The organism is Methylobacterium nodulans ORS 2060, assembly GCF_000022085.1.
GTDB classification, from domain to species: Bacteria; Pseudomonadota; Alphaproteobacteria; order Rhizobiales; family Beijerinckiaceae; genus Methylobacterium; species Methylobacterium nodulans.
The window spans coordinates 284927-396672 of sequence record NC_011887.1 but is presented as its reverse complement, the minus strand read 5'-3'; the positions used below and the strand labels follow the sequence as shown (position 1 = coordinate 396672).

Annotated in this window: 107 protein-coding genes and 13 pseudogenes (2 of these 120 running past the window's edge); 58 read left to right on the top strand and 62 right to left on the bottom strand. The window is 66.3% G+C overall.

Features of this window, described 5'->3' with window-relative positions:
- The 5 genes from MNOD_RS40285 to MNOD_RS40265 form a co-directional block, all read left to right on the top strand.
- Window positions 1-17, top strand: the 3' portion of a protein-coding gene (locus tag MNOD_RS40285; protein WP_425277533.1) for a ubiquitination-like system serine protease family protein. Its footprint begins 199 nt before the window's first position; only the last 17 of its 216 coding nucleotides appear in the window; the start codon falls outside the window, past its left edge; it ends in the stop codon at window positions 15-17.
- A gap of 145 nt (window positions 18-162) precedes the next feature.
- Window positions 163-675, top strand: coding sequence for a hypothetical protein (locus MNOD_RS40280; RefSeq protein WP_012631359.1), 513 nt, complete (start codon window positions 163-165; stop codon window positions 673-675).
- Between the two features lie 27 nt (window positions 676-702).
- Window positions 703-1263, top strand: coding sequence for a hypothetical protein (locus tag MNOD_RS48575; RefSeq protein WP_012631358.1), 561 nt, complete (start codon window positions 703-705; stop codon window positions 1261-1263).
- Window positions 1238-1648, top strand: coding sequence for a hypothetical protein (locus MNOD_RS40270; protein WP_012631357.1), 411 nt, complete (start codon window positions 1238-1240; stop codon window positions 1646-1648). The genes MNOD_RS48575 and MNOD_RS40270 overlap by 26 nt, the downstream gene beginning before the upstream one ends.
- Before the next feature lie 317 nt (window positions 1649-1965).
- Window positions 1966-2271, top strand: coding sequence for a hypothetical protein (locus MNOD_RS40265; RefSeq protein ID WP_012631356.1), 306 nt, complete (start codon window positions 1966-1968; stop codon window positions 2269-2271).
- A gap of 291 nt (window positions 2272-2562) precedes the next feature.
- Here MNOD_RS40265 and MNOD_RS45380 read toward each other — a convergent pair.
- Both MNOD_RS45380 and MNOD_RS45375 read right to left on the bottom strand, forming a co-directional pair.
- Window positions 2563-2839: pseudogene (locus MNOD_RS45380) on the bottom strand (IS701 family transposase); the annotation flags it as partial.
- Between the two features lie 7 nt (window positions 2840-2846).
- Window positions 2847-3041 carry a LysR family transcriptional regulator gene (locus tag MNOD_RS45375; RefSeq protein WP_083786751.1) on the bottom strand — a complete coding sequence of 65 codons (195 nt, stop codon included), beginning with the start codon at window positions 3039-3041 and terminating at the stop codon, window positions 2847-2849.
- A 324-nt stretch (window positions 3042-3365) separates the two neighbouring features.
- Here MNOD_RS45375 and katG point away from each other — a divergent pair, with 324 nt between their 5' ends.
- The 4 genes from katG to MNOD_RS45370 all read left to right on the top strand — a co-directional run bounded on the left by katG (window position 3366) and on the right by MNOD_RS45370 (window position 8180).
- Window positions 3366-5603: a catalase/peroxidase HPI gene (gene katG / locus MNOD_RS40260; RefSeq protein ID WP_012631354.1), complete on the top strand. Its 2238-nt coding sequence runs from the start codon at window positions 3366-3368 to the stop codon at window positions 5601-5603.
- Between the two features lie 803 nt (window positions 5604-6406).
- Window positions 6407-6652 (top strand): hypothetical protein, encoded by a 246-nt coding sequence (locus MNOD_RS50915; RefSeq protein ID WP_425277532.1) that lies wholly within the window; start codon window positions 6407-6409, stop codon window positions 6650-6652.
- Window positions 6653-6889: 237 nt separating this feature from the next.
- Window positions 6890-8011 (top strand): M20 family metallopeptidase, encoded by a 1122-nt coding sequence (locus tag MNOD_RS40255; RefSeq protein ID WP_012631353.1) that lies wholly within the window; start codon window positions 6890-6892, stop codon window positions 8009-8011.
- A 4-nt stretch (window positions 8012-8015) separates the two neighbouring features.
- Window positions 8016-8180: a hypothetical protein gene (locus MNOD_RS45370; protein ID WP_157091848.1), complete on the top strand. Its 165-nt coding sequence runs from the start codon at window positions 8016-8018 to the stop codon at window positions 8178-8180.
- Window positions 8181-8241: 61 nt separating this feature from the next.
- Here MNOD_RS45370 and MNOD_RS47745 read toward each other — a convergent pair.
- Both MNOD_RS47745 and MNOD_RS40245 read right to left on the bottom strand, forming a co-directional pair.
- Window positions 8242-8379 (bottom strand): annotated as a pseudogene (locus tag MNOD_RS47745) (IS6 family transposase); the annotation flags it as partial.
- A gap of 171 nt (window positions 8380-8550) precedes the next feature.
- On the bottom strand, window positions 8551-8958 hold the full coding sequence (locus MNOD_RS40245; protein ID WP_012631350.1) for a DoxX family protein: 408 nt from the start codon (window positions 8956-8958) through the stop codon (window positions 8551-8553).
- A gap of 805 nt (window positions 8959-9763) precedes the next feature.
- On the opposite strand from MNOD_RS40245, the gene MNOD_RS45365 reads away from it, so the two are divergent.
- From MNOD_RS45365 to MNOD_RS40225, 3 genes are all read left to right on the top strand, one after another.
- Window positions 9764-10633: a class I SAM-dependent methyltransferase gene (locus MNOD_RS45365; RefSeq protein WP_157091847.1), complete on the top strand. Its 870-nt coding sequence runs from the start codon at window positions 9764-9766 to the stop codon at window positions 10631-10633.
- A gap of 86 nt (window positions 10634-10719) precedes the next feature.
- Window positions 10720-11790 (top strand): glycosyltransferase family 4 protein, encoded by a 1071-nt coding sequence (locus MNOD_RS40230; RefSeq protein ID WP_012631348.1) that lies wholly within the window; start codon window positions 10720-10722, stop codon window positions 11788-11790.
- Window positions 11787-12698: an EamA family transporter gene (locus MNOD_RS40225; RefSeq protein ID WP_012631347.1), complete on the top strand. Its 912-nt coding sequence runs from the start codon at window positions 11787-11789 to the stop codon at window positions 12696-12698. Before MNOD_RS40230 ends, MNOD_RS40225 begins: the two co-directional genes overlap by 4 nt.
- A 22-nt stretch (window positions 12699-12720) precedes the next feature.
- Here the strand turns inward: MNOD_RS40225 and MNOD_RS47740 are convergent, their stop codons facing one another.
- Together MNOD_RS47740 and MNOD_RS40220 are read right to left on the bottom strand one after the other, a co-directional pair.
- Entirely contained in the window at window positions 12721-12882 is a 162-nt protein-coding gene (locus MNOD_RS47740) for a hypothetical protein (RefSeq protein WP_244424881.1), read from the bottom strand.
- Between the two features lie 151 nt (window positions 12883-13033).
- Window positions 13034-14368 carry an IS1182-like element ISMno38 family transposase gene (locus MNOD_RS40220; protein WP_012631034.1) on the bottom strand — a complete coding sequence of 445 codons (1335 nt, stop codon included), beginning with the start codon at window positions 14366-14368 and terminating at the stop codon, window positions 13034-13036.
- Window positions 14369-14569: 201 nt separating this feature from the next.
- Here MNOD_RS40220 and MNOD_RS40215 point away from each other — a divergent pair, with 201 nt between their 5' ends.
- The 7 genes and pseudogenes from MNOD_RS40215 to MNOD_RS42280 all read left to right on the top strand — a co-directional run bounded on the left by MNOD_RS40215 (window position 14570) and on the right by MNOD_RS42280 (window position 22635).
- Complete coding sequence (locus tag MNOD_RS40215; RefSeq protein WP_244424880.1) at window positions 14570-14902, top strand: transposase; 333 nt, start codon at window positions 14570-14572, stop codon at window positions 14900-14902.
- A 111-nt stretch (window positions 14903-15013) separates the two neighbouring features.
- Window positions 15014-15523, top strand: a pseudogene (locus tag MNOD_RS40210) (chromate resistance protein ChrB domain-containing protein); the annotation flags it as partial.
- A gap of 985 nt (window positions 15524-16508) precedes the next feature.
- Complete coding sequence (locus MNOD_RS47735) at window positions 16509-16664, top strand: hypothetical protein (protein WP_012631345.1); 156 nt, start codon at window positions 16509-16511, stop codon at window positions 16662-16664.
- Window positions 16665-16766: 102 nt separating this feature from the next.
- Window positions 16767-17726 carry a hypothetical protein gene (locus tag MNOD_RS40205; protein ID WP_012631344.1) on the top strand — a complete coding sequence of 320 codons (960 nt, stop codon included), beginning with the start codon at window positions 16767-16769 and terminating at the stop codon, window positions 17724-17726.
- Window positions 17727-17734: 8 nt separating this feature from the next.
- Window positions 17735-19066, top strand: a complete 1332-nt coding sequence (locus MNOD_RS40200; protein ID WP_012631343.1) for an HlyD family secretion protein — start codon at window positions 17735-17737, stop codon at window positions 19064-19066.
- The gene (locus MNOD_RS40195) at window positions 19054-21357 is read left to right on the top strand and encodes a peptidase domain-containing ABC transporter (RefSeq protein ID WP_012631342.1); all 2304 of its coding nucleotides are present in this window, start codon (window positions 19054-19056) and stop codon (window positions 21355-21357) included. The genes MNOD_RS40200 and MNOD_RS40195 overlap by 13 nt, the downstream gene beginning before the upstream one ends.
- A gap of 246 nt (window positions 21358-21603) precedes the next feature.
- Window positions 21604-22635, top strand: a complete 1032-nt coding sequence (locus MNOD_RS42280; protein WP_012631341.1) for a lipid II:glycine glycyltransferase FemX — start codon at window positions 21604-21606, stop codon at window positions 22633-22635.
- Between the two features lie 528 nt (window positions 22636-23163).
- Here MNOD_RS42280 and MNOD_RS50465 read toward each other — a convergent pair.
- Entirely contained in the window at window positions 23164-23358 is a 195-nt protein-coding gene (locus tag MNOD_RS50465; RefSeq protein WP_012631339.1) for a hypothetical protein, read from the bottom strand.
- Window positions 23359-23532: 174 nt separating this feature from the next.
- Here MNOD_RS50465 and MNOD_RS50460 point away from each other — a divergent pair, with 174 nt between their 5' ends.
- Window positions 23533-23661, top strand: a complete 129-nt coding sequence (locus MNOD_RS50460; protein ID WP_341874514.1) for a BA14K family protein — start codon at window positions 23533-23535, stop codon at window positions 23659-23661.
- Window positions 23662-24002: 341 nt separating this feature from the next.
- Here MNOD_RS50460 and MNOD_RS40180 read toward each other — a convergent pair whose 3' ends face one another.
- Both MNOD_RS40180 and MNOD_RS40175 read right to left on the bottom strand, forming a co-directional pair.
- Window positions 24003-24266, bottom strand: a complete 264-nt coding sequence (locus MNOD_RS40180) for a hypothetical protein (protein ID WP_050783638.1) — start codon at window positions 24264-24266, stop codon at window positions 24003-24005.
- Between the two features lie 291 nt (window positions 24267-24557).
- Window positions 24558-24908 (bottom strand): hypothetical protein, encoded by a 351-nt coding sequence (locus tag MNOD_RS40175; RefSeq protein WP_012631337.1) that lies wholly within the window; start codon window positions 24906-24908, stop codon window positions 24558-24560.
- 83 nt (window positions 24909-24991) lie between these two features.
- Here MNOD_RS40175 and MNOD_RS40170 point away from each other — a divergent pair, with 83 nt between their 5' ends.
- From MNOD_RS40170 to MNOD_RS40165, 3 genes and pseudogenes are all read left to right on the top strand, one after another.
- Window positions 24992-25264 carry a hypothetical protein gene (locus tag MNOD_RS40170; RefSeq protein WP_043754086.1) on the top strand — a complete coding sequence of 91 codons (273 nt, stop codon included), beginning with the start codon at window positions 24992-24994 and terminating at the stop codon, window positions 25262-25264.
- Between the two features lie 106 nt (window positions 25265-25370).
- A pseudogene (locus MNOD_RS50455) lies at window positions 25371-26303 on the top strand (GNAT family N-acetyltransferase); the annotation flags it as partial.
- A gap of 230 nt (window positions 26304-26533) precedes the next feature.
- Window positions 26534-26938: pseudogene (locus MNOD_RS40165) on the top strand (ATP-binding cassette domain-containing protein); the annotation flags it as partial.
- A gap of 97 nt (window positions 26939-27035) precedes the next feature.
- On the opposite strand, the gene MNOD_RS40160 reads toward MNOD_RS40165, so the two are convergent.
- The gene (locus MNOD_RS40160; RefSeq protein ID WP_012631334.1) at window positions 27036-27245 is read right to left on the bottom strand and encodes a hypothetical protein; all 210 of its coding nucleotides are present in this window, start codon (window positions 27243-27245) and stop codon (window positions 27036-27038) included.
- Between the two features lie 613 nt (window positions 27246-27858).
- Window positions 27859-28299: a hypothetical protein gene (locus MNOD_RS50450; protein WP_012631332.1), complete on the bottom strand. Its 441-nt coding sequence runs from the start codon at window positions 28297-28299 to the stop codon at window positions 27859-27861.
- 484 nt (window positions 28300-28783) lie between these two features.
- On the opposite strand from MNOD_RS50450, the pseudogene MNOD_RS42485 reads away from it, so the two are divergent.
- The 5 genes and pseudogenes from MNOD_RS42485 to MNOD_RS40135 all read left to right on the top strand — a co-directional run bounded on the left by MNOD_RS42485 (window position 28784) and on the right by MNOD_RS40135 (window position 34372).
- Window positions 28784-29683, top strand: a pseudogene (locus tag MNOD_RS42485) (transposase).
- Between the two features lie 439 nt (window positions 29684-30122).
- On the top strand, window positions 30123-31505 hold the full coding sequence (locus MNOD_RS40145) for a CHRD domain-containing protein (RefSeq protein WP_012631331.1): 1383 nt from the start codon (window positions 30123-30125) through the stop codon (window positions 31503-31505).
- Window positions 31506-31575: 70 nt separating this feature from the next.
- The gene (locus MNOD_RS45345; RefSeq protein WP_012631330.1) at window positions 31576-32001 is read left to right on the top strand and encodes an SRPBCC family protein; all 426 of its coding nucleotides are present in this window, start codon (window positions 31576-31578) and stop codon (window positions 31999-32001) included.
- A 22-nt stretch (window positions 32002-32023) separates the two neighbouring features.
- A pseudogene (locus tag MNOD_RS40140) lies at window positions 32024-32658 on the top strand (UbiX family flavin prenyltransferase).
- Between the two features lie 16 nt (window positions 32659-32674).
- Window positions 32675-34372 (top strand): UbiD family decarboxylase, encoded by a 1698-nt coding sequence (locus MNOD_RS40135; RefSeq protein ID WP_012631329.1) that lies wholly within the window; start codon window positions 32675-32677, stop codon window positions 34370-34372.
- A 62-nt stretch (window positions 34373-34434) separates the two neighbouring features.
- Here MNOD_RS40135 and MNOD_RS40130 read toward each other — a convergent pair whose 3' ends face one another.
- Entirely contained in the window at window positions 34435-34713 is a 279-nt protein-coding gene (locus MNOD_RS40130) for a hypothetical protein (protein ID WP_012631328.1), read from the bottom strand.
- A gap of 260 nt (window positions 34714-34973) precedes the next feature.
- Here MNOD_RS40130 and MNOD_RS40125 point away from each other — a divergent pair, with 260 nt between their 5' ends.
- On the top strand, window positions 34974-35336 hold the full coding sequence (locus tag MNOD_RS40125) for a hypothetical protein (protein WP_244424879.1): 363 nt from the start codon (window positions 34974-34976) through the stop codon (window positions 35334-35336).
- A 47-nt stretch (window positions 35337-35383) separates the two neighbouring features.
- Here the strand turns inward: MNOD_RS40125 and MNOD_RS40120 are convergent, their stop codons facing one another.
- The 3 genes from MNOD_RS40120 to MNOD_RS50235 form a co-directional block, all read right to left on the bottom strand.
- Window positions 35384-35809, bottom strand: a complete 426-nt coding sequence (locus MNOD_RS40120) for a hypothetical protein (RefSeq protein WP_012631326.1) — start codon at window positions 35807-35809, stop codon at window positions 35384-35386.
- Window positions 35810-36256: 447 nt separating this feature from the next.
- Window positions 36257-37023, bottom strand: a protein-coding gene (locus tag MNOD_RS45340; protein WP_085985018.1) for an IS5-like element ISMno18 family transposase whose coding sequence is annotated in 2 segments (ribosomal slippage) — window positions 36257-36678 and window positions 36678-37023 — 768 coding nt in all. Because the reading frame shifts where the segments join, the coding sequence is not laid out codon by codon here.
- Window positions 37024-37338: 315 nt separating this feature from the next.
- A complete protein-coding gene (locus MNOD_RS50235) occupies window positions 37339-37473 on the bottom strand; it encodes a hypothetical protein (protein WP_280113515.1) in 135 nt (44 codons plus the stop codon).
- A 376-nt stretch (window positions 37474-37849) separates the two neighbouring features.
- Between MNOD_RS50235 and MNOD_RS40100 the strand changes: the two genes are divergently transcribed.
- Both MNOD_RS40100 and MNOD_RS40095 read left to right on the top strand, forming a co-directional pair.
- The gene (locus tag MNOD_RS40100; protein ID WP_244424878.1) at window positions 37850-38644 is read left to right on the top strand and encodes a tetratricopeptide repeat protein; all 795 of its coding nucleotides are present in this window, start codon (window positions 37850-37852) and stop codon (window positions 38642-38644) included.
- Between the two features lie 947 nt (window positions 38645-39591).
- A pseudogene (locus tag MNOD_RS40095) lies at window positions 39592-39952 on the top strand (recombinase family protein); the annotation flags it as partial.
- A 278-nt stretch (window positions 39953-40230) separates the two neighbouring features.
- Here the strand turns inward: MNOD_RS40095 and MNOD_RS40090 are convergent.
- From MNOD_RS40090 to MNOD_RS45330, 4 genes are all read right to left on the bottom strand, one after another.
- Window positions 40231-40485, bottom strand: a complete 255-nt coding sequence (locus MNOD_RS40090) for a hypothetical protein (protein WP_012631320.1) — start codon at window positions 40483-40485, stop codon at window positions 40231-40233.
- A 159-nt stretch (window positions 40486-40644) separates the two neighbouring features.
- On the bottom strand, window positions 40645-41034 hold the full coding sequence (locus MNOD_RS50445) for a hypothetical protein (RefSeq protein WP_012631319.1): 390 nt from the start codon (window positions 41032-41034) through the stop codon (window positions 40645-40647).
- Window positions 41035-41395: 361 nt separating this feature from the next.
- Window positions 41396-42730: an IS1182-like element ISMno38 family transposase gene (locus MNOD_RS40080; protein ID WP_012631034.1), complete on the bottom strand. Its 1335-nt coding sequence runs from the start codon at window positions 42728-42730 to the stop codon at window positions 41396-41398.
- 193 nt (window positions 42731-42923) lie between these two features.
- Complete coding sequence (locus tag MNOD_RS45330) at window positions 42924-43118, bottom strand: hypothetical protein (RefSeq protein ID WP_012631318.1); 195 nt, start codon at window positions 43116-43118, stop codon at window positions 42924-42926.
- Between the two features lie 270 nt (window positions 43119-43388).
- Between MNOD_RS45330 and MNOD_RS40070 the strand changes: the two genes are divergently transcribed.
- Window positions 43389-44333, top strand: coding sequence for a DMT family transporter (locus MNOD_RS40070; protein ID WP_012631317.1), 945 nt, complete (start codon window positions 43389-43391; stop codon window positions 44331-44333).
- Between the two features lie 309 nt (window positions 44334-44642).
- On the opposite strand, the gene MNOD_RS40065 is transcribed toward MNOD_RS40070, so the two are convergent.
- The 11 genes from MNOD_RS40065 to MNOD_RS40015 all read right to left on the bottom strand — a co-directional run bounded on the left by MNOD_RS40065 (window position 44643) and on the right by MNOD_RS40015 (window position 56401).
- Window positions 44643-45326, bottom strand: coding sequence for an SDR family NAD(P)-dependent oxidoreductase (locus MNOD_RS40065; RefSeq protein WP_012631316.1), 684 nt, complete (start codon window positions 45324-45326; stop codon window positions 44643-44645).
- On the bottom strand, window positions 45319-46515 hold the full coding sequence (locus MNOD_RS40060; RefSeq protein ID WP_012631315.1) for a sialidase family protein: 1197 nt from the start codon (window positions 46513-46515) through the stop codon (window positions 45319-45321). The genes MNOD_RS40065 and MNOD_RS40060 overlap by 8 nt, the downstream gene beginning before the upstream one ends.
- Window positions 46516-46528: 13 nt before the next feature.
- Window positions 46529-47953: a sodium:solute symporter family protein gene (locus MNOD_RS40055; RefSeq protein ID WP_012631314.1), complete on the bottom strand. Its 1425-nt coding sequence runs from the start codon at window positions 47951-47953 to the stop codon at window positions 46529-46531.
- A 69-nt stretch (window positions 47954-48022) separates the two neighbouring features.
- Window positions 48023-48943, bottom strand: a complete 921-nt coding sequence (locus MNOD_RS40050; RefSeq protein WP_012631313.1) for a dihydrodipicolinate synthase family protein — start codon at window positions 48941-48943, stop codon at window positions 48023-48025.
- 13 nt (window positions 48944-48956) lie between these two features.
- Window positions 48957-50084 (bottom strand): iron-containing alcohol dehydrogenase, encoded by a 1128-nt coding sequence (locus MNOD_RS40045; protein ID WP_012631312.1) that lies wholly within the window; start codon window positions 50082-50084, stop codon window positions 48957-48959.
- On the bottom strand, window positions 50081-51118 hold the full coding sequence (gene pdxA, locus MNOD_RS40040) for a 4-hydroxythreonine-4-phosphate dehydrogenase PdxA (protein ID WP_012631311.1): 1038 nt from the start codon (window positions 51116-51118) through the stop codon (window positions 50081-50083). The genes MNOD_RS40045 and pdxA overlap by 4 nt, the downstream gene beginning before the upstream one ends.
- A complete protein-coding gene (locus tag MNOD_RS40035; RefSeq protein WP_012631310.1) occupies window positions 51115-52221 on the bottom strand; it encodes a four-carbon acid sugar kinase family protein in 1107 nt (368 codons plus the stop codon). Before MNOD_RS40035 ends, pdxA begins: the two co-directional genes overlap by 4 nt.
- A 675-nt stretch (window positions 52222-52896) precedes the next feature.
- On the bottom strand, window positions 52897-53649 hold the full coding sequence (locus MNOD_RS40030; RefSeq protein ID WP_012631308.1) for a FadR/GntR family transcriptional regulator: 753 nt from the start codon (window positions 53647-53649) through the stop codon (window positions 52897-52899).
- Between the two features lie 344 nt (window positions 53650-53993).
- On the bottom strand, window positions 53994-55070 hold the full coding sequence (locus tag MNOD_RS40025) for a LacI family DNA-binding transcriptional regulator (protein ID WP_012631307.1): 1077 nt from the start codon (window positions 55068-55070) through the stop codon (window positions 53994-53996).
- A gap of 37 nt (window positions 55071-55107) precedes the next feature.
- Window positions 55108-55731, bottom strand: a complete 624-nt coding sequence (locus tag MNOD_RS40020) for a transposase (protein ID WP_198157700.1) — start codon at window positions 55729-55731, stop codon at window positions 55108-55110.
- A 394-nt stretch (window positions 55732-56125) separates the two neighbouring features.
- Complete coding sequence (locus tag MNOD_RS40015) at window positions 56126-56401, bottom strand: hypothetical protein (RefSeq protein WP_198157699.1); 276 nt, start codon at window positions 56399-56401, stop codon at window positions 56126-56128.
- Between the two features lie 70 nt (window positions 56402-56471).
- Here MNOD_RS40015 and MNOD_RS40010 point away from each other — a divergent pair, with 70 nt between their 5' ends.
- A complete protein-coding gene (locus tag MNOD_RS40010; RefSeq protein WP_425277538.1) occupies window positions 56472-57017 on the top strand; it encodes a transposase in 546 nt (181 codons plus the stop codon).
- Window positions 56984-57199 carry a hypothetical protein gene (locus MNOD_RS40005; RefSeq protein WP_012631304.1) on the top strand — a complete coding sequence of 72 codons (216 nt, stop codon included), beginning with the start codon at window positions 56984-56986 and terminating at the stop codon, window positions 57197-57199. The genes MNOD_RS40010 and MNOD_RS40005 overlap by 34 nt, the downstream gene beginning before the upstream one ends.
- Before the next feature lie 184 nt (window positions 57200-57383).
- Here the strand turns inward: MNOD_RS40005 and MNOD_RS40000 are convergent, their stop codons facing one another.
- From MNOD_RS40000 to MNOD_RS39980, 6 genes are read right to left on the bottom strand one after another with little or no spacing between them, the layout of a single operon-like run.
- Window positions 57384-58196, bottom strand: coding sequence for a c-type cytochrome (locus MNOD_RS40000; RefSeq protein WP_012631303.1), 813 nt, complete (start codon window positions 58194-58196; stop codon window positions 57384-57386).
- Window positions 58193-59815, bottom strand: coding sequence for a b(o/a)3-type cytochrome-c oxidase subunit 1 (locus MNOD_RS39995; RefSeq protein WP_012631302.1), 1623 nt, complete (start codon window positions 59813-59815; stop codon window positions 58193-58195). Before MNOD_RS39995 ends, MNOD_RS40000 begins: the two co-directional genes overlap by 4 nt.
- Entirely contained in the window at window positions 59805-60368 is a 564-nt protein-coding gene (locus MNOD_RS39990) for a cupredoxin domain-containing protein (RefSeq protein WP_012631301.1), read from the bottom strand. Before MNOD_RS39990 ends, MNOD_RS39995 begins: the two co-directional genes overlap by 11 nt.
- Window positions 60369-60380: 12 nt before the next feature.
- The gene (locus tag MNOD_RS47725; protein WP_012631300.1) at window positions 60381-60557 is read right to left on the bottom strand and encodes a hypothetical protein; all 177 of its coding nucleotides are present in this window, start codon (window positions 60555-60557) and stop codon (window positions 60381-60383) included.
- A 4-nt stretch (window positions 60558-60561) separates the two neighbouring features.
- The gene (locus MNOD_RS39985) at window positions 60562-61821 is read right to left on the bottom strand and encodes a c-type cytochrome (protein WP_012631299.1); all 1260 of its coding nucleotides are present in this window, start codon (window positions 61819-61821) and stop codon (window positions 60562-60564) included.
- 11 nt (window positions 61822-61832) lie between these two features.
- The gene (locus MNOD_RS39980; protein WP_244424896.1) at window positions 61833-62504 is read right to left on the bottom strand and encodes a c-type cytochrome; all 672 of its coding nucleotides are present in this window, start codon (window positions 62502-62504) and stop codon (window positions 61833-61835) included.
- Window positions 62505-62962: 458 nt separating this feature from the next.
- On the opposite strand from MNOD_RS39980, the gene MNOD_RS39975 reads away from it, so the two are divergent.
- The gene (locus MNOD_RS39975) at window positions 62963-63619 is read left to right on the top strand and encodes a Crp/Fnr family transcriptional regulator (RefSeq protein WP_244424877.1); all 657 of its coding nucleotides are present in this window, start codon (window positions 62963-62965) and stop codon (window positions 63617-63619) included.
- 330 nt (window positions 63620-63949) lie between these two features.
- Window positions 63950-64150, top strand: a complete 201-nt coding sequence (locus MNOD_RS39970; protein ID WP_043754072.1) for a hypothetical protein — start codon at window positions 63950-63952, stop codon at window positions 64148-64150.
- 83 nt (window positions 64151-64233) lie between these two features.
- On the opposite strand, the gene MNOD_RS39965 is transcribed toward MNOD_RS39970, so the two are convergent.
- The 3 genes and pseudogenes from MNOD_RS39965 to MNOD_RS47720 all read right to left on the bottom strand — a co-directional run.
- Window positions 64234-64491: a hypothetical protein gene (locus MNOD_RS39965; protein WP_157091842.1), complete on the bottom strand. Its 258-nt coding sequence runs from the start codon at window positions 64489-64491 to the stop codon at window positions 64234-64236.
- 93 nt (window positions 64492-64584) lie between these two features.
- Window positions 64585-65106, bottom strand: coding sequence for a Ros/MucR family transcriptional regulator (locus MNOD_RS39960; RefSeq protein WP_012631294.1), 522 nt, complete (start codon window positions 65104-65106; stop codon window positions 64585-64587).
- Between the two features lie 915 nt (window positions 65107-66021).
- Window positions 66022-66126, bottom strand: a pseudogene (locus tag MNOD_RS47720) (IS6 family transposase); the annotation flags it as partial.
- A gap of 244 nt (window positions 66127-66370) precedes the next feature.
- Between MNOD_RS47720 and MNOD_RS39955 the strand changes: the two are divergent.
- Entirely contained in the window at window positions 66371-66598 is a 228-nt protein-coding gene (locus MNOD_RS39955; RefSeq protein ID WP_012631293.1) for an antitoxin, read from the top strand.
- A 17-nt stretch (window positions 66599-66615) separates the two neighbouring features.
- On the top strand, window positions 66616-67014 hold the full coding sequence (locus tag MNOD_RS39950; RefSeq protein WP_043754059.1) for a type II toxin-antitoxin system VapC family toxin: 399 nt from the start codon (window positions 66616-66618) through the stop codon (window positions 67012-67014).
- 337 nt (window positions 67015-67351) lie between these two features.
- On the opposite strand, the pseudogene MNOD_RS39940 reads toward MNOD_RS39950, so the two are convergent.
- A pseudogene (locus MNOD_RS39940) lies at window positions 67352-67760 on the bottom strand (integrase core domain-containing protein); the annotation flags it as partial.
- 358 nt (window positions 67761-68118) lie between these two features.
- On the opposite strand from MNOD_RS39940, the gene MNOD_RS39935 reads away from it, so the two are divergent.
- From MNOD_RS39935 to MNOD_RS39910, 7 genes and pseudogenes are all read left to right on the top strand, one after another.
- The gene (locus MNOD_RS39935) at window positions 68119-69183 is read left to right on the top strand and encodes an HlyD family secretion protein (RefSeq protein ID WP_012631291.1); all 1065 of its coding nucleotides are present in this window, start codon (window positions 68119-68121) and stop codon (window positions 69181-69183) included.
- Window positions 69180-70916: an ATP-binding cassette domain-containing protein gene (locus MNOD_RS39930; protein ID WP_012631290.1), complete on the top strand. Its 1737-nt coding sequence runs from the start codon at window positions 69180-69182 to the stop codon at window positions 70914-70916. The genes MNOD_RS39935 and MNOD_RS39930 overlap by 4 nt, the downstream gene beginning before the upstream one ends.
- A complete protein-coding gene (locus MNOD_RS39925; protein ID WP_012631289.1) occupies window positions 70913-72052 on the top strand; it encodes an ABC transporter permease in 1140 nt (379 codons plus the stop codon). The genes MNOD_RS39930 and MNOD_RS39925 overlap by 4 nt, the downstream gene beginning before the upstream one ends.
- A gap of 4 nt (window positions 72053-72056) precedes the next feature.
- A complete protein-coding gene (locus MNOD_RS39920) occupies window positions 72057-73163 on the top strand; it encodes an ABC transporter permease (RefSeq protein ID WP_012631288.1) in 1107 nt (368 codons plus the stop codon).
- A gap of 226 nt (window positions 73164-73389) precedes the next feature.
- On the top strand, window positions 73390-74046 hold the full coding sequence (locus MNOD_RS39915; protein WP_012631287.1) for a TetR/AcrR family transcriptional regulator: 657 nt from the start codon (window positions 73390-73392) through the stop codon (window positions 74044-74046).
- A gap of 141 nt (window positions 74047-74187) precedes the next feature.
- Window positions 74188-74358 (top strand): annotated as a pseudogene (locus tag MNOD_RS49790) (IS6 family transposase); the annotation flags it as partial.
- Between the two features lie 242 nt (window positions 74359-74600).
- Window positions 74601-75041, top strand: coding sequence for an AAA-type ATPase lid domain-containing protein (locus tag MNOD_RS39910; protein ID WP_050783633.1), 441 nt, complete (start codon window positions 74601-74603; stop codon window positions 75039-75041).
- A 116-nt stretch (window positions 75042-75157) separates the two neighbouring features.
- Here MNOD_RS39910 and pdxR read toward each other — a convergent pair whose 3' ends face one another.
- Window positions 75158-76573, bottom strand: a complete 1416-nt coding sequence (pdxR, locus tag MNOD_RS39905) for a MocR-like pyridoxine biosynthesis transcription factor PdxR (RefSeq protein ID WP_012631286.1) — start codon at window positions 76571-76573, stop codon at window positions 75158-75160.
- A gap of 88 nt (window positions 76574-76661) precedes the next feature.
- Between pdxR and MNOD_RS39900 the strand changes: the two genes are divergently transcribed.
- Together MNOD_RS39900 and MNOD_RS39895 are read left to right on the top strand one after the other, a co-directional pair.
- The gene (locus MNOD_RS39900; protein WP_012631285.1) at window positions 76662-77285 is read left to right on the top strand and encodes an FMN-binding negative transcriptional regulator; all 624 of its coding nucleotides are present in this window, start codon (window positions 76662-76664) and stop codon (window positions 77283-77285) included.
- Between the two features lie 23 nt (window positions 77286-77308).
- Window positions 77309-77959, top strand: a complete 651-nt coding sequence (locus MNOD_RS39895) for a LysE family translocator (RefSeq protein ID WP_043754251.1) — start codon at window positions 77309-77311, stop codon at window positions 77957-77959.
- A gap of 246 nt (window positions 77960-78205) precedes the next feature.
- Here MNOD_RS39895 and MNOD_RS39890 read toward each other — a convergent pair whose 3' ends face one another.
- The 6 genes from MNOD_RS39890 to MNOD_RS39865 form a co-directional block, all read right to left on the bottom strand.
- Complete coding sequence (locus tag MNOD_RS39890) at window positions 78206-79867, bottom strand: IS1182-like element ISMno10 family transposase (RefSeq protein WP_012631283.1); 1662 nt, start codon at window positions 79865-79867, stop codon at window positions 78206-78208.
- 538 nt (window positions 79868-80405) lie between these two features.
- Window positions 80406-80672, bottom strand: coding sequence for a hypothetical protein (locus MNOD_RS39885; RefSeq protein WP_012631282.1), 267 nt, complete (start codon window positions 80670-80672; stop codon window positions 80406-80408).
- Window positions 80673-80873: 201 nt separating this feature from the next.
- Window positions 80874-82022 carry a patatin-like phospholipase family protein gene (locus MNOD_RS39880; protein WP_012631281.1) on the bottom strand — a complete coding sequence of 383 codons (1149 nt, stop codon included), beginning with the start codon at window positions 82020-82022 and terminating at the stop codon, window positions 80874-80876.
- A 110-nt stretch (window positions 82023-82132) separates the two neighbouring features.
- Complete coding sequence (locus MNOD_RS39875) at window positions 82133-83359, bottom strand: MFS transporter (protein ID WP_012631280.1); 1227 nt, start codon at window positions 83357-83359, stop codon at window positions 82133-82135.
- Between the two features lie 27 nt (window positions 83360-83386).
- On the bottom strand, window positions 83387-83890 hold the full coding sequence (locus tag MNOD_RS39870; protein ID WP_012631279.1) for a cupin domain-containing protein: 504 nt from the start codon (window positions 83888-83890) through the stop codon (window positions 83387-83389).
- 132 nt (window positions 83891-84022) lie between these two features.
- A complete protein-coding gene (locus MNOD_RS39865; RefSeq protein ID WP_012631278.1) occupies window positions 84023-84952 on the bottom strand; it encodes a LysR family transcriptional regulator in 930 nt (309 codons plus the stop codon).
- A 158-nt stretch (window positions 84953-85110) separates the two neighbouring features.
- Here MNOD_RS39865 and MNOD_RS39860 point away from each other — a divergent pair, with 158 nt between their 5' ends.
- Window positions 85111-85944, top strand: coding sequence for a 3-hydroxybutyrate dehydrogenase (locus MNOD_RS39860; RefSeq protein ID WP_012631277.1), 834 nt, complete (start codon window positions 85111-85113; stop codon window positions 85942-85944).
- Between the two features lie 65 nt (window positions 85945-86009).
- A complete protein-coding gene (locus MNOD_RS39855; protein WP_012631276.1) occupies window positions 86010-86501 on the top strand; it encodes a DUF302 domain-containing protein in 492 nt (163 codons plus the stop codon).
- A gap of 113 nt (window positions 86502-86614) precedes the next feature.
- Here the strand turns inward: MNOD_RS39855 and MNOD_RS39850 are convergent, their stop codons facing one another.
- Window positions 86615-86866: a hypothetical protein gene (locus MNOD_RS39850; protein WP_012631275.1), complete on the bottom strand. Its 252-nt coding sequence runs from the start codon at window positions 86864-86866 to the stop codon at window positions 86615-86617.
- Window positions 86867-87092: 226 nt separating this feature from the next.
- Here MNOD_RS39850 and MNOD_RS50440 point away from each other — a divergent pair.
- From MNOD_RS50440 to MNOD_RS39840, 3 genes and pseudogenes are all read left to right on the top strand, one after another.
- A pseudogene (locus MNOD_RS50440) lies at window positions 87093-87251 on the top strand (ATP-binding protein); the annotation flags it as partial.
- 78 nt (window positions 87252-87329) lie between these two features.
- Window positions 87330-87704 carry a response regulator transcription factor gene (locus tag MNOD_RS39845; protein ID WP_012631274.1) on the top strand — a complete coding sequence of 125 codons (375 nt, stop codon included), beginning with the start codon at window positions 87330-87332 and terminating at the stop codon, window positions 87702-87704.
- A gap of 384 nt (window positions 87705-88088) precedes the next feature.
- A complete protein-coding gene (locus MNOD_RS39840) occupies window positions 88089-88580 on the top strand; it encodes a CDP-archaeol synthase (protein ID WP_012631272.1) in 492 nt (163 codons plus the stop codon).
- 12 nt (window positions 88581-88592) lie between these two features.
- Here the strand turns inward: MNOD_RS39840 and MNOD_RS39835 are convergent, their stop codons facing one another.
- The 3 genes from MNOD_RS39835 to MNOD_RS39825 all read right to left on the bottom strand — a co-directional run bounded on the left by MNOD_RS39835 (window position 88593) and on the right by MNOD_RS39825 (window position 92869).
- Window positions 88593-89504 carry a metallophosphoesterase gene (locus MNOD_RS39835; RefSeq protein ID WP_012631271.1) on the bottom strand — a complete coding sequence of 304 codons (912 nt, stop codon included), beginning with the start codon at window positions 89502-89504 and terminating at the stop codon, window positions 88593-88595.
- Between the two features lie 209 nt (window positions 89505-89713).
- The gene (locus MNOD_RS39830; RefSeq protein ID WP_012631270.1) at window positions 89714-90016 is read right to left on the bottom strand and encodes a hypothetical protein; all 303 of its coding nucleotides are present in this window, start codon (window positions 90014-90016) and stop codon (window positions 89714-89716) included.
- A 3-nt stretch (window positions 90017-90019) separates the two neighbouring features.
- Window positions 90020-92869, bottom strand: a complete 2850-nt coding sequence (locus tag MNOD_RS39825; RefSeq protein ID WP_012631269.1) for an AMP-binding protein — start codon at window positions 92867-92869, stop codon at window positions 90020-90022.
- A gap of 475 nt (window positions 92870-93344) precedes the next feature.
- Here MNOD_RS39825 and mgtA point away from each other — a divergent pair, with 475 nt between their 5' ends.
- Window positions 93345-95924, top strand: coding sequence for a magnesium-translocating P-type ATPase (gene mgtA, locus MNOD_RS39820; protein ID WP_012631268.1), 2580 nt, complete (start codon window positions 93345-93347; stop codon window positions 95922-95924).
- A 26-nt stretch (window positions 95925-95950) separates the two neighbouring features.
- The gene (locus MNOD_RS39815; protein WP_012631267.1) at window positions 95951-97531 is read left to right on the top strand and encodes a bifunctional aminoglycoside phosphotransferase/ATP-binding protein; all 1581 of its coding nucleotides are present in this window, start codon (window positions 95951-95953) and stop codon (window positions 97529-97531) included.
- A gap of 71 nt (window positions 97532-97602) precedes the next feature.
- Here MNOD_RS39815 and MNOD_RS39810 read toward each other — a convergent pair whose 3' ends face one another.
- Entirely contained in the window at window positions 97603-98634 is a 1032-nt protein-coding gene (locus MNOD_RS39810) for an ABC transporter ATP-binding protein (RefSeq protein WP_244424876.1), read from the bottom strand.
- Window positions 98635-99169: 535 nt separating this feature from the next.
- Between MNOD_RS39810 and MNOD_RS49785 the strand changes: the two are divergent.
- Window positions 99170-99466, top strand: a pseudogene (locus MNOD_RS49785) (hypothetical protein); the annotation flags it as partial.
- A 70-nt stretch (window positions 99467-99536) separates the two neighbouring features.
- On the opposite strand, the gene MNOD_RS39800 reads toward MNOD_RS49785, so the two are convergent.
- On the bottom strand, window positions 99537-100307 hold the full coding sequence (locus MNOD_RS39800; protein WP_012631265.1) for a TIGR01458 family HAD-type hydrolase: 771 nt from the start codon (window positions 100305-100307) through the stop codon (window positions 99537-99539).
- Between the two features lie 176 nt (window positions 100308-100483).
- Between MNOD_RS39800 and MNOD_RS39795 the strand changes: the two genes are divergently transcribed.
- Entirely contained in the window at window positions 100484-101866 is a 1383-nt protein-coding gene (locus MNOD_RS39795; RefSeq protein WP_012631264.1) for an IS1182-like element ISMno9 family transposase, read from the top strand.
- 324 nt (window positions 101867-102190) lie between these two features.
- Here MNOD_RS39795 and MNOD_RS39790 read toward each other — a convergent pair whose 3' ends face one another.
- The 7 genes from MNOD_RS39790 to MNOD_RS45310 all read right to left on the bottom strand — a co-directional run bounded on the left by MNOD_RS39790 (window position 102191) and on the right by MNOD_RS45310 (window position 108761).
- On the bottom strand, window positions 102191-102775 hold the full coding sequence (locus tag MNOD_RS39790; RefSeq protein ID WP_157091841.1) for an HlyD family secretion protein: 585 nt from the start codon (window positions 102773-102775) through the stop codon (window positions 102191-102193).
- Window positions 102776-102812: 37 nt separating this feature from the next.
- Window positions 102813-103853 (bottom strand): HAD family hydrolase, encoded by a 1041-nt coding sequence (locus MNOD_RS39785; RefSeq protein ID WP_012631262.1) that lies wholly within the window; start codon window positions 103851-103853, stop codon window positions 102813-102815.
- Between the two features lie 62 nt (window positions 103854-103915).
- On the bottom strand, window positions 103916-105376 hold the full coding sequence (locus MNOD_RS39780; RefSeq protein WP_425277537.1) for an arylsulfatase: 1461 nt from the start codon (window positions 105374-105376) through the stop codon (window positions 103916-103918).
- 209 nt (window positions 105377-105585) lie between these two features.
- Window positions 105586-106560 (bottom strand): formylglycine-generating enzyme family protein, encoded by a 975-nt coding sequence (locus tag MNOD_RS39775; protein ID WP_012631260.1) that lies wholly within the window; start codon window positions 106558-106560, stop codon window positions 105586-105588.
- A gap of 250 nt (window positions 106561-106810) precedes the next feature.
- Window positions 106811-107836 (bottom strand): SphA family protein, encoded by a 1026-nt coding sequence (locus MNOD_RS39770; protein ID WP_012631259.1) that lies wholly within the window; start codon window positions 107834-107836, stop codon window positions 106811-106813.
- Between the two features lie 367 nt (window positions 107837-108203).
- Window positions 108204-108371 (bottom strand): hypothetical protein, encoded by a 168-nt coding sequence (locus MNOD_RS47715; protein ID WP_012631258.1) that lies wholly within the window; start codon window positions 108369-108371, stop codon window positions 108204-108206.
- Between the two features lie 63 nt (window positions 108372-108434).
- Window positions 108435-108761: a hypothetical protein gene (locus tag MNOD_RS45310; RefSeq protein ID WP_244424873.1), complete on the bottom strand. Its 327-nt coding sequence runs from the start codon at window positions 108759-108761 to the stop codon at window positions 108435-108437.
- Between the two features lie 519 nt (window positions 108762-109280).
- Here MNOD_RS45310 and MNOD_RS39765 point away from each other — a divergent pair.
- Both MNOD_RS39765 and MNOD_RS39760 read left to right on the top strand, forming a co-directional pair.
- Window positions 109281-110051 (top strand): class I SAM-dependent methyltransferase, encoded by a 771-nt coding sequence (locus MNOD_RS39765; RefSeq protein ID WP_012631257.1) that lies wholly within the window; start codon window positions 109281-109283, stop codon window positions 110049-110051.
- Window positions 110052-110278: 227 nt separating this feature from the next.
- On the top strand, window positions 110279-110545 hold the full coding sequence (locus tag MNOD_RS39760) for a hypothetical protein (protein WP_012631256.1): 267 nt from the start codon (window positions 110279-110281) through the stop codon (window positions 110543-110545).
- Between the two features lie 410 nt (window positions 110546-110955).
- Here MNOD_RS39760 and MNOD_RS50230 read toward each other — a convergent pair whose 3' ends face one another.
- Window positions 110956-111087, bottom strand: coding sequence for a hypothetical protein (locus MNOD_RS50230; RefSeq protein ID WP_280113526.1), 132 nt, complete (start codon window positions 111085-111087; stop codon window positions 110956-110958).
- Between the two features lie 83 nt (window positions 111088-111170).
- Window positions 111171-111746 carry the 3' portion of a 3-methyl-2-oxobutanoate hydroxymethyltransferase gene (gene panB / locus MNOD_RS39750; RefSeq protein ID WP_012631254.1) on the bottom strand. The gene runs 336 nt beyond the window's last position, so 576 of the gene's 912 nt are visible here — the last part of the coding sequence; its start codon lies beyond the right edge, outside the window; the stop codon is at window positions 111171-111173.

The window sequence follows — 111746 nt, the reverse complement described above, 5'->3', positions numbered from 1 at the left end:
CTGCCACTCCTTCGTGAGGGACGGCCAGATCCAATTTCTCGGCGACAGCACCCATCACCTCGCCGGGCAAACCGTTCCGCTGCCTGACTTCGACGCAGCCTGAGACCCTCGCCCTACGGGTTTAGACAGGGCACCACCCCAGCAACATCCAAGGACTATCCCATGATCCGCAAGCTCTCGCTCGCGGCGCTGGCGCTGTGCGCGCTCGCCGCTCCTGCTCTGGCTGCCGAGGTGACGGCGGTCGCCAACACCGCCGTGGTGGTGCCGTGGGGCGACTGGATCGTCGCCATCGCCCAGACCATCACCTCAGTCCTGGTGCCGATCCTGGTGACCGTGATCACCGCTGCCATCGCCCTCATCGCCCCGTGGCTGCAGCTGTTCATCACCCAGAAGCGGATCCAGCAGATGGTCGAGGCCTGCCTGGAGTATGCCCTCAACACCGTCGAGGGCGCGGCCAAGGGCAAGGCGCTCAATGTCGAGATCGGCTCGAAGGTGCTCGCCACCGCGGTCAACCGTGCGCTCAACGCTGCTCCGGCGGCGGTGGTGCGCGCCGCGGGCGGCCCGAAGGGCGTCGCCAGGACGATCTTCAGGGCCCTGCACCTGGATGAGACCGCGAACGCCAACGCCGTCCTGACGCCTGTCCTGAACGGGCTGCCGGCGGCGGCCAGGAAGTAAGCGCACATAGCCAGACAGGAGGCGGCCATGCGGATCCCCCCACGGCACTGCTGGCTGGCTTACCTTGCGCCTTGGCCCAACCAAGCCATGATCCAGTACGACCCCGATCCGGTCATCAACGAGCGCATCCGCAGAGCCGTCCGCTACGGCCAGACCCGCTGGGCCGAGGTCTGGCTCTCCCTCATCATGATGACGCTCGGGGGGGTGCTGCTCCTCCCCGAGCCCACCTTCGTCGGCCCGGAATGGCGCGTGATCGCGTCCTGCGTGACCGAGCGCACGGCCGGGACGATCTCCGTCTCGGTGGGCGGGGCTCGCATCCTCGCCCTCTGGATCAATGGCCGCCGCGGCCGGGAGACGTCGCTGATCCGGACGCTCGGGTGCATGTCAGGCTTTGCGTTCTGGCTCGTGACCGCGGCCGGCGTCGCGGCGGCCTATCCGCCGCTCTCAACCGGCATCGCGGTCTACGGTGTCCTCGCCTTGGCCGAGCTTCATTCGTCGGGGCGGGCCGCCTCCGACATGGCGGCCGAAGACACCTTCGGCCTGCGCAAGAGGAGGCGGGCTGGTGGCCGACCCGGGCGTCTCCTTTGACAGCTGGCCGGCGATCGTCGTCGGCATCACGGCCGCGCTGGCGGGCGCGCTGGTCCCGCTGAACGGCTTCATCAAGACCCTGCTCGACTACCGGCTGGAGGCGAAAAAGGCCGAAGCGCTCCAGGCCGAAACCGCGCGGGACGTCGCATCCGCGTCTGGCCCCACGGTCCTCGACTCGATCGCGATTGCCGACCTGACGGACGCGGTGAAGGAGCTGGCCCTGGCCATCCGCGAGGACACCGCGTCGGACACGGCCCGGCACAATGACCAGCTGATCAGCGTCTTGGAGCGTCTCACCGACCGCCTCGGAGATCTGGAGCAAGGCGGTCGCGGGCCTCACCAGGGCCAGCATCGCGGTTCCCGCCGCGACCAGCACCATCGTTGACTCGGCGCCCCAAGGCACCTCCGATGCCCGCCCGGCACACCGCCGCGGGCGGGCTTTTCTATTGCGTGGAACGTGTCGAGCGGTCGGACTTCGACCCTCCGCGCACGCTGAGCCGACAGCCGCAATGCGCCACAAACGGACCTTCGAGCGGTGCATTGGGAATGGCCGCTGGTGTTCTGCTGCCGAACCTTGGCGGATCGTTGCAGACTGTGCCACGGGTCAGCTTCGACTTGTGTTCACGTTATCATTCGCAAATGCCAGACTCAGGAATTGAGGTCTACATACGTGCAAAGCATCTGTTCTGAGCGGAGGCCGCGATGTTCTTGGCTCGGTTTTCCTACGATGTTCTGCCCGTCAACCGGCAGCAGGCAATCGAGCACATCCGGCGCGAGATCGAGGCAGCGCGCGCAAACGGTCTCAAGGCTCGTCTTCTGGTGCCGCTCACGCGTGTTCAACGCTGCGCGGCTCTGCAATTTGAGGTTGAGCTGACCAACCTCGATCAACTCGATCAGTTCCGCCGAGGCGGTGTGGGTTCGGAAGGTGAGACGAGTGAGTGGATGCGCTCGTTCAGCGACATCCTCCAAAGCCCGCCCTTGGTCGAGATCTTACGCGCGGAGGACTGACGACCAAGTACAGTCATGCGAAGCAGTGCTAGCACTACAGTTGCGTTTTTGGTTGGGAAGAACGGCGGGTTGGTCTGCTGAGTTTGCCTCGGCGTTGGCGGCGCGCTCTGGCGTCTGACGTGCTGCGGTTGAGGTGGGCTTGGCGGGCGGCGGCCTGATGTGCGCGTCGCCAGAGCGACCAGGCCATGACGTGGGCGGGCCGGATGCGCTGTCGCGCCAGCCGCACCGCGACGCGGCGGCTCTCCTGCACCGACCAGCGGATCAGTGGGCGCGCGGTCTTGGCCAGCCCCGACTTTTTGGGGGCGGCGCGTTGGCCCGATGGCGGATCACCATCAGCCTGGCGCAGGCCAGCATCACCAGCGAGATGTGCCGGTGCCAGCCATGCCAGGAGCGGGTCGCGTTGTGGTCGAGCCCGAGTTCGGTCTTGGCCGAAGGCGTCCGCGATGGCCCAGCGCCGGCCCTCAACCGCGACCAGGGTCGCAATCGGTGTGCCGGCCGGGCACCACGTTGTGCAGGAGGCCCGCTCGCCGTCGCTCAGACTGCGGCGGATCAGCAGGCCCCGCGTCCACTCGCTCTCATCGAGGGCGGGATCCACGGCGCCGGCGGGCAGGGTAGTCGCGGACGGCCGCATCGAGCTGTTCGCCGCGCCGTGCCACCTCGGCGCCGAGATGCTTCTCGAGCTCGTGAATCTGCATCGACAGTGCGGGCTGGGAGACCGCGCAAGCGGCCGTGGCGCAGCCGAAATGACGGTGCTCCGCGAGTGCCGCGATAGATCAGCTCATCACCGCAATCAGGCAATTCGATTAGACATGATCGCTCGTGGCGGTCATGGTATGTGGCAATGGCCGGGCGGGGCGCTGCCATCCGCGCCTCGGGAAGCCCCCGCTCCGCGTTTGTCGTCACCGTTGCAATCACGGAGCACATTGTGGCGAATGTCATGCCAACATAAGACGATTGCCGATCGAAGTGCGCCATTGGATTGCTATGACGAAGTTAACAAGAGGGTGATCGGCTTCGCCCTCGAGGCCGAAACGAATCTGCCACAATCAACCGCTGAACATCGGTAGAAAATCAGAAAAAGATCGGAGGCCGACATGGACGCGAAAGTTGACGATACCGGCGAAGGCAAGTGCCCGATCACCGGCAGCCGCCGTGGACGAACGAACCGCGACTGGTGGCCGAACCACTTGGACATCCAGGTTCTCCATCGCAACTCAAGCCTGTCCGACCCGATGGGCGAGGATTTCGACTACGCCAAGGAGTTCAAGACCCTCGACCTGAACGCCGTGATCAAGGACCTGCATGCCTTGATGACGGACTCGCAGGATTGGTGGCCGGCCGACTTCGGCCACTACGGGGGGCTGATGATCCGCATGGCGTGGCACAGCGCGGGCACATACCGCATCACCGATGGCCGCGGCGGCGCCGGCGCCGGCCAGCAGCGCTTCGCGCCGCTCAACTCGTGGCCGGACAACGCCAACCTCGACAAGGCGCGCCGGCTCTTGTGGCCGATCAAGCAGAAATATGGCCGGAAAATCTCCTGGGCCGACCTGATGATTCTCGCCGGCAATGTCGCCCTCGAGTCGATGGGCTTCAAAACGTTCGGTTTCGCCGGCGGCCGCAAGGATGTGTGGGAGCCCGAAGAGCTCTATTGGGGTCCCGAGGGGACATGGCTGGGCGACGAACGCTACAGCGGCGAACGCCAGCTTCAAGAACCGCTCGGCGCGGTACAGATGGGCCTCATCTACGTCAATCCGGAAGGGCCGAACGGCAAGCCGGACCCGGTCGCTGCGGCGCGTGACATCCGCGAAACCTTTTTTCGCATGGCGATGAACGACGAGGAGACCGTCGCGTTGATTGCCGGCGGCCACACCTTCGGCAAAACCCACGGCGCCGGTGATCCGTCCTTCATGGGTCCGGAGCCGGAAGCCGGCGCGCTCGAGGATCAGGGCCTCGGCTGGAAAAGCAGGCATGGCAGGGGCTTCGGGCCTGACACGATCACCGGCGGCCCGGAAGTCATCTGGTCGCAGACGCCGACGAAGTGGAGCAATTACTTCTTCGACAACCTGTTCAAATATGAATGGGAGCTGACGAAGAGCCCGGCGGGTGCGTGGCAGTGGCAGGCGAAAGGCGCCGAGCCTACGATTCCGGACCCCTTCGACGAGTCGAAGAAGCGCATGCCGACCATGCTCATCACCGACCTCGCACTGCGCCTCGACCCAGCCTACGAGAAGATCTCGCGGCGCTTCTACGAGCATCCGGACCAGTTCGCGGACGCCTTTGCCCGCGCCTGGTTCAAGCTCACGCACCGCGATATGGGCCCGATCCAGCGTTATCTTGGTCCGCTCGTGCCCAAGGAGGTCCTGATTTGGCAGGACCCGATCCCGGCCCTGGATCACGAAGTGGTCAACGAGCAGGACATTGCAGTGCTGAAGGCGAAGATCCTCGCCTCCGGCCCGTCGGTGCCGCAGCTCGTCTCGACGGCCTGGGCGTCAGCGTCGACGTTCCGCGGCTCCGACAAGCGCGGCGGCGCCAACGGCGCGCGCATTCGCCTCGCGCCGCAGAAGGACTGGGAGGTCAACCAGCCGGCTGAGCTCGCCAAGGTGCTGCAGAAGCTCGAAGTGATCCAGAAGGAGTTCAACGCCTCGCAGAAGGGCGGCAAGAAGGTGTCGCTCGCCGACCTGATCGTTCTCGGCGGCTGCGCGGCCGTCGAGAAAGCTGCCAAGGACGCCGAGACTCCGGTGACGGTGCCCTTCACACCGGGGCGCATGGATGCCTCGCAGGAGCAGACCGACGTCGACTCCTTCGCCCCGCTCGAACCGCGGGCCGACGGCTTCCGCAACTACATCAGCGGCAGGCGGCAGTTCATGATGCCGGAGGAGGCATTGGTCGATCGGGCACAATTGCTGAGGCTGACAGCGCCTGAGATGACGGTTCTCGTCGGTGGGCTGCGCGTCCTCGGCGCCAACGTCGGGCAGTCCAAGCACGGCGTCTTCACCAACAGGCCTGGGATGCTGACGAACGACTTCTTCCTCAACCTACTCGACATGGGCACGCAGTGGCACCACGCTGGCGGCGACGTCTACGAGGGCCGTGACCGCAAGACCAACGAGCTCAGGTGGACCGGCACCCGCGTCGACCTGATCTTCGGCTCGCACTCGCAGCTCCGCGCGCTGGCGGAAGTCTATGGGTGCGCGGACTCGCAGGAGAAGTTCGTGAAGGACTTCGTCGCCGCATGGACCAAGGTCATGAACCTCGACCGCTTTGACGTGGCGGGCCGCATTGCTGAGAAGGCGGCGGACTTGAAGGTCAGCGTCGACGCCGCGCTGTAGCCACGGCGTTCTCTGACGGCCAACGAGCGACGGCGGAGGCGTTCGCATCCGCCGTCGCGATCAAGCACCGTCCGCTGGACGCACCTTGATTGGAGAGGTCAAGCACGCGATTTCGATCGACGAGAATCGAAAGGACTCTGATCCGCCCCACGTCCAGAGTCAGCAAGGCCGCCCGGCCCCGCCGCGGTGGGGTTTCTCGTTCGCAGCAGGTTGTTTCGTTGCTGGAGACATTGTGCCCTCCTGCATCTGATCCGAGGTCGTTCTGAGCCCGGCAGCCCTCCCGCAGCCGGGCTTTTTTCGTCTCAGCCCTCCTGATCCGGCGACGGCATCCCGCCCGACCATTTGGTGACTCTCCGGCTGCGGGCCGGGCGAGGGATCCGTGAGATGGGCCGAGGCGATTGCGCTCATACTGCTGTGAGCGAAGTCGATCACTCGCCCTCACTTCGGAGAATTCCTCGACCGCTGGCGAGCGTCAGATCGGCCTGTCTCGATGTCCGTGCCGGAGCCAAAGCCAGCAGTCGAGCCAGAGCCGATTATCGCGTGAGAGCACGGCATTCCCATTGCACTCTCGTTCGGCCTAGACAGCCAAGCTTGGACCCCCGATGGTGAGGGACAATCTGGTGCTCTGAGCCACGCCTGTTCGCTCGATTAAACTGAAGATCGTCGTTCCTCGGCATCCGTCCGAGCTGGAGAAGGCCCAAGCGCTCTGGAGCACGCATCGTCTCGTCAATAAGGCGGTCAGTTTCTACGAGCAGAAGCTGCTGCTTCTTCGGGGCGAGACCTACAGCACGAGTGACGGCTCTGTGCCTCAAGACGAGGTCCGACGCCAGCTGCTCGAACAAGCCCGTGAGGCGCAGGCCCGGAACGGTGGGTCAGGCGGATCTGACGACGAGATTGTACGATTGTGCCGGTCCTTGTACGAGGCGATCGTTCTCGCCGACGACGCGAATGCCCAGCTCGCGAACGCTTTCCTTGGTCCGCTGACGGATCCGAATAGCACCGGCTTCTTGGAGGGCTTCAACAAGATCGACAGACCTGCTCCTAGCTGACTCGACAGAGTCTCGGCCCGAGGGACGAGGTGGCTGCGTTGGCAAGAGCGTTCCTGGATCGACCGGACCTCGCGCCATGACGCTCGCCGACATCGGTCGCGCGATCGAATGCCACCACGCAAACCATGCTCCGAGCTCGCGCCGTGTGGGATACCCAAAAATGGCTCATCCGTCGCTTGCATCGCACTCCGCACATCCCTTACCTCTGATCCAGGCGTGCGAGGGGCTATCGAGCCGATGAATAATCCCGAGGTATTGGCTCTCGATCTGGTGCGCTTCGATACGATCAGCCCGCCGGGCTCAGAGAGCGCCTGCGCGGCGCACCTTGCGGTGCTGCTCCGCCGGGCTGGCTTCGATGTAACCGACTATCCGTTCGCCCCCGGCCGCACGAGCTTGGTTGCCCGCCTGCCGGGCACGAACCCGGCCCTCGCCCCGCTTGTCTTCACCGGTCACCTCGACACGGTCCCGCTCGGCAGCGCACCGTGGTCGTTCGACCCACGCGGTGAGATCCGTGACGGGCGCCTCTACGGACGGGGCGCGTCCGACATGAAGGCCGGCGTCGCCGCCTTCGTCGCGGCGGTGCTCGATGTGGCCCACTCCGCAGCGGTGCTGACGCGCGGGGTCACCCTGGTGCTCACGGCAGGTGAGGAGACCGGATGCCTGGGGGCCGCCGATCTCGCCCGGCGCGGCGTGCTGGGTGAAGCCAGCGGCCTTGTTGTCGCCGAGCCGACCTCCAACCGTTTGGCCCTCGCTCATAAGGGCGCGCTCCACCTGCGCGCCCGAACGCATGGTGCAACGGCCCACGGGTCCATGCCCGAACTCGGCGACAATGCCGTGCTCAAGGCAACGCGTGCAGTCGAGGCGCTCCGGAATTTCGAGTTCGGCGTTCCCACTCACCCACTGCTTGGATCGCCGACGCTGGCCGTGACGAGCCTGCACGGTGGCGAGGCTGTCAACGTCATCCCGGACAGCTGCACGCTGACCCTCGACCTTCGCACCCTGCCCGGTCAGGACCACGCTCGCACGCTCGCCATGCTGCAGGACCAGCTGGGGCCGGATGTCGTGTTCGACCCTCCACTGGCCGATCTGCCCGCGGTCGGTACCGAGCCATCGGATGGGTTCGCGATGGCGGCCGCGCGGAGCGTTCGTAAGGTCACGCAGGAGGTGGGCGAGGCGATCGGGATGCCGTATTTCACCGACGGCTCGGTGCTGCAGGGGGCCTTCGGTGGGTGCCCGACCGTGATCCTCGGCCCTGGTGAGCCCGGACAAGCGCATCAGACGAACGAGTGGTGCGCGACAAGCGCCATTACGATCGCGCACCGGATTTATGGCGCTCTGGTCCAGGAATGGTGCGCCTGAGACTGTGAAGCGGCTGGCGGAGTTCAACGACCGCCTCGCCGACCACTGCGGCCGCGCGCTGCTGCTGGTCGGCACCGCGGCGGATCACTCGGCCAGGGTCCGCAACAATCCCGAGAACTTGTTGACCGCAGGCAGCCCGGTCACGGCCGCGACGCCGCTCGGCGATTGAAGCCGCGCGTGCAGCAGAGCTGCAGGCGAGCGGGCGTAACCGTCGTTCTCAGGCCACGTCCCTGAAGGTGGGCGTGGTTGAGGGCGTCGCGCAGGTACCAAGAGACGGCCTGCACGATCAGGGTGGCCTCGCAATGGCGGCCCTTGAAGTCGCCGCGGGCCTGTCTCTCCAGCTTGAGGGCGAGGGCGTTCAGGATCATGGGCCGGCTCCGGGGCGGAGCCGGCAAGCTGGGCGGGTATGCCTAATGACCTGTGAACGCCGCCGTGGTCGCGTTTGCGACAGGCCCCGCATTCTCCGGTCGAGCAGACACCGTTTCACCGAACACGATGCGGCGACGATCTCAAGCCGCATCGGTCCAGCCGGAACTGCCTCAGCGTGGCGACCTGCCCCGGCTGCCCAGCGCATCGAGGCTGAGCGGCCCCGGCCCCGCGAAGACCAGGTAGAGGAAGACGAAGCAGTAGAGGATCGCTGCGTCGCCGCCATTGAGCACCGGGAAGAAGCTGCGCGGCGCATGCGCGATGAAGTAGGCGAATGCCATCTCCCCCGAGAGGATGAAGGCGACCGGCCGGGTGAACAGGCCGAGGGCCAGCAACGCACCGCCGATGAGTTCCAGGATCCCCGCAACGCCCGACAGGGTCATCAGCCCGGGCGGATTCGGGTGGGCCGGGAAGCCCAGCACCTTCTGCGTGCCATGGGCCATGAAGATCAGCGCCGCCACGATGCGCAGCACGCTGAGCACGGTCGGGGCGTGGCGGTCGAGAGTGGCGGCGCGGGTCATCGTGGCTCCGGCGGGGGCGCCGTCCGGACGGGCCCGGACGGCGTGTCCCTGCCTTATCCCCGCCGTCCCGAACGAGTTCAAGCCTTGCAGGAGGCCGAGGGCGGCGGCCGCAGGAACGCCCGCCGCCTCGCCGGCCAGCGCGAGTCTCCGCGGACATACGTGCGTGAATGATAACGCCGCAGCCCATGCTGCCTGTAAAGTCTGGATTTGATCCGTCAGACAGTGTCTGCATCGGTCGCGATCAACGGCTTCTACCAGCGTCCCTCGCCCGCGAGCCCCGCCCTCAAGCCCGGCGCCCCGCTGCGCGGCCATGGGGCTTGACCGCGGGGCTCAGCCGAGACGGACATGCCTGCCGTCTCGGCCCGGTTCCAGCGCCTCGTGACCAGAGCTGATTGACATCACGCCGCACACTGTCCGTCAGGTCCAATCCAGCTTCCTGCATACAGATTTCGGCAGATCGAGACCGACACGCGCGACGCTCATCGTGAACCTCCTCCTGCGCAGGTTGACGCCTTGATCATCCGCCGCCATCGCCGGGGGTGGTCCATGCCATCACGTGGGCGATCCAACGCGCTCGCTACATGACGCTGGAAACGATGAACGGACTCAGCGATGATCCCCTCATCAGCCTGCCAGCCATGGCGGCCTGACTTGCCCGGCCCAAGCCGGAGATCGTGGTGGCCTCGCGCCAGCTACACCACGCTGCGGGACACGATCCTCTCCGGTTGTGTAGATTCGCACCAGCTGTTCGAAGGAACTTACGGGAGCAATTGGAATTATTTGATTGCCGATAGAGCCGTCTGTCATGCCGACTATACAGAAGCGGAATCCGGTAAGTTCTGCCAATCGCGCAGGCCACCCACTGCGCGGGCTGTCACCCGGCACGGAATGGCGAGCGCCTTGGTCAAGGTTGCGCGGTGTCGTGCCCACTCCCTCATACAACACCACGGACATCAGGTCTTTCTTTGATCAATGCGCTTCAACCGGGTTTCTGGAACAGCACGGCCACCCGCAACGGCTGCTCGAATACCGACTCGCGCTCGTGCGAAGCCTGGCCCGGCCCCGGCCCTCTGATGTCGTCCTGGACCTCGGTTGCGGCAATGGCCATCACCTCCTTGCCCTTGTTCCTGAAGTGGCTCGTGGCATCGGGATCGATGTCTCGCCAGGCATGATTGAATTGGCGCACGCTCGTGTTCGGAGCTCACCTTGGATAGATAATCTTACGTTTGAGGTGGATGATGCCGAGGAGCTAAAAGAAATCGCGGACCAGTCGATCGATTTGGCGATTTGCATCGGCGCCTTCGAGCACATGCTCGACAAGCGAGCAGTGTTGGCCGGCATCCATAGGGTGTTAAAGTTTGGCGGCCGTTTTTTCTGCCTGACACCGGATGCTGATTACGTTTGGTATCGGTCAATCGCGCCTGTGTTGGGGTTTGCCACCAAACATCTTTCCAGCGACCGAATGCTGACTCGCGACGAGTTTTCCGCGCTGCTCGATCAGGCTGGGTTTCGCCGCATTCGGTCTGTTCCCTGGACGTTCATTCCCAAGGGAGATGTGCCCTCCCTCGTTGCGTTACTGCTCACTGTACTTGATGCGATTGGGCGGCACGCTCGATTAGATTCTCTTCGCGGTGGCCTCGCACTATGCGCCTGGAAGGAGGCGAAACCTACTTAGCAAAAAAGCCGTCATGAAGACGTATATTGTTGTGCTTGCGGCCCGCGATTTCGTCGTCTTGGCGCAACCATCGCTGGATCCGGACCATGCGCACGTTTCCATCCAATGAACCGCATCTTGCGTTCGCCGTGCCGGGTGATCTCGCCACGCCAACCGGAGGCTACGGCTATGATCGGCGTATCATCCAGGAGCTTCGGCAGCTCGGTTGGCAGGTGGATGTCGCCGACATAGGCGACGGCTTTCCGTTCCCGAGCGTGGTGCAGCGCGCGACTGCGCTGGCGACACTATCCGCGGTGCCGGCCGGCTGTCCGACTGTCCTCGATGGGCTTGCGTTCGGTGCGCTGCCCGAGGCCGGCGCGCTTCGGTCCCGCACACCGCTCATCGCGCTGGTGCACCAACCGCTTGCTCTGGACTCCTGTCTAGACACCGCACAGGCAGACACCTTTCGCGAGAGCGAACGCGCCGCGCTCGCCGCTGCCGCGCGCGTCGTGGTCACGAGCGAGGCAACTGCCCGGGTCGTGTGCACTGATTACGATGTCCCGGTCCAGCGCATCAGCGTTGTGCGACCGGGTAATGATCCCGTTCCACCCGCGCTCGGCAGCAGCGACGGCGTCGTGCGGCTTCTCTCGGTCGGCTCGGTGGTGCCGGTCAAAGGATACGATCTGCTGATCGCGGCGGTTGCCACGCTTGCCGACATGCCCTGGCGGCTGACGATCGCGGGTGACCGGACTCGCAACCCGGCCATCGCCGCGCAGCTCGACGCGGACATCGAGGCCTACGGGCTTGGCGACAGGGTGGCGGTGCTCGGCGCCGTGTCGCCTGAGCGTATCAGCGACCTGTATTTGGCATCCGACGTATTTGTGCTCGCGTCGCGTTTCGAGGGGTATGGGATGGCGCTCACAGAAGCGATCGCGCACGGGCTTCCGGTCGTGTCTACCGTGGCGGGCGCGATCCCCGATACGGTACCTTCGGGGACCGGTTTCCTGGTACCCCCGAACGATGCGGCCGCATTGGCGCAGGCACTCCGCTACCTGATCGGCGATCCGGCTGAACGGCAGCGGCTCGCCGCGAACGCTCGCGCGGCAGCGACTCAGCTTCCCACTTGGCAGGATTCCGCTCGACTGTTTGCCCGCGCCGTCGAGACGGTCCGATTATGAGCTGGTTTTTCATCGCTCTGTGGGCGCCATTCCTTCTTGCCTGCGCCAATCATAATGACAAGTTGTTGCTCTCGAAATACTTCAAGGACAAAACTATTGGACCTATTGTCATTTTCTCTTCGCTATTCAGTGGCGTCGCGATCCCGATCGCATTACTCATTCAGCCTAACGTATACGAGGTCAGCCTTGTTCAAGGATCTGCGCTTGTCACGACCGGGATGTTGAGCGTCGTCGCCGGCGTTTTTTATCTCTACGCACTCGACCTCGACGAGGCATCTTTCGTCACGCCGTTTTATCAGACAGTGCCAATATTTGCATACTTCCTCGGATACTTCATCCTGGGTGAAACTATCACGCTTTCTCAAGGCTTGGGTTCGTCCGTTATTATTGCCGGTGCGATTGCATTGTCGTTGGAGTTTGGCCAGCGAGGGATACGGTTCAAGCGAAACGTCGTGGCATTGATGCTTGTGGCTTCCTTCTTGAGCGCGATAAATGGCGTCGTTTTCAAGCTGATCGCTGTGAGCAAGGGTTTTTGGGTATCGCTTTTTTGGGGTTTCATCGGCCAAGTGATAGCCGGTTTTATTTTTCTAGTCTGTGTTCCAAGTTACCGGAGAGATTTTATCACTTTGCTCAAACAACAAAAAGTCCCCGCTGCTGGCCTTATCGCGTTGAGCAGGACATTGTTCAGCGTCAGTGAAGCCGTCACGCTTTATGCAACACTCCTGGCGCCCGTCGCGTTGGTTCTTGTCGTGAATTCGTTCCAGCCCCTTTTTGTCTTTATGCTCGGAATCGTGCTTACGCTGCTTCTTCCTCGCGTGGCTAAGGAATCGCTGGACCGCAGGAAGATGCTGCAAAAGGGAGTGGGAATTGGCCTCATGCTCGCCGGTGGTTACTTGATCAGCAGATAAGCTCGAGTTTGGCCCTTTTTGTTTAGGCGTTGATCCAGAAGAGCGGCTCGGAGGCGATGTAGTCGAGGGCTGCGTCGAGGGGCATGGTGGCGATGCCGAATGGCCCTGAGGCACCCCAGCGGGCCCCATTCCACCACAGCACCTGCACTTTGTCGGTCTCGCCGGTTGGCCGGAGCCTCGCCACGGGAGCACCGGTGTGCTCGCTGAGCAGCGAGTAGCCGCGCCCGGCCTTGTGCGCGGCGACGCCGCCGCGCGCCTAGGAGCCCGTCCGAGTAACGGTTTGATGCGTTGGGACTAAGGTTGAGATCTGGGCGGATGGCTCCTGCGCCACAGGCTCAGCGCGCGGCCTGCGCCAGCTTCAGGAGGTTATGGGCGGTGCAGATCATCGCCCACTCGCCGCGGACCTGATCGAGCCCACGTAGCAGGAACTGTCGGAAGCCTCTGGCCTGCTTGATCTGCCCGAACACCGGCTCGACGACCTGCTTCCTGAGACGGTAACGGCTCCGGCGCCCAGCCCGCTTCAGGCGGACGGCCATCGCGCTCATCAGGGGCATCTTCGTCAGCCTCCGGCGACCTGCTGCATCCGCCTCGCCGTGACGGGCACGGCCCGGAGCGAGATAGGCTGTGATCCGTCGCTCCTGCAGCGCGGCCAGGTTCGCCTCGGTGGCAAAGCCGGCATCTCCGGAGACCTCCCGCGGCTTGCGCCCGAGATGGGTGCAGACGCCGTCGACGAGCGGCACGAGAGCGCGCGAGTCGGCGGGGTTCGTCACGAGCCGATGCGCGACGATCACCTGATGGGCCGCATCAACCGCAATCTGGCCGTTGTAGCCCTGCACGAACCCGTCGCGCGTGGGCAGGATGCGGCTGTCCGGGTCGGTGAAGTTGCGCTGCGCCCGGTCGGGCGGACCGCCGTCCTCGCCCCGCAAGGGCCGACCTTGCCAGCGCATGCCCGACGAGGCCCCCGGCCCGTCCTCGTCCTCCGGATCGGGCGGATCGGCAGCCTCTGCCTCCAACGCGGCCTTGGCGGCGCGGATCGTCTCCAGCCGCCGCTGCTTGTCGGCCATCCAGGCCGGTGTCTCGTCGCCACGATGGTCGGTCCCATGAGCCCGATCCTCCGCCGCGTCGGCCTCGCGCGCTTGATCCAGCCAAGCCTCGACCTCGGCGGCCAGCGTCGACTCGGCCGCCTTCATCCGGCCGTAGCTCATCGCCTTGTGGCGCGAGGCGTTGGCCTTCAGCTTGGTGCCGTCCACCGCCACGTGGGCAAAGCCGACCAGCCCGGCCGCCCGGCACAGCCGCAGCACCTGCACGAACAGGTCCGAGAGCGCCGTCAGATGCCGCTTGCGGAAGTCAGCGATGGTGCGGAAGTCGGGCCGGTTCAGGCCGGTCACGGCCATGAAGTCAACCCGCTCCTCGCAGGCGCGGGCGAGCTGACGCGACGAGTACAGACCGCGGCTGTAGCCGTAGAGGAGCAGGGCCACCATCATGCCGGGATGGTAGGGCGGGTAGCCGCGCTCCTCGGTGTAGGTGTCGAGAATGGCTGAGAGGTCGAGCGCCTCGCGCACCGTATCGCGCACGAAGTGCGCCATGTGCCCGGGCGGCACGAACTCATGCAGCGAGGGTGGCAGCAGCCAGCCCTGATCGACGTCCCAGGAGCGAAACACCTTGGCCATGAGCCGAGTGAATCATCCCAAAGCGCCGCCGTCGAGGTACTTACTCGGACGGGCTCCTAGTTGAACGCCTCGATGCGCGCCTGCAGAGGATCGCTTCTGGCCGGCATGGGGAAGCCTTGCGGCGCGGGCGGGGTTGGGGCCGACGACGACACCACCGGGAGCCCACCATGGCAAGCCCTGTCGCCTCCGAGGCGGCCGACGGTGCCCGCCGTCCTGTCCACCTGGATGGCGCCCTTGGCCGCCTGCTTCACGCGTCCGACCTTCGCCACCCTGCCGGTGCTCGTCGCCGGGGCCGTGCTCGCGCCCGGGCGGCGGACCGTGACCGCGGCGCTGAGCAGCCTGGGCTTGCGCGAGGGGGTGACGGTCAGCACCGAGCATCGCGTGCTGAGCCGCAGGCGCTGGCGCGCCCAGGCGACGGCGCGCGGCCTGCTCGGGCTGCTGATCGCGGCGTTCGTGCCGAGCGGGCCGGTGGTGGTCGGCATCGACGAGACCCTTGAGCGGCGCTGTGGCACCAAGATTAAGGCGCGCAGCTGACCGACTGGGCGCGCCAGCTGCTGCTCCTGCTCGCGCGCTGGCTGCCGGGGCGAGAGATCGTCGCGGTCGCCGATATGAGCTATGCCGCCATCGATCTGCTCTCGGCGGTTGCCCATGGTGCCGGCCGACAAGCTGCCCGCCCGCGATGCCCTGGGCCGGACCGTGTGGGTCACGCGCGCGCGACCGAAGATCGACCGCATCGCCTGCCCGTGGCTGATCCGCCGCTTCGTCGATCCCGCCGCCGTGTTCCTGTTCGTGCCCCCCTCCGAGGTCGAGGCGGTGGCCGAGGGCTTCGGTGGCGCGCCCTTCGACATCGACAGCCCGGAGGTGTTCTGGAGCCACCGGGGCGAGCGGTGCAGCTTCGACGTGATGGTCGAGGAGCTGAACCTCGGGACCGAGCCCCTGCGCCGGCTGGCGGCCATCGTGCGCGGCGCCGATACGGCGCGGCTCGACCTCGCCCCCGAGGCAGCCGGTCTGCTCGCCGCCTCGCTCGGGCTGTCGCGGATGTATGCCGACGATCTGGCGCAGCTCGATGCCGGGATGCTGCTTTACGATGCCTTCTACCGCTGGTGCCGGGACGCCACCGACGAGACCCACAACTGGCCCACCAACAAGCCGAAGCCGGGGGTCTGGCGAGGATCGATCCGAGGGTTTCAGTCAAACTCTCCGATACGCAGGATCCGGCCGGATTGCGCCGCGTGCCCAGAGGCGGCAAGAAAAATTGTTTGGCGACCCAGGGAATAATCAACACCACACGGCGTCAATGGCGGCAAGTCGGTGCGCTGTTGGCAAGGCTTCTCAACTGAAGAGCTTGCATCAAGCGCCTCCTCGGTAATGGCTCGTACCCTGGCAGGGCACTCGATGTCTGGCCGGGGCGATCTGGTGCGCCGGTCGGCAGGTCATCGACGTCCTCCAGCGCGTAAATCCGGTCATGCTCAAGATAGAACTGCTGCGCATCCTTGGCGTGATCGGCTGCCTGCTGTCGTGCCGAACAACAATGTGGCCGATCCACGCGAAACTGACTGGAGAACTCAAATTTGTTAGCGAAACTCACAGTTGCGTGTGATACCCGACCCGAAAGAATGGCCGGCTCAGGGCCGAAGCCAATGCGAACGGCACGCAGCGCTCCGGCAATGGATGACCGGTGACGCCTGCTCGGCCGTCGAGCCGAGGATACAAACAGGAGGACCGCCATGCGTGCTTCGGCACCGTCCGGCAGCCGCTCTGCCAGCACGCCTCCTTCGGCCGCGGCGTAAGGTCATTGCTTGGCGCAGCAGGCAGAAATACATAAAAACATAACATAACACGCGACCAATCAATTGCAGCCACGGTGCGGTACGCACCGGGGTCGCGATACATATTCCTCGCTAGATGCCTGTAAGGCTTGGCTTCTGTCATGTTGATGCATGCGGGGCAAATCTTATTCGCGCTAGTTCATGATGTTTTTCTTACATTTGTAATAATCCAAAATACCCCCTTTTCGCACTGGTTTCTGTTTGATTGCTGAACTACAGAAACCTGCCGCAGCAAAAAACAGGATCCGAGGCACGTTGTAGACGATGCTTCGGCCGAAAGAAGTGCGGCCTGTTGAAACGGGAGAACCAAAATGCGTGAACTGACTATCGACGAACTGACCCATGTCTATGGGGCGGGCTCGCCATCTTGCGGCTCGGGGGACAGAAAGCACGGCAGCAAGAGCAAGAGCAAGCACGCGAGCCGCTCGAAGAAGCACTCGAAGTCCAAGAGCAAGAGGCACGGCTAGGCCTAACGGCCAAGCGCACCGGCGGATCGCCGCCGGTGCGCACACGACAAGGGGTACGAACGACGGCCGCAGCTTTCCGCCTGTAGGCCTGGGGAGGATGGCATGGACGCTCGGCAACACTGGCCGATGACTCATGGCGAACCGCAGGTCGGCGTCAGGGAAGCTTGGTTGCTCGGGCAGCCGGGCCTGCAAGACTTTCTGGACTACGTCGAGGATCATGCAGTCGGCGTCGCCGCCCTGTCCCGCTCGGCGTTGGTCGATGAATGGCGCGCGGCCAACGACTACTACCATCACCTGGAGCTCAACGAGGCGGGTGCGGCGGATGCCATCGAGGTCCGGGACCTGGATCCCACTTGTGCCGAGCTGGCCGACGCGGTGCGGGCGGATCCCCGCTACCGGCGCGCCTTCGACAAGGTGCCGACCCGTTTCGCAATGGTCGAACTCGACCGTCTGGTGGTGGCGCAATCCCATATCGATCTCGACCATGCGGACCGGCTCCAAGCCCGCGCCGGAGATCGTCTGAATGCGCAAGCCCTCTTCCGCTTCTGCCAGCCCCTCGGTGACTTCGAGGCGCCCGTTCAGATCCGGCAGGCCGGCGCACGCCGGTACCTGTTCGTCTCGGCTTCCTCGGATCTGCGCTTCCACGAATGTCTGCTGCTCAAGCCACAGGACCTGGCCAACCACGCCGCCTTCGGCTCGGTGAGTGGGGCCGTCGGGCTCATCGTCGGCTTCGGATCGAACTTCCTCAGCGTCGTCCAATCCGAGTCGCGCCTGCTCCTCCACAACGGCCACCATCGCGCCTACGCGCTGCGCGCCATGGGCGTCCGGTTCGCGCCCTGCATCATCCAGACCGCGACCCGTGGCGAGGAACTCGGCCTGCTCGCATCGAGCAAGGTCATGGCGTCGCCGAGCTTCTACTTCCGGGCGGCGCGGCCACCACTCCTGAAGGACTTCTTCGAACCGCGGATCCGCAAAGTGCTGCAGGTCCGCAGAACCTCGCAGGTCATCGAGCTGAGCTTCGAGGTGAAGGACTATTCCGTCAGGTCTCTCGACGACGCATAGGCTGATCCATGAGCCAGGATGGATCCGACTCCGAACTCGCTGCCGGCCAGAAACAGCTTCCCATCCACCGCGAGTCGCTGTTCCGGGCGGAGGTCCTGGCCGAAGGGCAGGCGCAATGGCTCGGCACCGTGCTCCTGGAGCCGCGGCTCACCCATTGGATGTTCGCGCTCTTTGCATCGGCGGCAGTGATGGCGATTGTCCTGCTGCTCGTCTTCGGCTCCTACACGCGCAAGGCGCGCATCAACGGCTGGCTCGTGCCGGAGCAGGGCGTTGTCCGGAGCTTCTCCCCGCAGGCCGGCGTGATCACCGAGGTCCTCGTGCAGGAAGGCATGGCGGTTCGGAAGGGCAGCCCGGTGCTGGTCATCTCGACGGAGATGCTGAGCAGTGCGGCCGGCGCCACCCGGCAGGAGGTCGTCCGGCAGCTGAAACGGCGCCGTGACAGCATGATGCAGGAGAAGAGCGTTCAGGTGAGAGTGTTCGAGAACCAGATCAACGATGCCCGCAAGAAGCTGGACATCCTGAGCGCCGAGCGGAAGCATCTGGAAGTGGAGGTCGGCCTTCAGAAGACCAAGATCGAGATGGCCGACAGGACGGCGGTTCGCCTCCGCGAGTTGCGCAAGCGGGATATCGTCACCGCCCCCCGGCTGGAGGAGGCGGAGAAGGAACGCCTCGACGAGGCCGCCAAGCTCCAGGCGCTGGAACGCAGCCTCGCAACTCTGGAGCGCGAACAGGCCGAGGCGTGGGCGACCCTGCAGGCCGTGCCGCTCCGCCGGCAGATCCAGGAGAACGAGAGCGAGCGCAGCGTCGCGGCGCTGGAGCAGGACCTGATCGAGGCCGAGGCGCGGCGGGAGATCGTCATCACGGCTCCTCAGGATGGCACGATCACCGGCCTTCAGGCCGAGCCCGGCGGCAACGCCACCACCTCGATTCCTCTCTTCGGCATCGTGCCGTCCCGGTCCAAGCTGCAGGCGCAGCTCTTCAGCCCGAGCCGCGGCATCGGCTTCCTGCGCGCCGGGCAGCGGGTGCTGCTGCGCTATCAGGCCTTCCCGTACCAGAAGTTCGGCTTCTACGGCGGGGTGGTGACCACCGTGTCCCGCTCCGCCCTGAGCCCGGCGGAGCTCAACCAGACCCTGGCCGGACTGACGGCGTTGTTCGGCAGCAACGAGCCCATCTATCGCGTCACCGTCGAGCTCGATCGCCAGACCGCCGTCGCCTATGGGCAGGCCGTGGCGCTCCAGCCCGGCATGCAGCTGGAGGCGGACGTGCTGATCGAGAGCCGCCGCCTGATCGAGTGGGTGCTCGAACCTCTCTACACCTTGAGCGGATCATGGCACGCGTAAGCGCCTTGGAGGGCCTGAACCTCGGCTGGGGCCGCCGCGTCCCGATGCTGCTCCAGACCGAGGCGGCCGAGTGCGGCCTGGCCAGCCTGGCCATGGTGGCGAGCTACTTCGGCTATCAGACCGGGCTGTCCGAACTGCGCCGCCGCTACGGCATGTCGCTCAAGGGCGCGACGCTGAACGAGCTGATGCGGATTGCGGACGAGCTCGGCTTCGCCACCCGTCCCCTGCGCCTGGAGATCGCGGAGCTCGGGCAGCTGCGGCTGCCCTGCATCCTGCACTGGGACCTGAATCACTTCGTCGTGCTCCAGAAGGTCGCGCGGGGCAGTGCCGTCGTGCACGATCCGTCCGTCGGCATCCGCCGCATCAGCAAGGCGCAGCTGTCGCGCCACTTCACCGGCGTGGCGCTGGAGCTGTACCCGACCGACCGTTTCGTGCCGGCCACGGCCCCGGCGCGGATCCGGGCCCTGCACTTGCTCGGCCGCACCGTCGGCGTGAAGCGGGCGCTGACCAATCAGGTCGTTCTGGCGCTGGCCATCGAGGTCTTCGCCATCATCAGCCCGCTCTTCCTGCAGTGGGTGGTGGACCATGCGCTCGTCACCGCCGACCACGACCTGCTTGTCACGCTGGCGCTCGGCTTCTCGCTGTTGCTGCTGATCCAAACCGCCGTGACGGCGATGCGCAGCTGGATGCTGATCGGGCTGAGTGCCACACTGAAGATCCAGTCGCGCGCCAACCTGTTCAGCCATCTCATCAGCCTGCCCGCCACGTTCTTCGAGAGCCGGCATCTCGGGGACGTGACCTCCCGCTTCTCGTCTCAGGAGACCATCCTGCAGGTCGTCACGACCGACCTGGTCGAGAGCATCATCGACGGGATCATGGCCGGGATCACGCTGGTGATCATGGTCCTGTTCGCGCCCGACCTCGCGGCCGTGACCGTGCTGGGCGCCCTGCTCTATGCGGGGCTGCGCTGGGCCTCCTACACGCCCTTGCGCGAGGCGTCCGCCGAGGCGATCGTGTGGTCGGCGCGGCGCGACAGCCACTTCCTCGAAACCCTGCGCGGCATCCGCACCATCAAGCTGTTCAACGGGCAGGAGGAGCGGCGCGCGCACTGGTTGAACCTGCTCGTCTCCACCACCAACCGGCAGCTCTCCGTCGAGCGGCTCCGGTTCCTGTTCAAGACGGCGAACGGGCTGCTGTTCGGCTTTCTGAAGATCACCATCATCTGGCTCGGCGCACGCCACATCATGGCCAACACCATGTCGGTCGGCCTGCTGCTGGCGTTCCTCCTGTACAAGGATCAGTTCATCGAGCGCGTCGCGGAGCTGATCAACAAGCTGGTCGACCTGAAGATGCTCCGGCTGCATGCGGAGCGCCTGGCCGATATCGCCCTCACCGAGCCGGAGCCGCGCAGCCCGGTGCGCCTTCGGCCGGAAGGGAGCCACCCGCCGCAAGCGGTCGAGCTGCGCCATGTCAGCTTCCGCTACGGCGAGCACGAGCCCTGGATTCTCGACAACGTCAGCCTGCGGATCGAGGCCGGCGAGTCGGTCGCCATCGTGGGGCCCTCCGGCGGCGGCAAGACGACGCTGCTGAAGATCCTCTCCGGCCTCGTGGCGCCGACCCATGGCGAGATCCTGGTCAACGGCGAGCCGATGAGCCGGATCGGTCTCCAGAACTACCGCGCCATGCTCGGTGTGGTGATGCAGGACGACCAGCTGTTCGCCGGCTCGATTGCGGACAACATCAGCTTCTTTGCCGAGCAGCCTGATCTGCCGCGGGTCGTCGAGTGTGCGGATCTGGCGGCGGTGCACGCCGACATCATCCAGATGCCGATGGGCTACAGCACGCTGATCGGGGACATGGGGACGATGCTGTCGGGCGGTCAGAAGCAGCGGGTGCTGATCGCTCGCGCCCTGTACCGGCGGCCCGGGATCCTTCTGCTGGATGAGGCGACGAGCCATCTCGACGTGGATCGCGAGCGGGCGGTCAACGCGGCCCTTGCGGCCGCCTGCGTGACGCGCATCGTGATCGCGCATCGGCCGGAGACCATCCGCGCCTCGGGCCGGGTGATCACCCTGTGCAACGGCAAGGTCTCCTGCCATCGCGCGGACGAGGCGACCGAGCTGCACGAGCTGCACCTGCCCCCAGCCACCCCTCTCACCATACCGAATACTGATGTCCCAGCTTGCCGAGGTCGAGTTCGCCGTTGCCAGCGAAAACGTACGAAACGCCGTCGGCGCGGAGCCCGGCGAGGTGCGCGTCGGGCGCTTGCTCGGTCAGGACGGCTACGATGAGGTCGCCCTCAATGGCGGTGCGACTTCGGGCGATCTTGCTCCGAGGACCGAGCACCACGCCGTAGGACTTGGCGCCCCGCGTTCCAAGGCTCCCGCAGGAAGCGCTTCTCCGGAGAGGCGAAGTAGGCGTTACCATTTTCGTGCTCCTGGCCGGTCATTCGCTCGATCAGCCAAGTGTCGCTCCTGTAGAGGAGCGGTTGTCTGTGTCTGAGACATTGCAATTGATCGAGAGTGCGAGAGGTAGTGATGAGTGCTGAAGTAGCCGTTAAGCAGCCGCATTCGGAATTCGACAGGTGGAAGACGTGGGATGCCTTCATCGAACAAAGGGCTGATCCAGGCTTCCGGCAGCTGTCGTGGTACACGTCGCTGCAGGTCGCTCGTGGATGGGAGCAGTTCGGGACGGTGCTGCGGTACGGAGACGCCATCATCGGCGGTGCAATGGTTCTCGCGCGCTCATTTGCTCCGGGCAAGTGCTACTATATCGTCCCTGACGGCCCAATCTTCCTGGAAGAGGACTCGCCTTCCGAGCAGGAGCAGGTCTTTCGTACGGTGATGTCATTCATCGAGCGCAAGCGGCAGACCGAACAGCGGGTGGTCAGTCACCTGTGCATCAATCCACGGTGGGAGCACGTGCCGGAATTCGTGACGGGATTCCGGAAATCCAGCCACTACTATGGCACTCCCCGTGATACACTCTATATCGATTTGACCTCGTCCGAGAGCGCCATCTTGGCTCAGATGAAACCGAAAGGCCGGTACAACATCCGGGTCGCTCAGCGGTATGGCGTGTCAGTCGTCGAGGACGTCTCCTCCAAGGGGATTGAGGACTTTTTGGCCGTTTACCGAGAGACTTTCGACCGCAGGAGAAAAGATGGACGCAGCTCCGGCTACTTTCATAACTTGATCCCAAGGCTTCTGGCTGCAGACCGTGGTTCGATCTTCTTTTCAGAATACCAGGGGACAAGGATCGCGACGGCGCTGGTGGTATATAGCGGCCGCATGGCAACGTACTACTATGGCGGCTCACGGGACGTGCACCGCAACGTGATGGCGCCATATCTGCTCCACTTCGAGATCATGCGGACGGCAAAGAGCCGCGGCTGCCTCTCCTACGATCTGTTCGGTGTGACCCCGCAGGGCGCGCCGAGCGACGGTTGGCAGAACTTCAGCATCTTCAAGCGTAAGTTTGGCGGGCGGGAAGTTCGCTTCGTGCCCACGCTCGAGCACATCTACGATCCCGCCGCATACCAGGAATGGAAGGAGGCTGAGGACGAGTAAGCCGTTTCGGCCGGTGTGGCGCTCACGTCCGCAGGTATTCAGGAACGAACGCGAAACGAGCGGACACAACTCACCTTATGGCGGTGACTCCAGTGATCGAATGCAGTAAGTTCTCACGGCGGATCTTCGCTAGCAACTTCGCCAATTGCATCCGACCGTTTTCCGAACATCCGAGCAGGGTCTTGGGGCGGCTTTCGGCTACCAGCGACTGGTGTGCAGAAACCTGCCCTCACCTGAGTGCGTTCAGGAAACGAGGAAAACCGCACACTCAGGCGTAAGATCATGAAGCAAACCTTGTTCGCCATCGCCGCTATGGCCAGCTCCTTGATCATCCTTCCTGCGAGCGCCGATGCGCGACCCGTCGGATTCGGTGCGGGCGGGTACCACGGCGGCTTCGGAGGCGGTGGATTCCGGGGCGGAGCCGGCATGGGAGCTGGAGGTTTCCGCGGTGGTGCTGGGCTTGCGGGCGGAGGCTTCCGTTGAGGTAGTGCGCTAGGCGGCGGGGTCTTCCATGGTGGCGGAGCCGGTCTAGCCGGAGCGGGCGGCTTGAGCGGCGGAGCCGGGCTTGCCGGTGCGGGCTTCCGGGGCGGCAGAGTCGGACTGGCCGGCAATGGCTTCCGAGGCGGCAACGCACTCGCGGAGGGAGGCGCCCGCAGCGGCTTCGGCGGCTACCGTGGTGCTGGATTCCGGGGCGGTTTCATCGGCCATCGCGGTGGATTTCATGGCAGGCTCCGCTTCGGATACCGGCGTGGCTATGGGTACGGTGCGCTGGGTGTAGGTTTCGGGCTTGGATTGGCCGCAGGCAGTCTCGGCTATGGCTACGCGGGCGGCTACTACCCTGATTATTACTACGGCGGCTACGCACCCGCAGGTTACGGCTACGAAAGCGACGCGGTTGTGCCGGCCTCCGGTGAGGCGACCGTAACGGTAGATCCGGTCGCAGCTTGCGCGCAGCGGTTCAAATCCTATGACCCTAAGTCAGGCACGTACCTTGGGTATGACGGACGCCGGCATCCTTGCCCATAGTGATGCCCGCGCGCCCTGCATATCGGAATGCAGCTTACGCGCCAGCAGTGCTCTCGCGCGAACGGCCGAGGAGAGTGTGCCGGAGCACAGCCGCTCTCCTGGCTGAGGCCGGTTAGAGGGCAGGAAGGCGGATCCCCGGCGCCGGCGGAATCTAAATTCCGCCGCCCTCTCGCCCGGTCCTAGGTGGAGGGGGGAGCGGTCGATGCTCATGATCGCCCTGTAGCTGCATCCGTAGCAGCGCACGGACGCAGTGGTATTGTCCTCCGCCCGCAGATCGCCGATCGTCGGCGCCCGGATCTCGCGGCCGTCCGCGTCGTAGGCGCGGCGGGGAGTGGATCGTCTCACTGGCAAGCGCGTGGTGGTACAGACAAGGAGGCCAGATGGAGGAGGGCTTCGTCGAAGGTAGCTTGCAGGCCGCCAACTGGACGGAACGCGCCATCCTGCCATTGCTCAAATGCAAACCACGCGCTGAACCGCCCGTCCGGTTCCATCATGTGCCAGCGCCGAACTCTGCCGATCAGCGCGTCATCGCAATAGACCCGCTTCTCGCGCGTGGCGGCATCGCCTTCGTAGTGCCAGCGCTCGTCAGTGTGTAGCGGCATCATGCGCTCCCTTTTCTTGCTTTTGGGCCGCACTATTGCCGGTTTCAGAACCGTCTGCCGATGCTCTTAGGGGGTATCTCGATCAGCGATGCGCCTGAGGTTGAGCGGTTCGCTGATGGTCGGTGTCCCGGCAGCGCCGCGGCGGGCTTTTTGCAGCATGTAGCCTCACTCGGCGCTCAATGAACAAAGGTTAATGTCTCGCCGCAATCAATGTGCTGACAGTGCAGTGCTTCATGCCTCATTGAAGCCCCAATACTGAGCCCGCGAGCTTCGGCTGCGCGGACTCATTTCGTTTCAGCGCTTCTCATCCGGCCACGGCACGTCTCGCCCGACCACCTTGTGGTGCGCCGGCAGCGGGCCGGACGCCCTCATGCCCCAGCCGGTCTCGGCATGGATCTGAGCATAGTGGGCGAGCATGTCCCGGCGGACCTCCGGTCGGCGCGCCCCGCAGCGGGAGCAGCGCAGGCGGAAGGCGAAGCGAACCGAGGACAGATCATCCGGGAATCGATCCGTCGCGATGACGGCGCGGTGCCGGCAGCCGGTGCGCCGGCAGTAGACCTCGACCGTGGTGATGCCCTCGGCGCGCAACTCGGCCGTGGTGGAGGGCGGACCATCTCCGTCGTCTCGGTCGCGGCCGCGGCGCATGGGTGCCTCCGGGGCTGCCGGTCGTTCTCATTCTGTTCTAGCATCGCTCCGCAAGTGAGTCTTGCGTGGATGGAAGGGAGCCGATGCCGATGGCCGGTGCGGATGCCACCCTGCAGATCGTCTGGGCGTGCGATCACAAAGGGGAGGTGCGAGCCTGGGCGCTGCCCTATGACGGGCAGGTCGAGGTCGAGGGCACTGCCATCACGGTGGTCTATGATCCGTCGAACGGCACGCGGAGCTGGACGGCTGTCGTGATGGATGGAGACCAGCCCACCTCCATCCTGGAGCCCAACGACATTCGGACGCTCGCTGAGCGCTACGAACTGCGGGACTGGAGTGACAAACGCTACGTGTGACGGCTCACGCGGGCCTCGCCAGCAGGATCGCTGTCCGTACCGCTATGCGGCCCGGCACTGAGAGGGGTGGGTTCGAAGTGTCAGATTTCGACCACTAACGCGTTGGATGAGGGGCGCCATGCCAGAGATTGAATATAAATTTTACGGAGACTTCTCTGATATCCCGACGCTCGAGACAGTCTGGAAGGCGGTCGAATCACCCCATGTGTTCCAGACCTATGAGTTTGTCAGTAGTTGGTTCTCAATTACGCACCATTGTCAGCGCCCTGCCGTGGTCATTGGATATGAGCAGGGGGTGCCGTTTGGAATCCTTCCCGCCTGCGTTATCAAACGCAACCAATTTCGGATACTCTCGTGGGCTCCTGTACCGCTTGTGCTGGACTACGGCGATATTTTGTTCAACACGGATGCGCCAATTCGTCCAGAAGAGTTCATGAGGAGAGCCATCGATCTCGCCAAGGAATCGGCCTCTTGTCGAACCACGGCCTTTTACCACGTGCGAGAGGACGCCACCTGCTACCCCTTTCTCCAGCAGCGGTTTCTCCTGGCGAGTAGAACCATTGCACCCTACCTCGTTGCGGGCCAGCCATTCGAGGCGACTCTTCGAAAGGTGCGCGAGGCTAGGAGCAACCAAAAGGCAAATTGCGAAAGAAACATCAAACGCCTCAAAGAGATGGGGCAACTCAATCTGACGATTTATCGCGAGAGCTCGGACGATGCAGAGCGCGCTCTTGCTTTTATATTCAAACACAAGAAGAAGCAATTTAGTAGAACAAAAATAATGATTGACTATACCGATTATAAGAACTGGTACATTAGACAAATCAGAGAAAATAGAGATGCATTTGTTGCCTGTTTGACGCTAAATGGGCTGCCGATCGCAGGACTGTTTGGCTTCTTTTGGAAAGACCGTCTGTACTATCTTGTTCCAGCATATGATGTCGAGTTCAGGAGGTATGCTCCGGGGAAGGTCTTATTCTATCTTTTGATAAAACGATACTCAGAATATATTAAGATTTTCGATCTTGGTATAGGAGATGAAGGGTACAAGCTCCAGTGGACAATTCAGTCTTGCGATGTTTTCTCCTTTATTGAGCCCACTGTTATTGGCCGGATTGTCTACAGTTCAGCCCGGGTTATTGCGTTCGCCGCCAGCCAGATCGCTCGTCTCAAAACTTTATGGACAACATTTGCGCCCATGCGTCGCATTCGATCAGCGCATACTCGGCAACTCTCCCCGCGGTCCTGTTCAAGACCTTCTACGGCTGCAAACCCGATCCCGGCTGGATCGCAGAATGCGCTACTCGCGCCGCCATCCTTGACGATATCCGCAAGATGCCGATGGGCCTCGAGACGCTCGTCGGCGACATGGGCTCGACCCTCTCGGGCGGACAGAAACAGCGGGCGATCCTCGCCCGCGCCCTTTACCGTCGCCCCGACATCCTCTTCCTGGACGAGGCGACGAGCCACCTTGATGAGCCAACCGAGGCTGTCATCGCTGAAGCGCTACGTGCGCTCAATATGACCCGCATCATCGTCGCGCTCCGGCCAGCCACCATTGCCCATGCTGATCACGTGCTCGGTTTCGGAGGAGGCGAAACCCGTTCGCCATCAGCACAACTCGCTCTGGTGCACCAAACACCTGGTGCTCCGCGACCGAAGCGAAGGAGATGAAAGCAGTCCTCACCCTCACGGTAGGCGGGAACAACGTCCGGTCAGCATCTGGCAAGCCGCTGCGCAATCCCGCCGAGGCAGTCCCGGCACGGCTCGCTCAGCACCGATGCTCGCGAATGTCGCCGATCGTGCGGCCTGTGTCCGAGGTCGGAGGCCACCAGAGCGCGGGCAGGACGGCTTCCACCCTGTCCTGCGGGTACTGCGCTCTGAGAAACCAGAGCGCTTCGGCTTGAGAGGTCGCCCGGACCGTGATCGGCGGCCGGTAGCCGCCCTGAGTACGCACGCTACCGATGAAGAGCTTGGCCATCATGAGTCTCCAGCTCTGTCGGGCATGAGGGTGGGAGAGGCCGCGCACGCGAGCGCGGCCCAGCACTGGATACGCTCAGGCTGGCGGACTGTTCCGCTCAGGACAGCGATTCAGCCCGCCCGGTCCCGCTGTGGCGGGCTTTTCTCGTCTGAGGCGTCAGAGGCTCTGGTTTCCATATACCGGCTTACGCGCCGGCGACGTCCTCGCGCGCGAGATGCCGGACCCGAATGGCTAGGCGCGGCCGGTCTGACTGACCGGGTACGTGCGTTATCCCTGGCCAGGAGGTCCGCTATGGCCGCCGACCAGATCACCCAGATCGAGGAGCACATCGCCCGCGACGAGCAGTGCCTCACCCAGCTGCAGGTGGTGATCGCGCGCCAGCACGCGTGGGGGTCGACTCCGTGAGCACGGAGCGCATCCGCGCGTACTTCGAGGACGACCTCGCGCTCCTTCAGGCCTGTCGCCGTCACATTCTGGGCACGTAGAAGGTACTGTGCCGTCCCACCCGCTCCAGCAGACCCGCTCGCGCGCAAGGACGATCCGGTAGCGCAGGAGAATGCGCCGCGCCGGCAGGTGTGGTTGTCTGCCCACCCATACTCTGCGTTTCGGACTTCTAATCCGCCCGGTTCTGCCGCGGCGGACTTTTCTCGTGAGGCGCGTCTCTCGTTCCGTACCGTCGACTGCTCCGTTGGCCTGCCACGCCGCTACGGTGTGTGGGGCGACTCACTCTCGCGGGCCTCGCCAGCAGGATCGCGCGCTTCACCACGCTCTTCCTCTCGCGGACGGTTGCCTCAGGCTGCGCGAGCGCCTTCTGCGCATAGGGATGCGCCTCGACAGCCGCGGCGATGTCCGGTTTCACCCTCTTGGCGATCTCACGCACGCCCGGCGCGGGGTCGGCGATGTAGGCTGCGGCTGCCGCGTTGATCTGCTCGCTGGTGATGCGCTTGAGCTTGAGCAGCTCGCCAATGGTGGGCGTGTCGGGCAGGCCGACGAAGTAGGTCGCGCACTTGCCTGGGGATGGCAGCGGGTCGGGGTGGTGAACACGGGTGCCCAACCCCGGCCCGCCGGTGATGGCAGCCGCATGCCGTGGCCGATTAGGCTGTGGCCAGCATCACAGCAACACTATGGCTGCGCTGCGGTCGCGTGCCCCTACGCTTTCGAGCTATTGCTGCCGCTCTTCAGGCTCACCTTACCTGACGCAGCCACGCCCGAACTCCCACACCGGCACACCACGATACTGCCCAGGCTTGTTCTTCCGGAGCGCCTCAGCGCCTGTCCGGCCAAGGCACGTCCCGCCCCATGATCAGCGGCTTGCCCGCCTCAGCCGACCACTCGCAGGCCAAGACCCATCGCTCATGCATGGCAGCGACGGGCTGCCCCTTTGTCCCGCATTTCCCAGATGCGCACGCCGTGGGGTGACCTGGAGGACCGAATTTTGGTTATCCTTTAAGGGAGCAGTCGGGATCAGCGGGGCTGGAGATGGACGGTGCAGCGGGTGAGGAAACGATGCCGCTCTCCGGGTCACGTTCGATCCCCGCCTGAAGCTGGAATTCCACGGTCCGAGAGTGACGTCCGATGCTGGTCTGCCCCCTTTTCGGGATCTTGATGATGCCCTTGGCCTGACTGACCTGGCCGCAGAGGTCCTCACCGACACCAGGACGGGCCAGAAGAGCCGCCACACGCTGACTGCCCAGCGATCTTCGGGCGGCTCGCCGGATACGAGGACGTGAATGATGCTGACCGGCTGGCGCATGATCCGGCCCTGCGCTGGGTGGTGGGTGGGCGGGCTGTGACGCACAGTGCGGCCTCCACCAGCCAGATGGGCCGTTTCGAGACCGAGGTGCTGACCCAAGAGGCAAACCTGTCCGCGCTCACTGACCTATCCGGGCGCTGGATCGACCGCGTTCATGCGCGTCGCCCGGTGAAGGGGATCGTGCTCGACCTGGACTCCAGCGTCAGCCCGACCTTTGGCGAGCAGGAGGGCAGCGCCTACAACGGCCGCTTCGGCTGCCCCTGCTATCACCCGCTGTTCGTGTTCAACCAGTTCGGTGATCTCGAGCGCTGCGCTTTGCGCCCCGGCAACGTCCACTCCGCCGAGGGCTGGCGGGAGGTCCTGGCGCCCGGGGTTGCCCGCTACCTGAACACCATAAAGCGGCGCTATTTCCGAGCCAATGCGGGCCAACGCGGTCCGGCTTCAGCTGCATGCGCTCGCGTACAACCGAGCGAACTTCTTTCGTACGCTCGTCCTGCCAGACGAGGGTGAGCAGTGGTCGCTGGCCACGCTTCGCGAGAAGGTGGTCAAGAGTGGTGCGAAGGTAATTGCTCACGCCCGCTATACGGTGTTCCAGATGGCCGAAGTGGCGGTGCCGCGCCACCTGTTCCGCCGCATGCTGGCGCTGATCGGTGACCTGCGACCAAGGCCGGTGGTGCGATGGTGAGCCTGCACGCGGAGGCGGTCACGCTGGGACCCGACGGGAGTAGTGCGTTCGAAGTCCCGCTCCGCGGGTGGAACGGACGGGGTCTGGCTGGCGCAAGCAGTAGCTCGGGTCGATCGAGCGGCTCAGTCGGCTCCTTGGTGCTGTTCAGAAGCCGTCCCTGGCATTACTCTACCCTTGAGTGTGGGAGAATGAGCCGTCTATCTGGAGAATGTTGGTTATCTGTCCCCGTGGGTTCCCGTTCGGCGATTTGCCACTGGTTTTGCCCCTCGTACGGCCCGAAGCAGGGAACCTCTACGCTCCCGCGTGCAGGGCAACCTTGAAAATATGGTTGGCTCGTTGATGATGGGTGCGGAACCGTACAGTTCCATGTGTGCCCCTGCGGGGGCAGTACCCTAGTGCTACTCGCCCTGCAGGTGCTGAACACGGACAGGAGGAACTCATGTCCACAGCATTCCGCGTAATTGTCGAAGGCAGCCAGGAAGTACCCCCGAATGGCTCGACCGCAAGGGGCACCGGGACGGTCATCTTTGACACTACGGCGCAAGCCGCGAGCTATTCGTTTCGCATCACAGGCGTTGATTATGGCCCGGCTACGGGTGGTCCGGCTCAGACCGAAACGCCCCTTGATGATGCCACCAGCACGCATTTCCACAACCAAGTGCGAGGCCAAAACGGGCCCGTTGTCTTCGGGCAGATCAACCCGGCCCAGGACAATGACGATCTTGCGATCGTGCCGAATGCGGATGGCTCCTGGACCGTGAGCGGTCGCTGGGAAACAACGGACCCGGCAAATGTCTCGATTGCCAACTTCTCCACCACGCTTGGTTCGGCCACGGTGGGGTCAGAGGTTCCGCTTTATTTCAACGTCCATACAAATCAGTTCCCCGCAGGCGAGATCCGAGGGCAATTGGTCGCGATTGCTGATGACAACAACAACACTGTTGTTGGCACGGCAGATGATGAATTGCTTCCTGGGCTCGGCGGCGATGACATCGTCCTTGGCCTCGTGGGGAACGATACGATCCAGGGGGGCGATGGCAACGACTTCGTCTCGGGCGGCTTCGGCGCCGACAGCGTCTCGGGTGATGCCGGCAACGACCTCGTCTTCGGTGACGATGACGATGACGTCGCGGATGGCGGGGAGGGCAACGACCGCGTCCATGGCGGCACCGGCGCCGATCGCGTCTTCGGCGCGGCCGGTGACGATCAGGTCTACGGCGAATGGGGCAACGACTTCGTCAGCGGCGGCGAGGGCCACGACTTCGTCTCGGGTGGCTTCGGCAACGACGAGGTGAATGGGGATGCCGGCAACGACCTGCTCTTCGGCGATGACGGCGACGATGCGGTCTCGGGCGGGGAGGGCAACGACCGCGTCTATGGCGGCACCGGCAATGACCTGGTGAGCGGGGATGCAGGGGCCGATCAGTTGTTTGGCGAGCAGGGCGAGGACGTGCTGCTGGGCGGGGCGGGCTCGGACTACCTATCGGGCGGGGCGGGCGCCGACCAGCTGTTCGGGGGCGAGGGCGCGGACCTGTTGTTCGGCAATGCGGGCGCCGACGCGCTGACGGGGGGCCTTGGGTCCGACGCATTCGCGTTCGGGCGCGGGGACGGTCAGGACGTGATCCGGGACTTCGTGACCGGGGGCGCGGAGCGGGACGTGATCGCGTTCAACAACGGCGCGCTCGGGTCGTTTGCGGCGGTGCAGGCGGCGCTGCGGCAGGAGGGCTCGGATGCGGTGATCGCCTACGGCACGGGCGACACGATCACGCTACAGAACGTTCAGGCCTCGAGTCTCACAGCCGACAACTTCAGCTTCAGTTGAGGTCTGAAGGCCGGTCCTGCTGGACGCTGGAAGGGATGTGACGGCGAATGCCCGTTCACAGGAGGGGTCGATGGCTGAGATCCATCATGAAATCAAAGTGCGTGCCGAGCCGGACCGAATTCGCGAAGCGGTGACTTCGCCAACCAGCTTGCAGGCATGGCATGGTGGACGGGTAACCGTTGCGGAGGGCGCCTTGCGGTTCGAATTCGAGGACGGCGCGCCGACTTTTCGCTGGGCGATCGAGCCAGCCAAATCGGGCACTGAGATCGTGTGGAGATGTCTTGAAGGTCCAGGCGACTCGGTCGGCACGGAGGCGTCGTTCAAATTTTCACCTGCCGACAAGGGGCGAACGCTGGTAGAATTTGTGCATCGGGGTTGGCCGCACACGGGCGGCAATTTCCGCAAATGCAACACTACGTGGGCGATCCTGTTGCATCATCTTCGCCAATACCTCGAGAGCGGCAAAGCCGACCCGGCGCTGAGAGCGCCGGCATAAATCTCCTGCATGGAGAGAGGCGATGCGTGCGCGCAAGCGAATGGTGGTCGGGATCACGGGGGCCACCGACATCATCTACGGCGTCCGCCTCCTCGAGGTCCTGCGCGTGCTGGACGTTGAAACGCATCTGATCATTTCGAGGGCAGGCGACATGACTCGCGCGCATGAGACAGACATGTCGTCCGCCGATCTTCGCGCCCTTGCGTCGCGGCATTACGGAATCGGTGAGATCGGAGCCGCCCTCGCCAGCGGGTCCTTCCGTCGATGGGCATGATCATCGCCCCCTGCACGATCCGGACGCTGAGCGAGATAGCAACCGGCGTCACCGACAATCTGCTGACGCGCGCGGCGGACGTGACATTGAAGGAGAGGCGGCGCCTCGTCCTTCTGGTGCGCGAGTTCCCACTGCACGCCGGCCAGCTCCGCAGCATGCTCGCCGTCACGGAAATGGGTGGAATCGTCGCGCCGCCGGTTCCTGCTTTCTACACACGGCCGAGAACGATCGGCGATCTCGTCGATCAAACGATCGGCCGCGTGCTCGATCTGTTCGCTCTCGACACAGGAACGTTCCCGCGCTGGGGCGAGACGATCTCGCTTTTGGCCGAACCCGAGCGCGACACCGCTTCGGCTCTCGTTGACGCGATAACAACCAAGTAGCCCGGAGGAGACAGATATGGACGCGACTCCGAAGTCCGCTCTGCGCCGCCAGCAGAGCATGCCTGAATTCGTTGCGGCGATGGAGAAGGCCGGTTTGCTGGTTCGTATCCCCGGCGAGAAGCGTGTCGACGAATTGCCCATGCTGATGGAGCAGCACTACGACAAGGCGATCTTCGTCGAGCGCATTCAGGATTGCGAATTCTCCTTCCTAGCCAACGCCTATTCCAACCACGCGCAGTACGCCTGGGCGCTCGGCTGTTCCCGTTCGGAAATCGGCAATGTGACTGCCGAGCTTGCGAAGGGCCGGATCAAGCCCAAGATCGTGGCGACCGCCCCATGCAAAGAGGTGATCCTCAAGGGAGCGGACGTGGACCTGTCGCGTCTGCCGCTCTTCCTGCATCACGATCGCGATGGCCACGCCTATATCAATGACAATCTTGTGGTGTCGAAGGACCCCGATACGGGGGTGACGGACTGGGGCATCTATCGGTCGATGTTTCGAACAATCAACGAAAAGAACTTCGACATGACCTGCGCCAGTCATCGCGGGCGGCTGAACGCGCTGAAATATCAGGCGCGCGGGCAGGACATGCCGATTGCGATCGTCCTCGGCGGGCCGACGCTGGACAAGATCGCGGCACTCGCTGGTGTGCCACCAGAGACCGAAGATTTTGACGTGCTGGGCAGCTTCTATGGTGCTCCGGCGGAGCTTGTGAAGTGCGAAACCAGCGATCTCTTTGTTCCCGCCAACGCCGAGATCGTCCTCGAGGGCGAGGTGATGGCGACAGAGGGATGGGTCTACGACGAAGGGCCGTACGGTGAATTCACCGGCATGTATGGCGGTGGCATGAAGCACAATCCGCGTGTCGTCATCCACTGCATGACCTACCGCAAGGGCGCGATCTACCAGACAGCCACCATCGGCGGGGCGCATCCGGGCTTCACCGACAACATGCTGCAGCTGCCGGCGGTCGAAAGCGACATCTATGGCGCGCTCTGCGCCGGCGGCATCCACGTGCTCGATGTGCGCTGCCCGGCCCCTGGCCTCTCCAACATCGCCTACGCGAGAATCAAGCCGCAGGGCGGCGGCGATGCCAAGCAGGCGCTTGGGATCATGCTCACCTGCTCGAAGCAAGGGCTGCCCAAGATCGCGATGGTTTTCGATGCCGACGTCGACATCTGGAATGACGAACGCATCGCGCAGTCGATGGCCTTCCGCTACATGCCCGACCGCGACACGATCATTATTCCCCAATGCAATACGATGTCGACCGATCCCAAGGTGGGCGATCCGGACAAGCCATTCGTTTGCTCCAAAATCGGGCTCGATTGCACCATTCCGCTGGTTGGTGACGTCGACCGTTCGGCCTACGACTGGTCCTCGGCCTGCGATCTCGGGCAGATTCCCAAGGGCGTCGTTTCCATGGACAAGGATGCACTGACGAAAGATATGGAGGTTTTCATTCGGGCGGCGCCGCGATCATGGAAGGAAATCCTCGAGCACTATCACGGACAACCGTATCGCCCGATCTACCAAGCGTTCAGCACGTTGAGGCCGCGGCTCGGCCGTCGCTCGGACGCGCCCTGGTACCGCTATGCTTTTCTCGACTCGGGGCTTGCCGATGCGACGCCGTCAGCGCCGAAACTCTCAAACCACGACCCGCGCCACCAGCCGCACTTCACGCCGCCGCCGCGTGCGGCAACCGGGGCATAGACGGTTAGAGGGAGAGAACAAGACCCTCAACCTGCACCCCGAGCCCATCCGGTGGTGAGCACTCACCCGGCTTTCAGATGGGGTGCCGCGAGATCGTTGAGTTCGCGCAACGCGCCCGTCACATTCGTGTTGTTGATCAGATCGAAGGCCGTATGGCGCGCGAGCCTGCGATTGGCCGAGGCATCAACGACGCCAACGCGGCCCTGAACCGTCCAGCAAAGGCGCATGCCGTCGGTCAGGGCGTTGGCTCCTCCGAAGAAGATCTCACTGGCGTCCGCGGTGTGCCATTTCCGCCAACCGCGGCCACGCTGGATCGCCCTGCTTAAAAGCGTCGTTCGCATTCTGTTCTCGCCGAGAATTGGCGCGCTGTAACTCAGCCCGATAAATCTGTCGAGGCGCCCGTCTGCGGCGGAAATGCTCCTGGAGCTTAGCCGTACTTGAGCGTTCGACCGAGAAGTCGGTCGGCAAACTTCAGGTTTAGCTTGGCCGTCGAATCAACTAAGCTTTGCGCATGACAACGCAGAGCGACACGGGCGCCCGCTTGCTGATTTATGGCGAGCGGCGGTGCTCCCGCCCCTCCGCGCCGTCTCTCGTGGCCTCCATGGCCGCGCTGGAGGGCATGCACGCAGCCGGGCTCCCGGGCATCGTCGACGTCATCTTGACGACCCGGGACGACACCACGCTGGAGGTCTCGTTCATCGAGACGCTTCACGAGCGCCAGAAGGGCCATGCGGGCCGGGCAATCGAGATCATCACGGAGGCGGCTGACGCCGCCGGGGTGAAGCTGATCCTCAAAGCGCAAGCCTGCCCCCCGAAGCGCGCGCGTCGGGTCCTCAGCACGAATGAACTCGTGCGGTTCTATGAGCGTCGGGGGATTCGCATCGTGTCCGCGGCCTTGGGCGGCGGCATCCTGATGGAGCGTCCACCCGAGCGTCGGATGCGCGTGGTCGGGCGCGCCGCCTGAGCCGCGGGTCCTGGCCGACACACGATGGCGCGTGATCCCTGAGGAGGCTATCGCCCTCGGGCCTTCGACGTTATCCAGTCGATCGCCAGCCCGCGGGCGGGGATCTTCCTGACCGCTTCCCGTGCCTGTTCAAGGGCTCGGTCGAGGTCCGGATCGCGCGCTGCCACCTCCTCGAGCCGGAGAAGACGGGGCAGGACCCTGGCTGCGATCTTCACCTTCGCCTTCGGCGGTGGGTTCTCGAAGACGGCGCGGGCTGCCACGTAGGCCCGCACGACTCGCTGAGCACGCTGAACTCCCACCGAAGCGAGCGCGGCGATCGCCTGCTGTAGCTCGTCGGACAGCTCAGCGGCCACCTTCAAGAGCAGAGCGGTCTGCCGGTCCTGGTGCTCGTCGATCACCAGAACCTCAGCGAGATCGTGCTCGGCAATGAGGAGAAGCTCCGTCGAGGTGTCGGCCAGGGTGGCCACCATCATGCCCGGGGATCCTCTCTGCCGCGATGAGCGAGACGGCCGTATAGGCCGAGTGTGCGCCTCCGGTCCCCGCCGCGCTCTTCACCAGAGCTCGACATCAGACCGCTGGGCTTAGCGTCGCGCCGAACGTGCCGCCCGACTCTGCCTCGAACTGGATCGCCCCGCCGACGACGCTGTCGCTGTCGCCAACAGGCGAGGCGACGGTTTGCCTGGACGGTTCAAGACCGAGGTCGTTGATGCCGCCCCACCGATGGACCTGACCGCGATCACCCGCCCCACCTAAAGCCCTCGATCAGCAAGGCCGTGGTCCCGCTCAGGCAGCAAGGGCAACCGTAGCGACGAACGCACAGGCACGGCAGCCGCTTGGTGAGCTCCAGACGGAACGATCCGGCCGTGTTCGACCCATGGCGGAGACGCATCATCCCGCACTAGGGTGTAGTGACAAATTAACTACCGAAGCCAGATTGCGATGGCGGCGAGCGTCACGAAGCCCATGTAGTTTTTCAGCAGCTTGTCGTAGCGGGTCGCGACGCGTCGAAAATCCTTGAGCCGGGCGAAAAACCGCTCAATCACGTTGCGTTCTTTGTACAAATCCTTGTCATAGGAGCGAGGATGGGTGCGGCCGCGGCGCGGCGGGATCACCACCTCGCTGCCTTGCGCCGTGATCGCGTCGCAGAGGGGATCGCCATCGTACCCCTTGTCGGCCAGCGTGAACTCAGCCGGGAAGCCCGCGATCAAGGCTCCGGCCTTGGCCAGGTCATGCTCCTGGCCGGGGCCGCCGATCAGCCGCACGGGATTGCCATGAGCATCCACCGCCGCGTGGATCGTGGTGCTCAGGCCTCCGCGAGACCGGCCCAACCCCTGGGCAGCCGCCCCCCTTTTGTCAGGCGGGCTCCCGCCGCCCGATGATGGGCACGAACAATCGTCGAATCAATCATCAGCCACTCGAGATCCGCGTCTTGGGCGAGACGGTCCAAGATCTGATCGAAAACACCTCGATCAACCAAGCGATAGTAGCGCCGCTTGATCGTATCAGATTGGCCAAACCGCTCCGGCAAATCCTTCCAGCGCCCGCCAGACCGGGCAAACCACAAGATCGCATCGAGAAACAAGCGGTTCTGCAAACGGGGACCGCGCTTGCCCTTGCGCCCGCCAGGCAGCAGATCCTTCACCCGCTCCCACTGGTCGTCTCGCAGGCCATCCTCAGCGCCGGTCATGCTCCATCTCCCGATCCGGCGCCACACCATCAGGCCGACCTTGCCTCAGCCTGACTTCCTTAATTGGTCACTGCGCCCTGGCATGACAGGCTCCGGCCGCTAGATCGTGGGGGCTGAGACCGAGTTGGGGACGCCGATGTACGTCGAGGGAGGATGGAAACCATCCTGGGAGCCACCACCCCGCAGGCCCCAACTCACGGAGCGCCAGGAGCGGGTGTTCCTGTGGCTCATCGCCCTGAACGCGCTGCTCTTGTTGCTCGCACCGATCGGCGGCGCGACCATCATTCACGCCGTCCTCGCGGTGCTGAGGCACGGTTAGGGCCCGAAGCCGATCAGCTTCACCACCTCAAGAGTGGTTGTCCACCCGTAGCCGTCGAGGCCGGTCTCCGGAAGGCCGAACTGTTCGGCCTCACGATCGGCGACATCGACCGCAGCCGAAGTGAGATCCACCTGGATGAGATGAAGACGAGCGGCCCGAGGAGTGGTTCTCTCGCCCAAGGTGTTGGAGGTGATCCGGGAGCTTCCGGCCGGCGAGCCTGCGGCTCCACTCGTGAACAAGCACGCCGGGATCGGCGGGGGTATTACCCACGCCCCTTGCGCGGAGCGGATTTCGCTGATTCTATCAGGGGATGGGCCGCAGCGAGCTTTAGCGCTTGAGTGAGGAGGCTGATTGAGCTGGTGCTGCAGCTGCTGCGCCCGCTGAAGACCTCACGCACAAGTTGGACCATGAATTTGGTGTGCTCGGCTTTCCTCACAGTAGCGGTAGCTGCATTCACAGTGTTCTGGAGTTGATATGCTGAGGCGGGGCCGATGGGGAATCATAAGCTTGTGGCTCGGCTTTGTGCTGTCATTGTGGATGGGCGGCGCAGTTGCCCAAGAAATGCACATTGCCGATTACACCAACACAATCCACCAGAAACGCTTTGCCAGCAAAGATGATAACGATGATTACATGCAGATGTTGCTGAGTGCAAGTGTCGACAACGTTGTCAGGGCAGCCAATCGTCTGATCGAGCGCGGAACGGCGGATTCGGAGGCGTTGGCGTATGCGTACGCCCAGCGATCAAATTTCTGGAAATCCAGCTCTGACGCATGGGCAGCTGCTGTCCGCGACTACGAGCATGCTGTGCAACTGAGCACGCAATGCAAGCCCTTCTACCTGGTAAGGCTAGGAGAAATCGTCGCCGAACGAGACTGGGGGCGGGCCATGAGTTACTTCGATCAGGCAATTACCCTCAGCCCCCAGGACCCCTATGTCTTCTTTCGGCGGGGCCGTCTGTACGGGAAAGCTCAGAAAAACGACTTGGCTCTGCGTGATTTTGATGAGGTGATCCGGCTGGTGCCGCATCGGCCGGCGGCTTACATTCAGCGGGCCGAGGTTTGGCGAGCGGCAGGAGACATAGATCGAGCGCTTCAGGATTATCATGCAGCGTTTGACCGGGCAGACTCCCAATTTATCAAGAACACGCAGTGGAATTTGCGAGACAAAAAGTTGTACCGACGTGAGCCCGACGGGAGCAACAACGATACATTTCGAGGGGCGGTGTCCGACTGTGTTAGAGATCGGGGGTGCACGGTGGTCTCGGGGTGGAGCGCCGAGACTCGAGACGATAGCCCTTAACCATTGGCTGGAACTGGTCGCCATCTTGGGCCTGTCGCAACGTTTTTCCACGCGCGGTTTGCGGGCGAATTGCGCTCTGCCGACCCTGCCCCGGCTCAACCAGAGGTAGGGTTTCGATCGCCTGAGAACCCAAACCGACAACCAGAAGCTGGACCGTGCCGAGTTCTCGCATAGCTCGCCCACCGGCCGGAAAAAGTTTGCGACAGGCCCGTTTGACCCTTGCAGAACCCGCTCGCGGCCCGAGATGCCTCCCTGTTCGGGCATCGACCGCAAGGAGCATCGGCTTTGTCGGTCAAGAATAGTGCTGCCGTACTTGCACTGGTGACGACGATCGCGGCGCCCGCCACAGCCTGGGCCTGGGGCATTCCTGGGTGCCCCAACCTCCCAGAATACAATCGTGCCTTGGGCGCCCTTCAGGGACTGACGACCTGCGGTATGACCGTTGAAGAGGCTCGCCGTGTCGTCGCGGCTCATGACGGCCCGGCAGCCGCAGATCAACAAGTGGCGCCGGTGCCACGCGCCCATCAGCGCCGCCACCGGAGGCCGCCACACCCCAGAGCAGCTCATAGTCGGCGAGATGCCGCACGCTAGACGGTTCGGTCATAACGTTTGCCTCCCTCGTGCCGGCGGCATTTGATCGATGCGCACGTACCAGCGTCCGCCGCGCTTCTCGGCGACACCGCTGAGACCCTGCTTCACGGCGCGGCGGCACCGCTGCGCAATCGTCCCCTTCTCGGCGCCGAGCAGCTGGGCAGCCTGCAGGGCTGTCACCCATTCCGGCCGCTCGGGCTCGCGCAGCGGGGGGATCGTGACAGCGGTCTCCGCAGCAGGTCTGTTTGAGGCATGCCCCTGGCGAACCAGCGCTGGGCTGGTTCATTACAGCCAACTTGACCATTCAAAGCGAACCGGCAATCAGTGAACCATTCAATACGAACCGATGGTGCACCGTGTTCGTTCGCGCCCTCCGCGCCTCCACCGACGAGCAGGACGCCCAGCGCGCCCGTGATCAGCTCCACGCCTTCGCCGCTGAGCGGGAGCTGCACGTTGCGGCATGGTACGTGGAGAACGAGAGTGGCGCCCGCCTGGAGCGCCCGGCACTGTTCCGGCTCCGCCGACGCCCACCCCGGCGACGTGCTTCTGGTGGAGCAGGTCGACCGCCTTTCCCACCTGACCTCCGGCGACTGGGAGTGGCTAAAGGCCGAGATCGCCGCCCGCCGGATCCGTGTCGTGGCGCTGGACCTGCCGACGAGCTGGATGATGGCAACGGGCTCCGCCGACGAGTTCACCGGCCGCATGTTCGAGGCGATACGTATCTCACTCAGGTGGCGCGCGTCGGCGTCTTTGCTCCTCGTACCGCGCTCAGCGCTCTTCCGTCTCCACCAGCATATCCCACTGCCGCGCTGTCTCCAGAAGTTGTGCGGAAGCGTCGGGGGCCGACAGATAAGCAGCTCTCTCGCGCGTCTCTTGAGCGCGCCGGCGATAATCGGCTGCTGCGTCAGAGCCATGCATAGACAAAACTAGCTCCCCTCTTGAATGCGCGGTCTACCCTCACCATGAACGGTATCGTTCACGCACACTATACGCCGCTACGGCTGCTTACGCGTCCCGCGGCGCCGCGCGCGAGGGCGAATGATGGTGTCCGGCATCGGGGCAAGCGCCTGCAGGCTGCGCCTCGCCAGCCCGTCAGCGGCTTTCTGCCGATAGGCCTTCACGTCCTCACGGGTGGCGCGGAAAGCGTGAACTGTTTGCTGCACAAGCGCTTGGATCCGCAGCCTGTTCTTGTGGAGGCGGCGGGTCTCTTCCATCGCCCGCTCTGCTCGAGCAAATAGTCCGTTGGCCATGGGCTCCTCCACACGAGTGAGAGGAACTCACCCAGGTTAACACCTCAGCGGTCCGCGGTCTCGTCCTTCTTGGCTCCCATACAGTGTCTTATGCGAATGGGCCGGCCCCACGCGCGCGAGGGGCGATACAGCCTCACGGTGGGCAGATACAACCTCACGCTAAGACTTGCGGGTGGGCGGGTCGGCAGCTTCGGGCGAGTGAGGTTTCGGCGTTAGCGACGGCGAAGGCGTGTCTTCCAGGGGAGGAGGTCCAGCCGGCGGCGGCGGTGTTTGTCCGCCCTCCTTCACCTCCCGATCATCCGACATGATCATTTCCCCGCTCGACACTCCGGAGATCCTCATGGACTGGCCGGGGTTGATGATGGGCTGCTCGACGGCATCGGTTCCGATCACCGCGAGCAGCTGGAGCGACTCCGCAAACTCGGTTGCTGTCTCAAGCGGCAGTCCCGTCAGCACACGCCCGTTCACCCGGACCGGCTCACCGGTCTGTTGAGCATAGACGCCCCAGCCTTCGCGTCCCATGCGCACCGTATAGCCCCGGTCCGGCATGGCGTTCCTCCGGTCCCAAGCTCTTGTCGGCTTGATCCAGGGCAACGCGCGGATTCCATGCTTGCTCCCGCGCTCCTCACGCGCGAGGGTCGGTCCGACAGCGCAGGTTATGGCACCGCGCCGGCAGGTGTGCTTGGCTGTGCTGGTCTGAACACGAGGATTCCCCCAGCCCACCTGGTCCTGCCGTGGCGGGCTTTTCTCGTCTGAGACGCACTCTGGGTCCGCACCGCGCCTTTGCGAATGGGTCGGCCTCACGCGCGCCTTCAAGGCCGAGGAGCAGGTCTAGGAGCCCGTCCGAGTAACGGTTTGATGCGTTGGGACTAAGGTTGAGATCTGGGCGGATGGCTCCTGCGCCACAGGCTCAGCGCGCGGCCTGCGCCAGCTTCAGGAGGTTATGGGCGGTGCAGATCATCGCCCACTCGCCGCGGACCTGATCGAGCCCACGTAGCAGGAACTGTCGGAAGCCTCTGGCCTGCTTGATCTGCCCGAACACCGGCTCGACGACCTGCTTCCTGAGACGGTAACGGCTCCGGCGCCCAGCCCGCTTCAGGCGGACGGCCATCGCGCTCATCAGGGGCATCTTCGTCAGCCTCCGGCGACCTGCTGCATCCGCCTCGCCGTGACGGGCACGGCCCGGAGCGAGATAGGCTGTGATCCGTCGCTCCTGCAGCGCGGCCAGGTTCGCCTCGGTGGCAAAGCCGGCATCTCCGGAGACCTCCCGCGGCTTGCGCCCGAGATGGGTGCAGACGCCGTCGACGAGCGGCACGAGAGCGCGCGAGTCGGCGGGGTTCGTCACGAGCCGATGCGCGACGATCACCTGATGGGCCGCATCAACCGCAATCTGGCCGTTGTAGCCCTGCACGAACCCGTCGCGCGTGGGCAGGATGCGGCTGTCCGGGTCGGTGAAGTTGCGCTGCGCCCGGTCGGGCGGACCGCCGTCCTCGCCCCGCAAGGGCCGACCTTGCCAGCGCATGCCCGACGAGGCCCCCGGCCCGTCCTCGTCCTCCGGATCGGGCGGATCGGCAGCCTCTGCCTCCAACGCGGCCTTGGCGGCGCGGATCGTCTCCAGCCGCCGCTGCTTGTCGGCCATCCAGGCCGGTGTCTCGTCGCCACGATGGTCGGTCCCATGAGCCCGATCCTCCGCCGCGTCGGCCTCGCGCGCTTGATCCAGCCAAGCCTCGACCTCGGCGGCCAGCGTCGACTCGGCCGCCTTCATCCGGCCGTAGCTCATCGCCTTGTGGCGCGAGGCGTTGGCCTTCAGCTTGGTGCCGTCCACCGCCACGTGGGCAAAGCCGACCAGCCCGGCCGCCCGGCACAGCCGCAGCACCTGCACGAACAGGTCCGAGAGCGCCGTCAGATGCCGCTTGCGGAAGTCAGCGATGGTGCGGAAGTCGGGCCGGTTCAGGCCGGTCACGGCCATGAAGTCAACCCGCTCCTCGCAGGCGCGGGCGAGCTGACGCGACGAGTACAGACCGCGGCTGTAGCCGTAGAGGAGCAGGGCCACCATCATGCCGGGATGGTAGGGCGGGTAGCCGCGCTCCTCGGTGTAGGTGTCGAGAATGGCTGAGAGGTCGAGCGCCTCGCGCACCGTATCGCGCACGAAGTGCGCCATGTGCCCGGGCGGCACGAACTCATGCAGCGAGGGTGGCAGCAGCCAGCCCTGATCGACGTCCCAGGAGCGAAACACCTTGGCCATGAGCCGAGTGAATCATCCCAAAGCGCCGCCGTCGAGGTACTTACTCGGACGGGCTCCTAGATGTTCGGTGCCGTCCAGAGGTGCTTCTTCAGATAGTCGGCCCGCACCTCCAGGACCGGGTAGGTGCACGGCATCAGCACGCCCGACCAGTCACTGCGATTCGCGCCGGACTAAGGGTGGACCCCAAACAGCGTCAAAGCGCCCAGCCGAGCCGGTCAGCCTCAGGTCCGAAATCGTTCACGAACCATCGGCAGTTCAAGAGCGTCTTCACCCACTCCTCTGGCCTGAAACTAAGGCAGGGCACCTGGCCCGGTGACAGGCTGGCGAGCCCGAGGGACCATTCCAGGACGGTGGGGGAGGGGACGTCGAGGGTGGGTGAGTCGGACATGGCGGGGCGCTACCCGCGGGCGAGGCCGTGCGCGAGAGCCGCCAAGCCTCACTCTCCCCCGATCTTCACAGGGATTCCGACCGCCTCAGATTCTCGGATACGGTCTGCCGTTCCGCGCCCGCCCGCCGCTGCAGTCATGGGCTTCTCTTTTGGGCAGAACGTGTCGCGCGGTCCGATCTCGACCCTCCGCGGACGCTGAGCCCACGGCTGCATTCGCTGGGCAACAAGCGGTCAGCTGACGCGGTCCGGCTGTGCGTGCTAGGGGCCGCCATGGCTCGCATCACGCCCGCTCCAAGCGCCCCCACCCAGATCCACGCTCACCACGCCGCCAAGGCCTATATGCTTCTGACGTTTACGGCGCTGATCTGGGCCGGCAATGTCATCGCCAGCAAGTGGGCCGTCGGTCAGGTCTCGCCCCTGGCTCTAACGAGCGTGCGCTGGCTCGTCGCCTGTGCAGCCCTCGTTCCGCTCGCTGCACGGCAAGTCGCATGCGAATGGCGCCTCCTTCGGCCAGCTTGGTTCCGCATTCTCCTCATGGGCGGCTGCGGCTTCACGGCCTTTAATGCCCTGTTCTACATCGCCGGTACCTACACGAGCGCCACTAACATCGCGCTGTTCCAGGGCGCGATCCCAGTTGTGGTGCTGGCCTGCAGCTTCCTCGTATACCGCACTCGTGTGAGCTTGATCCAGGTTACCGGCGTGTTGGTCACCCTGCTCGGCGTGGCCGTTGCAGCGACACACGGTGACTGGGAGGTGCTTCGCACATTCGCCTTCAACCGAGGCGATCTCCTCATGCTCGTCGCCTGTGTTCTATACGCCGGCTATACCGTAGGCCTGCGAGCGCGACCGGCAATATCAGGGCTGACCTTCTTCGCTGCGATGGCGCTGGCCGCACTCCTCACCTCTCTGCCGCTCCTGATGGTGGAGTGGGCAACAGGACGCCTGATTTGGCCGACCGGGAAGGGGTGGGCGATCATTGCGTTCGTGGGGCTTGGTCCCTCTCTGATCTCGCAACTCTCCTTCATGCGTGGCGTCGAGCTGATCGGGCCGAATCGCGCAGGCGTGTTCGTGAACTTGGTTCCAGTGTTCGGTGCGGGTCTCGCCGTTAGCTTGGCCGGGGAGCCGTTTCGGCTGGACAACGCCGTTGCGCTGACGCTCGTTCTGAGCGGCATCTTCATCGCTGAGCGGCTTGGAAGGCGCAGCCGGAGTTCCTGAAGCAAGGTTCGGAACGGGTCACGAGCTTGCGTTCGGCGTGTTCGGCTCCGCGCCATCCGCGCCATAAGCCGACCTTCGATCGGAGCCTTCGGAATGGCCGCTCGTTAATCGACAGCGGACCTCTTCAGAAGTTACGGCTCGTAGCTGCTGACGTTCTCCCATTCGCATAAGGGCGGCGTATGGAGTGTGCGATGCCGGCGTGGCTAGCCACGCCGGCTACCGCTTGATCGATCTCCCTTGGAGTGAGCGGCCCGCCCTGCAGGATGGCTTTGAGCCAACGTCCGGCGCTCGCCGAAGCGTCGGGATCCCTCACAAGGAGCTTCCGCCGCAGATCATGAGCTGCTGGCCCGTGACGGCGTCGGTCTCGCGCGACAGGAAGAAGGCCACCGCCGCCGCGACCTCGTCGGGGCGGATGAAGCGGCCGAGCGGCGGCAGGCGCGGGGCGAGGCCGCCGCGAGCGGGGTCCGTGAGCATCGGCGTCTCGGTCGCGGCCGGGGCGACGACGTTGACGGTGATCCCGCGCGGCATCAGTTCGGCCGCCCAGGAGCGCGCCAGCGCGACGAGCGCCGCCTTCGAGGCCGCGTAGGCGCCGCGCCCCGCCGCCCCCGCGGCGGTGCGGCTGCCGATCAGCACCACGCGCCCGCCCGCCGCCATGCGCGGGACCAGGATCTCCGCCATCCGCACGGCGGCCTCGACGTGGAGGCGCCACATCGCCTCGCCGTCCTCAGGAGCCATCGCGCCTAGGCGGCCGACCCGCAGCAGGCCCGCGGCGTGGACGAGGGCATCGACGCGCAGATCCTCCAGGGCCGGCGCGATGGCGTCGAGATCCGAGAGGTCGAGCGCGAGGTGGCGGTAGCGCGGATGCACCTCGCTCCCCTCGCTCCGGCTCACGCCCGTCACCGCCCAGCCGTCGCCCAGCAGGCGTGCGACGATGGCCGCGCCGATGCCGGAACTCGCCCCCGTCACCAGGGCGTGGCGGGCCGCTTCAGCCACCGGCCGAGACCCAGCCCTCGGAGAGCCGCACGTACTTGATCGCCTGCCGGTGGTAGGTGAAGGCGACGTGCAGCGCCCCGTCCGGCGTCTGCGCCACCGACGGGTAGGACAGTTCGCGGTTGGTGCGGTCGCGCGAGTTGTTGGTCATGCAGTAGCCGTCGCCGGTCTCCACGTCGCGCCGGTGCGGCCAGGTGCGGCCGCCATCCTCCGAAATCGCGAGCGTCAGCGGCGCGCGCGGCGTGCCCCAGAAGGCCGTCCGCTTGCCTGGGGCGGCGGGCAGCGGCGCGGCGCTCTCGCCTGCCTCGTCCTCGATCTCGTCGTAGAGCGAGGCGCGCCGCTCGGTCGCGGCCTCGGCGTTGACGGCGTTGTAGACAAGGGCGAGGTGGCCGTTGGCGAGCCGCGTCGCCTGGATCGAGGAATTGTTGTTCGGCAGCGCCGTCGGCACCGGAGCCGACCACGTCGCGCCGCCATCGGTCGAGCGGCTCTCGTAGATCGCGTCGGCCCAGCGGCTGCGGAACAGGGCGAGCAGCGTGCCGTCGTCGAGGGGCATGATCGACATGTGCACGCAGCCGGTGCTGTCGGGCACTGCCACCTCATGCCAGGTGCGGCCGGCATCCGAAGAGATCTTCACCGCGCTGGTGTCGTCGTCGCCGACCCACTTGGCGCCCGGCACGCTCGGGCAGTGGAAGATCGGCAGCAGCCAGTCGCCGTTCGCCAGCACCACGGGGGGCTGACGCACGAAGGTGCCGCAGCCCTCGCGCCGGGGAAACAGCGTCTCGATTGGCCCCCAGCTCCGGCCGTGGTCGCGCGAGAGGCGGCGGCGCACGAAGGCGGTGTCCTGGTTGCCCGACACTTGAGCGGTCCAGATCAGCCAGAGGTCGCCGGTCGGGGCCGGGAACAGGATCGGGTTCTGCTCCGAGCGCGCGGGGTCGTCCGAGAGCTTCTCGGCGGGCGACCACGCGTCGGAGCCCTTGGCAAGGCGCGAGAAGTAGACCGAGATGTCAGCCATGCCCTCCTGCGTGCCGCCGAACCAGACGCAGGCGAGATCGCCGTTGGCGAGCGGCATCAGGTTGGCGGCGTGGTTCTGCACGCAGAGCGAGGGGATGAAAGTTTCAAGACGGACCGGGTCGCCGGCGACGGGCTGAAGCGTGCCGGTGCGGGCCTGCGGCTGGGCGATGATGTCGAGCATGGGTCTCCTCCGGTCAGACGGGGGTCACGGTGTGGGTCGGCTCGGACGCGGCGGGCGCGGGCTGCGGTTTGCCCCAGCCGAACAGGCGCTCGATCACCATCACGAGGAGCGGGGCCAGTGCCGCGACATACATGTTGTCGATGCCGTAGGGGTTGCCGAGCACGTACCAGACGGTGGTGGCGACCGCCGCGCCGAGCAGGCCCAGCGTCGCGCCGCGGTTCGAGCCGAACCAGGGCAGGTAGAAGCCGACCATTGCGACGATCGCGATCGAGAGCCGCAGCGCCCGGGTGAAGAAGGACAGCTTCAGGATCTCCGGGATGAAGAACACGAAGACGAGCGGCACCACCGCGATCACCAGCGAGAAGATCCGCGTCATGCGCAGCTCCTGCGCCGGATCAGGGTTCCAGTAGGGCACGTAAAAGTCGCGCACCACGAGCGAGGCGATGGCGAGCGCCACCGTGCTGACGCTGACGAAGATCGAGGCGACCAGCGAGGTGGTGACGAGGCCGGCGAGGAGCGGGTGCATGCCCTTCATGAAGACCGGCAGCGCGTAGAGGCTGTTCATGTCGGGATAGAGATGCTTGGCGGCGAGCCCGATCAGAGCGAGCACGATACCGAGCGGGAAGCAGAAAGCCGCGGCGTAGAAGGCGGAGGCGCGGGCTGCCGAGGCGTTCTTCGTCGAGGAGATCGCCTGCACGATGAACTGCGTGGAGAAGATCGCCCCCACCGTGCCGAAGGTCCAGGCGAAGATCGTGGCGAAGCCGAGCTTGCCGTCCCAGGTGAAGTAGACGGGCGGCAGCGACTCGCGCATCGGCGCGAGGCCGCCGGTGAGCGAGAGCGCGACGGCGAGGATGATGCCGATGCCCACGACCTTGATCGCGCTGTGCAGGATCGTGACCCAGGCCACGCCCTTTAGCCCGCCGAACACGTAGTAGAAGGTGCTCACCGCCGCGATGATGCACATCGCGGTTGGCAGGTTGACCCGCAGAGCGGTCGAAATCGCCGCTGCGCCACTGACGTAGTTGCCGACGTTCACCAGGAGCAGCGCGTAGATCATAATGACAGACACTGTCATCATGGTCGACTTGCCGTACTTCTGGGCGATCGCGGCCGAGATGGTGTACTCGCCCGAGTCGTAGATCTTGCGGACGATGAAGAGCCCGAAGAGCACGAAACCGATCGAGGCGCCGAGCACCGACCACGCAGCGGCGATACCGGAGTTGAAGGCTTCCTGCGCGGTGCCCACAGTCGACTTCGCGCCGATGAACTCCGACATCAGCAGCACGCCGACGACGACGGCCGGCATGGAGCGGGCCGCGGTCATGAACTGCGCGTTGGTGCGGCTGCGCAGCTTCAGCGTCAGCCAGCCGGTGAGCAGGATGTAGGCGACGACCATGACCGCGATGGTCAGGCTCTCGCCCTGGGTGAACTCGTGCATGGGCGTATCCTCTCGAAAGGGTTCGCGAGGGGGCTCGACGTCTTTCCGCGCCGTTCGCCCCAGTGCGGATCAGGAGGCGCGGCGGGCCTCGTCCGGCATCGGGGCGAGGAGGGCGGCGCGCTCGGTTTCCGAGAGCGGCACCAGCGGCGGGCGCATCCGGCACCAGCCTGGATCACCGGTGCGCTCGGCCAGCAGCGCCTTGAGCGAGGCCATCTGGGCAAAGCGCGAGGCCCGCTCGCGCGCCGCCACCACGCGTCCTTGAGCGGCCCCCACCGCCGCGGCTTGGGCTGGGTCGGCCCAGTGGTCGAAGACGAAGCGCAGATCCCGCGCGACGAGGTTCGTGGTCGCGGTGATCGCCCCGGCGCCGCCCGCTTTCAGCAACGGCAGCATCAGCGGGTCGGCGCCCGCCAGCACCGCGAAACCGGGGAAGCGCTCGACCAGCGCCGTCATGTGGGCGAGGTCGCCCGCCGAATCCTTGATCCCGACGAAGGTCCCCGGATAGCGCTCGCGCAGGCGAGCGATGGCGCCGTGCGGGAGCGGCACGCCCGCGACCTGCGGGATGTGGTAGAGCACGACCCGCAGGCGCTCGTCGCCGATCCGCTCGACGATCTCCGCATAGGCCGCGACGATCCCGTCCTCGCTCACGCCCTTGTAGTAGAAGGGCGGCAGCATCACCACGGTGGTGACGCCCAGCGAGAGGGCGTGGCGGGTGAGCGCCACCGTCTCGGTCAGCGCCGCCACCCCGGTGCCGGGCAGGAGCTGGTCCGGAGATATCCCGGCCCGAAGGGCGGCCTCCAGCAGGGCCTTGCGCTCGTCGCCCGAGAAGGAATTGGCCTCGCCGGTGGTGCCGAGCAGCGCGATGCCCGTGCAGCCCTCGGCGAGGAGATGGCGGCAATGGGCCGTGAAGGCCGCGTGGTTCGGGTTGAGGTCCTGGTCCAGCGGCGTCAGGGCGGCGCAGAAGACGCCGCGCGGGAAAACGGTCTCGCTCATGGGGAGGCTCCGCTCAGGCGGCGGCGCGGTAGAGCGCCAGGATCCGGTCCCGGCTGATCTCGCGCGGGTTGTTGTCGAGCAGGCGCCGGATCGCGTGCGCCTCGGTCGCCATCGCGGGCAGGTCGCCCTCCGGCACGCCGAGCGCCGAGAGGCGCATCGCGAGGCCGAGATCGGCGCACCAGCGCGTCGCGGCCTCCGCCACCGCGCCCTCCTCGGCCGTCTCGGGCAGGCCGAGGGCGGCCATCACCTGCCGGGTCTTCTCGGGCACGGCGGGCGCGTTGAAGGCCAGCGTGTGCGGGAAGATCACCGCGCAGGCGAGGCCGTGGGCGACGTGATGGCGGCTGCCGAGCGGGTAGGCGACGGCATGGCCGGCCGTGGTGTTCACCGGGCCGAGGCAGAAGCCGCCATAGAGCGAGGCGAGCGCCAGCCCCGCCCGCGCCTCGACGTCGCTCCCGTCCCGCACGGCCCGGGGCAGGAAGCGGCCGACGAGCCGCGCGCCTTCGAGCGCGTAGAGGTCAATCAAGGGGTGCGCCTTGCGGCTGGTGAAAGCCTCGACGCAATGGGCGAGCGCATCGACGCCGGTCGCCGCCGTGACGGCGGGCGGCACCGTGAGCGTCAGGTCGGGGTCGATCACGGCCGCATCGGCCAGCATGTGCCGGCTCTGCACCGCGAGCTTGGTCTGCGTGGCGGGGTCGGTGACGAGGGCGCGGGTGCCGCCCTCGCTGCCGGTGCCGGCGGTGGTCGGCACCTGGATCAGGCCGGCGCGGCGCCCGGCCACCCGCTCGGGGCCGACCACGTCGTGGATCGTCTGCCCGCTGCCGGGCAGCACCGCCACCAGCTTGGCGAGGTCCATGGCGCTGCCGCCGCCGAAGCCGACCACGAGGTCGGGGGAAAAGTCTTCCGCCAGGGCGAGCGCCCGCTCCAGGTTCGGGATGTCGGGCTCCGGCCTGACCTCGCCGAACACCCGCACCTCGCCCGGCAGGGCGAGGAGATCGACCCGCGCGGCGTTGAAGGCGTCGGCCACGACCAGGATGCGGCGCGCAGCCCTGGCGCGGGCGCGCTGCCCGACCGTGCGGGCCGTGCCCGACCCGAACGCGATCTCGGGCCGGACGATCGCGATGGGGGCGGTGAGATCGGTCATGCGGCGCTCCTCTGGGTGGCGGCGGCGCTCGCGGCCAGCCGCTCGGCATATTCGATCGCCTCGATCAGGCTGCGTTCGTTGGCGATGCCGCGCCCGGCGATGTCGAAGGCGGTGCCGTGATCGACCGAGGTGCGGATGATCGGCAGGCCGAGCGTGATGTTGACGCCCGACAATTCCATCCACTGGCCGGTGGTCGGGTCGACCTCGAAGCCCAAGAGCTTGACCGGGATGTGCCCCTGGTCGTGGTACATCGCCACGACCGCGTCGTACTGGCCGGCCCGCAGCTTCACGAACACCGTGTCGCCCGGCACGGGGCCGACCACGTCGAGCCCGTCCGCCACGGCCGTGGCGATCACCGGCGCACTGACGTCGATGTCCTGGCGCCCGAACAGGCCGCCCTCGCCCGCATGGGGGTTGAGCGCCGCAACCGCGATGCGGGGCTGCGCGAGGCCGAGGCCCTTGAGCGCCTTGTGGGTCAGATCGATGACGCGGCGCAGCCGCTCGGGGGTGAGGCGCTTCGGCACGTCCTCGAGCGCCACATGGGTGGTGACGTGGCTCACCCGCATGCCGCCATGGGCGAGCATCATCACCGAGCCGCGCACGCCCGTGAGATCGGCGAGCATCTCGGTATGGCCGGCGTAGTGGTAGCCGGCGAGGTTCAGCGCCTCCTTGTTGAGGGGCGCGGTGACGATGCCGCCGATGCGCTGATCGAGGGCGAGGCGCACCGCACGCTCGATCGCCTTGAAGGCGAAGCGCCCGCCATCCGCGCTGAGCTGACCCGGCTCGATCGGCGCGCCCTCGGCATCGGCCTGGAGGCAGGCGAGGTTCGGCCAGTCGCTCTCCTGCGCGATCTCGGGGATGGGGGCGGCACCGAGGGCTCCTTCCGCCCGGCGCAGGGCCGGGACGCTGCCGATGACCAGGAGCTTGAGGTCCCCGGCGGCGATCCGGTGCTTCAGCCGGTGCGCGGCCTTGACGAGGATCTCGGGGCCGATGCCGGCGGGATCGCCCATGGTGATGGCGAGGTGGCGGGTCACGCGCAGGTCCTTTCGGGCAGGAGGCCGTTGCGGCGCAGCAGGTCGCGCCAGACGGCGGGGGAGCCGAACGCCCCGGACTTCGACACGATCGCGACGCCATCCCAGAGCCCGCCGCGCATCCGCGAGCGGGGTATGCCCGGAGCAACCTGTCCGGTGACGACGAGAGTTTCGGTCCCGAGGGCGAGGCAGAGGGCCTTGAGGGTCTCGCCGCCGGCAACGAGCAGGGTGCCGGGCGGGGGAAGGGCGCGGGCGAGAAGGCCGAAGGAAGCGGCGATGCGCGCGGCGGCTTCCTGCCGGCCCGTGCCCTCGGGCAGGCCGAGGCTGACCAGCGCGGCGCCGCGCTCCCGCAGCCGTGCCGCAACCCGGCCGGCATGGTCGCCCTCGGCGGGCAGGATCAGCCGGTGCTCCGGGCAATGGGCGAGCTGCGCCGCGGTCTCGGGCCGGTCCGAGCCGAACAGGCCGAGCACGGGGCCGACAAGACGCGTGTCGCAGGACGCGGGCGAGCGTCCTGCCAAGGCTCCGGCGAGCCCGCCGCTGCCGCACCATAGGACTGGCCCCGCAGCACTCTCCGCGAAGCTGGCGATGCGGTCCAGGTCTGCATCGTCTGTGGCGTCGTATACGGCGACGCCATCGAGGAGTCCGTCCCCGACCCCGGCGCGGCGTGTCGCCAAGCCCGCGGCGTGCAGGCTCTCGGCAATGTCGCCCGAGGCCGCCTGCCAGCCGCTTTCGGTCCGGGCGAACTGGCGCCCCTCTACGGTCCGGCGCCCTTGATAAGGGAAGGCCGGGGCCACGATCGCGTGGCGCCAAGCGCCGGTGCCGAAGCACGCCGCGAGTTCCGCCGCCCAGGGCCCGCGCAAGAGGCTGTCGACCTTCTTGAAGGCAATCTCGGCCCCCTGCAGGCGGGGCGCGAGCGCGCCGGCGATCCGGGCCGCCTCCTCTGCGCTGCGCTCGCGGGTGCCGGTGTCGAGGGCGAGGTTGCCCCCGCATGGGCCCATCGGCGCCCCGACCCAGGCGACCTCGACGGCGCCGACCAGCCCGGTGAAGCCGGCCGCGGTGTCGAGGGCGCCGGTCAGGTCGTCGGCGATGAGGCGCAGGCTCGGCATCAGCGCGCTCAGCCCCGTCCAGCTGCCGCCGAGGTACCAGCAGACAGGCAAGCCGTGCCGCCGGCATTCTTCCCGGCGTTGCCGCCCTGGGGGACGATTGCGATGCCGCTCCTGTATAACAACCTGACAACTTGGGCGGCGCAGGCGCCTGAGCCCGGCCGAACCGTCGCGGTACCCTCCCGGAAACGGCCATGCCCATCGATGTCGCAGGACCTCTGAGCGTCGGGCAGCAGACTGTTCCGACGTCTGAGCGGGGCGATATGCCAATCCATGGTCACGCCGGTGCCACCCATGACCGCTCCTCCACCCCGAAGTCTCCTCACAGGCTCCGGATTTGTTGTAAACTTGTTAGGAGAGGTACGGGAGAAGCTGTCAGCTGTCAAGGGGCGCGTCATGGGTCCGACCGCGTCCGCGGCCGAGCCGCCCACGGGGCAATCACGCCCGTCGAGAGAGGTGAAGGGGTCGAGAGGCGCCTGAAGGCTGCTATAGACCCAGCATGCGGCGAAGGTTTCGTTGGATGTGTCGCCCGCTGCTTCCAAATTTCATCCGAAGCTGCAGGTCCATAGCAGCTCTAGACCGCTCCCCGCTGAAATGAGGCCAGCTCGGCGTAGGGGAGCGCGAAAGTCAAAGACTTGAGAGCTGTAGCCGTTTCGACCGAAACAGGCACGGCTCTAGCTATAGCGATAGATCGAGAAGACGGCACTCGAACAAACGATCACGCGACGAGCAGATATGCCGCTGCATCTGCACGCGGGCAGTGTTCGGATCGCCATCCCGGACGGCAGCAAAGATGGCGTGGTGCTCATCGAAGACCCCCTGCAGGCCGGAATTCGGTCCGAGCAGCGCGAGGCCATGGATCTTCATGCCGACGGCGATGTGCGCCTGCAGGGCCTGCATGGAGGCGGCGTAGTAGTGATTGTTGGACGCCTCCGCGATGGCGAGATGGAAGGCGAAATCGGCGTCGTCCCGATGCTGCTGCTGGCGCGTCGCCGCGTTCAAGAGGTCGAGGGCGCTCGCGATCCGGCCGATCGCGGCCTCGTTGCGCCGCAAGGCCGCGTAGAAGGCCGCATCGGGTTCGATGGTCAGGCGGAACTCGTAGCAGCGCTGGATGTCGGCGATGCTCTCGACCGGAGCGAAGCCGAGCGCGGGCGCCTTGCCGCGCGCCCGCACGAAGCTGCCGGCGCCCTGACGCGAGACGATGACATTCTCGCGCCTCAGCCGCTCAAGGGCCGCCCGAACGATGGGGCGCGAGACCTTGAACCGCCCTGCGAGATCGTTCTCGCTCGGCAGCTTCTGGTTCTCGGCATAGGTCCCGCTCGCGATCTCCGTGACGAGGCTCTGATAGACGCCGTCAGCGAGGCTCGACGGCCGCGCCAAAGAGCTCGGCCGCGCCTCGTCGTCCGACATGTCCCGCGCTACCGCTTCCATTCGGCCCTCTTGCTCTCCCGCCCGCTGCAGGCGGGCCACCTGTCAACAAGTATGCCCCTCACGGTACGTTCCGCGCAAGCTTGTTAAAGTTTGTAAGAGGCATTCCGGTTGCGCAGCCTTTGACTATCGAGCCCTGCTGTCGTGAGCGTCCGACTGAGGTCGGAATTCGGCCCAGTGCGGTCGGGCCTGGGCCACCAGCCAGCCCGGTGCGGCAACGGCCAGAGCACGAAGAGTATGGCGCAGCCTCACGGCAGAAGCGACACCAACTCCGAGCGTGATCCCGGCGATCCGGAGCCTCGCGACTTCGCCAGCAGGATCAAAAGCGCGGGAGAGCCGCAAAAAGGTCACCTTCGGCGAGCCCGGCGACCGCGCAGGGCTGGTCGGCTTGTCGTGTCCCGGACGACGAGTTCTGTAGGCAGCAGCACGACCTTCGCAGGAGCATCGATCTGGCCGATTCGCCTAAGCAGAAGCTCGGCCGCAGTCTGGCCGATGAGTTTTCTTGGGACGGACACCGACGTGAGCGCAGGCCGCCAGAGGGTAGCCTCAGCGATATCGTCGAAACCAAAGATCGAGAAGTCCGCACCCGGTGTCAGGTTCCGTGCGCGCAAGCCGAGCATCGCACCGAAGGCGACCACATCGTTGAAGCACACGGCGGCGGTGGGCGGCTCCGGGAGATCAAGCAGCGCGAAGAGTTGGGCCATGCCCTCATCCCTCGTCGCGGGTCCCGACAGCACCAACTGCGGTTCGTACTCGATCCCGCTTCGCGCCAGCGCCAGCTGGTATCCTTCCAACCGCTCGCGACCCGTCGATATGTCCGTGTTCAGGCCGATGAAGCCGATGCGTCGATGGCCGAGACCGACCAAATGCTCCGTTGCGGCCAACGTTCCGGCGCGGTGATCGGCCTGGACTAAGTCCGTCTCCGCACCCGGCACGGAACGGGATACCATGACGAATGGCAACCGCCATGACCGCAGCAGATCAACGAACGTAGCATCGGTTCCGCGCGCCGGCACGAGTAAAAGGCCGTCCACGTTGTATTCTCGTACGCTTGCGGCGAAGGCGCTCTGCCGCTCAACCGACTCGCCCGTATTGGACATGATCACGATGCGGTTTTGCGTTGTGAGCACGTCCTCAATCGCCGCTGTGATCTCCGCAAAGTACGGATTGGTTAGATCGTTTACCGCAAGACCGATCAGATGCGTCTGGGCTGATCGGAGACTTGCTGCACCCCGGTTATAGACGTAGCCCAGTTGCTCCGCCGCATGCAGAACGCGCTGGCGCGTGCGCTCCGGGATGCTTGGGTGATTGCGCAGGACGAGGGAAACGGTAGCCTTCGACACGCCGCTCTCCCTGGCGATGTCCGCCAGGGTGGAGCGTGCATCCTGCGGCCGGCCTTCGTTCGGTCCGCCTGCTATCTCCATGTTGCCGACCCGATGCCCGTTAAGAGCCTGTACGCGATTAAACAGCTTGCTGCGCCTGTGTATGAGCGACCAGCCGCCGTGAGATGATCGAGATCATGGCAATCCAGACGTGAGCCGCGAAGAGATCGGGCTGGCGGTCGTACACGATGTTAAGCCGACGGTAGCGGCTCAACCAGGCGAACAACCGCTCGACCACCCATCTGATCCCGCACGGCAGGAACTGATCGTCCCGTGTGCCGCCGGGCGAGACCGAGACGTGAATGTCGTGCACCAGCGCCGCCGCGGCGAACGGTGCTCCCTTGAGGCCACTGTCGCCGAGGAGATCACCCTGGAAACCGAGCCCGGCCAACTGCGGCAGCAGCGGCGGGGTGCCGGCCCGGTCATCCACGGTGGCAGGCCCGAGGGCGAGGTCGAGCAGCGAGCCATGCTTGTCGCAGACGGCCACCAGCTTCACGCCTTTGACCAGCTTGCCGCCGTCAATGCCCCGGGCCCACGCACTTGGGGCCGAGCGCAAAGAGCGGCTGTCGGCCACCACCGCCGAGGGCACGACCTCGTCGCCGCGGGCGCGGCGCCAGTCGAGGGCGAGACGCTGGCCCAGACGGCGCCACAGCCCGAGCCGTGTCCAGCGGGCAAAGGCGCTGTGCAGGGGAGTGAACGGCACGCCCGAGAGCCAGCCCGCCAAGCGCCACGGCAGACCCCCGAAGCTTCAGGGGCCAGATCAGCCCGATCAGGCGTCGGCGCAGGGCGAGGTCGGGTTTGCGCCCGCGGCGGTGAACGCCGCCCCGCTCGCGCTCCATGGCCTCCAATTCGGCTTCGACGGCGAAGACGAACACCTTGACGTCGGCCAGGGCATCCCAGCCATCGCCCCGGCAGGATCGCGGAACGAGGCGGGCAGAGGGAGAAGTGAGGTAGGCGGTGTTCCGGGCATGGGTGCGAGGCATCGGCCCGATATGGTGAGCCGGTGTCCGGCCATGCCCTCCTATGGATCGGAGCGGCTCCTACTGCTCAGCCTCATTTCGCGTACAGCTTCTGAGCTTGAGTTTGGCCCTTTTTGGTCAGTCGTTGATCCAGAAGAGCGGCGTTGAGGCGATGTAGTCGAGGGCTTGGTCGAGGGGCGTGGTGGCGATGCCGAACGGCCCTGCGGCGCCCCAGCGTGCCCCGTTCCACCACGGCACCTGAACCGTGTCGGCCTCGCCGGTGGGCGTGAGCCGGGCGAGGGGAGCGCCGGTGCGCTCGCTCAGCAGCGCGTAGCCGTGGCCCGCCTTGTGCACGGCGACGCCCCCGCCGCGGGCCTGGTGGAACGCCTCACGACACCATCGTGAGCTCGCCATGGCAAGGTTAGCCCCCTCCGATGCCGCAAACCCTGCCGCCGCGGTCGTCCCTGCTGTCCTGTCGACCTGGATGGCACCCTTGGCGGCCTGTTTCCCGCGCCCGACCTTCGCCAACCTCATGGTGCTCGTCGCCGGGGCCGTGCTCGCGCCCGGGCGGCGGACCGTGACCGCGGCGCTCAGCCGCCTGGGCCTGCGCGAGGGCGTGACGGTCAGCACCTATCATCGCGTGCTCAGCCGCAGGCGCTGGCGCGCCCAGGCGACAGCACGCGGCCTGCTCGGGCTGCTGATCGCGGCGTTCGCGCCGAGTGGGCCGGTGGTGGTCGGCATCGACGAGACCCTTGAGCGGCGCTGGGGCGCCAGGATCAAGGCGCGCGGGATCGATCGCGATCCCGTGCGCTCCAGCCCCGGCCACTTCGTCAAGGCGTCGGGCCTGCGCTGGATCAGCCGGATGCTGCCTCACGATGGTGTCGTTGGCGCCCTCAACCCGGCGTCGCGTGCAAGGGCTTCCTCATGCCAGCCAGACCCGATCCTCTGCAGGCGCGCCTTGAGGCGTTCCACCAGGCCCGCGGCGGGGGCGTCGCCGTGCACAAGGCGGGCCACGGCTACGCGCTGCTGAGCGAGCGCACCGGCGCTCCCCTCGCCCGGCTCACGCCCACCGGCGAGGCCGACACGGTTCAGGTGCCGTGGTGGAACGGGGCACGCTGGGGCGCCGCAGGGCCGTTCGGCATCGCCACCACGCCCCTCGACCAAGCCCTCGACTACATCGCCTCAACGCCGCTCTTCTGGATCAACGACTGACCAAAAAGGGCCAAACTCAAGCTCAGAGGCCGTTGCGGGTTCGATTCACTCATAGGCAAACGCCGGTCGGTCCCCTCCATAAACCCACAGTTTGTCTCGACTGATTTTACCTTTTCCGAGTTGTATCAGGCCAGCTCCCGGAGCGATGTTGATGAGGCCCCGGCACCTCGCCCTGGTCTGAGTCTCACTGAGTGTGAATGGTCGTCGGAGGCTGTGAAGCGTACCACTGGGCCGCCTGGTCTATCTCCTCTCGTGTCATCCTCCGGGCGATGTTGCGCATCTGCTGACTGATGTCATTGCGACGCGCGCCCGAGGCGAAGGCCTGCAGCTGTGCCTTCACGTACGCTGCTGGCTGCCCCTCCAGCCACGGGCTTCCTGTCTTGTTGTCGAGTGCGCCGTGGCAGGAGCCGCAAGGAGCGATGTTGCGAAGCGGGGCACCGTTGATGACGATCCGAGGCGCGGGCTTGTCCCTGTCCGGATGGAATCCAGGCAGCCTGGGCAGGTACGCGTAATAGGCCGCGAGATCGGACATGTCCCGGTCGGACAGGTTCACCGCGAAGGGCGTCATGATAGCGTTGGCCCGCGCGCCGGTCTTGAAGTCCATCAGCTGCTTGTAGATCGCGGCCGCGTATTGCCCGGCGAGGTTGGGCGAGTCAGCTCGGCTGACACCGGTCGGCCCATGGCAGATCGCACATTGTTGAGCCAGCGTCGCGCCTCGTCCGACCGCCTCCGGAGCCGCGGCGCCGGGCAGGGCAGAGGTGACCACCACCTGAGTGAGTTTGCCGTCTGGCTGGACCGGCGCGGCGGCCGAGGGCGTCTTCGGCAATCCGGCAGCGCTACAGATCGCGTCCCACACGCCGGTGAACTTGAGGTCCGGCTGCGCGTAGGGAAGCAGCACGAAGCCGCCGAGCGCTGTGACGACGAATAGGGCGACCGTGATGCCGACCGAGCGCGCGAACCAGGGGTTCCTGGGCGAGAGGAGGTCTTCGTCGCTCATGGATTGACCCCCACATACACGGCCGGCACGGAGGTGTCCTGGCGCAAGGCGAGCTGCGCGATGGGAAAACCGTAATTGGTCGCCGTGAGGCCGACCATCAGAGCGATCCACAGCGCGTAGCTGTTGAGGGCGGGCACGGCCACGGGCGGGTGCAGCGCGACGGCGAACCGGTAGACACCAGCGTCCTCTCGCGGCGCACGCTGGCCTCGGAGCAGCACGAGGATGAACAGGGCGCCGGACGCAACCAGGATGAAGCCGCCGATGGCCGAGAGCGTGACGGAAAAGGCCTGCGTGGCAACAGCGGGATCGCCGTAGTCGAAATAGGCCATGCGCCGCGGCATGCCGAGGATCCCCACCCAATGCCAAGGGAAGGTGGTCACGATCATGCCGATGAACCAAAGCCAGAGCTGGGTACGCATCAGACGCAGATCGGTCAAAGCGCGGCCGGTCAGATGCGGCCATAGGTCATAAGCGATCGCGAAGTACATGATGACGATCGCACCGCCAAAGATCAGGTGGAAATGACCGGTGATCCACTGGGTATTATGAATTGACGTGTTGAGCTGGTAGCTCATGTTGATGAGGCCGCCAGCACCACCAAAGCCGAGCATCACGAACGAGAACGCGACGGCGAGCATGATCGGGTTCGACCAAGGCAAGACCTTGATCCAACCGAACGGCCCGCGACCGCCGCGCATCCGGGCGGCGATCTCCACAGACGCGCAGATGGTGAAGACGGTCAGCAGCGTCGGCAGCGCCACGAGGGCCGTGAAGGCTGAATGGATGAACTTGAAGCCAGCGCCGACCTGCGGATCCTCGAAGGTGTGGTGCATGCCGATCGGCATCGAGACGATGAGGAACAGGATAAATGCAATCCTGCCCATAGTGTCGCTGTAGATCTTGCCGCCGATCGCTCGCGGCACGATCGTGTAATAAGCGATGTAGGTCGGGATCAGCCAGAAGTAGACGATAGCGTGTAGCGTCCAGGAGAAGAACACGCGCGACAGTCCCGCATCGATGGTTGATTTGAGACCGAAGGCGACCGGCAGGATCTGCAGGAGTAGCTCGAGCGCAGCGCCCACTGCCGTCCAGGCCCACAGGTAGGAGCCAGCCACATTGGCGAACATCGGGAGAGGCACTGGCGCGCCAGGGTTCGCTTTCTTCCAGGCATGGAGGTTGACCGACATGAGGGCGACCCAGATCCAGGAGCCCACCACCACGAGCACCACACCCAGGTAGTAGAAGGGACTGCCGATCAGGGGAGGATAGAAGGTGTAGAGCACCGAGGCCCGGCCGAGCGACACCGGGATCATGGCCGTGACGGCACCGATCACGATCAGCCAGAACCCCGCCCACGCCCAGCGAAGCCCAATGAGGCGCTGCTTCAGCGAGACCTCGCTGATAGCGTAGCCGAAGCCCATCGCCACGAGGGTTGGGAACACATAGGCCATCACGGTGCCGTGCGCCGTCAGGGACCGGTAATACCACTCGGGATTGCTGATCCAGGTGTGAAGCGGGCTTCGGATGAACATCTGCCAAGCCCCGAGCAGCAGGGCGAGGCCGAAGACGGCGAATGCCAGCCAGAAATGGGCGAGAATGAGCCTCCTGCTATTCAACACAGGTGACCCTCCGGTTGGCCGAGATCATGGACAGGAACTCGGACTTGTCGACTACCTTCACCTTGGCCCACATGCCCTCGTGCCCCACCCCACAGTACTCTTGGCAGGGCATCAGGTACTCACCCGTCCTGCTGAACTTGGCCGGGATTTCGGAGACATAGCCGGGCACCAACATGGTGTTGATGTTGGTGTTCTGGATCAGAAAGCCGTGGACCACATCGGGGCTCGTCGCCCGAAACACCACCGGCGTGTTGGTGGGCACCACCATGCATTGAGGGGTGAAGCTGTATTGCTGGCCAACGGCCCGCACTGTCACTGAGCCGTCCGGCTCGACTGCGCTACCCAGATTGCCCTTGATGAATTCGCCCGTGAGATGGAGAGTTTGGGGCTGGATGGTCTCGACCCGAGCTTGCGGCATTGTCGCCTGATGAATACCGGAGAAGGCTGCCGCGCCGGCCAGTACGATGATGATGGCAACGGATAGGGTCGCCCATCGCCTCTCGACCCGCTCGGCGACGCGAGCGCCTTCGTCAATGTGATCCTGGGTCGGCATCGGCGTTCCCGGTCAGCTCCCGCGGGGCAGGAACACGAACAAGTAGAAGGCAAACCAGCACGTCACCACGATTGCTGTGGCGATTGCCGCGAGCGTCAGGGCGCCCGATGGCCCGGCCCGTATGATCGCTGCCACATCGCGATGCTCGGTGTCCTCATCACGGTCCTGCAGCGGGGGAGAGTTCAGCATGGCCTTAGTCCAGCGGAGCGGAGCGGAGCTGATTGGCTTCCTGGGCGGTGACGGCTGCGCCGTGATTGCCCCAGGTGGTGCGGATGTAGGTGACCACGGCCGCGACCTCGTTGTCCGACAGGGATTGGGCGAAGGGCGGCATGCCATAGGGGCGGGAATTGCCCTCCGTGCCTGGGGGATAGCCGCCATTCAGCACCATGCGGATGGCATTCACGGCCGAGGACATCTGGATGGACTGGTTGCCGGCGAGGGGTGGATAGTGCGGCGGCTTGCCCTGCCCCTGTGCGCCGTGGCAACTCGCGCAGTTGGTGTCGTAGACCGTTTTTCCGAGCGACAGCAGGAGACTGCTCTCGGCCGTGGGCACGTTCGACGTGACCGGCGGCGCGACCTCCTGGCCAAGGCTCTTGAGGTAGACGGCCATGGCTCGGGTGTCCTCGGGCGTCAAGTACTGGAGACTGTTGTAGGTGACTTCTGCCATCGGGCCGTAGACAGCCCCACGCCGTGAGATGCCCGTGCGCAGGAGGTCCGAGATCTCTTCGATACTCCAGTCGCCGACCCCAGCCTCGCGGTTGGACGTGAGCGAAGGCGCGTACCAGTTCTGCATCGGGATGAGCCCGCCTTGGAAGGCCTGGGACTCTGAACTGCCCCCGAGCGCATTGATGGGCGTGTGGCACATGCCGCAATGCCCCAGGCCCTCGACCAGGTAGGCACCCCGGTTCCACTCCGCCGACTGCTTCGGATCAGGCTTGAATTCTCCCTCCCGGAAGAACAGCGTGCGCCAACCGAGTACGAGCTGACGATTGTTGTATGGGAATCGAAGGTCGTGCGGTCGGTTCGCCTGCTTCACGGGTGGAACCGACATCAGAAAGGCATAGATCGCGTCGCTGTCGGCCCTGGTCACCTTCGTGTAGGAGCCGAACGGCATGGCCGGGTAGAGCAAACCGCCATCCGGGGAGCGGCCCGTGTGCATCATCTGGTAGAACTGGTCGGCCGTCCATGTGCCGATCCCGGTTTCTGGATCGGGCGTGATGTTCGAGGTGAACAGCGTGCCGAAGGGCGTTGCCATCGGCCTCCCGCCCGCGAAGGGTTTCCCTTCGGGGGCTGTGTGGCATGCGATGCAATCGCCGGCCCTGGCCAAGTACTCGCCCTTTGCGAGCGCCTCTGCATCGGGCTGGGCGGCCGGCGCGGCTTGAGATTCGGCTGCAGAGACACACAGGAGCGAGGCAAGGAGAGCCGGGAGCACTGACCGAACGAGGCTGGCCACGACGATTCTCCTCACTGGGGCTGGCTCCCGCAGGCAAATGGAAGCGCATAGGTCCCCTGCGGCACGGAGCGGCGTTCCGCGGGTGCGGGCCGCGAGGACAGCCACGCGGTGACCGCCATCACGTCCGCTTCGGTGAGATGTCCCGCAACGACTTGCATGCAGTCAGGGGCACGTGCGGTTCGCGTGCCATAGCGCCAAGCGCCGAGCTGTGCGCTGACATAGTTCGGCCTTAATCCGAGGAGGCCAGGAATGCCGGGCTCCATGCCGGTTAGACTTGGACCGTGGCAGCTCGTGCAGGCCGGAATGTTGCGAGAGGCATCGCCTTGCGTGACCAGCGTTTTTCCCAACGCAAGGACCTCGTCTCCCACCGTCGGAATGGCCGGAGGCGGAAGCGGCGGATTCAGGCCGGCAAAGTGATCGGCCATCTCTTTGAGGTAGGCCTCTGGCAGGTACTCCAGGAGGTAGTTCATGGGCGGGTAGTGTCGCCGGCCGTTCCGGAAGGCGACCAGCTGATTGAAGAGATAGCCTGCCGGCTTGCCGGCAAGGCGCGGGAAGTAGGGGTCCCGCGTCCCTTCGCCCTGTGCGCCGTGGCAAGGAGCGCAGGCCAGCACGCGCTCGGCCATCGTATCCGGAGGGGACTCGGGTGATTGCGCGTGCGCTGATCCGAACACCGAGACCACCAGCGCGGTTGCAACCGCAACGCCACGGATTAGGTGCAAGGCCGCTCTCCGGCTCTGTAACTCCGCACGACGCAGTCCACCACCGTGTCGACGTCCTGTCCGACGCTCGCGACCGGGCGGCACGCTTCCGTTCACCCTAGCCGAAAGTGCGGTCCGCTCTTTGCGCGCGCGCAAACAAGCCGTCCGGAGGCGACAAATTCGGCAGCCGCCTCCGCTCCGCCGGGCCCGGCCGCGGTGGTCTTGGCAGCTCTTGAGCGAGATCAATGCGCCTGCGGGTTCTGCGGTGCACTGACGAGCGCTCGACGAGCTTGCCCCGACCGTCAGCCGGCCTCGTGCGGCGCGGCATCGCTTGCGGTGGTTCCTGCGCGTTCGTTGCGCGAAGGGAGGCAGGCCCGGTAAGTTGTAAGGTGAGAGGACGGAAAGCGGCAATGGACCAGGCGCCGCGATGGACGAGACCGACGATGGGCACCCTGTTCGCGGGCCTAGAACGCGAACCAGCCGACGCCCTGCTGGATGCGGCCACGCATCGTCAGTTTGCAGAAGGGACGACCCTCTTCCACCAGGGGGATGCGCCGAGCCAGCTCTTTCAGGTCAGCGCGGGCTTGGTGAAGCTGTCGCGGGTCAATCCGGAAGGTGAGCAGACGACGCTCCGGTTCATGGGAGCCGGCGACCTCGTTGGTTGCGTCGCCGTATTCCAGCAATCTCCCTTCCCGGCAACTGCTATCGCCAGCAAGCCCACCAGCGTCTTGTGTTGGGGAGCAGCGCAGATCCTTGACCTAACGCGTCGCTACCCCGCAATCTCGGCCAACGCTCTGAAAACCGTGGGGGACCGTGCCCGGGAGATGATCGACCGGGTGGCCGAGCTGACGGACAAGGGTGTCGAGGCGCGGATCGCCAGCGTCCTCCTACGCCTGGCTGGCCAGGTTGGGCGTACCTGTTTGGCGGGCGTCGAGATCGCGTACCCGGTCACGAGGAGGGATGTGGCCGAGATGACGGGTGTCACCTACTTCACCGTCAGCCGGATCCTCGGCGGTTGGCAGAGGCAGGGCCTCGTGCAGCTCGGTCGGGTCCGAATCATCGTCATGGAGCCGCAACGCCTGGCCCAAATTGCTGGCTGAGGCGTCGCGAAGCTGAATGCGTCTGACGCCGTCGTCGCTGGGCGGGAGCGGACGTCGGGCGTCTCTCTGACAGCGCTCGCAAGTCGGTCGAGATTGAACGGACCCGGCCGGCTCGCAAAGGCCGGAGCGAGACCAGGCGAGCGATGGCGCTACGCCAAGCCATAGATGCGGAACTCGGCGGACAATGGCCCGATCCGACGGATGATGACCGATGTCCGAGGCGCGCCGTCGAGGCCGATCCGCCCGCGTCCCCACAGCGCTCAGCACTCCCTCCGGCCTACGCCAGTGCAGATCGCTGCGCCGACGAAGGATCGAGCTGCGGTGCTCGGAATGATGCGGCTGGCCTATGCCATGCCGGCCGCAGTCGCCCCGCCCGCCTTAGCGATCGGGATCGACGTCATCTCGGCCTGTCAGCTGACCAGCCTGATGCGGATCGCCTGCATGCAAGAGGCCGAGGATATCCTCGCCGAGATGCAGGTCGAGCCCCGGGACCTGCTGTGGGAGTCGGCAGCGTTCCGGAAGCCCGATTGAACTGCTCTGGCCAAGCAGGGCCGGCGAGCCCGTCAACGTCGAGGCGTGGCGGGCCGAGATGACCACCCGCAACGCCGCACTCGCTACCGCCTGATCGATCCTGTCACATCCGGATCCGACTTGGCCGGCTTCGGCACCGAATGTCCAATGCGCGCTTGCTGCCCGGCACGTGCCTCCCGCGGGGCTTGGGTGGGCCGTGCCGCGAGGGTCAAAAGAAATGCGCTCAATAGGCCAACTACTGTGAGGCCAAGGACAAGGCCAACGGTATCGGCCCACTTCTCCAGTCGATCAATGACGGCAAAGCCGAGGACGAAGACGACTGCCACGATGAGCAGCGTCACGGCAGACGACACCATTAGCCGGGCCTCCGAATCTGGCCGGGGCATGGCAACGCCCGTTTGCCGCCTGCGGATCCCTACGAACGATCGACCGTGCTACTCCGCGGCCTTGGGTTTCCTCGCCCGCCCCGAACCTTTCTTCGACTTGGCCGAGGCGGTCACCTTGGCGTCGCCCGCGGATTGCTTCGGAGCAGTCCTACGGTGGCTCTGACCAAGACCTGAAGCCTTGGCGAGTTCGGAGCGCTGCACGGCATAGCTCTCAGCCACCATCGGGTATGTCGGTGGGAGCCCGAACTTCGACCGGTACTCGTCCGGCGACATTCCGTGACGAGTGAGATGCCGCTTCAGGGTCTTGTACGGCTTGCCATCGATGAAGCTGATCAGGGCATCCGGCGTGATGGATTTCCGGATCTGCGCCGGGGTCGCCTTGGGCGTCTCCTCAGCGGCAGACGCAGCGGGCTTCCCAAGGCTGTCCAGCGTCTGGCTCACCGTAGCAATGAGGTCGGGCAGCTGTGCGACCGGAACGGGGTTATGCGCGACGTACGCCGAGATGATATCCGCGACCAGCTCTATCGCAGGGCCGCCAGCGTCCGCGGTTGCTTCCTGAACATCAGCCATTTCAATTTCTCCTCTGGCGATTGCGAGATGATTTGGGGCGAATCCTGTCCTGTCAACATCGTAAGCCCTGCTATCCAGGGGAAACTCCACAGAACCCTTCGAAGATCCAAGGGCGGCACAGAGATTTTAGATATCTGACGAAAAACCTGAGTTTGAAGCTCGCGTAAACGACGCCTTCTCAAAGACCCTCAAGGAGCTGCAGAAGCAGATCAACGGCGTTGCCGGGAGCGATGCAGGTAAGAACGCCGTCGGCCAGTGGCCGATGCCGCGAAGCGGGTCAAAAGGAAGCGCGAAGAGACCGGGGTGGTGTAGTGCCTCTTCCGATACGGGCGGGCTCTTCAAGGAGGCGAACGCGTCCAAGAGCCGGCAGATATCGCCGGCTGATCAGGCGCCATGACAGGCAGTATCGGTTGGCGCTCGCGTGCCCTGGAGATGAGCATGCGCAACACGCAGGGGCAGATCTGGTGAGAAGGCGGCTTTACTTCACCAAAATAAGAAGCGCTCCGGCCGAGCTAATACTCAAGGATACGAATGCGGCTATGGCATACAGAAGGGAAGTTGCTTTATCAGACGCAGGGTCTAGCTGCCCCTCGTCCAGCAATTGCCATCTGTTTCGGGCTGTGATAGCTTGGCGATTAGTCATGCGCTGCCCCCTTCAAGGCGCAGACTTGGTCTGGATTAGCGCCAACATGTCAGCGAAAACTGCATATTGAAAGTACAATGTGTGAAGCGCTTCAGATTGGCAGCGGTTGCATTGTGCACCAATTCTGCATCGCCAAGCTCGCTCTCGCGTTCACGAGCTGACTATGCGCAACCTGCGGGAACGATCGGGTTGAGCCCCTTACTCGATTGGGTGATGCGGCGGGCTTGTCACGTTGTTGAACGCGGCTGCGAGCAAACCTGCGCTGGCCCCTTTCAGGCCGCCACGCCAGCTGCACTGCGCCGCGTCGCGAACGCCCCGGCTCGGAAGAGCCGATGCGTGCGAGCCGAGACGAGGTGACGAGGAACGGTGAAGACGTGCATGCCGCAGTGCAGAGCACGTTTTACATTCAACGTCATCTAGTTTCCCGCCACACGCTGCGCCAGTTCCGGGCGGAGGCAGCGGACGCATGGCGGACGGCGACGGCTGTGGCCTGAGATGAGGCTGGTCCTGCCGGTTCTGCGGCCGCGCAGGTTCCCGTGGCAGCGCTCCGCTGACGGCTCACCAAGGATCTGGGCAAGCCATTCGGCATTGTATATACAGTTGAGTATATACGGAGCAAGCATGGCAACGACGCGCGTTTTCCGGTCAGGCAACAGCATGGCTGTTCGGCTACCCCGAGGCTTCGATCTCGTGGGGCCGGACGTCGAGATCGAGAAGCGGGGTGATGAGATCATTCTGCGCGAGATCAAGCCGAAGAACATGCTGGACGCTTTGGCGTTGTTCCGGGAGCTTCCAGACGACATGGGCGATCGGGAAGACACCCCGCCTCAAGCGCGCGAGGGCCTGTAGTGGCAAGCCCTCGTTTCATGCTCGACACCAACATCTGCATCTTCCTGCGCAGGCAGAAATCGGCTTCCGTAACGGCCCGGTTCGCCGCCCTCCAGCCGGGAGAGGCAGCCATGTCGATCATCACCTACGGGGAGCAACTCTACGGGGCCGAAAAGAGCCAGGATCGCGCCAAGGCGATCGCACTCATCCAGCGGATCGCCGGGATGATCCCGGTCTTACCGATGGCGGTCGGGGTTGCAGACTTCTATGGGAAGATCCGCAGCGACCTCGAAGAGAAGGGGCTCACAATCGGCAATAACGACCTCTGGATTGCCGCCCACGCGCTTCACGAGAACCTAATCCTCGTGACCAACAACCGACGCGAGTTCGACCGGGTAGGGATGGGACTTCAGGTCGAGGACTGGACGCAGCCCTGAGCGGGGCTTGTCACGTCGCCGGACGCGGCCGCAGGAATACCTACGCAGCTCAGCTTCAGGCCGCCACGTTTTGAACGCCTCGGCTCGGAAGAGCCGGTACGTGCGAGCCGAGGCGAGGTGACGAGGAACATGCCTGATCATAGCAGCGGGCTGGCTGCTGCCTCGATGGCACTGAGCAGATCCTGCGCAAGCGGCTTCTCGATCAGCGGCAAGCCGGCTTCCCTGGCGCGCCGGCAGGTCGACGGATCCGGGCGCCCGGTGATGAGAAGGACAAGCACATCCACACCGCGCTCGCGCAGCTGATGATCAACTCCTACGAGGTGGTCCGGTTGGAAAGTTAGTGGACCGTGGGTCTGTCCACCACGGGGAGCTTGGCCGGCGAAGCCGGTCGGGCGAGCGCAGCCGGCCAAGCGGTCAGGGCGGGCACGAACACCTCCGGAACCGGCGGCCGGTACCCCAATGAGGCATGCGGCCGAACTCCGTTGTAGTGCCTCCTCCAATTTTCAATGATGATCTGAGCTTCGCGAAGGTATAAAAATCTCACAATTCAGCAGATCGTCTCTCAGATGTGCGTTGAAACTCTCGATTGTGCCATTATCCCCCAGCAAGACCGAAGTGGTGTAAACGGTCTCCGCGCCCACCGTCGTGATACAGCCCTGGATAGACTTCGCGATGAACTCGGATCCATTGTCGGACCGAATATGCGTGGGCACGCCACGCAGGATGAACAGGTCCGAGAGCACGTCAGCCTGCCGCAGCTTGGCAACGATCTCCTCGGGCTTGGGTCGTTTGGCCATATCGTCCGTCCTCCAGGCTCAGAAGCCATACTGCAGGGCGGACCACTCCGGTGGAGGCTGATCAGAGTCAGGTCCTGCCACTTCTGCGACCGTGCTCAGGTTCCCGTGACAACGCCCTTCAGCAAATATCTCATGATGGATATTGACCATCCGGTCAGTCATTATTATCATGGAGGTAGGCCTGGATAGGCTCTGTCCGGGCAAGCCGATGTCCCCCTAAGGTCAGGCGTTTGCCTGCCAATGGCTGTTTCGACGCTCACGTATCGGAGTAGTGAGGTTGGCCGCCCCCAAGCGCATCCTGGTGCTCGTGACCTTTGGCCTGGCCGGAGCCGCTTTCTGGTTTTGGTCGCCGCAGGTCGGCGAACTGGCCGGGCGGTATTCGTGGTGGAGCACGCTCCGCTCCGTACCCGCGCTGTCATGGCTGCCTGGTCCTCGCGCGGCAGCTGAAGGCCTCGTGCTTCAAGGGAACGTGGAGGTCCGGCAGGTCAACCTGGGCTTCAAGGTTGGGGGCCGCATCGCGAGTCTGGCCGTCGACGAGGGCGCCACGGTCCGCGAAGGTCAGAGCCTTGCCAGCCTCGAGAAGGTCTATTTCGAGGATGCCGTTGCGCAAGCCCGCGCGCAGCGCGACCAAGCGAGGGCGAACCTCGACAAGGCCCAGAACGGGAACCGACCCGAGGAGATCGCGCAGGCCCAGGCCAGCGTCGCGGAGCGCGAGGCAACACTCGCCAATGCCAGGCTCGCCTCCGATCGCGCCGAGCAATTGCTCCGGAGCGGCGCCGGCACGACCAAGGCCCACGACGACGCCCTGGCCGCCCTGCGACAGGCAGACGCGCAACTCAATTCTGCGCGCCAGTATCTCGCACTGATGAGGGCGGGTGCCCGTGCCGAAGACATCGCGGCGGCGCGCGCCCAGCTCGCGAACAGCGAGGCCGCCCTCGCAGTGGCTCAACGCCAGCTCGCGGACGCCGAGCTCGTGGCGCCGACTGATGGAACCGTCCTAAGCCGAGTCCGGGAGACTGGCGCCATCGTCAACGCCGGCGAGACGGTTTTCGTCCTGAGCCTGACCAACCCGGTGTGGGTGCGGAGCTACGTCTCGCAGGTCGACCTCGGCCGCGTACGGCCCGGCCAGATGGCCACGATCCGCATCGACACGCCCGGCGCGCCGACGTTCAAGGGCTGGGTCGGCTTCATCTCCACGACCGCGGAGTTCACCCCGAAGACGGTGGAGACGCGGGAGCTGCGCACGGCGCTCGTCTACCGCATCCGGGTTGTGGCGGAGGACCCGCGGGGCGTCCTGCGCCAGGGCATGCCCGTGACGATCACCCTGGCGTCGACATCGACTGAGCCGATGGTGGCGGGAGCCTCGGAATGAGCGAGGTGCTCGTCGCCTTGGAGGGCGTGACCAAGCGCTTCGCCGCCGACGCGCCAGCCGCGATCGACCGCCTCACGACCAACATCGTCGCCGGGCAGGTAACGGGCCTGGTCGGTCCTGACGGTGCGGGTAAAACTACCCTGATACGCATGATGGCGGCGCTGCTTGCCCCGAGCCAGGGCTCGATCACGGTTTGCGGTCACGACAGCGTGGCCGAGATCGGGCCCATCCACGAGGTCATCGGGTACATGCCGCAGCGCTTCGGCCTGTACGAGGATCTCTCGGTGATGGAGAACCTCTCCCTGTATGCCGATCTGAAGGGTGTCGTCGGGCCGGCGCGCCGCACCGCCTTCGATCGACTGCTCGCCTTCACCGACCTTGCGCGGTTCACTGATCGGCTCGCGGGCAAGCTCTCGGGCGGCATGAAGCAGAAGCTCGGTCTTGCCTGTGCGATGCTCAAGTCGCCGCGCCTGCTGTTGCTGGACGAGCCGGGCGTTGGGGTCGATCCTATCTCCCGCCGGGAGCTCTGGCGCATGGTCTACGCCCTGGTTCAGGAGGGGGTCGGCATCGTCTGGAGCACGGCCTACCTGGACGAGGCGGAGAACTGCGCCTCCGTGCTGGTGCTCAATGGCGGGAAGGTGCTCTTTGAGGGCGATCCCAGGGCCATGACTGCCAGCATGGAGGGACGCGTCGTCCTCGCCCGCGGCGCGGGCACGACGCGCCGGGCACTGCTCGCCGACGCGCTGCGCTCGCCCGACATCATCGACGGCGTGCTCCAGGGGGAGGCCGTCCGCCTGGTCGTCGCGGAGGGTCGTCCCGCCCCCGATGCATGCGCGCTGGGAGGCGGCCCAACCGTCCATGTAGAGCCTGCCCATCCCCGCTTCGAGGATTCGTTCGTCGCCATGCTCAGCGGTCAGCCCAAGCGCACGCTCGGCGTCTCGATCCACGAACGGCCAGCAACGCCCGCGACGGCGCCGGTCGAGGCGCACCATCTCACCCGCCGCTTCGGCAGCTTCACCGCCGCCGACGACATCAGCTTCACCATACGACGCGGCGAGATTTTCGGCCTGCTCGGTCCCAACGGCGCGGGTAAGTCGACCACTTTCAAGATGATGTGCGGGCTACTGCGTCCGACATCCGGCACCGCGCTCGTCGATGGGCTCGACCTTTACAAAGCACCGGCCGTCGCGCGCGGGCGGCTCGGCTACATGGCGCAGAAGTTCTCGCTGTACGGCGACCTGTCCGTGAAGCAGAACCTCGAGTTCTTCGCCGGTGCCTACGGCCTGAGCGGGCGGGCGCGACGCGAGGCGGTGACGGGCGTCATCGAGGCTTTCGACCTCGGGCCCTACCTGGCGCAGAACGCGGGCGGCCTGCCGCTCGGCTACAAGCAGCGCCTCGCCCTCGCCGCCGCCATCATGCACGAGCCCCCGGTTCTCTTCCTCGACGAGCCGACCTCGGGCGTCGATCCCCTCACGCGCCGCGAGTTCTGGGGGATCATCAACGCGATGGTCGGCCGCGGGGTGACCGTGATGGTGACGACCCACTTCATGGACGAAGCCGAGTACTGCGACCGGGTTGCGCTGATCAACCGGGGGAAGTGCATCGCCGTCGATACGCCGGAGGCCTTGCAGGCCTCGGTGCGCTCGCACGACCTCCCCAACCCCACGCTCGAGGACGCCTTCATCGCCTTGATCGAGGCGCAGGAGCGCGAGAGCGCGAGGTCAGCCGCATGACGCGACCGGACGGGAATCGCCTCAGCGCGCGCCGCATCGCGGCGCTCATCCGCAAGGAGTCGCTGCAGGTCCTGCGCGATCCCTCCAGCCTCGTCGTCGCCTTCGTCCTCCCGGCGCTCCTGCTGTTCCTGTTCGGCTTCGGAATCTCCTTCGATGCCAACCGGATCAAGATTGGCCTCGTCGCGGAAGAGTCGACACCCGAGACCTCCTGGTTCGAGGTCGCACTCTCCAATACGCCGTACTTCGACGTTCGGTTCGCGAGCGACCGGCGCGCGTTCACCGATGACCTCTCCGCGGGGCGCCTCAACGGGATCGTCGTGCTCGCTGGCGACTTCAGTGAGCGGCTCGCGCGCGGCGACACGGCGGGCCTCCAAGTCATCACGGACGGCAGCGACCCGAACACCGCCGGCCTCGTCGCCGGCTATGTGCAGGGCGCCTGGAGCGTCTGGACGGCCCAGCGCGGGCTCGGCCGCGGCGGGGCTGCGCCGGCACAGGTGAATGTCGAGTCGCGCTTCTGGTTCAATCCCGAGCTCGAGAGCCGCCGCTTCCTCGTGCCGGGATCCATCTCACTGATCCAGATGATGATCGGCGCTCTCCTCACCGCCCTCGTAGTCTCGCGCGAGTGGGAGCGCGGGACGATGGAGGCGCTGCTCGCCACCCCGGTGAGTATCCTCGAGTTCATCATCGGGAAGCTCGTGCCCAACTTCGTCCTCGGCCTGTGCGCCATGGCCGTCTGCGTGCTCGCTGCGCTCTTCGTGTTCGACATCCCGTTGCGCGGGTCGCTCGCCACACTGGTCGGCTTCACGGCCGTGTTCCTCCTTGTGGCCCTGGGCCTCGGCCTGCTGATCTCGACGGTTGCGCGCACGCAGTTCCTCGCCAGCCAGGTCGCCATGCTGCTCGCGTTCCTGCCAGGCCTGTATCTCTCAGGCTTCCTGTTCGAAGTCGCCAGCATGCCGCGCCTGCTGCGCGCGGTCGCGGTTCTGATCCCGGCGGGCTACTACGTGCGTGGGCTCAACACGATCTTCCTCGCCGGCGACATCGCCGCCGTCCTCGTGCCGGCCACCATCGTTCTCCTCGCGATGAGCGCGGTCCTGTTCGCGCTCACGGCGGCCAAGTCGCGCCAGACCCTGGACTAGAGACATGAGGACCCGCCTCCTTGCCCTGATCGTGAAGGAGCTGCTGGCCACGTTCCGCGATCGAAAGGCACGGGCCGCGCTGACCGTGCCGCCGTTCATCCAGCTCTTCATCTTCGCCTTCGCGGCGACGCTTGAGGTCACCAACGTCCCCATCGGCATCATCAACGACGACTGGGGCGCGGCGTCGGTGCGGCTTATCAGCCGGTTCGAGCGAGCATCGGCCTTCTCGGAGATTCGCCGCTATTCCACCCTTTCGGAGGCACAGGCCGCCATTGACTCGCAGCAGGTCATGGCGGTCCTGCGCGTTGGACAGGACTTCTCGCGCAAGCTTGCCAGGAGGGAGACGCCGACCGTGCAAGTGCTGCTCGATGGCCGCAAGTCGAACAGCGCGCAGCTCCTCAACAACTATATCGGTACGATCATCTCGCAGTTCAGCGCCGACGAGCGCACAGGCGTCCCCTACGCGCCGCAGAGCGAGATCGTGGATCGGTCATGGTATAATCCCAACCGGGACTATCGGGAGGCGATGGTGCCGATCCTGATAGCGACGCTGCCCATGACCATCGTGCTGATGGTCGTCGGGATGTCGGTAGCCCGGGAGCAGGAACTCGGGACGTTCGAGCAACTCCTCGTGTCCCCGCTGCAGCCGATCGAGATCATCGTGGGCAAGGCGGTGCCAGGCTTGATCATAGGACTCGCGCAGTGCACGGCGATGACCCTGATCGTGGTGTTCGGGTTCGGGATCGCGGTGACGGGCTCGGTGCCGGTCCTGTTCCTTGGCCTGACCGTGTTCCTGATCGCCATCATCGGTGTCGGCCTGTTCATCTCCTCGCTCGCGACGAACCAGCAGCAGGCGATGATGGGCATCATGGTTTGCATGATGCCGACGATGCTCCTCTCGGGCTTCTCCTCGCCCGTGCAGAATATGCCGTCTTGGCTTCAGCTGTTCGCGGTGGTCAACCCGCTCACCCACATGCTCGTCATTGTGCGGGGCGTGTTCTTGCGCGACATGCCCTTCTGGCTGGTTGCCGAGCGCATCTGGCCGATGGCGCTGACGGCCATCGTCACACTCTCAGCCGCCGCGTGGATGTTTCGCCGAAAGGTGCAGTGAGGGCGACGGATGGCTTCCGGGAGCCGCCTGTCGCGGTCCGCTCCTGGGGAGACGCAACCCGCACATCCTGTGTGCGACCGGGTGATGTGCCGTCGGTGGAGGCCAGGACCTCGCCGGAAATGGCAACGGCAAGCGCCTTGGCCGATTGCGGCAAACAGCCAAGCGATCACACCGGAGCTGTGGTATTCATTTACGCCATAGACAGACCGGGAGATCCTGACGACCTATGATCAGCGGCGCACAGACACGGCGGCGGCGCAAGGAGGCGCGGCCCGCGGAGATCACGGCCGCCGCCCTGTCCGTCTTCGCGGAGAAGGGGTTTGCCGCGAGCCGCTTGGAAGATGTCGCGGAACGGGCGGGCGCGAGCAAGGGGACGATCTATCTCTACTTCGACACCAAGGAGGCGTTGTTTGAGGCGGTGGTGCACGAGGCGTTCGCTCCCCTTCTTGACCGCGTCGGGAAGGCGAAGCGGGACCCTCGTGCCCGCAGCGAGGACCTTCTCCGGCTGGTCATTGAGACGATCTACCGCGATCTCGTCGGAACCGACCGTCGGCAGATCCTGCGCATGATGATTGCGGAAGGCACGCGGTTCCCGCACCTCGTCGAGTTCTATCACCGGGAAGCCGTCAGCCGCGGCAAGGCGTTGCTCGGCGAGATCATCTCGCAGGGGATAGCGCGCGGCGAGTTCGTGGACGGGCCGGCGGCGCGCTGCCCAGAGGTGGTCATCGGTCCCGCGATTATGGCCGGGGTTTGGAAATTGGTGTTCGAAAGGATCGAACGTCTTGATCTCGACCGTTTCATAGCCGCGCACCTGGACCTGGTGCTGAACGGGTTGCGGGCTGGGTCGCCGACGCGGGTGACCGTGCCGAGCCAGCGAGAATAGCCGCGCCGCAACAACCGAAGGGCTGTTCGCAAGCCGTCCTTCGTGGCTGAACGTCCAGTCACTTGCCATGAGGAAGCCGCGCGGAGGCTTTGTCACAGGAAACCGTGGCAGGTGGCCGAAGGCCGGAGTAGGGCAGGGGGCCTGCAGCCCGTCTCGTACGCCCGCCATCCGTTCCCACCCGAGATCATCCGCCATGCTGTCTGGCTGTATCTCCGCTTCACGCTCAGCGACCGTGAGGTCGAGGAACTCCTGGCCGAGCGCGGCCTTAGTGTCGCCGACGAGAGTGTCCGGCGATGGGTGATGAAGTTCGGCCATCGCGCACGACTGCCCGTGCCCGCCGCCGGACAAGGTGCGCGGGAACCAGTACGTCCCGCGCTGCCACGCATTCTTCCCCGACCTGACCGGGCCGCCCAAGCCGCCGGATCGGCCGCCGGGGCTGGGCGGGTTGAGGGTGGTGCAGGGCGGCAAGGACTGAGCCTGCGGCTTAGCTCGGCAAGCCGAGTTTCCTCTGCGCCACGCATCAGCCGTTGGGGCAACTCGTCTACGAAGGACGGATGCGCTCGGACCTGTTCTGTCGTCCGGCGGTTTTCGAGGTCCGAATGCCGCCACTGCGCGAGCGCGGGGACATTGCCGTCCTCGCCAGCGAGCTGATGCGCAAGCGGGCCAGAGGCGCCGGCCTTGCACCGCGCCCGCTCCAGCCGGATCAACTGGAACGGCTGGCGGCGCATTCCTGGCCGGGCAATGTCCGCGAGTTGGAGAGCGTGCTGACGCGGTTCCTCGTCAGCGGCGAGATCCGCCTCACCGAGCCTCCCGGATCCGGTGAGCGGGCCGAGAACGGTGCGTTGGATCTCAGGTCACGCCTGGCGCACCGGAGGTCGGATTCGGTCGCAGATGCTATGCGACGGGCCAAAGGAAATAAGATAAAGGCGGCCGAACTTTTGGGCGTAAGTCGGGCCCATCTGTACCGTATTCTGCAAAACACAGGATGCTCCTGACGAAAACCAGGCTGCGTCAACCCCCGATGTTGGCTGCCTTCGGGGCTGCGTCGAAATCGGCTCAACGCAGCAATTCTACTCAGAACCACATTGAGCCTGCGGCCGGGCGCCATCCGTCAGCAGTGCTCGGCCATTACGGTGGCCAGCACCGCAACGCCCCGTCGCAATGCGTCGGCGTCGAGCCCGGCATAACCGAGGATGAACCCGGCCGCTGCTGGTCGGGGCTCGGTTGGGTCATACAGCGGTGATACAGGATACAGGCCGACCCCGGCTGCTCGTGCGGCCGCGACGAGCGCGCGCTCGCGGTCGGCAGCGACGCCGTTGATCCAGGCGACGACGTGCAGTCCTGTGTCAGCTCCCGCAATGGTGACCGCCGGGCCTAGTTCGTCCGCCAACGCCTGCAGCAGCACCGCCCTTCGCTCGGTGTTCTTTCTGCGGATGCTGCGGACGTGACGCTCGTAGGCGCCGCTCGCCAGCAGTTCGGCGAGAGCGTCCTGTTCCAGCTGCGGGGTGTGCCGATCCGTCAGGCGTTTCGCCTCGCTGAAGGCCCGGCACATGGGGGTGGGGACGACGAGATAGCCGAGCCGCAGGGTGGGTGAGAGGGTTTTGGAGAACGTGCCGACGTAAATTGCGGCCTCTGGGCTGAGGGTCTGCAGAGGCGGGATCGGGGCGATGTCGTGACGGTACTCACCGTCGTAATCATCCTCGATGATGCAGGCGCCTGCACGGGCAGCCCAGGCGAGGAGGGTGCGCCGACGCGCCGCCGAAAGGACGCTGCCAAGCGGAAACTGGTGGGAGGGCGTCACGTAGGCCAGACGGGCCGAGGGCAGGGCATCCGTCCTGAGCCCATCCCCGTCGACCGGAATGGGTACGGCAACGCCGCCGGCTGCCGTGAAGGCATGGCGGGCCAGGAGATAGCCAGGGTTCTCGATCACAAAGGGGTCGCCGGGATCGAGCAGCAGCCGCGCGCAGAGGTCGAGCCCTTGCTGCGAGCCGTTCACGATCACGACCTGGTCCGGCGTGCACCGGATGCCGCGGGCACGCCAGAGATAGCCTTGAAGCGCAGTGCGTAGGGCGACACTTCCCTGAGGATCGCCATAGCGCAGCCGTGCGGTGCGCCGGAGGCTGGCCCGGTTCAGCGCGCGCCGCCAGGCCAACACCGGAAAGTCCGCAGCGGACAGGTCGCCATAGCGAAAGTCCGCAACCCGAGCCGCCTGTGCCACCGCTGGCGAGGGCAGCGCGAGCAGGCGCTGGGCGAAGGCTGAGAGACGCCGGGGTGCGGCGGCCGGGGTGGGCATCGGCGTTGCCGCAGCCCCGAGCCCGTGGGCCACGGTCGCGCGCGCGCCGGGCCGGGTGGTCAGGTAGCCCTCCGCAATGAGCTGGCCGTAGGCCGCCGTCACGGTTGTGCGGGATGCTCCCCATTCATCGGCGAAGGCCCGTGTAGAGGGCAGGCGGTCACCGGGCTGGTAGACCCCAGCATGGATCTGCTCCTTGATCGCCGCGATGATCCGGCGCGCGACGCCCTCCTCCATCAACTGGACCACCTCAAACCCGCTGAACTGGCTGTTCCCAGCAAGCCAGATTGCCGGCATCCGTCCTGGCGACGCAAGGAGTTCCGCGATGTACACGCCCCCCGCCTTCCGCGACGACGACCCAGAGAGCCTGCGGGCGACGATGCGCGCCGCGCGGCTGGCGAACCTCGTCACTGCCACGGCGGACGGGCCGCTGGTCACACCGCTGCCCCTCTTCCTCGACGAGAGCGAGGGCGAGCACGGCGTGATCTACGGCCACCTCGCGAAGGCCAATCCCCAGTGGCGGGTCCCGCCGGTCGGCGAGGGTCTGGCGATCTTCATGGGGCCGGACGCCTACGTCACGCCGGCGTGGTACGCGACCAAAGAGGAGACGGGTAAGGTCGTGCCGACCTGGAACTACGTCACGGTCCACGCGCACGGCCCCATCGAGTTCTTCCACGATGCGGACCGCCTGCTCGACGCCGTGACGCGGCTGACGAACCTGCACGAGGGGCCGCGGGCGAAGCCGTGGGCGGTGAGCGAGGCGCCAGCCGAGTTCATCGCCGCTCAGCTGCGCGGCATCGTCGGCCTGCGCATGCCGATCAGCCGCCTGGAGGGCAAGCGCAAGCTGAGCCAGAACCGGAACGCGACCGACCGTGCCGGCGTGGCGGCGGGTCTCGCGACGAGCGAGCGCGCATCCGACCGCGAGGTCGCCCCTCTCATCCCGTCGTGAACGTCGTCGGTGTCGTCACAGCCATGCCAGACCTGAGCCAACTCGCCCTGTACTTCGCCGCGGCCTTCGTGCTCGCCGTCACGCCCGGTCCGGGCCTCTTCTACGTCGCTGCGCGCACGCTCGCGGGCGGTCGTGCGGAAGGCGTGGCCTCCAGCTTCGGCACCGGGTTGGGCGGTATGGTCCACGTCCTCGCGGGCAGCTTGGGCGTGTCCGCCATCGTGCTCGCAAGCGCAGAATTATTCACCGCGCTGAAGCTGATCGGGGCTGCCTATCTCGTCTGGATCGGCCTTCGCACCTTCCAATCGGCCCGCCGGGAGGCGTCGACAGCGTTGAACAGCGTGCCAGCGACACCGCCGATCGGACCGCTTCGGGCGTTCCGTGAAGGCGTGCTGGTCGAGGCGCTGAACCCGAAGACAGCGGCCTTCTTCCTGGCCTTCGTTCCGCAGTTCGTGGACCCGGCCGGAGGCCATGTCGCGCTGCAATTCGTGGTGCTCGGCTTCGTGTCGGTTGCGCTCAACACCCTCGCCGACATCGTGGTCGCCTTTGCGGCGAGCGGCATCCGAGAAGGCGCAGCAGCACGTCCCGCATTCATCCGCCGCCTGCGAGAGGCGTCGGGAACCGCGATGATCGCCCTCGGCATCGGCCTCGCTCTGGCGAAGCGCCCTGCGACCTGATTGCTGGGCAACGCTGCTCTCACACCAAGACCGAAGCTGCCATTTTGATTTCCTGGCACTCAATTCTTGCAGGTTTAAGTGTCTGAAAAACCGTCGGATACTGTTGGCAAATTCGGGTGGCTCTTCGGCCGGGCGTCTGGCGCAGCCATTGCACGGGCTGAGGCCGGTCCCGTCCCGGGCTCCGTGGCGGGCCTGATCGGAATTCGCCAACAGCATCCGGTCGGATACTGTTGGCGAATTCGGCCGCTATGCAGCGAGAGCCTCGAAGCGTGAGGTGCGCGTGGGGGCCAGCGGGCGGTGCGAGAACCAAGCGGCGAGACGATCAAGATTGAGAGCGGCCGCCGTCGCCACGCTCTGCAGGGTCATCTTCGCCAGTCCGCGATAGCGCGCTCGGCGCAAGCCGAAGCTCCGCACGCCCTGCGCGATCGTCGCCTCAATGCCTTGTCGCTGCCCGTAGAGCTGCCGGCCCTCCTCGCTCTCCTGCCGCATCCGCGCGGCCGCCAGCGCCTCGTGCTCCGCACGCGGATGCAGGCTGAGCCGGCGGCTCCCCGCCCGGGTGCACCGCGGCTTGGCTGGACACACGCGGCAGACGGCGGGGCTGAAGCCTGCGCGTATGAACGCGCGTCCGCTCACCTTGTCCCTGTACGTGCCCCAACTCGTACTCTCGCGGCCCTCGGGGCAGCACACGCGACAGCGCTCCCAGTCGACCGCGAAGTCCGTGACGTGGAACGCCCCCTCCTCACGCGTCTGCCAACTCTGGTTCGACCGCGCGGGGCCGATCAGGGCGATGCCGTGCCGCTCGTGCGCCGCGACCAGATGCTCGGCGCTGATATAGGCCGCGTCGACCAGGTGCTCGGAGGGGATCAGATCCAGGCCCGCCAGGGCGGCATGGATCACGCCGGTGCGCATCGCCTCATGCACATTGGCCGGAGTGGTGTCGGCGTGAACGACCAACCGAGGCAGGTCGGGGTCGCAGGTCTCGGTCAGGTGGACCATGTAGCCGGTCCACTCCGTTCCAGACTTGGCCCGGAACCGCGCCTCGACGTCGTAGGGCGACTCGACCCGGTCGCCGGGCCCGCGTCCCTGCACCGGGCGCAGCCGGACGCTGGTGCCGGCGGGTGGACTTCCGTCCCCTGCGCGCTCGAAGTGCCGCGCCCATACCCGGCGCAGCACGGCCACGGCAGGCAAGGCGACAGCGAGTGGCGGCGCGCTCGCGCCATCCAGCGCGTCGAGCAGGCGGTAGCCGTCCGCCCCGACCTGCAGCACGTAGGCCTCGCGCTTGGGGCCGGTCTCCGGCAGTCGCGCATCCTCGATGCGGCGATCGTAGCGCTCGTGCCAGTCGGGCGGGGCGACACGGCGCAGCCAGTCGGGGGCGAGGGCCGCGACCGCGTTGAGAGCCGCCCGCAGCGTCTCGGCCAACAGCTCGACCCGGTTGAGGTCGCGCACCGCGGCGAGCACGTGGGTGCTGTCGGTGCGCTGGCGCCCGCGCGCCTTGAGCACGCCCTGGTCGCGCGCGGCATCGAGGATGCGGGCCAGCAGCCGCCCGGTGGCCTCGTGCTGCAGCAGCCGACCGCGGAACTCGCACAGGACGCTGTAGTCGAAGCCGGGATCGGCCAGATCAAGTCCCAGCAGGTACTTCCAGTCAATCCGCGCCCGGACCGCCTCGGCGGCTTGGCGATCGCTCATGCTCTCCCGAAACTGCAAGAGCGTGACCAGGGCCAAGCGCCAGGGCGCGTAGGCGGGCTGGCCGCGTGCGGGATAGAGGTCGGCGAACGCGGCATCAGCGAAGATTGTGCCGAGCCGCGTGCGCAGGAGCAGGTAGGGGTTGCCGCGCCGGAACGCGGTTTGGGCCACCCGGGCGGTGTCCTCAGGGACCGGTGGGAGTGGGTGGTGCGGCCGGAGCGACATGAGCGACCTCCGAGCGGGACGGTCAGCCTACACCCAGCACCCCCCGGAATTCGCCAACAGTGTCCGGTCGTTTTCTGGACATGCCGCCTCGCAGCCCGACGACCGTGGCCTGTCTCACTTGGGTCTAGATAAAGGCCTGGTGGGCGGTCGCAGGACTGCCCCGTGTTCGGCGCCCGACCGCTTTTCCATGTCTCACGCCGCCGTCTCGCTTGGGCATAGTCTTCGAAGACCGGAGCAGCGATGTGAGGTGCCGGCCCTCTGTGGGCGCAGAGCCGGCGGTCGGATCGTTGCCATAAGCGAGCCTCGGCTTCAAAATCTCCCAGATGTTCGCGCTTCACCCGACTGCTGCTGTTGCTGCAACACACGCCAACAACGACACTCATGATATTCTCGTGCTTAGCACCTGCTTCAGACGGCTGGCGCCAAGCGCAAACGCATCATTGGCCACCGAAATCACGAACGGGCGTCTCGGGATCTTTCAGTGGGCATGTCCACGAGGCGCCCGAACCATGGTGAACGGATGATCCGCGAGACCGGCCTATTGGATCATGTCCTCCTGGGATGTCTCTGGCATCCCTCGCATGCTGTTGATCGGCGCGACGGCCATCATCTTCCCGTTCTTCAGCTTCAGAACGTTGAACTTGCGACCCGTCTTGGTGTCAGTCGCAACGGCGACCATCATCTGCTGGGGCGCAAACTCAGAGACGGTAAAGGTATGGCCCCACGCTGTGAACGTTTGTTGAGCCCAGGCATAGCCAGAAGCTGTAGCAACGAGTGTGCCGGCAAGTAGAAGAGCTTTTGTCATGGTCTATCTCCACGGCTGGAGTGGCACTTAGACTTTCGAAGACAATGCTGGAGCGGTAAAATGCCGTTTGTGCATTGAGGCCATGCCCATCGGTTTCAAGCGTTGGGAATGGAGCGCGCCAGGTGCATGGGCCCGGCCCGATACCGTCCTGCTCGGTAAGGAGCCGAGGGCGCCCGCCTTCGAGGACGCAATCCCGGGATCTCAGCTGGTCTGGATCGCGAGGCCCGGCGCGGATTCGTGAAGGATGAATCCTTCCACGTCGTCGACCGGCCGCTCCCAGGGCGCGTCGTCGAGCACCTTGCGGGTGTTCTCATAACCGGCCTCACGCCGCGCGCAGATGCCCTCGCGGCTGAAGTCGATGTCCCCCGTGTGATCCTGGCCCGGCACCCGCTGCGCGAGCAGGCGCACCACGTGCATCCGCGTCAGACAGCCATAGCTCTCAAGTTCCCGCACCCCGGCATCGCGGCGCTCCGCTTCCGGCAGGCGTCGCGCGAGCTCGGCGATGACGTGACGGAGCCGGTGCAGCTGCTTCTGCCGGGCGATGTGCGTGTGGGCGCGGCTCGCATACTGCAGATCCTTCTGACGGCCCATCACCTCCCACAGGCTGCCCGGCTCCGGCCCTTCCGGGTTCCAGATGTGGACCGCGAACACCAGCGAGTTCCGGCGCGGGTTGTCGTCGAACACCGCCTCGACCGGCGTGTTCGACAGGATGCCGCCGTCCCAGTACAGCTCCCCGTCGATGCGGATCGCCGGGAAGGCCGGGGGGAGCGCGCCCGAGGCCATCACGTGGCGCAGATCGAGATCCATCTCCCGGCTGTCGAAGTAGCGCATCTGCCCGGTGCGCACGTTCGCCGCTCCCACCGTGAGGCGGCAGCCGCCGTGGTTGAGGGTCGGCAGGTCGACAAGCTCCCGCAGCGTCGCCTCGAGCGGGCGGGTCGAGTAGTAGCCCGCCTGCTCGGCGCCGAGCGGCACGTGCGGCCCCGCGAAGGCAAAGGGGTTCGGGGCGAAGAAAGGCCCGATCCCCTGAGCGAGCGTCAGCCAGTTGGCGGCCAGGGTGCCCACCAGCGGCAGCGCCGCGAAGGCCTGATGCAGCGGGCCGTGCTCGACGCGGTTCCAGAAGGCGTGCAGGCGCTCCAGGCGGCGTTCCACGGGGTTCCCGGCGATCAGGCTGGCATTGATGGCGCCGATCGAGGTGCCGATGATCCAGTCGGGCTCGATCCCGGCCTCGTGCAGGGCCTGGTAGACGCCGACCTGATAGGCGCCGAGCGCCCCGCCGCCCTGCAGCACCAGCACGATCTGGCCGAGGCGCCTGCGCAGGGACCGGGCCAGCGGCTCCGGTTCGGGAGCCATCGGCGGGATATCCGGCTTCCCGCGATGCCGGGCTGGAACTGTGTCGAGCATGACACCCTCCTGTCTCGGTTCGGGCTCGATCCGCCGGAGCTCCGGACCCCTCTTGCACTTCAGGTCGCACTTGGCTCGCACAGGTGCGTGGTCAGAGCCGCGGCGAGAGCGAGCGAGGCCGTCACTCCGACCACGCAGGCCCCCCAGCCGAGGCGCTCGAACACCTGCCCGAGGACGGCCGTGCCGGCGAGCCCGCCGAGGTAGTAGAACAGCAGGTAGAGACCGCTCGCCGAGGCCCGCTCGCCCATCGCGGACCGGCCGACGACGCCCGTCGCGATGGCTTGAGCCAGGAAGGTGCCGATCCCGACCAGGACGAGGCCGATCAGGACAACCGGCAGGGCCGGGAACGTCAGCAGCGGCAGGCCGAGCACGGCGATCAGGAGCGCCATGACCAGGGCTCGTCTGAACCCGAGCCGTCCGCTGAAGCGTCCAGCCAGCGGCGTGGTCAGCAGCGAGGGGAGGAAGACGAAGTAGACGAAGCCCAGCGTCATCGGCCCGACGAGGAAGGGCGAGCCGGTCAGGACGAAGTTCACGTAGGTGAACGTCCCCAGGAAGGCGAACAGGATGCAGAAGCCGATGCCGAAGGCGGCCAGGAGCGTCGGGTTCGCCAGGTGCTCGGCCCAGACGGCGAACGGCGAGGCTCGCCCGTGCCGGCCTATATCCGCCTTCGGTTCGGGCTTGGGCGCGCGCAGCACGAGGGCGGCGAGGCCGGCGCCGGCGAGGTTCAGCAGCGCGAAGGCGAGGAAGTTCGAGACCAGCCCGAGATGGTCGACGAGAGCCGCAGCAGCGAGCCGGCCGACGAAGTTGCTGGCGACGTTCCCGGTCACGTAGGCCGCGAAGGCGCCGGCCGCGGCCGATGCGGAACAGGCCTCGCCCAGATAGGCGAGGGTCAGCGTGAAGGCCGCCGCCATGCAGATGCCCTGCAGCACCCGGAGGGCGGCGAAGAGCCAGAGGTCGGGCAGGGTCCCGAGCAGGGCGGTCGGGATGGCAAGGAGCAGCAGGCTGACGACCACGCCGCGGCGGCGGTCGATGCGCGGGCCGAGCAGGGCCACGCCGAGACCGCCGAGGGCCATGCCGAGCGTGGTCGCGTTGACGGCGAAGCCGATGGCCGCCGGGCTCACCGCGTAGGCACGGGCGAGGGACGGGAGGATGGCCTGGGTGGCGAACAGGTCCACCACGGTCAGGAAGGCCATCAGGCCGATGACCAGGCTGCGGACGAGGTCACCCGCCTGGGTGCTCTCGCGCGGCGTCGGCCCGCTCAGGCCGAGAGTGCCGGGATCTGGCATGGTCCGTCTCCTCGCCCTCGCGCGACCTCACATCTGATGCGGGTCGTCCTTCACGTGGAAGAGGTCGGCCGAGAGCAGGACGGCGGGCGTGCTGCCGGTGTTCTTCCACCAATGCGCGGTGGCGTGGGTCTCCGACGTCGCTTCGCCCGCCTTGTGGGTGATCGGCACCGCACAGGTGCTCGCGTACTCCACCACCTCTCCGGAGACGACGTAGATGATGGCCGGGCGGTCGCCGTGGCTGTGCCAGGGCACGATCCCGCCCGGCTCGATCACCAGCCGACGCAGCCGGAACTGCCGGTCCGCAATGCCGACGCGTTCCGTCGCGAGGTCGGTCGAGGCGATGACGGTGTCGGTGACGCCCTGCGCCGCCGCCTTGCTCTCGGCCTGCCCCTTGCCGCTGGCGACCACCTTGTCGGCCGGGCAGGAACCCGCCTGGGCCGCGCCGGCTCCGAGCGCGAAGGCGCCGGTCATCATCACCGCTCCGCACAGGGTGCGGTGAACTGCGCTGCGGATCATCGGGATCGTGGTCATGGCTGCCCTCCTGGCTAGTCGTGGGGGCGTCCCAGGTGGGACGTGCCCCGATGATCGGAGGTCGACCGCTGCGGCGGAAATGCCGTTTGGGCTTCGGGGCGATGCCTTCCGGTTATCGACCCGGCGCCGGCCTCACGCGGATACTGCCGGCTCGGGGGTCTGCTCCTCGCTGAGGTCGAAGCGGCTCGGCGGCCAGGCATACTGGCCGAGCGCCGCCACGAGCGCCGCGAGCGGCGAGGACCAGCGCCGGCCGGCGACCGTGACGAGGCAGACCTGCCGGGCGACGACCGGCTCCAGTACCGGCAGCAGGGCAATGCCCGGCAGGGTCGCGGAGAACTCGGGCAGGAAGCACACCCCCATGCCGGCCACCACCATGCTCTGGATCCAGTCCTCGCGCTCGCTGCGGTGGGAGCGCAGGATCTCGGTGCCCTGCGCGCGCAGGAGTTCGGCGAGGTGGTCCCGGTACTCACAGTTGATCCGCTGCAGATAGATCTGCCCGGCCATGTCGCGCATGCGGATCGCGTTGCGGCAGGCGAAGTCGTGGAGCTGCCCGCAGGCGACCATGAAGCGCTCCTCGTAGAGCGGGCTGGCCCGCAGCGGCTCGGGGAAGCCGTCCGGATGCGCCATGATCGCCACGTCGAGCTCGCCTGCGAGCAGCATTTCGGACAGGCGCGCCGGCACGCCCTCGATCAGGGTCAGCTCGATGCCCGGATGCGTGACCCGGAAGTGGTTCAGGAAGCCGACGAAGCGCAGCGGGCCGATGGTGCACATCACGCCCAGGGTGAGTTGTGCCCCCTCCAGGCGCAGGAAACGCGAGGCCGCGCGCTTGGCCCGCTCGCGGTGCTCGATCATCTGCCTGAATTCCGGCTCCAAGAGGCGCCCGAGGTCGGTCAGGTGCACGTGGCTGCGCTCGCGCGAGAACAGCAGACCGCCGAGTTCATCCTCCAGCTTCTGGATGGCCCGGGTCAGTGCGGGCTGGGTCACGTTGCAGTGCTCGGCCGCCTTGGTGAAGCTGCCGAACCTGCTGACCGCCAGGAAGTAGCGGATCTCGTGGAGCTCCATCGTCGCCTCCCATCCCCGCCTCTCTGCAAGTCGCCCGCAAAACCCACCATTGCCAATGCCGAATGCGCATCGACCCGATCAGGCATCGGCATTGGCGCGGGCCCGGCCTGAGCGGCCATTCTCTGCCGGACTCCACCACAATCCACCAGGGCGGCACCATGGTACGCATCCTCCAGTCGGCCGGGCTCGACCGGACCGGGACGGCGCGACCGCTCGACGGCCGCGTCGCCATCGTGACCGGGTCCACGAGCGGCATCGGGCTCGCGATAGCCAACACCTTGGCTGAGCAGGGCGCGTTGATCGTGATCAATGGTCTGGGCGACGAGGCCGAGATCGAGCGTCTCTGCCGAGAGCTGAGCGACCGGCACCAGACGCCCGTCCGTTACGACGACGCCGACCTCTCGCAGGCCGGCGCCGTCATGGACCTCGTCGACCGCTCGGCGCGTGCCTTCGGCCCCGTCGAGATCCTCGTGAACAATGCCGGTATCCAGTACGTCAGCCCCATCGAGGAGTTCCCGCCCGAGAAGTGGGACGCCATTCTGGCGATCAACCTGTCCGCGGTGTTCCACGCCACGCGCTGCGTCCTGCCCGACATGCGCCGGCGCGGCTGGGGCCGGATCATCAACGTGGCCTCGGCGCACGGGCTGATCGGCTCGCCCTTCAAGAGCGCCTATGTGGCGGCCAAGCACGGGGTCATCGGCCTGACCAAGGTCACCGCGCTTGAGATGGCCGAGGCCGGCATCACCTGCAACGCGGTCTGCCCCGGCTACGTCTGGACGCCGCTCGTCGAGCATCAGGTGCGCGCCCAGGCGGTCGCGCACGGCATCTCGGAGGACGAGGTGGTCCGAAAGGTCCTCCTCGCCGAGCAGCCGAACAAGCGCTTCGCCACGGCGGAGGAGATCGCCGGGACGGTCGCGTTCCTGTGCAGCCCGGCCGCGGCCTCCATCACCGGCGCGTCCATCAGCGTCGATGGCGGCTGGACGGCCCATTGAGGGCGTTGCGGCACGCCGACCCGTCACTCTGGGGCGGGCCGGCCTTCTTCCGACAGGAGGCTTCCATGCTGAAGAGGTCCATTCCCATCCTCGGGGGCATGCTGACGATAGGCACGCTCCTTCCGCTCGCCGGAAACGGCGCCCCCCAGACCTCCGCGACGTCGGAGAACGGGGTCGTGCAGGTGGGGAGCGCCTACCCGATGGCGGAGACGCTGGACCGGCTGCAGAAGGACATCGCCGCCAAGGGCATCAAGCTGTTCTCGGTGGTTGACCAATCCGGACTGGCCGCGGAGGCGGGCATCGCGCTGCGGCCCTCGACGCTTCTCGTCTTCGGCAACCCCGCCCTGGGCGCCCAGTTCATGACGTCGAACCCGGTTGCGGGTCTCGACTGGCCGGTGCGCCTGCTCGTCTTCCAGGACGAGAAGGGGGGTGTCTGGGCTGCCTACACGGATTTCCGCTACATCGCGCAACGGCACGGCATTCGCGACCGCGACGCGGCCTTCGCCAAGGCCTCCGAGGTCATCGCCTCGATCACATCCAGCGTCGCGAAGCGCTGAACTCCGGAGGCGAGCCGCCCAGGGCGGCTTCGCGGCCGGATCCGTCCACGAGGACGAGACGCGACGGGCCGAGGTGCTGCGAGAGGCATCGCACCTCGGCCCGTTGTGGTGTCTCAGCGGTGCGACCGCTGGCCTGCGTATCCGTCTCTCGCGACGGTCGGGCTGGACGAGGCTGGTTGCAGCCGGAACTCCGGGATGCCGCGAACGGCCTGCGGCCCGGCGGCCATGTACCGCGGCGTGACCGGGAACGCGGTCGCGAAGTCGCTCTTGTATGACTGCTCCGGATGAAGAATGGACTGCGTCCAGGCATTCGCGGAGGTCGCGAAGGCGGCGAGGGCGGCACCGGCAAGAATAAGGCTGCGCATCGGGTTTGCTCCTTCGTGTTCGGCCCGGAGGTCATCTCCGTGACTACACGAGCATCATCAAGCACGATGCGGACACTGTATAATGCCTATCGTTTATGAACCCGATGCATAGCCGGCGAGCTCAAATTTCACTCGGGTCTCCAATTTGTTCGGTTAAACCTCTTTCTAAGAGCCGGACTCAAAAGTTCACGTTGGATAGCCGTACCTTGCGAGCCGTCGTGAGGCGGGCCTGTCGATCTGCCGAACGATCATCGAGGCGCATGGGGGACGCCTCTGGGTCGAACGCAATGATGCAGGCGGGGCGACCTTCTGCCTGACGCTGCCAGCTGCCGATGATGGGAATCCTGTTACACCTGACCGGCTCGCACATGGCACGAGAGGTTGAGCTGGATCAAGGCGGCGAAACCGTTTTGCCTGGCAGCATGTTTACTTGCGGCCAGAGTTCATCCGGCGGACGAGCACCATGCCTTGGAACACGGCCTTGCCCATCTTCATCGCGGAGGATGATCCGGCCCTCCTGAACTCGCTGGCGTTCATGCTGCAGGGCGAAGGCTACCGCGTCGTGACCTTCGAGAGCGGGAGCGAACTCCTGTCCGCGTTTCCGGGCGCGAAGCCGGGCTGCGTGCTCCTCGACTACGTGATGCCCGGCATGAGCGGGCTGGAGGTCTACCATCAGCTGCGCGAGCGCGGTGTGGATGTGCCTGTCCTTCTCCTCACCGGGCACCCGGATCCGTCGATCCGCCGGCGCGCCAGGGAAGCCGGCTTGCCGCTGATCGAGAAGCCGCTTGCGCAGGATCTGCTCAGTGCCATCGAGGCGGCGGCCAGCCCGCTGCATTGATCAGGCATGTTCCTCGTCACCTCGTCTCGGCTCGCACGCACCGGCTCTTCCGAGCCGAGGCGTTCAAGATGGGGCGCCTAGAGCAGGATCCGTTCATGGTGGAACGGATCCTGCTCTAGCTCTTTGATTTTGCCGCATTTCCTGCGACGAACCGGTGTCCACTTCGTCGGAAAATGCTCTAGCTGCGGGTGTTGCTGCCTGAAGCCGGCTGAGCTTGGCTTCGGTATGAGTGCAGCCAGCAACGTGCCAAGCCTTTTGAGATCTTTAAGCCTGACGAGCTCCCAGCAGTCCGGCGTCAAGGGTCTTCTGCTCGGCTACCGGATATGGTCCACCGCGCCGATCGTGGTAAGCGGTATCATCCCGTCGGAGTTGGCATGAACAGGCGTGAGTGATCCCGTTGCTCTTTTCCGGGTTCTCGTTCTCCTCGCGGTGGCGAACTTCGCTCCGATCATCGCGACGAAGCTGCTCGGCAGCCGTTTCAGTACCCCTCTCGACTTCCACCAGAAGCTGCGAGATGGAAATCCCGTGTTTGGAGCCGGAAAAACCATTCGCGGTCTTGTCGTCTCGCTTGCAGCCACAGCGCTTGTGGCTCCCCTTCTCGGGTTTCCACCCTCTGCGGGAATCTCTCTCGCGTCCCTATCGATGGCCGGGGATCTCACAGCCAGCTTCATCAAGCGCCGGCTCGGGTTGAAAGCTCACGCGCAGGCCTTCGGCTTGGACCAAATCCCGGAGGCACTCCTGCCGCTCGTGTTTCTGAGAGACCGACTGGGGCTCGATGGCATCGACATCGTCACAGTCGTCGCAGCCTTCATCATCGGGGAGGTCATTCTGTCGCGGATATTGTTCCGCTTGGGACTCCGTGAGACACCTTATTGACCTGACCGTAGTTCAGGCGTTCTCGGCGCGCACATCTACCTTTTTGCGCAAGCGGTGCAGTGTCACCTCGGGCGGACAGTTGACCCGCACGTCGACGATACAGGTGCCGGCTCCGACGGAGGTGTAACCAAGCAGATCATGATAGCGCCAGGGGCCCCTTGCGAGGGCTCGCGGGCTGTCCGCATCCGTGAGCACGGGAATGCCACCTGGAAGACAGATCTGCCCACCGTGCGTGTGACCGCAAAGCATGAGATCGAACCCGGCATGTGCGGCGTGTCTGTAGGCCTCCGGCGTGTGCGATAGGAGAATGGAGACCGCCCGCGCGGGAATATCGTGGGCGGCGCGGTGGAAGTTCTCCATACGATAGAAATGGGCGTCGTCGATCCCGACGAGGTAGATCGCAGCGCCGCCTCGCTCGATCCGGACCCACTCGTTGAGGAGCAGGGCGTATCCCAACTCCTCCATTGGGGGCACGAGCCGGATCGTGTCGTGGTTGCCCAAGATGGCATAGACAGGGGATTTGAGATGCGGGCGGAGGCGCCGCAATCCCTCGAGAGCGGCCGCGATAGGACCGAAGGTCCGAGCCCTGTAATCACCCGTTATGACGCAAAGGTCGTAGTTCAATCCCTGCACACGTTCGATCAGTGCAGCCGTGAAGGCCGTGTTGATGTCGAGGTGCAGATCCGAAAGCTGCAACAGCGTGAACCCCTCGAATTCCGGCGGGAGATCGGGGAGAGCGACCTCGTTGCGGCGCAACTCGATTGCAAGCGCGTTGCGCCGTCCCCGGCCATACAGGCCCGCAAGCCGAAGAGCCCCACGGATGAGGCCGTGGATGGAGTACCAGTTCTCGAGGTGAAAAAAGTGGGTTCCACGCCGGAAGACGTGAGCCTCGTAATCCCGTTCGAGTCCAAGCCGCTGGCGCACATGCAGCCGCCCGAGGCGCGGTTCGAGGCCAGCAAGGGCCTCTCTTTCGGCAGGTGTAAGCTCAGGCGATCTCAAGTGGTGCATGGAAATCACAAGCTTCAACCCTTAGCCCACCAACGCGGGCGGGCTTATCACGCTGGGCGAGTATAGGCCGTTTGGCGGCCCAAAACCGCGCTGCGCTCCATCGCGTGATAGGTGAACGAGGCCGATCAGCCGATCTGCAACAGGCCGTTCAGCGCCTCGACCCCCGCGAGAAGCCGCGTGTGCAAGGTCGGAATGTGCAGCCCTTCGCAGGCCAGCGCCGCGCGCCGGGCCGCGACGCGCCCGGCCATCTCGGCCCAGCTGTGCTCCGTGAAGGTGTCCGTGCGCGGATCATGCGCGACATAAGCCGTGCCGTCCGGGCCGTGCCGTCCGGCCGCTGCGCGGTCTGCGCCCGCAGGGGGTGGGGATTGTCCCGCATCGGCCTCGGCCGGCTCGGGCGGGCAGAGCCCGGTCTCGTTGCGCGCCGCCATGTTTCAGCCCGGCGCCGAGGGCGCGGCGGGCAGGCTCACCGGCTCGTCCGCGAGATCCGGCTCGCCGCACCGCGCGAGGATCGCCGCGCGAACCGCGTCGCGCAGCCGGACGGCCGCGTGAAAGTCGGCCCCCTCGGGGGCAATCTTCTGGCCGAGATGGACGCGGATCGCGCCATGCCGCGGGAACCACTGATCGGCGCGCAGGAGCGAGCGGGTCCCCGTGATCGCGATGGGAGCGACCGGAACCCCGGCGCGGCACGCCGTCATGAAAGCGCCGAGGTGGAAGCCGAGGAGGCCGGGCGTGCGGGTGAAGGTTCCCTCCGGAAACGCCACGATCTGCTCCCCCGCCCGGATCCGGTCGAGGACCACGTCCGCATCCGAGACGCCGGCCGCCTCGCCGCGGTGCACGAACACCGTTCCGAGCCGCCGCAGGAACGGACCCGCCACGGCCTGGCCCGCCAGCTCATGCTTGGCGAGGAAGACCGGCGTGCCGGGCAGAACGGCCGCCAGCACCGCGGCATCGAGGTAGCTGGCGTGGTTGGCCGCGATGATCGCGGGGGGCGTCGCCGTGCCGCCCTCGACCAGGACCGGCGTTCCCGTGAGGCGGAAGAAGGCACGCAGGCCCGCCCGCAGGGCGGCGTGGCGCCACGCCCGGCGCGGGAGCATGATGACGACCGGCCACAGGACGATGCCGAGGCCGACGAGCACGGCCCACCACTGCGCGGCGTAGCCCGCCTCCCGGGCGAGCCGCGCGATCCGGCGCAGGCGTGCGCCGATCCCGGCGAGGGCGAGGCCCGCGACTTGCGCCCGAATGGAATCCGGGCGGTCGAGGCCGCCCGACTCGTAGAGCGCCCGCGCGGCCGCACGCCGGATCTTCCCGCTCGAGGTCTTCGGCACCGTGTGCGGCGGACACAGAAGGATGTCGTCGGGCGGCTGGTCGAGCACGCCGGCGGCGGCCTCCGCCAGCGTGCGGCGCAGCCCGGCGCGGGCGGAGGCGTCCGTCAGCCGCGTCTCGGCGACGAGGATCAGCCGCTCCGTGCCGGTCTTCGGGTCGGGGCTCGCGAAGGCAGCGACACAGCCCTTGCGCACGCCCGGGACCGAGCCCGCGACCTCTTCGAGTTCGTGCGGATGGATCTTCCGCCCCGCCCGGATGACGATGTCCTTGAGGCGGCCCGTGATGAAGACGTCGCCGCCCGCTTCGTAGGCGAGGTCGCCGCTCTCCAGCCACTCGCCGTCGAACAGGGCCTGCGTCTTCTCGGGATTGCGGAAATAGCCCGCGGTCGCGGAGGGGCCCCGGAACTGCAGCCGGCCCTCCACGCGCTCGGGCACCTCGCGCCCGGCCTCGTCCACGATGCGGATCTGATGACCCCGCAAAGGGCGTCCGCAGGCCGCGAAGGCGATGGACTTGGCGTTGCCTGGCGCTGCCGGACGAGCCTCTCCCTGGCGCGACAGCGCAGTGCGGTCGATCCAGTCGATCAGCGGGCCTCGGCCAGGCGGAGGAAACGCCAGTCCGACTGCGCATTCGGCGAGGCCGTAGACGGGGGTCAGGGCGGATGGCCGCAAACCGAACGCGGTGAAGCGCTGCGCGAAGCGGCTCAGCGTGTCGGAGCTCACCGGCTCGGCCCCGTTGGTGAGGACGCGCAGGGAGCCGAGGTCGAGGCCCGCGAGATCCTCGTCGCGCAGGGTCTTGAGGCAGAGCTCGTAGGCGAAGTTGGGCGCGGCCGAGATCGTCGCGCGGTGCCGATGGATCGCCCGGAGCCAGCGCCCCGGATCCGCCAGGAAGGACAGGGGCGGCATGATCACGGCCGGCGCGCCGAAGTAGAGGCTCCCCAGCCAGCAGCCGATCAGCCCCATGTCGTGGTAGAGGGGCAGCCAGCTCACCACCACGTCCGCCGACGTGGCGCCGAGAGCTTCCCCTATGGCGCGGATGTTGGCGAGAAGATTGGCGTGCGTGAGCGTCACGCCCTTCGGGTCGCCGGTGCTCCCGGAGGTGTACTGGATCAGGGCGACGGTCGTGCCCGTCGCCGGGACGGTTGCCGCCAAAGGGGCAGCCGTAGCCAGTTCCTCCACCGTCGTCAGGGTCCGCAAGCTCTCGACGAGGCCGGGCAGGAGGCGGGCGAAGGGCTTGATCTCGCCGTCGGTGATCAGGATCTCCGGGGCGGCGTTCGACAGGATGCGGGCCTGCCGCTGCAGGTGGTCCTGGATCTGGGCGCGCCGGAAGGGCGGGTAGAGGGGGACCGGGATCCCGCCGGCCAGAAGGACGCCGAAGAAGGCGGGGAAGAAGTCCGGCCCGGTCGGGAGCATGATGGCGACGCGGCCGCCAGCGGCGAGCCCGGCCTCGAGGAGACCGCCCGCCACGCGCCGGGCCGCGTCGTCGAGGGCCGCGTAGGTGACGATGGTCTCGTGGTCGGGCCCCTGCCAGAGCCGCAGATGGGGCCGGTCCGGATTACGGCGGACGTGGAAAGCGAGCACCTCCGGCAGCGTCGCGGCTCCGTGCGGCTCGGCCGCCGGAGAAAGGGCCTCGTCGCGGGGGAATGTGGCGCCCGGGCATCGCGCCGCGCCGGCGGCCTGGACGGCCGCGAGCAGGTCGGCCGGCGTGGCGGCCTCGCCGATGAGGCGATCCGGCAGGGTGACCCTGAAGGCGCGCGACAGGCGCAGCAGAAGCTCGGCTCGGCCGAGGCTGTCGAGGGCGAGATCCCGCTCGAGATCGCTGTCGAGGTCCACCGCGAGGGGACGCCGGCGCTCCGGATGCAGCTCGCGCAGGAGCGACCGGATCACGTCGAGGAGCGACGCAGCGCCCGGCTGCTGTCCCGGCTCGGTCGCGCTGCTCGGGTGCAGAGCTTCGTCCCTCAAGGGCAGCTCCCACGTCTCGGTTCACCGAGCGTCCGGTGATCGACCTGCAGCCTAGCGCCTCCGCGACAGAGCAGGTTGATCTGCCTCAAGATAACGCGCCGAGTGCGAAGGTGACAGGGTGAGCGGTGCCGTCGGCGAGGCATTGATGCAGATCAACGGGGGCTGATGCCCACGGCCTATCTATCAGTTTCGAGAGACGAGCGGTCTTGAGGGACGAGCGAGCGGAGACCGGCCGCTGCGAAGCGCCTGACGGACCGAGCAGGATCGCAGAGGGCGGGCCGCCGCGCGAGGACCGATGCAACGGTCATTTCATGTGACCGGTGGTTCCGTTCTCGGATTTTCGCCAAGCCTTTGGCTTGGTATCGAAAATTCGAGATGGCTCAACGGCCCGCTGCGTGAGCATGCGCGGCAGCACTTGGCTTACGTCAGCAGCCTGGGCCGTTGGTATGATGTATGGTGCGAGGAGTGGCTCCGGATGCGGCCGAATGCCATTGATGGGACGCCGCCGGGATCCGGGGCGGTCTTCTGGGCCTGCACACCGGAGGCGCTGGCGGCTCGCCTCGAATGCCGGCTCGACGGGCTGACCTCCGCGGAGGCGGCCCGTCGCCTCCAGCGGTACGGCCCGAACAGCGACGGACCGGCGCGGAGCGGTGGCACTGCGCGGGCGATCCTGCGGCGGCTGCTCGAGCCACTCTCGCTCATCCTGCTCGCGGCCGGCTGCGTGTCCATCGGCACGGGCGATTGGGCCGGTGGGGGGATCATCATCGCCATCCTGGTGCTCTCGATCGGCCTCGACACCTTCCAGGAGGGACACGCCGTGCGGGCCGCCGAGGCCCTGCGACGCGCGGTGGCGCTCAAGGCGGACGCCAAGCGCGACGGCATCTTCCGGACCGTGCCGGTCGATCAGATCGTGCCCGGCGACGTGATCCGGGTGCGCGCGGGCGACATCGTCGCCGCTGATGCCCTCGTGCTCGAGAGCACGGTTTTTGCGGCGGTGGAAGCCGCGCTGACCGGGGAACCCTACCCGGTCGAGAAACGGCCCGGCCCGGTGGCGGCGGAGAGCCCGGCGGAGGCCGCAAACGCGCTCTTCCGGGGCGCCGTCGCCCAGAGCGGGGAGGCCGTCGCCCTCGTCGCCGCCACGGGCCGCGCGACGGTGTTCGGTGCGGCCGCGGCGGCGCTCGCCGAGAGCGCCGCGCCGTCGCCGTTCCAGCGGGACCTGCGCGAGTTCGGCCTCGTGGTGGCGCGCCTGACTCTCGTCCTCGTCGTCGCCGTCCTCGCCCTGCGCGTCGCCCTCGGGCGACCGGTTCTCGACTCGCTCCTCTTCGCGGTGGCGCTGGCGGTCGGCCTCACCCCCGAATTGCTCCCGATGATCACCACGGTGACGCTGGCGCGGGGTGCGCTGCGCATGGCCAAGCGCCGAGTCATCGTGAAGCGCCTCACCGGCATCCACGATCTCGGAGCCATGACGGTGCTGTGCACCGACAAGACCGGCACCCTGACCTCGGCGGAGATCGCGCTCGCGCGCAGCCTCGATCCGGCGGGCGGCGCGGATCCGCTTCCGGCCCGGCTCGGCGCCATCGCGGCCGGGCTCGGCGGCGACCGCAGCGCCCTCGATGCCGCCCTGATTCGCAGCGTCCCCGAGGCCGCCGAGGGCTGGCGCCTCGCCGGCCGGCGCCCCTTCGACTACGCGCGCCGCACCGGCGCGGTCGTGGCGGAGGGGCCCGACGGCCCGCTGCTCATCGTCAAGGGCGCGCCGGAGGCGGTGCTCGCCCTGTGCACGGCGCAGCGCAGCGGCCGGCAGGCCATCCCGATGGACGCGGCCGAGCGCGACCGGGCGCTTGCGCGGCAGGTGCGCGCCCTCGCCGAGGAGGGGCTGCGCAGCATCGCGGTGGCCTCGCGGCCCGTCCCCGGCGCGGCCGACGCGGCGGAAGAGGGCCTCGTCTTCGAGGGCTTCTGCGCCTTCGCGGATCCGCCGAAGCCCACCGCGGCGGCGGCGGTCGCGGACCTCGCGGCGGCGGGCGTGCGGGTCAAGATTCTGTCTGGTGACGATCCCGTCGTGGTGCGCCGCCTCGCCGGGCTCGTCGGACTGACCAGCCACCGGATCCTCACCGGCCCGGAGATCGCGGCCCTGAGCGACGAGGCGCTTGCCGTCCAGGTGCGCGGCGTCGATGCTTTCGGCCGCCTCGCGCCCGATCAGAAGGCGCGGGTCGTCAAGGCGCTCCAGGCAGACGGGCAGGTCGTCGGCTTCCTGGGCGACGGCATCAACGACGCGCCCGCCCTGCGGCAGGCCGATATCGGCCTGTCGGTTGAGGGCGCCACCGGCGTCGCCCAGGCGGCCGCGGACATGATCCTGCTCGCTTCCGACCTGGAGGTCGTGGCGGCGGGGGTTGACGAGGGACGGCGGACCTTCGCCAACATTCTCAAGTATATCCGCATGGGCGCGAGCTCGAATTTCGGCAACATGCTGTCGATGGCCGCGGCCTCGGCGGCGCTGCCGTTCCTGCCCATGCTGCCGACCCAGATCCTGCTCAACAACCTGCTCTACGACCTGTCGGAGGTCGGCATCCCCTTCGATCGCGTAGATGCCGAGGCGACCGCGCGACCGCAAGCCTGGGACATGGCGGCCCTGCTGCGCTTCGCGGCCGTGATGGGGCCGCTCTCCTCACTCTTCGACCTCCTCACCTTCGGCGTGCTGCTCCTCAGCTTCGGCGCGTCCCCGGAAGTCTTCCGCACGGCGTGGTTCCTGGAATCCATGGCGACCCAGATCCTGGTGATCTTCGTCATCCGCAGCCGCGGGCGGCCCTGGCGCGACCGGCCGAGCGCGGCGCTCGCCGCCTCCTCGCTCGCGGCGCTGACGGTCGCGCTCGGGGTGCCGTTCTCGCCGCTCGGGCCCTGGTTCGGCTTCGAAGCCCCGCAACCCATGATTCTCGCCGCGATCGGGATCATCACGGTGGCCTATCTGGCGGCAGCCGAGGCGGTGAAGCCGTGGGCGATCCGCGCACGGAGCCGGCCGCCGCGGCGGGCCCGCGCGGGCGCGCAGGCGAATCTGGTTTGACCCCCTCATGTGACGGGACCGATGCCATGCCGGACGAGAGCCAGAGCGAGACTGTGGACTTCCTCCGGCGCTGCCTTGCCGGTCACGGCAGGCTCGAGACGATCCGCACGCACATCTCCGTCGTGCTCCTGGCGGAGGATCGCGTGTACAAGCTCAAGCGCGCGGTGCGCTTCCCCTTCGTCGATTTCTCGGCGCCGGAGGCGCGGCTGGCGGCCTGCGAGGCCGAGCTCGCCCTCAACCGCCGCACGGCGCCCGCCCTGTATCGCGGGGTGCACCGGATCACGCGGACGCCCGACGGGGGGCTCGCCCTCGACGGCACCGGCCCCCTGGTCGACGCGGTCGTGGCGATGCGGCGCTTCCCGCAAGGTGACCTGTTCGACGCCATGACCCGGGAGGGGCGGCTCACCCCCGCCCTCGTCGCCGCCCTCGCTCACCGCATCGCCGCCTTCCACGCCGCCGCGGAGATCAGCCGCGCCCCTGGCGGTGCGGCCGCCATGGCGGCCCTCGTCGCCCTGAACGACCGGGGGCTGCGGGCCTGCGGGCTCGCAAGCGCCGGAGAGGCCGACGCCCTCACGGCCCGCTTCGAGGCCGCGCTCGCCCGGCACGGCGACCGGCTGGAGGCGCGGCGCGCCGCCGGCAAGGTGCGCCGCTGCCATGGCGACCTGACGCTGCGCAACATCTGCCTGTACGAGGGGGTGCCGACGCCGTTCGACTGCCTCGAATTCGACGAGGCCCTCGCCACGATCGACGTGCTCTACGACCTCGCCTTCGTGCTGATGGATCTGTGGCATCGCGGCCGGCGCGACCTCGCGAACCTGCTGTTCAACCGCTACTTGGACGAGAGCGACGAGGCGGACGGCGCCGGCCTGCTGCCTTTCCTGATGGCGATCCGCGCCGTCATCCGCGCGCATGTCACGGCGACCCAGGCGGCGGAGGCGCCCGGCGAGACTGCCCGTGCGCTGCGGGACGAGGCGCGGGCCTATCTCGATCTCGCCGGCACCCTGCTCGCCGAGGAACCTGCGACCCTGGTGGCGGTCGGGGGCCTGAGCGGATCCGGCAAGTCGACCTTCGCCGCCGCGCTCGCGCCCTGGCTCGGCGCCCCGCCCGGGGCGCGCATCGTGAGCAGCGACCGCACGCGCAAGCGCCTGCACGGCGTCAGCGCCGTGACGCGGCTCTCCGACTCGGCCTATGCGCCCTCCGTCTCCGAACGGGTCTATGCGGCGATGCGCGACGAGGCGGCCCGGGTGCTCGCCACCGGCGGCGCAGTGATCCTCGATGCGGTCTTCGATCGTCCCGAGGCACGGGAGGCCGTCGAAGCGCTGGCACGGCGGTGCGGCGTCCCCTTCCGGGGGGTGTGGCTGCAGGCGCCCGCGGCGATGCTCGCGGCCCGCATCCGCGCCCGGCGGGACGATCCCTCCGACGCCACGATCGAGGTCCTGGCCGCGCAGGCCAGCCGCGACTGCGGCCCGATGACGTGGCATTGCCTCGACGCGCAGCTGCCGGCGGAGACGTTGCGCGCGACGATCCTGGCGAGCTGCGGAACGGGCGAGGCGAAGGCCGAGGCGAGCCGGGGCGGGACCGCGGGGACCGAGGTGCTCCCGGCCTGACGGATGAAGCCTCAGGATGAGCCATAGGAATCGGTGCACCCCGAGATGGTGCGTTGTCGATCGAGACCGCGTCAGCCCACGCAAGGATGTCCGCCTGACGTGTCCAGCGATGACCGATAGTCGGTTCGCCCGGCCTCCTGTCGTCCGGCCGCCGCCTCGGTCGCGCGCGCGATCAGCGCGTACTTCGTGCGCGTGACGCTGCACTCGCGAAACCAGTTCACCAGATCGCCCCAAGGGTCATTCATGTGCGAGAGACCGGCCACGAACGCGACCACCGTGCTCACCTCGGTGTCGCCCGTCGTAACGGCGTAGCCGCCCACGCCCAGGATGCCCGCCACGCCGAGGTGGTAGGACATGTTCATCAGGAAGTTCATCGAGAACTTGATGCGGAAGATGCCCATGTTGAGGAGGAAGACGCCCTGGAGCTGATCCGCCTCGGCAGCCGTGAGGGCGCCGCTCCCGCTCCGCTCCCCCACGAGCCCGCCGCTGATGCGGCGCAGGAGGCTGATCCGTGCGCTGACGCGGCGGTTGATGGCCCGCTGCATCAGGGGCACGAACACGAGCTGGGGCGAGAACACTGCCAGGGTGAGGAGCGCCATCAGCGGGTTGAGAAAGGCGAGATAGCCGAGCGTGGTGAGCAGGACGCCGGTTTGCAGCAGAGGCTCCGAGAAGCAGACGCCGACGAAGCCGCCCACAGGCTCGGCCTCGTCCAGCACCAGCGCGATCTCGACGCCGCGGGTCTGCGCCAGGCGGCGCCCCTCCGCCGAGCGGTGGAAATCCTCCATGATGGAAGCGCGAAGCCTCCGCACCGCCCGCTCGCTGACGAAGCCGCGGGTGATGTTGAGCACGAGCTTCAGCAGGCCGAGCCCGCAGGCGGCCAGAGCGTAGAGCGCGGCAAGCCAGAGCAGCGCGTGCGGGTCGGCGCCCTTGACGGCCTGGCTGACGGCGCGCCGCTGAATCTCAAGGGGGGCGACTCCCGCAAGGAACACTGCGATCACCAGGATGGCCAGCCAGAGCTGCGCCGCGGCGCTCTCGCGCAGAATGAAGCTGAGGAGATCGGGTGGCGTGCACACGGCATCGCCGTAGTCGGAATCGGAGCTCATCGGGGGCTCCTGCGCGCCCCCTGCCTCGGACGGGCCGTCGGCCGGGCGCACGTTCCTTATCGTTGACATGAGCCAGCCTTCCTTGCGGATGACCGCGGGCCATCGCGCCGGCACCGCCGGGCGACACGGTCGCGCATGAGCAGGCCGGAAACAGGCTCGATACTGCAGGCCGGGCGCCGCGGCCTTGATTCGCCTCAAGGGAGATGCCCCGGCAGGAAGCGGGACGCGAGCGTCACTTCCGATGCCGGGCGCACGTGGCGCCCCCACCTGAGCCCGTGCACTCCGCCGAGGGGCTTTGTGCGCTGGATCAGGGTGAGAACGCCGCCGAGGGCCAGAATGAAATGACTTGGGCCTCGGTGCGAGGCTGGGCCTGCCCGAGAGGAGCGCCCGGCGCGTGCGCCTTGTGCGCGCGCAGGCGCGATGCAGCGCAGTCCCTGGAAGAAGGATCCCATGCTGTCGACCATCACCCTGACGCTCGCCCGCTGCCCGGAGCACCCGGAGGGCAGCGCGGGGCGCGGCTACGAGATCATCGCACTTCATTGTGGCCAACTCGATCGCCGGGGCGCTGAACCTCTTCCCGGAGCGAGCCGGTGCCGTGTCGGCGCTCGTCGGCGCGATCCACCACGGCAGCGGTATTCTCAGGGCCGGGCTGGTTGGCGCGTTCGCTGACGGCACACCGTGGCCGATGGGCTTGGTCGTCACGCTCGCCGACCTCGGCAGCGCTGCCTCGGACGGCCGCAACCGGACGTTCGCCTCGCGCGAAGGACCACTTGGGGTCAATCTCGTCCATTCAGCGCCTGCTGCGCGGATGGCTCCTCAGGCTCCCAGGTGAAGTAGGTTAGCCGCGGAAACCTATCGATGCGACGTCCGTATGCTCCGGACAAATCCGATGCCGCCGATGCTTACATCCGGTCCAGCACCCAGTTTACCGCCCGTCGAAGGTCCGGCACCGTCGCTGTCGGCTTCCGGTCGATCCGAAATTCATCGCCGTCCTTATACTTCCCAGTTCGGACCAGAAGACCTGCCATCCCGAGTTCCAGAGCGCCCGCCACATCCGATTCCGCGTCGTCGCCGATCATCGCCGTTTCACAGGCCGGCGTACCAAGGTCCGCTATGGCAGCCGCGTAGAACGAAGCCGACGGTTTCCCAACGAGGAAAGCCTCGCTCCGTGTCGCGAACTCCAGCGCAACCACAAACGGCCCAGCATCGAGGCTCAGTTGCCCATCGGCATCCCGGAACGTCCGGTTGCGCGCCAGGGCAATGAACGCGGCTCCGCCGTTGATAAGCCGAAACGCCGTGTTGAGCACATCGTAGGAGAACGTCTGGCCCGCGTCGCCGACGATGACCGCATCAGGGTTACGCCCGGACGGAACGTCCAGATCTTCGAGCAGGTCTGGGTGGACCACGAGATAGGGTGACAGGCCGCGCTCATGGACAAGCTTTCGCGCTGCCGACGCCGGCGTGAAGATGTCCTCCTCGGACGCGTCGATCCCGAGGCGGCGCAGTTTCTCCGCGAGCGTACGCACCGGCTTCGACGTCGTGTTGGTCACGAAGCGGAACGGTATGCCGTTCGTCCTCAAGTCCTTGATGCTCGCGACTGCGTCGCCGATCGCTTCATCGCCGCTGAACACGACACCACTTAGGTCGAGAAGAACGCCGGTGATCTTGACCATCGTGGGCAGCAATCCCGCGCCAGAACTCGATCAGGTGAGAAACGCGCCATGCATCGCTTCGATGCCTGACAACGCGACGCTACTCCCGCAAAGCGCCGATTCTGTTGAAAAACTCCGCTGTTGCGGCGGTAGTCGCGGGGTGATTCACTCCTGTCGAAAGACGGAGATCGAAGCAGATGATGGGACCTCGGCAAGTCGAGCAGGGCGCCCTGTTTTACGAGTTCTCGCTCGATACCCACGTACCCGCCGACCATCTCCTGCGCGCCATCGACCGCTTCGTCGACCTGTCGGGCCTACGCGCGCACCTGCGTCCCTTCTACAGCACCACGGGTCGGCCTTCGGTCGATCCCGAGCTGATGGTTCGCATGCTGCTCGTCGGCTACTGCTTCGGCATCCGCTCCGAGCGCCGTCTGTGCGAGGAGGTGCATCTCAACCTCGCCTACCGCTGGTTCTGCCGGCTCGGGTTGGATGGCGCGGTGCCCGACCACTCGACCTTCTCCAAGAACCGACACGGTCGTTTCCGTGACAGCGACCTGCTGCGCGAGGTGTTCGAGACCACCGTGCAGCGCTGCATCGAGGAGGGGCTGGTCGGTGGCGAGGGCTTCGCGGTCGATGCCAGCCTGATCCGGGCCGATGCCAACAAGCAGCGCTCCGCAGACGCCTCCGAGGCCGTCGACTGGAACGATCTCGCCCGGATCCGCCGGTCGGTGCGCGAGTACCTCGACACCCTCGACGAAGCCGCCTGGGGAGCAGCGAGCGAGGTCCAGCCGAAGTTCGTCTCCCGCTCCGACCCGGCGGCGCAGTGGACGGGCGCGCTGAAGGGCCATGCCTTCTTCGCCTACGCCACCAACTACCTGATCGACCTCGACCACGCCGTGATCGTCGATGTCGAGGCCAGCCGCGCCATCCGGCAGGCGGAGGTCGGGGCAGCCCGCACCATGATCGCGCGCGCGCAGGACCGCTTCGGGCTGTGGCCGGCCCGGCTTGCGGCCGACAGTGCCTACGGGTCGGCCGAGCAGCTCGCTTGGCTCGTGCACGAGCGCGGGATCGAGCCGCACATCCCCGTCTTCGACAAGTCCGAGCGCCGCGATGGCACCTTCAGCCGGTCAGCCTTCACCTACGACCCTGCAGCCGATGCCTACACCTGCCCGGCCGGCCACCCATTGCGGCCACGCCAGAAGGTCTATCGGACGCCGTTCCCGCTCGTCGACGACGATGGCATGATGCGCTACCGGGCCAGCAAGCGCGACTGCGACGCCTGCGCGCTGAAGCCACGATGCTGCCCCACCACACCCGCCCGCAAGATCCCGCGCTCGATCCACGAAGGCGCCCGGCAGATGGCGCGCGACATCTGCGCCTCGGAGGAGGGCCGCACCTCGCGGCGCGAGCGCAAGAAGGTCGAGATGTTGTTCGCCCACCTCAAGCGAATCCTGAAGCTGGATCGGCTGCGGCTGCGGGGTCCGAACGGGGCCCGGGACGAGTTCCACCTCGCCGCAGCGGCCCAGAACCTCAGGAAGCTCGCCCAGCTGATCCCGCTACAGCAGCTGAGCCCGGCCTGATCGGCCGGGATCCCCCTCATGTTGGATCGGCTCGCTCAGCCGATCGGTGCTCGATCCAGATCGCCCGCGAGTTTTTCAACGAAATCCGCCAGGAGCCGACGGAGTGCCGGCCTGCTCCCAAGCGCCGCAATGCCCGTGTAAGCGGACCTTCGCAGACTGAGTATCTTGGAGCGGCAGAGCGGCTTCGGGCGTTGCGTTCAGGGGCACTCCCCAACGTTGCCGGAGGCGCTCCACCGGTGGTTTTGATGAGTGTTGAGGGCCTTCTACGGCGGCTTTCATCACGTCGCCGTGTGCCTTATGCGGCCTCGGCCTTCCCCGCCGCCTCTACAAATAGGCCATGTAGGCGCTGACCCACAGCAGGATTGACGCGATGACCCCGATGGGGCCGGCGTCGGGGGAGAATGCCGTGGCCGCGCCCGACATGCCGGGGCGAAGCAGGTTACGGTCGAGGTCGCGCGGCAGCTCGATCTCGACCGGGAATTCCGCGGTGAGGCCGACCGCGCCGATGCGCGCCAGCGTGCCCGTCGCGGAGAGCTGTCCCTGTCCGACCCCACGACCGACGCGCAGGACCTTCGCGTCATGGATCCTGCCCGGATCATTCGCCAGGACCAACCTGACCTTGGCTCCCGGTATCACCGTCTTCAGCCCGTTCTGCTGGAAGACACCCAGCAGGACGATGTCGTCGGCGATGAGGAACGACATCATGGAGCGCATCGGCGTGACGCGGTCGCCGACCGCCAGCGCCGAGAGCGTGACGTAGCGGTCGGCCGGCGCGCGAATGCTCGTCCGCGCAAGCTCCCATTCCGCGTCGCCGAGCTGCGCCCGAAGTTGGGCGACGGTGGCGTTCTCGCCCCCAATCTGGGAGTCGAGCAGCGCCTTGACGCCCGCCTGGCGGGCCTCTGGCAGCATCACGGGCTCGGGTTGGCTTGCCATCGCCCACCTCCGCTCAGCGGTTGGTCCGGGGTTCAGCCGAGAAGACGGACTTCCAGTCCCGTGCCACATCGACCACAACCCAGCCACGCTCGGCGGCCTCGTCGAGAGCCTTGTCGAGTTGCCCGACATGGGACTGGCGGTCGTAGGCGTACTCGCGCTCGCCGTCGGTGTGATGGACGAGGCCCAGGAAGCGGGGACCGGCCCCGGCGGCGGTCCATTCCAGCATCTGCTGGTCGCCATCCGAGTTGCCGAAGGCCAGGATCGGCCGGCGCCCGATGAAGCGGTTGATGCCCGAAGGCTTGCCGGCGCCGTCATCGACGAACTCGACTTTCGCCTCCTTGACGAGCACCGGCTGTCCGTCGGGCCGGATCTCGAACTTGGTGACGCCGGACGAGCCCACGACCTGCTCGGGCGGGATGCCGTAGGTCCGCTCGGCGAAGGTGCGCATGAACTCGACGCCGCCCCCGGAGACGATGAAGGTCTTGAAGCCGCTTGCTCGCAGGAACCCGAGCAGTTCGAGCATCGGCTGATAAACGAGGCTGTCGTAGGGCCGCCCGAAGCGGGGATGGCGCGCGGTGCGGAGCCACTCCTTGACCACGGCATCGAATTCCGCCGTCGTCATGCCGGCGTGGGTCGCCGCCACGATCTGCAGCAGGCCCTTCTCACCGGCAGCAGCGACCGCCTTGGGATCGTTCTCGATCACGCCCTTGAACGGCTGCGTGTCCTTCCACTCCGGATGCGCGGGCGCGAGCGCCTTCACCCGGTCGAGGGCGAATGCCACCTGGAAGTAGACCGGCTGCTCCGCCCAGAGCGTACCGTCGTTGTCGAAGACCGCGACGCGCTCCGGCGGCGGGACGAAGTCGTGGCCGCCGGACGTGGTCACGCGCCCGACGAAGTCCAGGATGGCCTGCTTGGGGCCACCCTCGTTCCAGGACGGGAGAGGATCGGCCCGCCCCTCGGCAGCTCCCGCCCGTAGGATGCCCGGTGCGGCGACCAGCGTCGCGACACCCGACAGCATCGCCCGGCGGCTCACGCTCCCTGCCTGAACCGGCATGTCGTGCCTCCTGGAGAGTTGCCGCGGGTGTTCCGCTCCTCAGGAACGCCCGCGCTGGCGCATCACCGGCTGGGGACCTCCGTCGCCCGCTTCATCTTCTCAACGATCTGGTCGACGCTGAAGCTTGCCGCCCGCTGTCGGGGCGGGAACTCGCGGAACGTGTCGAGGAACTTCGCGACCTCCGCCTGAGCAGGAACGAGGACGTACACATTTGAAATGAGCCAGTCGTAGTAGGTGTTCGAGGTGATGTCGGCCCGCTCGTAGGGGTCAGCCCTCAGGTCAAACAGTTTCGGCACCCGCAGCGGCGTGAACGGCTCGGCCCAGATCCGCATCGTTCCGGGGGCGCGCTGCTCCTCGAAGACGATCTTCCAGTTCTCGTAGCGCATCCCGACGAGGTCGCCGTCGTCGTTGAAGTAGAAGAACCCCTTGCGGGCGCCGCGGTCCTGCTGGCCGGTCAGGTACGGGAGCTGGTTGTAGCCGTCGAGGTGGACCTTGAAGGACTTCGCTCCGGCCGTGTGGCCCTTGAGCAGCTTGTCCACGATGTTGGGATCACCCGCGGCGGCCACCAGGGTCGGCACCCAGTCGAGCCCACTGACGATCTCGTTCGAGACGGAGCCCGCCTGGATGTGGCCCGGCCAGCGGATCATGCAAGGCACCCGGAAGGCGCCCTCCCAGTTCGTGTCCTTCTCGCTGCGGAACGGCGTCATGGCGCTGTCCGGCCACGAGTTCATGTGCGGGCCGTTGTCGGTGGTGTAGAGCACGATGGTGTCGTTCGCGATGCCGAGGTCGTCGAGTTTCTTCAGGAGCTGCCCGATGTGCCCGTCATGCTCGACCATGCCGTCCGCGTACTCGGTCCGGGCAGTCAGGCCCGGCGGGCTGCGATGGTTCTCCGCGACATGCGTCCGGAGGTGCATCCGGGTCGCGTTGAACCAGCAGAAGAACGGCTTGTTCGCCCGGACCTGGCGCTCGATAAAATCCATAGCGGCGGCCGAGGTCTCGTCGTCAATTGTTTCCATCCGCTTTTTGGTGAGCGGACCCGTGTCCTCGATCTTGCCGTCCGCCGACGAGCGGATCACCCCGCGCGGGCCGAACCGCTTGCGGAACTCGGGATCGCGCGGGTAGGTCCGCTGCTCCGGCTCCTCCTCGGCGTTGAGATGATAGAGGTTGCCGAAGAACTCGTCGAAGCCGTGGTTCGTCGGCAGGTACTCGTCGCGGTCGCCGAGATGGTTCTTGCCGAACTGCCCCGTGGCGTAGCCGAGCGGCTTGAGGAGTTCCGCCAGCGTTGGATCTTCCTTCTGAAGACCCACCGTCGCGCCGGGTAGGCCAACCTTCGACAGGCCGGTCCGCAGGGTCGACTGGCCGGTGATAAAGGAGGAGCGGCCGGCCGTACAGCTTTGCTCGGCGTAGTAGTCGGTGAACATCATGCCCTCGCGGGCGATGCGGTCGATGTTGGGTGTGCGGTAACCCATCAGGCCGAAGGTGTAGGCGCTGATGTTCGACTGCCCGATGTCGTCGCCGAACATCACCAGGATGTTGACTGGCCGGCCTGTGGCGCCGGTCCTGACGGGGGCCGGCTGCGGGGCCGGGGCCGGTTGCTGCGCCTGCGCAATCGTGGGTGCGGTGCCGGCGACCGAGGCGGCCAGGGCAGTTCCCCCAAGCAGCATCCTCCGGCGGCTGATCGTTTTGGCGGCTGCTTCCTCATCCAAGGCGGCGTTCGACGGTAACGGATCGGTCATGGTCCTCTCCTTACGACGCAGCGGAAGCCGATATGACTGGTGGAGGTGTCGACCGGATGCGGGTGGCGCGCGGCTGGGCGATAGCGGCGGCAGTAGTTCGGCGCGCAGAGGTGCGAGCCGCCCTTGACCACGCGGCGGGGGATGCGGATCGCCGGCTGGGCCGGGTCGTAGCTTCCTTTCTCCTGGCCGCCCCGTGGGTTCTGTGGAATGCAGCAGGCCTTCGGCGCGTCGGTAGGGTGCTTTGGCGCGTAGAAGTCCGTGGTCCACTCCCAAACGTTGCCGATCATATCGTGCAGCCCGTAGCCGTTCGGCGGGAAGGTCGTGACCGGCGAGGTGCGCTCAAAGCCGTCCTCGGCGAGGTTCTGGTGCGGAAAGGCCCCCTGCCAGGTGTTGGCCATGTGCCGGCCGCCGGGCGTGAATTCGTCGCCCCAGGCGAACTCCGCCCCGTCGAGGCCGCCGCGCGCCGCGTACTCCCACTCGGCCTCCGTGGGCAGCTCCTTGCCGGCCCAGCGGGCGTAGGCTTCGGCATCGGCGTAGGCGACGTGCACCACCGGGTGGTCGTCCAGCCCCGCGATGGAGGAACCGGGGCCGAGCGGGCGGCGCCAGCTGGCGCCGAACCTGAACCGCCACCACGCGCTCCAGTCCCGCAGATCGACGGCGCCCTTGGGTGGTTTGAACACCAGGGAGCCCGCCTGCAGCATGTGCGGCAGCGCGCCCGGATAGTCCTCGGCTTTCGGCTTCCGCTCCGCCATCGTCACGTGCCCGGTCGCCCGCACGAAGGCCCGGAACTGGGCATTGGTGACCGGGGTACGATCGATCCAGAAGCCGTCGACGCTGACCCGGTGCACCGGCGCTTCCTCCGGGTAGTGCCGGTCCGAGCCCATTCGGAACGTGCCCCCAGCCACGAAGACCATGCCTGCGAGCAGATCCGGCGAATCGGCTGGACGGTCTAGGACAGGGGCCTCCGCCATCGCTCGCTCCTCGACACAGGCGAGAAGAAGCGCCGTTCTAATCGAACGCACTGCAGAAATATCGACAGTCCTGCTGGTACGAGAGCTTAGGAAGAGCTTCGCAGGACCGCTGGCCTAGCCCCTTAAGCTACGACAGTTTGCTCGGGGTGTCCATCGTGGGGAACTCTTGGTTGCATTCGGGCGGATTGTGCCAGCCGGTCGAGCCCTATATCCTTCCGTTGGCTTGACTTCTGACTTGGCACACTGGCGCTCAGAACTTAGCCACAACGGGTTTGGTCTCCGGCGCTGCCTTCGGTGGCGCGACCCAGAGCGGGAAGGAGACCTCCAGGAAGCCGAGCGTGCCCTGGAAACGGTTCTCCACCTCGACCTCGCGCAACACCTTCATGCGGGCGGTGACCGGGATCTGCCCGACTGGGACGGTCAGGCCGGCCATCCCGCCGACCGCCGTGACCCGGCCCTTGAACGGCCCGAGCCGGGCGCCGGAGCCGCTGTCGCCCGTGATCTGCTGGTAGTGGGAGGCGATGACGCCAATCGACAGCTCCTTGGTCAGGTTCTTTGAGGCCGAGACCTCGACGTGGAACTCGTGGCCCGTCACGTATTGCGTCGCCGGGTTCTTGCCGTTGAGCGTGAAGCCGGCCGCGGCCGAGAGCTCGATGCCAAGTGCCGGATCGAGATAGGTCGCGGCGGCCGAGATATCGCCGATGTAGCGGTTGAGGGCGATGTTCGAGAGCTGCCCAGGTTCGTAGGCCCCGGCCGGGATGCTGAGCAAGCCCGCGACCTTCCAGTGCCAGTTGCCGGAGTGCCAGCCGAGGGAGGTCCCCACGATGGGGTCGCCGGCGTTGAAGGTCGCGTCGCTCACGGACACTCCAACGGGGCGACCGACCACTTGGTTGACGAGCGGCCCATTGAGGAGAGCGCCCGCGCGGACCGCGGGCGTGCCGAAGGGCATCACGAAAGCGAAGGCGAGATTGCCGCCGAGGATCTCGGCCGGAGTGACCCACAGGCCAGTGGCGAAGTCGGCCACGATGTTCGCCTTGACGTCCGCGACCACGTTGCCGCCGAGCTGGGTGCTGCGGTTACCGCCGATCTTGCCATTGTAGAAGTAGGTGGAGCTGTCGAAGTACACGCCCGGCGGCGGCAGGACGCCGGCATCCGGCACGGCTAGGCCCTCGATGTAGAAGCTGAAGCCGCCTTCGGCCGCCTGGGCCGGCGCTGCCAGGGAGCCAAGGGCCGCCAGGAGAATGCCGCCGACTTGGTGACGTGCGAGTTGTTTCATGTCCGCCCCCGACTGTACGTCGACAGGTACATTCCCTGTCTCACCTCCTCGCGTGCAATCGGGGCGAACCCCTTGTCGGGCGGATAAAAACCCTAATATACCAAAATTGTTGCTTCTGATGCATTTCTGATACACGTCCGGAAAGCATAGGAGAGCCACTGCGCGCCTCTGGAAGCCTGGAAGGCGTCCAAGAGCGTAGGTTTAAGGATGCTGATTACAGTCAGTCAGTTAAGGCGGGCTGGGTGTTTCGAAGCAATTTTGTTCAAGCGATGGCCCTATACATGACGGGACCCAAGGCGGACGTCGGCTCGATGGCCGCCGCGGGAAGGCATCGGTCATGACATCGCGGCACGTTGGGCAGGGAGGCTCACGAGTGGAACGGGGCCGAGCTCGACACGGCGATGAGGCGGCTAAGCCGGATCGGCCGCATACCGGGCATCGGGTCGTTCAGGTAGTCGCGGATGGCCGCATCAATCTGCTGGTCCGTGACGTGTTTGAGCTTGTACAGCTCGCCGATGATGGGAGTGTTGGGCATACCGGCAATTTAGGGCCACGCGCTTGCCTGGGCATGGCAACGGGCCGGTCGCCCTCAGCACGGTCAGGCCGATCGTCGGCGGCGGGATCTCCCGGCCGTGGTCGTCGTAGGCGCGGTGGGGCGGCGCTTCTTCACAGGACGGTCGGCTCCGACAAAGGGATGGAGACAAGATAGATCGGGGCTTCGTCGAAGACGGTATGCATCGCGCCAACGATGAAACGCATCGCTTTGCCACTGCTCAACCGTGAACCACGAACGGTGCCGGCCGCTCAGTTCGATCATCTGCCAGCGCCGCACACGGCCGATCAGGCGCCCGTCGCGATAGACCCGCTTCTCGCGTGTGGCGGCACCGCCGGCGAAATGCCAGCGGTGATCGACGTGCAGCGGCATCGAGCGCTCCATCGCTGGCAGCAATATCGCCAGCTCTGGCGACCTTTGCCACTGTGCTTTCGAGCTACCGTTGCCACTCCTTGGGCTCGCCTCCGCGGTCGCGGCGATATCAAATCTAATCCCGCCGCGATCTCCCGCAGGCCGCACGTTGGCTCCGTGCCAGTGGCAGGGCAGCAGGACGCCCGACCAGCCGCCGCGGATCACGCCGGACTTGGGGTTCGCGCCGCTTGGGGTTCGCGCCGAATAGGGTGATAGTGTCCGGGAGTTGGTTCGGGACCTAAGCAGACTTGCGTTGGCGTGCCACCGCTGCGTCCGCTTGGGCTTTTGATGTGCCGCAGGTTTTTGACGGAAAACCGCAACGCACTGTTCCGAAACCTGCTTAGCGATCCGATCCTCCCTCGGGAGGGGCCGACGCATCAAGAGCCGGAAGGCCGTCAGGGGCCACCACGCGCGCCCGGCGATCTGGCCCGCGGGAGCCCACCCGGCCGCCATATCCCGCGGGAGCAACCGGAGGGAACCATGGCCGACATCCACCGCGCCGCGTCCGAGGGCTTTTCGGCGGGGGCGGACGCCTATGCGGCGGGCCGTCCGAACTATCCTGCGCAGATCGTGCCGTGGCTTTGCGCCGAGCTGCGGCTCGGCCCAGGCCGCGTCGCCCTCGATCTCGGATCGGGCACCGGCAAGCTTCTTCCCTCCCTGCGCGAGACCGGAGCCCGGCTGATCGCCGTGGAGCCCGTCGCGGCGATGCGCGACAGGCTGGTTCGGGACCATCCCGACGTGCAGGCCCTCGACGGACGCGCCGAGGCGATCCCGCTGCCCGACGCCTGCGTCGACGCGGTCGTCTGCGCCCAAGCCTTCCATTGGTTCGCCACCCCGGAGGCGCTCGCCGAGATCGCCCGCGTGCTGCGACCGGGCGGTGCGCTCGGCTTGATCTGGAACATCCGCGACGAGCGCGTCGGCTGGGTGGCGGCGCTCTCGGAGATCATGAGCCGGCATGAGGGTGACGTCCCGCACTTCCATTCGGGCGCATGGCGGCGCCTCTTCCCCGCCGCGGGCTTCGGCCCGCTGCGCGAGACGCGTGTTCCGCACCGCCATGTCGGACCGCCCGAAGCGGTGATCCTGGATCGCACGCTCTCGGTCAGCTTCATCGCCGCCCTGCCCGATGCCGCGCGTGCCGCCGTTGCGGCGGAGGTCCGCGCCCTCATCGCCGCGACGCCCGCGCTTGCCGGGCGGGACGAGGTCGTCGTCCCGTACGAGACGGCAGCCTTTGCCTGCACGAGGCTGGGCTGAACGCCCGGACGCCTTCACAAACGGCGGGCATTCGAGAGCGTCTCGACCCACTCGTCGGGCGGGAAGCCAGGGCGCGGCACCACAGTCGCCTTCTCGGGAATTCGCGAGCGCACTTGGATGGCTGATCGATGAGGCGCATATTGGCTCCATCACCAGCAGATCCGAACCCGTAGGCGCTGGTGGCTGAGAGACCTGCGCTCCCGCCTGCATGGCTGAGGGGTGCCGTCTTGACCGACTACCTCCAACAAGAGCAAGAAGACCTGATCCAAGCGGATCGGCACCTCGCTGCCGGTGAGAAGCGGGTTATCGAGCAAATCGTCTTGCTCCAAAGGATGACCGAGAAGGGCTACGATACTGCCACAGGCAAGGACCTTCTACGATTGCTGGAAGAGACCATGGTGATTTGGCAGGACCATCGCCAGCTCATCCTGGACGCCATTGCCCGGCATGAGAGGGCTATCTCTCACTCTCCTCAGGCGGATCCTGGGCCATGAGCTGCCTGACCCTGGCCAACTCCTCAGGCGGGTGCGGCAGGAGCGGATCCAGTTCGGCCCCGATCTGAGCAAGCCGCTGAGCTTGGTGCCGGACCTTTACTTGGGACTGCTCAAGGGCTTGGCGGAGCCGTGCTGCTTCGGCCACGACCGCGTCCGCGCGCTGGATCAGGGGGGCGTCCTCGATGCTCATGGCGACACCTATCCGCCGGATTATCACCCCTAACGCAGCATCGATGCTGCCGTTCTATAAAGTCGCTTACGCGCCAGCAGTACCTGCGCGCGACCACCGGGCCAGATTGCTGCATCTCACATTGGGCGTGCCACTGTAATCGCGGCCCACACGGCGACACGCCTGGAGCCCTCACCTGCTCCCTCATCCGCGGCGATGCGGGCAGCCACCGGTACACTGATCAGTCGGCACCTTCGTCGGGGATGTTGAGGACCGTGCCACAGGCCTTCAGTGCACCGCATCTGCGCAGGATCTTCTCCGAGGCCGCCATGGCCGGATCGGCGAGCTGCGCTGGAGTGAAATTGGTCTGCACGACGGCCCCCTGCTGCCGCGCCCGCGTTCATTACCACGCCCTGGATGAGGGCCACGCGGTTGTACGCTCACCATACAAGGTATTCAGATATGCCGACGTTTCTCGACGAGAGATGCGAATCGCTCATATTCGGCTGGATCAACCTTGTACGAGTGATCGTCATCTGGGAACGCCCCGGTCTTCACCTCTTCGACATAAGAGCGTATCCCCGTGACTGCAACTTCTGTTAAGTTCGCATACCGTTTGGTGAACTTCGGCTTAAAATCTATGAACACCCCGAGCAGGTCGTACGCAAGTAGGATCTGACCATCACAGCCGGCCCCAGCGCCGATGCCGATTGTAGGGATTGAGAGCTGTTCCGAGATCAGCTTGGCAATCGGTGCTGGAACAGCCTCAAACTCCAGCATGAAACAGCCTGCATCCTCGATTGCGAGCGCATCCTCAAGGATCTTCATAGCGGCTTCAGCCGTGCGGCCCTGGATCTTGAAGCCACCGAACGTCGCGATTGTGTGTGGTGTCAGGCCGATATGTGAGGCCGTCGGAATACCCGCATCAACGAGAGCCTTGAGAATGTGCGCTTGGCTCCTGCCTCCCTGAGGTTTGACTGCGTCGCACAGGGCGTCTTGCATGAAGCGCGTGGCGTTCGTGAGTGCGCGCTC

Bases quoted from the DNA above. Each gene is read 5' to 3' on its own strand.
- MNOD_RS40280 (WP_012631359.1), top strand. From the start codon at position 163: ATGATCCGCAAGCTCTCGCTCGCGGCGCTGGCGCTGTGCGCGCTCGCC.
- MNOD_RS48575 (WP_012631358.1), top strand. From the start codon at position 703: ATGCGGATCCCCCCACGGCACTGCTGGCTGGCTTACCTTGCGCCTTGG.
- MNOD_RS40265 (WP_012631356.1), top strand. From the start codon at position 1,966: ATGTTCTTGGCTCGGTTTTCCTACGATGTTCTGCCCGTCAACCGGCAG.
- katG (WP_012631354.1), top strand. From the start codon at position 3,366: ATGGACGCGAAAGTTGACGATACCGGCGAAGGCAAGTGCCCGATCACC.
- MNOD_RS40255 (WP_012631353.1), top strand. From the start codon at position 6,890: ATGAATAATCCCGAGGTATTGGCTCTCGATCTGGTGCGCTTCGATACG.
- MNOD_RS40245 (WP_012631350.1), bottom strand. From the start codon at position 8,958: ATGACCCGCGCCGCCACTCTCGACCGCCACGCCCCGACCGTGCTCAGC.
- MNOD_RS45365 (WP_157091847.1), top strand. From the start codon at position 9,764: ATGCCGACTATACAGAAGCGGAATCCGGTAAGTTCTGCCAATCGCGCA.
- MNOD_RS40230 (WP_012631348.1), top strand. From the start codon at position 10,720: ATGCGCACGTTTCCATCCAATGAACCGCATCTTGCGTTCGCCGTGCCG.
- MNOD_RS40225 (WP_012631347.1), top strand. From the start codon at position 11,787: ATGAGCTGGTTTTTCATCGCTCTGTGGGCGCCATTCCTTCTTGCCTGC.
- MNOD_RS40220 (WP_012631034.1), bottom strand. From the start codon at position 14,368: ATGGCCAAGGTGTTTCGCTCCTGGGACGTCGATCAGGGCTGGCTGCTG.
- MNOD_RS47735 (WP_012631345.1), top strand. From the start codon at position 16,509: ATGCGTGAACTGACTATCGACGAACTGACCCATGTCTATGGGGCGGGC.
- MNOD_RS40205 (WP_012631344.1), top strand. From the start codon at position 16,767: ATGGACGCTCGGCAACACTGGCCGATGACTCATGGCGAACCGCAGGTC.
- MNOD_RS40200 (WP_012631343.1), top strand. From the start codon at position 17,735: ATGAGCCAGGATGGATCCGACTCCGAACTCGCTGCCGGCCAGAAACAG.
- MNOD_RS40195 (WP_012631342.1), top strand. From the start codon at position 19,054: ATGGCACGCGTAAGCGCCTTGGAGGGCCTGAACCTCGGCTGGGGCCGC.
- MNOD_RS42280 (WP_012631341.1), top strand. From the start codon at position 21,604: ATGAGTGCTGAAGTAGCCGTTAAGCAGCCGCATTCGGAATTCGACAGG.
- MNOD_RS50465 (WP_012631339.1), bottom strand. From the start codon at position 23,358: ATGAAATCCACCGCGATGGCCGATGAAACCGCCCCGGAATCCAGCACC.
- MNOD_RS40180 (WP_050783638.1), bottom strand. From the start codon at position 24,266: ATGATGCCGCTACACACTGACGAGCGCTGGCACTACGAAGGCGATGCC.
- MNOD_RS40175 (WP_012631337.1), bottom strand. From the start codon at position 24,908: ATGCGCCGCGGCCGCGACCGAGACGACGGAGATGGTCCGCCCTCCACC.
- MNOD_RS40170 (WP_043754086.1), top strand. From the start codon at position 24,992: ATGCCGATGGCCGGTGCGGATGCCACCCTGCAGATCGTCTGGGCGTGC.
- MNOD_RS40160 (WP_012631334.1), bottom strand. From the start codon at position 27,245: ATGGCCAAGCTCTTCATCGGTAGCGTGCGTACTCAGGGCGGCTACCGG.
- MNOD_RS40145 (WP_012631331.1), top strand. From the start codon at position 30,123: ATGTCCACAGCATTCCGCGTAATTGTCGAAGGCAGCCAGGAAGTACCC.
- MNOD_RS45345 (WP_012631330.1), top strand. From the start codon at position 31,576: ATGGCTGAGATCCATCATGAAATCAAAGTGCGTGCCGAGCCGGACCGA.
- MNOD_RS40135 (WP_012631329.1), top strand. From the start codon at position 32,675: ATGGACGCGACTCCGAAGTCCGCTCTGCGCCGCCAGCAGAGCATGCCT.
- MNOD_RS40130 (WP_012631328.1), bottom strand. From the start codon at position 34,713: ATGCGAACGACGCTTTTAAGCAGGGCGATCCAGCGTGGCCGCGGTTGG.
- MNOD_RS40125 (WP_244424879.1), top strand. From the start codon at position 34,974: ATGGCCGCGCTGGAGGGCATGCACGCAGCCGGGCTCCCGGGCATCGTC.
- MNOD_RS40120 (WP_012631326.1), bottom strand. From the start codon at position 35,809: ATGATGGTGGCCACCCTGGCCGACACCTCGACGGAGCTTCTCCTCATT.
- MNOD_RS40090 (WP_012631320.1), bottom strand. From the start codon at position 40,485: ATGGCCAACGGACTATTTGCTCGAGCAGAGCGGGCGATGGAAGAGACC.
- MNOD_RS50445 (WP_012631319.1), bottom strand. From the start codon at position 41,034: ATGCCGGACCGGGGCTATACGGTGCGCATGGGACGCGAAGGCTGGGGC.
- MNOD_RS40080 (WP_012631034.1), bottom strand. From the start codon at position 42,730: ATGGCCAAGGTGTTTCGCTCCTGGGACGTCGATCAGGGCTGGCTGCTG.
- MNOD_RS45330 (WP_012631318.1), bottom strand. From the start codon at position 43,118: ATGTCCGACTCACCCACCCTCGACGTCCCCTCCCCCACCGTCCTGGAA.
- MNOD_RS40070 (WP_012631317.1), top strand. From the start codon at position 43,389: ATGGCTCGCATCACGCCCGCTCCAAGCGCCCCCACCCAGATCCACGCT.
- MNOD_RS40060 (WP_012631315.1), bottom strand. From the start codon at position 46,515: ATGCTCGACATCATCGCCCAGCCGCAGGCCCGCACCGGCACGCTTCAG.
- MNOD_RS40055 (WP_012631314.1), bottom strand. From the start codon at position 47,953: ATGCACGAGTTCACCCAGGGCGAGAGCCTGACCATCGCGGTCATGGTC.
- MNOD_RS40050 (WP_012631313.1), bottom strand. From the start codon at position 48,943: ATGAGCGAGACCGTTTTCCCGCGCGGCGTCTTCTGCGCCGCCCTGACG.
- MNOD_RS40045 (WP_012631312.1), bottom strand. From the start codon at position 50,084: ATGACCGATCTCACCGCCCCCATCGCGATCGTCCGGCCCGAGATCGCG.
- MNOD_RS40035 (WP_012631310.1), bottom strand. From the start codon at position 52,221: ATGCCGAGCCTGCGCCTCATCGCCGACGACCTGACCGGCGCCCTCGAC.
- MNOD_RS40030 (WP_012631308.1), bottom strand. From the start codon at position 53,649: ATGGAAGCGGTAGCGCGGGACATGTCGGACGACGAGGCGCGGCCGAGC.
- MNOD_RS40025 (WP_012631307.1), bottom strand. From the start codon at position 55,070: ATGGAGATAGCAGGCGGACCGAACGAAGGCCGGCCGCAGGATGCACGC.
- MNOD_RS40015 (WP_198157699.1), bottom strand. From the start codon at position 56,401: ATGGCGAGCTCACGATGGTGTCGTGAGGCGTTCCACCAGGCCCGCGGC.
- MNOD_RS40010 (WP_425277538.1), top strand. From the start codon at position 56,472: ATGGCACCCTTGGCGGCCTGTTTCCCGCGCCCGACCTTCGCCAACCTC.
- MNOD_RS40000 (WP_012631303.1), bottom strand. From the start codon at position 58,196: ATGAGCGACGAAGACCTCCTCTCGCCCAGGAACCCCTGGTTCGCGCGC.
- MNOD_RS39990 (WP_012631301.1), bottom strand. From the start codon at position 60,368: ATGCCGACCCAGGATCACATTGACGAAGGCGCTCGCGTCGCCGAGCGG.
- MNOD_RS47725 (WP_012631300.1), bottom strand. From the start codon at position 60,557: ATGCTGAACTCTCCCCCGCTGCAGGACCGTGATGAGGACACCGAGCAT.
- MNOD_RS39975 (WP_244424877.1), top strand. From the start codon at position 62,963: ATGGGCACCCTGTTCGCGGGCCTAGAACGCGAACCAGCCGACGCCCTG.
- MNOD_RS39970 (WP_043754072.1), top strand. From the start codon at position 63,950: ATGATGCGGCTGGCCTATGCCATGCCGGCCGCAGTCGCCCCGCCCGCC.
- MNOD_RS39960 (WP_012631294.1), bottom strand. From the start codon at position 65,106: ATGGCTGATGTTCAGGAAGCAACCGCGGACGCTGGCGGCCCTGCGATA.
- MNOD_RS39955 (WP_012631293.1), top strand. From the start codon at position 66,371: ATGGCAACGACGCGCGTTTTCCGGTCAGGCAACAGCATGGCTGTTCGG.
- MNOD_RS39950 (WP_043754059.1), top strand. From the start codon at position 66,616: ATGCTCGACACCAACATCTGCATCTTCCTGCGCAGGCAGAAATCGGCT.
- MNOD_RS39930 (WP_012631290.1), top strand. From the start codon at position 69,180: ATGAGCGAGGTGCTCGTCGCCTTGGAGGGCGTGACCAAGCGCTTCGCC.
- MNOD_RS39925 (WP_012631289.1), top strand. From the start codon at position 70,913: ATGACGCGACCGGACGGGAATCGCCTCAGCGCGCGCCGCATCGCGGCG.
- MNOD_RS39920 (WP_012631288.1), top strand. From the start codon at position 72,057: ATGAGGACCCGCCTCCTTGCCCTGATCGTGAAGGAGCTGCTGGCCACG.
- MNOD_RS39915 (WP_012631287.1), top strand. From the start codon at position 73,390: ATGATCAGCGGCGCACAGACACGGCGGCGGCGCAAGGAGGCGCGGCCC.
- MNOD_RS39910 (WP_050783633.1), top strand. From the start codon at position 74,601: ATGCGCTCGGACCTGTTCTGTCGTCCGGCGGTTTTCGAGGTCCGAATG.
- pdxR (WP_012631286.1), bottom strand. From the start codon at position 76,573: ATGGAGGAGGGCGTCGCGCGCCGGATCATCGCGGCGATCAAGGAGCAG.
- MNOD_RS39900 (WP_012631285.1), top strand. From the start codon at position 76,662: ATGTACACGCCCCCCGCCTTCCGCGACGACGACCCAGAGAGCCTGCGG.
- MNOD_RS39895 (WP_043754251.1), top strand. From the start codon at position 77,309: ATGCCAGACCTGAGCCAACTCGCCCTGTACTTCGCCGCGGCCTTCGTG.
- MNOD_RS39890 (WP_012631283.1), bottom strand. From the start codon at position 79,867: ATGTCGCTCCGGCCGCACCACCCACTCCCACCGGTCCCTGAGGACACC.
- MNOD_RS39885 (WP_012631282.1), bottom strand. From the start codon at position 80,672: ATGACAAAAGCTCTTCTACTTGCCGGCACACTCGTTGCTACAGCTTCT.
- MNOD_RS39880 (WP_012631281.1), bottom strand. From the start codon at position 82,022: ATGGCTCCCGAACCGGAGCCGCTGGCCCGGTCCCTGCGCAGGCGCCTC.
- MNOD_RS39875 (WP_012631280.1), bottom strand. From the start codon at position 83,359: ATGCCAGATCCCGGCACTCTCGGCCTGAGCGGGCCGACGCCGCGCGAG.
- MNOD_RS39870 (WP_012631279.1), bottom strand. From the start codon at position 83,890: ATGACCACGATCCCGATGATCCGCAGCGCAGTTCACCGCACCCTGTGC.
- MNOD_RS39865 (WP_012631278.1), bottom strand. From the start codon at position 84,952: ATGGAGCTCCACGAGATCCGCTACTTCCTGGCGGTCAGCAGGTTCGGC.
- MNOD_RS39860 (WP_012631277.1), top strand. From the start codon at position 85,111: ATGGTACGCATCCTCCAGTCGGCCGGGCTCGACCGGACCGGGACGGCG.
- MNOD_RS39855 (WP_012631276.1), top strand. From the start codon at position 86,010: ATGCTGAAGAGGTCCATTCCCATCCTCGGGGGCATGCTGACGATAGGC.
- MNOD_RS39850 (WP_012631275.1), bottom strand. From the start codon at position 86,866: ATGCGCAGCCTTATTCTTGCCGGTGCCGCCCTCGCCGCCTTCGCGACC.
- MNOD_RS39845 (WP_012631274.1), top strand. From the start codon at position 87,330: ATGCCTTGGAACACGGCCTTGCCCATCTTCATCGCGGAGGATGATCCG.
- MNOD_RS39830 (WP_012631270.1), bottom strand. From the start codon at position 90,016: ATGGCGGCGCGCAACGAGACCGGGCTCTGCCCGCCCGAGCCGGCCGAG.
- mgtA (WP_012631268.1), top strand. From the start codon at position 93,345: ATGCGGCCGAATGCCATTGATGGGACGCCGCCGGGATCCGGGGCGGTC.
- MNOD_RS39815 (WP_012631267.1), top strand. From the start codon at position 95,951: ATGCCGGACGAGAGCCAGAGCGAGACTGTGGACTTCCTCCGGCGCTGC.
- MNOD_RS39810 (WP_244424876.1), bottom strand. From the start codon at position 98,634: ATGAGCTCCGATTCCGACTACGGCGATGCCGTGTGCACGCCACCCGAT.
- MNOD_RS39800 (WP_012631265.1), bottom strand. From the start codon at position 100,307: ATGGTCAAGATCACCGGCGTTCTTCTCGACCTAAGTGGTGTCGTGTTC.
- MNOD_RS39795 (WP_012631264.1), top strand. From the start codon at position 100,484: ATGATGGGACCTCGGCAAGTCGAGCAGGGCGCCCTGTTTTACGAGTTC.
- MNOD_RS39790 (WP_157091841.1), bottom strand. From the start codon at position 102,775: ATGCTGCCAGAGGCCCGCCAGGCGGGCGTCAAGGCGCTGCTCGACTCC.
- MNOD_RS39785 (WP_012631262.1), bottom strand. From the start codon at position 103,853: ATGCCGGTTCAGGCAGGGAGCGTGAGCCGCCGGGCGATGCTGTCGGGT.
- MNOD_RS39780 (WP_425277537.1), bottom strand. From the start codon at position 105,376: ATGTTCGGCGACGACATCGGGCAGTCGAACATCAGCGCCTACACCTTC.
- MNOD_RS39775 (WP_012631260.1), bottom strand. From the start codon at position 106,560: ATGGCGGAGGCCCCTGTCCTAGACCGTCCAGCCGATTCGCCGGATCTG.
- MNOD_RS39770 (WP_012631259.1), bottom strand. From the start codon at position 107,836: ATGAAACAACTCGCACGTCACCAAGTCGGCGGCATTCTCCTGGCGGCC.
- MNOD_RS47715 (WP_012631258.1), bottom strand. From the start codon at position 108,371: ATGCCCAACACTCCCATCATCGGCGAGCTGTACAAGCTCAAACACGTC.
- MNOD_RS45310 (WP_244424873.1), bottom strand. From the start codon at position 108,761: ATGCCGCTGCACGTCGATCACCGCTGGCATTTCGCCGGCGGTGCCGCC.
- MNOD_RS39765 (WP_012631257.1), top strand. From the start codon at position 109,281: ATGGCCGACATCCACCGCGCCGCGTCCGAGGGCTTTTCGGCGGGGGCG.